This is a genomic window from Agrobacterium sp. H141 (assembly GCF_057158725.1).
Genome location: NZ_CM169893.1, coordinates 1,761,806 through 1,874,438, shown reverse-complemented (window position 1 = coordinate 1,874,438; position 112,633 = coordinate 1,761,806). Strand labels below are relative to the sequence as shown.

Annotated in this window: 112 protein-coding genes, 1 tRNA gene and 1 other RNA gene (2 of these 114 cut by a window edge); 53 read left to right on the top strand and 61 right to left on the bottom strand. The window is 57.9% G+C overall.

Features of this window, described 5'->3' with window-relative positions; all coding sequences use genetic code 11:
* Positions 1–1,148 carry the 3' portion of a fumarate hydratase gene (locus ACWPM9_RS08575; protein ID WP_484757400.1) on the top strand. 460 nt of this gene lie to the left of the window's left edge, so only the last 1,148 of its 1,608 coding nucleotides appear in the window; the start codon falls outside the window, past its left edge; the stop codon is at positions 1,146–1,148.
* Between the two features lie 215 nt (positions 1,149–1,363).
* Entirely contained in the window at positions 1,364–2,434 is a 1,071-nt protein-coding gene (locus ACWPM9_RS08570) for a GGDEF domain-containing protein (protein ID WP_428187054.1), read from the top strand.
* Between the two features lie 12 nt (positions 2,435–2,446).
* Here the strand turns inward: ACWPM9_RS08570 and ACWPM9_RS08565 are convergent, their stop codons facing one another.
* The gene (locus ACWPM9_RS08565) at positions 2,447–3,055 is read right to left on the bottom strand and encodes a pyridoxamine 5'-phosphate oxidase family protein (RefSeq protein ID WP_484757399.1); all 609 of its coding nucleotides are present in this window, start codon (positions 3,053–3,055) and stop codon (positions 2,447–2,449) included.
* 58 nt (positions 3,056–3,113) lie between these two features.
* Entirely contained in the window at positions 3,114–4,034 is a 921-nt protein-coding gene (locus ACWPM9_RS08560) for an alpha/beta fold hydrolase (RefSeq protein ID WP_484757398.1), read from the bottom strand.
* Between the two features lie 47 nt (positions 4,035–4,081).
* Between ACWPM9_RS08560 and ACWPM9_RS08555 the strand changes: the two genes are divergently transcribed.
* Positions 4,082–4,552, top strand: a complete 471-nt coding sequence (locus ACWPM9_RS08555) for a MarR family winged helix-turn-helix transcriptional regulator (protein ID WP_484757397.1) — start codon at positions 4,082–4,084, stop codon at positions 4,550–4,552.
* 4 nt (positions 4,553–4,556) lie between these two features.
* On the opposite strand, the gene ACWPM9_RS08550 is transcribed toward ACWPM9_RS08555, so the two are convergent.
* Complete coding sequence (locus ACWPM9_RS08550; protein ID WP_484757624.1) at positions 4,557–4,919, bottom strand: gamma-butyrobetaine hydroxylase family protein; 363 nt, start codon at positions 4,917–4,919, stop codon at positions 4,557–4,559.
* A gap of 207 nt (positions 4,920–5,126) precedes the next feature.
* Between ACWPM9_RS08550 and moaA the strand changes: the two genes are divergently transcribed.
* The gene (gene moaA, locus ACWPM9_RS08545) at positions 5,127–6,116 is read left to right on the top strand and encodes a GTP 3',8-cyclase MoaA (protein ID WP_428187497.1); all 990 of its coding nucleotides are present in this window, start codon (positions 5,127–5,129) and stop codon (positions 6,114–6,116) included.
* Positions 6,117–6,139: 23 nt separating this feature from the next.
* Here moaA and ACWPM9_RS08540 read toward each other — a convergent pair whose 3' ends face one another.
* A complete protein-coding gene (locus ACWPM9_RS08540; protein WP_484757396.1) occupies positions 6,140–8,671 on the bottom strand; it encodes a methyl-accepting chemotaxis protein in 2,532 nt (843 codons plus the stop codon).
* Positions 8,672–8,916: 245 nt separating this feature from the next.
* Between ACWPM9_RS08540 and ACWPM9_RS08535 the strand changes: the two genes are divergently transcribed.
* The 4 genes from ACWPM9_RS08535 to mobB are packed head-to-tail and all read left to right on the top strand — an operon-like array spanning position 8,917 to position 12,235.
* Positions 8,917–9,828 (top strand): DMT family transporter, encoded by a 912-nt coding sequence (locus ACWPM9_RS08535; RefSeq protein WP_484757395.1) that lies wholly within the window; start codon positions 8,917–8,919, stop codon positions 9,826–9,828.
* 48 nt (positions 9,829–9,876) lie between these two features.
* Positions 9,877–11,097 (top strand): multidrug effflux MFS transporter, encoded by a 1,221-nt coding sequence (locus tag ACWPM9_RS08530; protein WP_484757394.1) that lies wholly within the window; start codon positions 9,877–9,879, stop codon positions 11,095–11,097.
* Entirely contained in the window at positions 11,097–11,720 is a 624-nt protein-coding gene (gene mobA, locus ACWPM9_RS08525; protein ID WP_484757393.1) for a molybdenum cofactor guanylyltransferase MobA, read from the top strand. Before ACWPM9_RS08530 ends, mobA begins: the two co-directional genes overlap by 1 nt.
* Positions 11,717–12,235 (top strand): molybdopterin-guanine dinucleotide biosynthesis protein B, encoded by a 519-nt coding sequence (mobB, locus tag ACWPM9_RS08520; RefSeq protein ID WP_484757392.1) that lies wholly within the window; start codon positions 11,717–11,719, stop codon positions 12,233–12,235. The genes mobA and mobB overlap by 4 nt, the downstream gene beginning before the upstream one ends.
* 87 nt (positions 12,236–12,322) lie before the next feature.
* Here mobB and ACWPM9_RS08515 read toward each other — a convergent pair whose 3' ends face one another.
* Positions 12,323–14,356 carry an OmpA family protein gene (locus ACWPM9_RS08515; protein WP_484757391.1) on the bottom strand — a complete coding sequence of 678 codons (2,034 nt, stop codon included), beginning with the start codon at positions 14,354–14,356 and terminating at the stop codon, positions 12,323–12,325.
* A gap of 302 nt (positions 14,357–14,658) precedes the next feature.
* Here ACWPM9_RS08515 and ACWPM9_RS08510 point away from each other — a divergent pair, with 302 nt between their 5' ends.
* From ACWPM9_RS08510 to ACWPM9_RS08495, 4 genes are all read left to right on the top strand, one after another.
* Complete coding sequence (locus tag ACWPM9_RS08510) at positions 14,659–15,441, top strand: ABC transporter substrate-binding protein (RefSeq protein ID WP_484757390.1); 783 nt, start codon at positions 14,659–14,661, stop codon at positions 15,439–15,441.
* 117 nt (positions 15,442–15,558) lie between these two features.
* Positions 15,559–16,362 (top strand): ABC transporter permease, encoded by an 804-nt coding sequence (locus tag ACWPM9_RS08505; RefSeq protein ID WP_484757389.1) that lies wholly within the window; start codon positions 15,559–15,561, stop codon positions 16,360–16,362.
* Positions 16,359–17,189: an ABC transporter permease gene (locus ACWPM9_RS08500; protein ID WP_428187066.1), complete on the top strand. Its 831-nt coding sequence runs from the start codon at positions 16,359–16,361 to the stop codon at positions 17,187–17,189. The genes ACWPM9_RS08505 and ACWPM9_RS08500 overlap by 4 nt, the downstream gene beginning before the upstream one ends.
* A 176-nt stretch (positions 17,190–17,365) precedes the next feature.
* Entirely contained in the window at positions 17,366–17,632 is a 267-nt protein-coding gene (locus ACWPM9_RS08495) for an usg protein (protein ID WP_428187067.1), read from the top strand.
* Positions 17,633–17,637: 5 nt separating this feature from the next.
* Here ACWPM9_RS08495 and ACWPM9_RS08490 read toward each other — a convergent pair whose 3' ends face one another.
* Positions 17,638–18,360, bottom strand: coding sequence for a DUF2270 domain-containing protein (locus ACWPM9_RS08490; RefSeq protein WP_484757388.1), 723 nt, complete (start codon positions 18,358–18,360; stop codon positions 17,638–17,640).
* Between the two features lie 119 nt (positions 18,361–18,479).
* On the opposite strand from ACWPM9_RS08490, the gene ACWPM9_RS08485 reads away from it, so the two are divergent.
* From ACWPM9_RS08485 to ACWPM9_RS08475, 3 genes are all read left to right on the top strand, one after another.
* Entirely contained in the window at positions 18,480–19,298 is an 819-nt protein-coding gene (locus ACWPM9_RS08485) for a methyltransferase domain-containing protein (RefSeq protein ID WP_484757387.1), read from the top strand.
* Positions 19,299–19,452: 154 nt separating this feature from the next.
* On the top strand, positions 19,453–20,352 hold the full coding sequence (locus tag ACWPM9_RS08480) for a LysR substrate-binding domain-containing protein (protein ID WP_484757386.1): 900 nt from the start codon (positions 19,453–19,455) through the stop codon (positions 20,350–20,352).
* A 110-nt stretch (positions 20,353–20,462) separates the two neighbouring features.
* Positions 20,463–21,335 carry an NAD(P)-dependent oxidoreductase gene (locus tag ACWPM9_RS08475; RefSeq protein ID WP_484757385.1) on the top strand — a complete coding sequence of 291 codons (873 nt, stop codon included), beginning with the start codon at positions 20,463–20,465 and terminating at the stop codon, positions 21,333–21,335.
* Between the two features lie 64 nt (positions 21,336–21,399).
* Here the strand turns inward: ACWPM9_RS08475 and ACWPM9_RS08470 are convergent, their stop codons facing one another.
* Genes ACWPM9_RS08470 through ACWPM9_RS08460 form a run of 3 tightly spaced genes read right to left on the bottom strand, consistent with a single transcriptional unit; the run spans position 21,400 to position 23,218 of the window.
* Positions 21,400–21,888: an Lrp/AsnC family transcriptional regulator gene (locus tag ACWPM9_RS08470; protein WP_428187071.1), complete on the bottom strand. Its 489-nt coding sequence runs from the start codon at positions 21,886–21,888 to the stop codon at positions 21,400–21,402.
* Positions 21,889–21,947: 59 nt separating this feature from the next.
* Entirely contained in the window at positions 21,948–22,580 is a 633-nt protein-coding gene (locus ACWPM9_RS08465; RefSeq protein ID WP_484757384.1) for a uracil-DNA glycosylase family protein, read from the bottom strand.
* Positions 22,581–22,606: 26 nt separating this feature from the next.
* Positions 22,607–23,218 (bottom strand): glutathione S-transferase, encoded by a 612-nt coding sequence (locus ACWPM9_RS08460; RefSeq protein WP_484757383.1) that lies wholly within the window; start codon positions 23,216–23,218, stop codon positions 22,607–22,609.
* Positions 23,219–23,522: 304 nt separating this feature from the next.
* Here ACWPM9_RS08460 and ACWPM9_RS08455 point away from each other — a divergent pair, with 304 nt between their 5' ends.
* Together ACWPM9_RS08455 and ACWPM9_RS08450 are read left to right on the top strand one after the other, a co-directional pair.
* Positions 23,523–25,049, top strand: a complete 1,527-nt coding sequence (locus ACWPM9_RS08455; protein WP_428187074.1) for a sensor histidine kinase — start codon at positions 23,523–23,525, stop codon at positions 25,047–25,049.
* Positions 25,050–25,135: 86 nt separating this feature from the next.
* Complete coding sequence (locus ACWPM9_RS08450; protein WP_484757382.1) at positions 25,136–26,110, top strand: endonuclease/exonuclease/phosphatase family protein; 975 nt, start codon at positions 25,136–25,138, stop codon at positions 26,108–26,110.
* Positions 26,111–26,170: 60 nt separating this feature from the next.
* On the opposite strand, the gene ACWPM9_RS08445 is transcribed toward ACWPM9_RS08450, so the two are convergent.
* Together ACWPM9_RS08445 and cobT are read right to left on the bottom strand one after the other, a co-directional pair.
* On the bottom strand, positions 26,171–26,575 hold the full coding sequence (locus ACWPM9_RS08445) for a diacylglycerol kinase (protein WP_428187076.1): 405 nt from the start codon (positions 26,573–26,575) through the stop codon (positions 26,171–26,173).
* On the bottom strand, positions 26,568–27,590 hold the full coding sequence (gene cobT, locus ACWPM9_RS08440) for a nicotinate-nucleotide--dimethylbenzimidazole phosphoribosyltransferase (RefSeq protein WP_428187077.1): 1,023 nt from the start codon (positions 27,588–27,590) through the stop codon (positions 26,568–26,570). Before cobT ends, ACWPM9_RS08445 begins: the two co-directional genes overlap by 8 nt.
* Before the next feature lie 126 nt (positions 27,591–27,716).
* Between cobT and ACWPM9_RS08435 the strand changes: the two genes are divergently transcribed.
* The 3 genes from ACWPM9_RS08435 to ACWPM9_RS08425 are packed head-to-tail and all read left to right on the top strand — an operon-like array spanning position 27,717 to position 29,453.
* The gene (locus ACWPM9_RS08435; RefSeq protein WP_484757381.1) at positions 27,717–28,499 is read left to right on the top strand and encodes an adenosylcobinamide-GDP ribazoletransferase; all 783 of its coding nucleotides are present in this window, start codon (positions 27,717–27,719) and stop codon (positions 28,497–28,499) included.
* A 35-nt stretch (positions 28,500–28,534) separates the two neighbouring features.
* Positions 28,535–28,750, top strand: a complete 216-nt coding sequence (locus tag ACWPM9_RS08430) for a DUF1289 domain-containing protein (protein WP_428187079.1) — start codon at positions 28,535–28,537, stop codon at positions 28,748–28,750.
* A 1-nt stretch (position 28,751) separates the two neighbouring features.
* Entirely contained in the window at positions 28,752–29,453 is a 702-nt protein-coding gene (locus ACWPM9_RS08425; RefSeq protein WP_484757380.1) for a retropepsin-like aspartic protease family protein, read from the top strand.
* A gap of 3 nt (positions 29,454–29,456) precedes the next feature.
* Here the strand turns inward: ACWPM9_RS08425 and ACWPM9_RS08420 are convergent, their stop codons facing one another.
* The 14 genes from ACWPM9_RS08420 to ACWPM9_RS08355 all read right to left on the bottom strand — a co-directional run bounded on the left by ACWPM9_RS08420 (position 29,457) and on the right by ACWPM9_RS08355 (position 45,234).
* Positions 29,457–30,218: an ABC transporter permease gene (locus ACWPM9_RS08420; protein WP_484757379.1), complete on the bottom strand. Its 762-nt coding sequence runs from the start codon at positions 30,216–30,218 to the stop codon at positions 29,457–29,459.
* The gene (locus ACWPM9_RS08415) at positions 30,215–31,141 is read right to left on the bottom strand and encodes an ABC transporter ATP-binding protein (protein ID WP_484757378.1); all 927 of its coding nucleotides are present in this window, start codon (positions 31,139–31,141) and stop codon (positions 30,215–30,217) included. The genes ACWPM9_RS08420 and ACWPM9_RS08415 overlap by 4 nt, the downstream gene beginning before the upstream one ends.
* 175 nt (positions 31,142–31,316) lie before the next feature.
* On the bottom strand, positions 31,317–32,141 hold the full coding sequence (locus ACWPM9_RS08410; RefSeq protein WP_428187083.1) for a response regulator: 825 nt from the start codon (positions 32,139–32,141) through the stop codon (positions 31,317–31,319).
* 223 nt (positions 32,142–32,364) lie between these two features.
* Positions 32,365–32,619, bottom strand: a complete 255-nt coding sequence (locus ACWPM9_RS08405; protein WP_484757377.1) for a hypothetical protein — start codon at positions 32,617–32,619, stop codon at positions 32,365–32,367.
* Between the two features lie 128 nt (positions 32,620–32,747).
* Entirely contained in the window at positions 32,748–35,360 is a 2,613-nt protein-coding gene (locus tag ACWPM9_RS08400) for a mechanosensitive ion channel domain-containing protein (RefSeq protein ID WP_484757376.1), read from the bottom strand.
* A 218-nt stretch (positions 35,361–35,578) separates the two neighbouring features.
* A tRNA-Lys gene (locus tag ACWPM9_RS08395) sits at positions 35,579–35,654 on the bottom strand.
* Positions 35,655–35,754: 100 nt separating this feature from the next.
* Positions 35,755–36,672, bottom strand: a complete 918-nt coding sequence (locus ACWPM9_RS08390; RefSeq protein ID WP_484757375.1) for a PhzF family phenazine biosynthesis protein — start codon at positions 36,670–36,672, stop codon at positions 35,755–35,757.
* Between the two features lie 66 nt (positions 36,673–36,738).
* Positions 36,739–37,479: an NUDIX hydrolase gene (locus ACWPM9_RS08385; protein ID WP_484757374.1), complete on the bottom strand. Its 741-nt coding sequence runs from the start codon at positions 37,477–37,479 to the stop codon at positions 36,739–36,741.
* Positions 37,476–38,585, bottom strand: coding sequence for an endonuclease/exonuclease/phosphatase family protein (locus tag ACWPM9_RS08380; RefSeq protein WP_484757373.1), 1,110 nt, complete (start codon positions 38,583–38,585; stop codon positions 37,476–37,478). Before ACWPM9_RS08380 ends, ACWPM9_RS08385 begins: the two co-directional genes overlap by 4 nt.
* Before the next feature lie 166 nt (positions 38,586–38,751).
* Positions 38,752–39,945 carry an acyltransferase family protein gene (locus ACWPM9_RS08375; RefSeq protein ID WP_484757372.1) on the bottom strand — a complete coding sequence of 398 codons (1,194 nt, stop codon included), beginning with the start codon at positions 39,943–39,945 and terminating at the stop codon, positions 38,752–38,754.
* Positions 39,946–40,130: 185 nt separating this feature from the next.
* Positions 40,131–41,159, bottom strand: coding sequence for an ABC transporter ATP-binding protein (locus ACWPM9_RS08370; RefSeq protein WP_484757371.1), 1,029 nt, complete (start codon positions 41,157–41,159; stop codon positions 40,131–40,133).
* The gene (locus ACWPM9_RS08365) at positions 41,147–42,841 is read right to left on the bottom strand and encodes an ABC transporter permease (RefSeq protein ID WP_484757370.1); all 1,695 of its coding nucleotides are present in this window, start codon (positions 42,839–42,841) and stop codon (positions 41,147–41,149) included. The genes ACWPM9_RS08370 and ACWPM9_RS08365 overlap by 13 nt, the downstream gene beginning before the upstream one ends.
* Before the next feature lie 13 nt (positions 42,842–42,854).
* The gene (locus tag ACWPM9_RS08360) at positions 42,855–43,835 is read right to left on the bottom strand and encodes an ABC transporter substrate-binding protein (protein ID WP_484757369.1); all 981 of its coding nucleotides are present in this window, start codon (positions 43,833–43,835) and stop codon (positions 42,855–42,857) included.
* A gap of 172 nt (positions 43,836–44,007) precedes the next feature.
* Complete coding sequence (locus ACWPM9_RS08355; protein ID WP_484757368.1) at positions 44,008–45,234, bottom strand: aminotransferase-like domain-containing protein; 1,227 nt, start codon at positions 45,232–45,234, stop codon at positions 44,008–44,010.
* Between the two features lie 266 nt (positions 45,235–45,500).
* Between ACWPM9_RS08355 and ACWPM9_RS08350 the strand changes: the two genes are divergently transcribed.
* Entirely contained in the window at positions 45,501–46,724 is a 1,224-nt protein-coding gene (locus ACWPM9_RS08350) for a GGDEF domain-containing protein (protein ID WP_484757367.1), read from the top strand.
* A gap of 40 nt (positions 46,725–46,764) precedes the next feature.
* Here ACWPM9_RS08350 and ACWPM9_RS08345 read toward each other — a convergent pair whose 3' ends face one another.
* Entirely contained in the window at positions 46,765–47,349 is a 585-nt protein-coding gene (locus ACWPM9_RS08345) for a TetR/AcrR family transcriptional regulator (RefSeq protein WP_484757366.1), read from the bottom strand.
* Positions 47,350–47,418: 69 nt separating this feature from the next.
* Here ACWPM9_RS08345 and ACWPM9_RS08340 point away from each other — a divergent pair, with 69 nt between their 5' ends.
* Positions 47,419–47,916 carry a cupin domain-containing protein gene (locus tag ACWPM9_RS08340; protein WP_484757365.1) on the top strand — a complete coding sequence of 166 codons (498 nt, stop codon included), beginning with the start codon at positions 47,419–47,421 and terminating at the stop codon, positions 47,914–47,916.
* Between the two features lie 368 nt (positions 47,917–48,284).
* Entirely contained in the window at positions 48,285–48,659 is a 375-nt protein-coding gene (locus tag ACWPM9_RS08335) for a hypothetical protein (protein ID WP_484757364.1), read from the top strand.
* An 88-nt stretch (positions 48,660–48,747) separates the two neighbouring features.
* Here ACWPM9_RS08335 and ilvC read toward each other — a convergent pair whose 3' ends face one another.
* Entirely contained in the window at positions 48,748–49,767 is a 1,020-nt protein-coding gene (ilvC, locus tag ACWPM9_RS08330) for a ketol-acid reductoisomerase (protein ID WP_484757363.1), read from the bottom strand.
* 28 nt (positions 49,768–49,795) lie between these two features.
* Entirely contained in the window at positions 49,796–50,461 is a 666-nt protein-coding gene (locus tag ACWPM9_RS08325) for a TetR/AcrR family transcriptional regulator (protein ID WP_428187098.1), read from the bottom strand.
* 446 nt (positions 50,462–50,907) lie between these two features.
* Here ACWPM9_RS08325 and ACWPM9_RS08320 point away from each other — a divergent pair, with 446 nt between their 5' ends.
* Complete coding sequence (locus ACWPM9_RS08320; protein WP_428187099.1) at positions 50,908–51,159, top strand: hypothetical protein; 252 nt, start codon at positions 50,908–50,910, stop codon at positions 51,157–51,159.
* 68 nt (positions 51,160–51,227) lie between these two features.
* On the opposite strand, the gene ACWPM9_RS08315 is transcribed toward ACWPM9_RS08320, so the two are convergent.
* The gene (locus tag ACWPM9_RS08315; RefSeq protein WP_428187100.1) at positions 51,228–51,638 is read right to left on the bottom strand and encodes a winged helix-turn-helix transcriptional regulator; all 411 of its coding nucleotides are present in this window, start codon (positions 51,636–51,638) and stop codon (positions 51,228–51,230) included.
* A 136-nt stretch (positions 51,639–51,774) separates the two neighbouring features.
* On the opposite strand from ACWPM9_RS08315, the gene ACWPM9_RS08310 reads away from it, so the two are divergent.
* Complete coding sequence (locus ACWPM9_RS08310) at positions 51,775–52,656, top strand: SDR family oxidoreductase (RefSeq protein WP_484757362.1); 882 nt, start codon at positions 51,775–51,777, stop codon at positions 52,654–52,656.
* A 102-nt stretch (positions 52,657–52,758) separates the two neighbouring features.
* Here ACWPM9_RS08310 and ACWPM9_RS08305 read toward each other — a convergent pair whose 3' ends face one another.
* A complete protein-coding gene (locus tag ACWPM9_RS08305; protein WP_484757361.1) occupies positions 52,759–54,024 on the bottom strand; it encodes an NAD(P)/FAD-dependent oxidoreductase in 1,266 nt (421 codons plus the stop codon).
* A gap of 89 nt (positions 54,025–54,113) precedes the next feature.
* Positions 54,114–54,866 (bottom strand): pyridoxine 5'-phosphate synthase, encoded by a 753-nt coding sequence (locus ACWPM9_RS08300; protein WP_428187103.1) that lies wholly within the window; start codon positions 54,864–54,866, stop codon positions 54,114–54,116.
* 413 nt (positions 54,867–55,279) lie between these two features.
* Between ACWPM9_RS08300 and ACWPM9_RS08295 the strand changes: the two genes are divergently transcribed.
* Complete coding sequence (locus tag ACWPM9_RS08295) at positions 55,280–55,975, top strand: MerR family transcriptional regulator (RefSeq protein ID WP_428187104.1); 696 nt, start codon at positions 55,280–55,282, stop codon at positions 55,973–55,975.
* 92 nt (positions 55,976–56,067) lie between these two features.
* On the opposite strand, the gene ACWPM9_RS08290 is transcribed toward ACWPM9_RS08295, so the two are convergent.
* Positions 56,068–57,195, bottom strand: coding sequence for an ATP-dependent DNA helicase (locus ACWPM9_RS08290; protein ID WP_428187105.1), 1,128 nt, complete (start codon positions 57,193–57,195; stop codon positions 56,068–56,070).
* A 135-nt stretch (positions 57,196–57,330) separates the two neighbouring features.
* Between ACWPM9_RS08290 and ACWPM9_RS08285 the strand changes: the two genes are divergently transcribed.
* Complete coding sequence (locus ACWPM9_RS08285; protein ID WP_484757360.1) at positions 57,331–58,467, top strand: mandelate racemase/muconate lactonizing enzyme family protein; 1,137 nt, start codon at positions 57,331–57,333, stop codon at positions 58,465–58,467.
* A 21-nt stretch (positions 58,468–58,488) separates the two neighbouring features.
* On the opposite strand, the gene ACWPM9_RS08280 is transcribed toward ACWPM9_RS08285, so the two are convergent.
* From ACWPM9_RS08280 to ACWPM9_RS08265, 4 genes are all read right to left on the bottom strand, one after another.
* Complete coding sequence (locus ACWPM9_RS08280; protein WP_484757359.1) at positions 58,489–58,860, bottom strand: nitrile hydratase accessory protein; 372 nt, start codon at positions 58,858–58,860, stop codon at positions 58,489–58,491.
* Entirely contained in the window at positions 58,847–59,506 is a 660-nt protein-coding gene (nthB, locus tag ACWPM9_RS08275; RefSeq protein WP_484757358.1) for a nitrile hydratase subunit beta, read from the bottom strand. Before nthB ends, ACWPM9_RS08280 begins: the two co-directional genes overlap by 14 nt.
* A complete protein-coding gene (gene nthA, locus ACWPM9_RS08270; protein WP_484757357.1) occupies positions 59,503–60,138 on the bottom strand; it encodes a nitrile hydratase subunit alpha in 636 nt (211 codons plus the stop codon). The genes nthB and nthA overlap by 4 nt, the downstream gene beginning before the upstream one ends.
* A gap of 82 nt (positions 60,139–60,220) precedes the next feature.
* The gene (locus ACWPM9_RS08265; protein ID WP_484757356.1) at positions 60,221–60,814 is read right to left on the bottom strand and encodes a LysE family translocator; all 594 of its coding nucleotides are present in this window, start codon (positions 60,812–60,814) and stop codon (positions 60,221–60,223) included.
* A 146-nt stretch (positions 60,815–60,960) separates the two neighbouring features.
* Between ACWPM9_RS08265 and ACWPM9_RS08260 the strand changes: the two genes are divergently transcribed.
* Positions 60,961–61,806 carry an aldo/keto reductase gene (locus tag ACWPM9_RS08260; RefSeq protein WP_484757355.1) on the top strand — a complete coding sequence of 282 codons (846 nt, stop codon included), beginning with the start codon at positions 60,961–60,963 and terminating at the stop codon, positions 61,804–61,806.
* 11 nt (positions 61,807–61,817) lie between these two features.
* Here ACWPM9_RS08260 and ACWPM9_RS08255 read toward each other — a convergent pair whose 3' ends face one another.
* From ACWPM9_RS08255 to ACWPM9_RS08245, 3 genes are all read right to left on the bottom strand, one after another.
* Entirely contained in the window at positions 61,818–62,099 is a 282-nt protein-coding gene (locus ACWPM9_RS08255) for a hypothetical protein (protein ID WP_428187112.1), read from the bottom strand.
* A gap of 185 nt (positions 62,100–62,284) precedes the next feature.
* On the bottom strand, positions 62,285–62,857 hold the full coding sequence (gene ilvN / locus ACWPM9_RS08250) for an acetolactate synthase small subunit (RefSeq protein WP_428187113.1): 573 nt from the start codon (positions 62,855–62,857) through the stop codon (positions 62,285–62,287).
* Between the two features lie 24 nt (positions 62,858–62,881).
* A complete protein-coding gene (locus ACWPM9_RS08245; protein WP_428187114.1) occupies positions 62,882–64,660 on the bottom strand; it encodes an acetolactate synthase 3 large subunit in 1,779 nt (592 codons plus the stop codon).
* A gap of 333 nt (positions 64,661–64,993) precedes the next feature.
* Here ACWPM9_RS08245 and ACWPM9_RS08240 point away from each other — a divergent pair, with 333 nt between their 5' ends.
* The gene (locus tag ACWPM9_RS08240; RefSeq protein WP_484757354.1) at positions 64,994–67,102 is read left to right on the top strand and encodes an ATP-binding protein; all 2,109 of its coding nucleotides are present in this window, start codon (positions 64,994–64,996) and stop codon (positions 67,100–67,102) included.
* Positions 67,103–67,170: 68 nt separating this feature from the next.
* Positions 67,171–67,764: a cysteine hydrolase family protein gene (locus ACWPM9_RS08235; protein ID WP_484757353.1), complete on the top strand. Its 594-nt coding sequence runs from the start codon at positions 67,171–67,173 to the stop codon at positions 67,762–67,764.
* Here the strand turns inward: ACWPM9_RS08235 and miaA are convergent.
* Positions 67,761–68,657 (bottom strand): tRNA (adenosine(37)-N6)-dimethylallyltransferase MiaA, encoded by an 897-nt coding sequence (gene miaA, locus ACWPM9_RS08230; RefSeq protein WP_484757352.1) that lies wholly within the window; start codon positions 68,655–68,657, stop codon positions 67,761–67,763. The two genes, ACWPM9_RS08235 and miaA, sit on opposite strands and share 4 nt — an antisense overlap.
* Between miaA and serB the strand changes: the two genes are divergently transcribed.
* Both serB and ACWPM9_RS08220 read left to right on the top strand, forming a co-directional pair.
* Positions 68,656–69,546, top strand: a complete 891-nt coding sequence (gene serB / locus ACWPM9_RS08225) for a phosphoserine phosphatase SerB (RefSeq protein WP_484757351.1) — start codon at positions 68,656–68,658, stop codon at positions 69,544–69,546. The genes miaA and serB overlap by 2 nt on opposite strands.
* A gap of 21 nt (positions 69,547–69,567) precedes the next feature.
* The gene (locus ACWPM9_RS08220) at positions 69,568–70,131 is read left to right on the top strand and encodes a GNAT family N-acetyltransferase (RefSeq protein ID WP_484757350.1); all 564 of its coding nucleotides are present in this window, start codon (positions 69,568–69,570) and stop codon (positions 70,129–70,131) included.
* A 30-nt stretch (positions 70,132–70,161) separates the two neighbouring features.
* Here ACWPM9_RS08220 and ACWPM9_RS08215 read toward each other — a convergent pair whose 3' ends face one another.
* From ACWPM9_RS08215 to ACWPM9_RS08190, 6 genes are all read right to left on the bottom strand, one after another.
* The gene (locus tag ACWPM9_RS08215; protein ID WP_484757349.1) at positions 70,162–71,673 is read right to left on the bottom strand and encodes a DegQ family serine endoprotease; all 1,512 of its coding nucleotides are present in this window, start codon (positions 71,671–71,673) and stop codon (positions 70,162–70,164) included.
* A 96-nt stretch (positions 71,674–71,769) separates the two neighbouring features.
* Positions 71,770–71,955 (bottom strand): DUF2065 domain-containing protein, encoded by a 186-nt coding sequence (locus ACWPM9_RS08210; RefSeq protein ID WP_484757348.1) that lies wholly within the window; start codon positions 71,953–71,955, stop codon positions 71,770–71,772.
* Positions 71,956–71,966: 11 nt separating this feature from the next.
* Entirely contained in the window at positions 71,967–72,929 is a 963-nt protein-coding gene (hflC, locus tag ACWPM9_RS08205) for a protease modulator HflC (RefSeq protein ID WP_428187122.1), read from the bottom strand.
* 2 nt (positions 72,930–72,931) lie between these two features.
* Positions 72,932–74,023 carry an FtsH protease activity modulator HflK gene (hflK, locus tag ACWPM9_RS08200; RefSeq protein ID WP_428187123.1) on the bottom strand — a complete coding sequence of 364 codons (1,092 nt, stop codon included), beginning with the start codon at positions 74,021–74,023 and terminating at the stop codon, positions 72,932–72,934.
* 162 nt (positions 74,024–74,185) lie between these two features.
* A complete protein-coding gene (locus tag ACWPM9_RS08195) occupies positions 74,186–74,710 on the bottom strand; it encodes a dihydrofolate reductase (RefSeq protein ID WP_484757347.1) in 525 nt (174 codons plus the stop codon).
* Positions 74,711–74,759: 49 nt separating this feature from the next.
* Positions 74,760–75,554, bottom strand: coding sequence for a thymidylate synthase (locus ACWPM9_RS08190; protein ID WP_428187499.1), 795 nt, complete (start codon positions 75,552–75,554; stop codon positions 74,760–74,762).
* Positions 75,555–75,674: 120 nt separating this feature from the next.
* Here ACWPM9_RS08190 and ssrA point away from each other — a divergent pair.
* The 5 genes from ssrA (at position 75,675) to ACWPM9_RS08165 (ending at position 77,845) form a co-directional block, all read left to right on the top strand.
* Positions 75,675–76,051, top strand: a transfer-messenger RNA (tmRNA) gene (ssrA, locus tag ACWPM9_RS08185).
* Between the two features lie 120 nt (positions 76,052–76,171).
* Entirely contained in the window at positions 76,172–76,684 is a 513-nt protein-coding gene (locus ACWPM9_RS08180) for an SspB family protein (protein WP_428187125.1), read from the top strand.
* A gap of 26 nt (positions 76,685–76,710) precedes the next feature.
* Positions 76,711–76,905: a DUF4169 family protein gene (locus ACWPM9_RS08175; protein ID WP_484757346.1), complete on the top strand. Its 195-nt coding sequence runs from the start codon at positions 76,711–76,713 to the stop codon at positions 76,903–76,905.
* Between the two features lie 94 nt (positions 76,906–76,999).
* On the top strand, positions 77,000–77,215 hold the full coding sequence (locus ACWPM9_RS08170) for a ribbon-helix-helix domain-containing protein (protein WP_428187127.1): 216 nt from the start codon (positions 77,000–77,002) through the stop codon (positions 77,213–77,215).
* Between the two features lie 246 nt (positions 77,216–77,461).
* Positions 77,462–77,845: a hypothetical protein gene (locus ACWPM9_RS08165; protein WP_428187128.1), complete on the top strand. Its 384-nt coding sequence runs from the start codon at positions 77,462–77,464 to the stop codon at positions 77,843–77,845.
* A gap of 120 nt (positions 77,846–77,965) precedes the next feature.
* Here the strand turns inward: ACWPM9_RS08165 and ACWPM9_RS08160 are convergent, their stop codons facing one another.
* The 5 genes from ACWPM9_RS08160 to ACWPM9_RS08140 all read right to left on the bottom strand — a co-directional run bounded on the left by ACWPM9_RS08160 (position 77,966) and on the right by ACWPM9_RS08140 (position 88,433).
* Entirely contained in the window at positions 77,966–81,739 is a 3,774-nt protein-coding gene (locus ACWPM9_RS08160) for an AsmA family protein (protein WP_484757623.1), read from the bottom strand.
* Positions 81,740–81,810: 71 nt separating this feature from the next.
* Positions 81,811–83,220 carry an FAD-binding oxidoreductase gene (locus tag ACWPM9_RS08155; RefSeq protein ID WP_484757345.1) on the bottom strand — a complete coding sequence of 470 codons (1,410 nt, stop codon included), beginning with the start codon at positions 83,218–83,220 and terminating at the stop codon, positions 81,811–81,813.
* Positions 83,221–83,345: 125 nt separating this feature from the next.
* Positions 83,346–84,089: a dienelactone hydrolase family protein gene (locus ACWPM9_RS08150; protein WP_484757344.1), complete on the bottom strand. Its 744-nt coding sequence runs from the start codon at positions 84,087–84,089 to the stop codon at positions 83,346–83,348.
* 25 nt (positions 84,090–84,114) lie between these two features.
* Positions 84,115–87,243 (bottom strand): efflux RND transporter permease subunit, encoded by a 3,129-nt coding sequence (locus tag ACWPM9_RS08145; protein WP_484757343.1) that lies wholly within the window; start codon positions 87,241–87,243, stop codon positions 84,115–84,117.
* On the bottom strand, positions 87,240–88,433 hold the full coding sequence (locus tag ACWPM9_RS08140; protein WP_484757342.1) for an efflux RND transporter periplasmic adaptor subunit: 1,194 nt from the start codon (positions 88,431–88,433) through the stop codon (positions 87,240–87,242). The genes ACWPM9_RS08145 and ACWPM9_RS08140 overlap by 4 nt, the downstream gene beginning before the upstream one ends.
* A 341-nt stretch (positions 88,434–88,774) precedes the next feature.
* Between ACWPM9_RS08140 and ACWPM9_RS08135 the strand changes: the two genes are divergently transcribed.
* A complete protein-coding gene (locus ACWPM9_RS08135; protein ID WP_484757341.1) occupies positions 88,775–91,270 on the top strand; it encodes an ATP-dependent helicase in 2,496 nt (831 codons plus the stop codon).
* Positions 91,271–91,294: 24 nt separating this feature from the next.
* On the opposite strand, the gene ACWPM9_RS08130 is transcribed toward ACWPM9_RS08135, so the two are convergent.
* Positions 91,295–91,573, bottom strand: a complete 279-nt coding sequence (locus tag ACWPM9_RS08130) for a DUF6074 family protein (RefSeq protein ID WP_428187134.1) — start codon at positions 91,571–91,573, stop codon at positions 91,295–91,297.
* A gap of 386 nt (positions 91,574–91,959) precedes the next feature.
* Here ACWPM9_RS08130 and ACWPM9_RS08125 point away from each other — a divergent pair, with 386 nt between their 5' ends.
* The 3 genes from ACWPM9_RS08125 to ACWPM9_RS08115 are packed head-to-tail and all read left to right on the top strand — an operon-like array spanning position 91,960 to position 95,022.
* Complete coding sequence (locus tag ACWPM9_RS08125) at positions 91,960–93,141, top strand: NEW3 domain-containing protein (protein ID WP_484757340.1); 1,182 nt, start codon at positions 91,960–91,962, stop codon at positions 93,139–93,141.
* On the top strand, positions 93,138–94,079 hold the full coding sequence (locus tag ACWPM9_RS08120) for an ABC transporter ATP-binding protein (protein WP_484757339.1): 942 nt from the start codon (positions 93,138–93,140) through the stop codon (positions 94,077–94,079). The genes ACWPM9_RS08125 and ACWPM9_RS08120 overlap by 4 nt, the downstream gene beginning before the upstream one ends.
* On the top strand, positions 94,066–95,022 hold the full coding sequence (locus ACWPM9_RS08115; RefSeq protein WP_428187137.1) for an ABC transporter permease subunit: 957 nt from the start codon (positions 94,066–94,068) through the stop codon (positions 95,020–95,022). The genes ACWPM9_RS08120 and ACWPM9_RS08115 overlap by 14 nt, the downstream gene beginning before the upstream one ends.
* Before the next feature lie 67 nt (positions 95,023–95,089).
* On the opposite strand, the gene ACWPM9_RS08110 is transcribed toward ACWPM9_RS08115, so the two are convergent.
* Positions 95,090–95,845 (bottom strand): TetR/AcrR family transcriptional regulator, encoded by a 756-nt coding sequence (locus tag ACWPM9_RS08110; RefSeq protein WP_484757338.1) that lies wholly within the window; start codon positions 95,843–95,845, stop codon positions 95,090–95,092.
* 238 nt (positions 95,846–96,083) lie between these two features.
* On the opposite strand from ACWPM9_RS08110, the gene pncA reads away from it, so the two are divergent.
* Positions 96,084–96,710, top strand: coding sequence for a bifunctional nicotinamidase/pyrazinamidase (gene pncA / locus ACWPM9_RS08105; protein WP_484757337.1), 627 nt, complete (start codon positions 96,084–96,086; stop codon positions 96,708–96,710).
* A 17-nt stretch (positions 96,711–96,727) separates the two neighbouring features.
* Entirely contained in the window at positions 96,728–97,576 is an 849-nt protein-coding gene (gene panC, locus ACWPM9_RS08100; protein ID WP_484757336.1) for a pantoate--beta-alanine ligase, read from the top strand.
* 39 nt (positions 97,577–97,615) lie between these two features.
* Here the strand turns inward: panC and ACWPM9_RS08095 are convergent, their stop codons facing one another.
* The gene (locus ACWPM9_RS08095) at positions 97,616–97,870 is read right to left on the bottom strand and encodes a DUF2164 domain-containing protein (protein ID WP_484757335.1); all 255 of its coding nucleotides are present in this window, start codon (positions 97,868–97,870) and stop codon (positions 97,616–97,618) included.
* Between the two features lie 154 nt (positions 97,871–98,024).
* Between ACWPM9_RS08095 and ACWPM9_RS08090 the strand changes: the two genes are divergently transcribed.
* Together ACWPM9_RS08090 and ACWPM9_RS08085 are read left to right on the top strand one after the other, a co-directional pair.
* Positions 98,025–98,735, top strand: coding sequence for an AzlC family ABC transporter permease (locus tag ACWPM9_RS08090; RefSeq protein WP_484757334.1), 711 nt, complete (start codon positions 98,025–98,027; stop codon positions 98,733–98,735).
* On the top strand, positions 98,732–99,043 hold the full coding sequence (locus tag ACWPM9_RS08085) for an AzlD family protein (RefSeq protein ID WP_484757333.1): 312 nt from the start codon (positions 98,732–98,734) through the stop codon (positions 99,041–99,043). Before ACWPM9_RS08090 ends, ACWPM9_RS08085 begins: the two co-directional genes overlap by 4 nt.
* On the opposite strand, the gene ACWPM9_RS08080 is transcribed toward ACWPM9_RS08085, so the two are convergent.
* Positions 99,033–100,868, bottom strand: coding sequence for an aminopeptidase P family protein (locus tag ACWPM9_RS08080; protein ID WP_484757332.1), 1,836 nt, complete (start codon positions 100,866–100,868; stop codon positions 99,033–99,035). The genes ACWPM9_RS08085 and ACWPM9_RS08080 overlap by 11 nt on opposite strands.
* Before the next feature lie 310 nt (positions 100,869–101,178).
* Between ACWPM9_RS08080 and ACWPM9_RS08075 the strand changes: the two genes are divergently transcribed.
* On the top strand, positions 101,179–101,352 hold the full coding sequence (locus tag ACWPM9_RS08075; protein WP_428187145.1) for a hypothetical protein: 174 nt from the start codon (positions 101,179–101,181) through the stop codon (positions 101,350–101,352).
* A 206-nt stretch (positions 101,353–101,558) separates the two neighbouring features.
* Here ACWPM9_RS08075 and ACWPM9_RS08070 read toward each other — a convergent pair whose 3' ends face one another.
* The 3 genes from ACWPM9_RS08070 to ACWPM9_RS08060 form a co-directional block, all read right to left on the bottom strand.
* Positions 101,559–102,431, bottom strand: a complete 873-nt coding sequence (locus ACWPM9_RS08070) for a 50S ribosomal protein L11 methyltransferase (protein ID WP_484757331.1) — start codon at positions 102,429–102,431, stop codon at positions 101,559–101,561.
* A 199-nt stretch (positions 102,432–102,630) separates the two neighbouring features.
* Positions 102,631–103,233: an SCO family protein gene (locus tag ACWPM9_RS08065; protein WP_428187147.1), complete on the bottom strand. Its 603-nt coding sequence runs from the start codon at positions 103,231–103,233 to the stop codon at positions 102,631–102,633.
* 159 nt (positions 103,234–103,392) lie between these two features.
* Positions 103,393–103,551 carry a hypothetical protein gene (locus ACWPM9_RS08060; protein WP_428187148.1) on the bottom strand — a complete coding sequence of 53 codons (159 nt, stop codon included), beginning with the start codon at positions 103,549–103,551 and terminating at the stop codon, positions 103,393–103,395.
* Between the two features lie 316 nt (positions 103,552–103,867).
* Here ACWPM9_RS08060 and ACWPM9_RS08055 point away from each other — a divergent pair, with 316 nt between their 5' ends.
* The 3 genes from ACWPM9_RS08055 to ACWPM9_RS08045 all read left to right on the top strand — a co-directional run bounded on the left by ACWPM9_RS08055 (position 103,868) and on the right by ACWPM9_RS08045 (position 106,862).
* Positions 103,868–105,838: a methyl-accepting chemotaxis protein gene (locus tag ACWPM9_RS08055; protein ID WP_428187149.1), complete on the top strand. Its 1,971-nt coding sequence runs from the start codon at positions 103,868–103,870 to the stop codon at positions 105,836–105,838.
* A 2-nt stretch (positions 105,839–105,840) separates the two neighbouring features.
* A complete protein-coding gene (locus ACWPM9_RS08050) occupies positions 105,841–106,305 on the top strand; it encodes a chemotaxis protein CheW (protein ID WP_428187150.1) in 465 nt (154 codons plus the stop codon).
* A gap of 230 nt (positions 106,306–106,535) precedes the next feature.
* Entirely contained in the window at positions 106,536–106,862 is a 327-nt protein-coding gene (locus ACWPM9_RS08045; protein WP_428187151.1) for a hypothetical protein, read from the top strand.
* 106 nt (positions 106,863–106,968) lie between these two features.
* Here ACWPM9_RS08045 and ACWPM9_RS08040 read toward each other — a convergent pair whose 3' ends face one another.
* Both ACWPM9_RS08040 and ACWPM9_RS08035 read right to left on the bottom strand, forming a co-directional pair.
* Entirely contained in the window at positions 106,969–107,460 is a 492-nt protein-coding gene (locus tag ACWPM9_RS08040) for a CreA family protein (RefSeq protein WP_428187152.1), read from the bottom strand.
* 67 nt (positions 107,461–107,527) lie between these two features.
* Positions 107,528–108,118, bottom strand: coding sequence for a 3'-5' exonuclease (locus tag ACWPM9_RS08035; RefSeq protein WP_484757330.1), 591 nt, complete (start codon positions 108,116–108,118; stop codon positions 107,528–107,530).
* A 252-nt stretch (positions 108,119–108,370) separates the two neighbouring features.
* Between ACWPM9_RS08035 and ACWPM9_RS08030 the strand changes: the two genes are divergently transcribed.
* The 4 genes from ACWPM9_RS08030 (at position 108,371) to ACWPM9_RS08015 (ending at position 112,493) form a co-directional block, all read left to right on the top strand.
* Positions 108,371–108,898 (top strand): GNAT family N-acetyltransferase, encoded by a 528-nt coding sequence (locus ACWPM9_RS08030; protein WP_484757329.1) that lies wholly within the window; start codon positions 108,371–108,373, stop codon positions 108,896–108,898.
* Positions 108,899–109,060: 162 nt separating this feature from the next.
* Positions 109,061–111,088, top strand: a complete 2,028-nt coding sequence (locus ACWPM9_RS08025) for a DEAD/DEAH box helicase (RefSeq protein WP_428187155.1) — start codon at positions 109,061–109,063, stop codon at positions 111,086–111,088.
* Between the two features lie 114 nt (positions 111,089–111,202).
* Positions 111,203–112,075 (top strand): TIGR02587 family membrane protein, encoded by an 873-nt coding sequence (locus tag ACWPM9_RS08020; RefSeq protein ID WP_484757328.1) that lies wholly within the window; start codon positions 111,203–111,205, stop codon positions 112,073–112,075.
* 10 nt (positions 112,076–112,085) lie between these two features.
* Complete coding sequence (locus ACWPM9_RS08015; RefSeq protein WP_428187157.1) at positions 112,086–112,493, top strand: TIGR02588 family protein; 408 nt, start codon at positions 112,086–112,088, stop codon at positions 112,491–112,493.
* A gap of 23 nt (positions 112,494–112,516) precedes the next feature.
* On the opposite strand, the gene ACWPM9_RS08010 is transcribed toward ACWPM9_RS08015, so the two are convergent.
* Positions 112,517–112,633: the 3' portion of a hypothetical protein gene (locus ACWPM9_RS08010; RefSeq protein ID WP_428187158.1), read on the bottom strand. 285 nt of this gene lie beyond the right edge of the window; the window shows 117 of its 402 coding nt (coding positions 286–402); its start codon lies beyond the right edge, outside the window; the stop codon is at positions 112,517–112,519.

The following is a 112,633-nucleotide window of genomic DNA, read 5'->3' as shown; positions in this document are numbered from 1 at the left end:
CCAAGACCAATCTGCCGGCCCAGATCGATATCTACGAAGAGGGCGAGGACGCCTACAAGTTCTTGTTTATGGCCAAGGGCGGCGGTTCGGCCAACAAGACATTCCTTTATCAGGGCACGCCCTCGCTTCTGACCCATGACCGCATGATCGATTTCCTGAAGGAAAAGATCCTGACCCTGGGTACCGCTGCCTGTCCCCCCTATCATCTGGCAATCGTGATTGGCGGCCTGTCAGCAGAAATGAACCTGAAGACAGTCAAGCTGGCGTCGGCCCGCTATCTCGACGACTTGCCCACCGAAGGCTCGGACAGCGGCCATGCGTTCCGCGACCTTGAGATGGAAAAGGAAGTCCACAAGCTGACCCAGTCCATGGGCGTCGGTGCCCAGTTCGGCGGAAAGTACTTCTGTCATGACGTCCGCGTCATTCGACTGCCGCGTCACGGCGCCTCACTGCCGATCGGCCTTGGCGTGTCCTGTTCCGCCGACCGTCAGGCCAAGGGCAAGATCACCAAGGACGGCATCTATATCGAGCAGCTTGAGACCGATCCGTCGAAATACATGCCGGAGATCGACGAGACCGCGCTGTCATCCTCAATGGTCAAGATCGACCTCAATCAGCCCATGACGGCAATCCTCGCCGAATTGAGCAAGCATCCGGTCAAGACAAGACTGTCGCTCACCGGCACCATTATCGTCGCGCGTGACCTTGCCCATTCCAAGATTCGCGACCGCCTGGAAAACGGTGAAGGCATGCCGGAATACTTGAAAAATCACCCGGTCTACTACGCCGGACCGGCCAAGACACCTGCCGGTTATGCCTCTGGATCATTCGGTCCGACCACAGCCGGTCGCATGGATAGTTATGTCGACCAGTTCCAGTCGTTTGGTGGCTCCATGGTGATGCTCGCCAAGGGCAACCGCTCGCGCGCAGTTCGCGAGGCATGCAAGACCCATGGCGGCTTTTACCTCGGCTCCATCGGCGGCCCGGCCGCACGGCTTGCGCAGGATTGCATCAAAAAGGTCGAGGTTCTGGAATACCCGGAACTGGGCATGGAGGCTGTGTGGAAGATCGAGGTTGAGGATTTCCCTGCCTTCATTGTGACCGATGACAAGGGCAACGACTTCTTCCAGGAGTTCAATCTGGGCTGATCTTGCCGGTTCTCGAAAATTAAAAGGCGCAATGTGCGCCTTTTTTATCGGAAGGGTAAAAAATATAGCTAATTTACTCTATTTTTCAGCGCCTTAGATTGTAATTTGTTAATCCAGCAGGAAAAACCGACAAGCACTCTGTTAAAACTTTCAAAATAATTTAAGCATAACAACATAAGCGCAAGCATAAATAATAATACTTTGGGGTAGAATCGATGAATACGGTCGAAGTGGCGAAAGCGCAACTTCCAGACATCGCTGCACAGATCGTTTACGCCATGCGCACCATGGGCGTTCCGTCGATTCCCCGCAATTATGAACTGTTCTACGAAGCCTATATCGGGTCCAACCCCGCACTGAGCAGAGATCTTGCGGCACTTGGAAAACGTGCAACGCAGGACGAGCTTGACACGATTGGCGAGCGGTATTTCGCCAGCCAGCGGACCCGCGGAATCGAAAACGCGCATTCCAAGATCATAACGCAGCTGGACAGCCTGTTGCGCGCGCTAAACGTCGAGCAGAACTCGCTCGAAAGCTATAACAAGCTTCTCGGCGAAACTGTTCAACAGATTGCTTCCAAGAGCAGCACCAGTGCCGACATCCTGCGCAACGCCATCACCATACTGACCGTTGCCACTGGCGACACCATGGCGCATGGCGAAAAGACGGTCGAAAGCGTCCAACAGAAGTCCCAGGAAATGGACGTGATCCGCAAGGAACTCGACGAGTACAAGCGGATTGCCAATACCGATTCGCTGACGCGGCTGTCCAACCGTCGCGCCTTCGACGAGAGACTTGCCGGCATCTTTGAATCGGAAAACGGTTTTCTGCCAACCGCGCTCATCTTGATGGACATCGATCACTTCAAGCAGATCAACGACAGCTATGGCCATCCGGTCGGTGACAAGATTCTAGCAACGGTGGCAACCGTAATACGCACCAATGTCCGCCGAGATGCTTTTGTTGCACGAACCGGCGGAGAAGAATTCGCGGTCATTCTCGACGGAAGCTCACGCGAAGAGGTCTACGAGGTGTGCGAGCGTGTACGAATTGCATTACAGAGCACACCATTCAGGAACTCTAAAACCGGCGTCGATTATGGCTCCGTCACCATTTCCCTGGGCGGCTGCATGGCCGCAGAAGTCAGTGATGCCGGCGAGCTGTATGGCAAGGCCGACATCGCGCTTTACTGCGCCAAGAACGATGGTCGCAATCGAACGCGCCTGTTCGAAGACGGAATGAAGAAAGACTTCAACAAGAGTTGGCTCCTCTACCGCGGCGCGTGAGGTATCTTTCCGTCACCACATGGTGTTGGCCGCACGCGCGGCCCACTCACGATCATAGGTTTCCTTGTCGAAATCGGCTTTTGCCGCCTTGAGCAATGTACCCGGCGTCGGTAGCGCAGAAACATCTGCAAACCGCTCCGGATTCCATAATTGTGCCCGCATCACTGCACGCGCGCACTGAAAATAAACTTCCACGATCTCGATCACAATGACGCTGCGGGGATGCTTGCCGTCCATTTCGAAACTGGCAAGCAGATCCGGCTCGACTGACACAACGGCGGTTCCATTGACGCGCATGACTGTATTTGAGCCCGGGATCAGGAACATCAAGGCAACCCGCGGGTCTCGCACAATATTGAGCAGCGAATCGATCCGGTTATTGCCACGCCAGTCCGGCAGCGCCAGATGGCGATCGTCCTCGACCCGAACGACACTCGCCTCGTCGCCCCGCGGCGAACAGTCCATCCCCTCAGGCCCGACCGTCGACAGCGCAACAAACGGTGACGCCTCTATCATCTCGCGATATTCGGCCGTCAGAAAGCGCGTCACCTTGGCCACGGACGCTTCGGAAACATCGCCGTAGATCGCCTTCAAATCGTCAACCGAGCGCAGGATCGTCATCACATCTCCAGACATCAATCATTCAAAACTGCGCCACTAGCCGACGCGCATTTCAGATTTATAACGCCCTTGCGCTGTGAGCAAGCATTCGGTCGGAGGACGACAGTTGGAGAAATTCGGCAATGGCAGCACTGACGTCAGGCGCCGAGACAATCCGGCGATGTCCCAGACCATCGGCCCAGAAAAAGGATATGTGGTTTCCGATTCCCTCATAGCTGCGGGCATGATGCTCACCGACTTCCTTGTCATCCGGCGCATGCACGATCAGCATCGGGCGGGTTTCGGTGCGTGCAATCTGAGCCATGTCGAATTCGGCAAGGGGGCGCCCGGCAACCTTTCCCACATGATCGAACAAGGCCTGTCTGGTTGCCGGTGAGAGCTTCAACAGGCCCGAGAAGTCCTGGAATATCTCGACGGCCTGAGATGGCGCGCCGATCAGGACGAGACGCTGTGCCGCCAAAGACGGCACCTCGGGAAACATCTGCCCGACGGCTGACATCAAGGCCAGCCCGCCGAATGAATGGGCAACCACAGCGTCGAACGGACCGATTGCCTTTTCCACCGCCGCCAGCGCTTCCGCCGCATTTCGGATGTTCAGCGTCTTGCCATAGGTGCGTCCGTGACCCGGCAGATCGACCAGCACCACCTCGGCTCCGGCCCTGTGCAGCCCCGTTGCCAGCACCGCCATATATTCGGCTCGAGACGCCAATCCATGGACAAGCATCACCCGTTTGCCGCCGACGGTCCCTGCGAGGCGATAGGTCGCGACATCGCCCGCGTCGACATGCACCATCTCCAGCCTGGCGTTCCTTAGCAATTCTCTGCCTTTGGCAAACATGGCAATCGGCTTTTCGCCCCGTGGCTTGCGCGACGGTGTCCGACAGAACAGATAAAATGCCGCCTGTCCCGCAAGACGCGGCGAGAGCGCACCCAATATCCTGAAAGCGAGACGGGTGACCTTCAGCGCGAACGATGCCATAGTCGGATTCCCATAATATGTTCAACATTGAACAATAAAGTACAAGCATGAACAAAAAGCAAGCTCTTCCCTGGGAACATCCGCGATTCAAGAGTTGGATCGCCGTCGGTCGCGCCTGCCAGCTGATGCAACAGACCCTCGCACGCCAGCTTGCACCGCTCGACATCAAGCCGCCGCAACTCGATATCCTGATCAATCTCTACCGTTTCGAAGGTATTTCTCAGCAAGAACTGGCCCGCAAGCTGCTGGTCGGGCGCTCGAATATGAGCATGCTGCTGCCCCAGATGGAAAAACGCGACCTGATCTCCCGCCTTGGCGACAGGCAAGACAAAAGGATCCTGCGCCTCTATCTGACAGACAAAGGCCGCAAACTCACAGAAGAGGCCATGGCCATCCAGACAGCGCTGATTGAAAAGACCATGTCGGCTGCTCCTATAGAGCAATGCCTGACAGTGGCCGATGTCATGGAGCAGCTGGCCGCCCGCTTGCAGGCCGACGAGGATCGGGCCTCAGATTGAGGCTTCACCTGGCGTCGCGGCTTAATTTCTTCTCTGCCAGTTTTTGTTCATACTCGGCGAACTTATCGTCGCCACTCTCGCCGAGTTCCCGCAGGTAGGACCAGGTAAAAATACCGCTGTCATGGCCGTCGTCGAAGCCGATGCGCACCGCATAATTGCCGGTGGGATGCATGGCCGAGATCTGGACATTGCGCTTGCCCGGAACTGTAACCTCCTGCCCCGGTCCATGGCCCTTCACTTCGGCAGACGGCGATAGAACGCGCAACATCTCTGCTGGCAGCGTGAAGCTTTGACCATCATCATAGGTAACAGACAATTGGCGGCGGTCTTTGGAGACCTTGAGGTCGGTTGGCCAGAATTCGGTCATGCTGCAAGCCCATAAAGCTGAAATGTGCCAGAGACGTAGGCGCGCTTGACCCATGGCGCAAGAGAATTTGAAGATAAACATTACGGCCGCTTCCTTGACGGAAGCAGGTGCGAAGTCCACCTTAATGAAAAGCCCGGAGGAAACCCATTGACCGACAGCATCGGAAAAGTATTTGACGCAGCAGCGCTTTCCGCCGCCGATGCGCCGATGGTCGACCCGTTTGGCCGCACCGTCAGCTATCTGCGCGTCTCGGTTACCGACCGCTGCGACTTCCGCTGCACCTATTGCATGTCGGAAAACATGACCTTTCTGCCGAAGAAAGACCTGCTGACTCTTGAGGAGCTGGATCGCCTCTGTTCCGCCTTCATCGCCAAGGGTGTGCGCAAACTGCGGCTGACCGGCGGTGAACCTCTGGTGCGCAAGAACATCATGTTCTTGATCCGCAATCTCGGACGCCATTTGCAAAGCGGCGCACTGGAAGAGCTGACACTGACCACCAACGGGTCCCAGCTGGCAAAACATGCCGAGGAGCTTTACGACTGTGGTGTCCGCCGCATCAACGTGTCGCTCGACACGATGGACCCCGACAAGTTCAAGACCATCACCCGCTGGGGTGATTTTTCGCGCGTCATGCAAGGCATCGAGGCGGCCCAGAAGGCTGGCCTGAAGATCAAGCTCAATGCCGTCGCACTGAAGGATTTCAACGAACACGAAATACCGGACCTGATGCGGTTTGCCCATGAACGCGACATGGACCTGACCCTGATCGAGACCATGCCGATGGGTGAAATCGAGGAAGATCGAACCGACCGCTATCTTCCGCTATCGGACGTGCGAAACCGCCTGGAAGAACAATTCACGCTCACCGACAATCCGTACAAGACCGGCGGACCTGCCCGTTATGTCGACGTGGCGGAGACCGGCGGACGGCTGGGTTTCATCACGCCAATGACCCATAATTTCTGCGAAAGCTGCAACCGTGTGCGCCTCACATGCACAGGCACGCTCTACATGTGTCTTGGTCAGAACGATGCAGCCGATCTTCGCACCGCGCTTCGGGCCTCGCCAAACGACGCCTATCTGTCCAGCGTCATTGACGAGGCAATCGGCAGAAAGCCGAAAGGTCACGATTTCATCATCGATCGTCAGCACAAACGCCCGGCAGTTGGCCGCCACATGAGTGTAACCGGCGGCTAGGCTCGAACCGCCATGCACCCAAATCAGGCGGACTTTCGATAGCCGGCTGCAGACACGGTCTCGCCTGTCCTGAACTGCCCGATCTTCGCACTCAAGGCCTCGACACGATCGCGCAAGCCTTGGATTTCCGCGTTATTTTCTTCAACCATGGCCGCATTGCGCTGGGTGATGAGTTCCACATCGCCAACCGCGCGGGTGACCTCGGCAATGCCGGTAGACTGTTCGCTGGTCGACGAGGAAATGCTCTCGATCAGTGACTGCACCTGGTCGACCTGCGCGATGATGCCTGACAGCGCCGTGCCTGTCTGCTCGACAAGCTCCACGCCGTCACGCACCTGCGCACCGCTTTCGGAAATCAAGCCCTTGATCTCCTTGGCAGCGCTGGCGCAACGCTGGGCAAGCTGCCGCACTTCCTGGGCAACCACGGCGAAACCGCGACCGGCATCGCCCGCACGCGCCGCTTCCACGCCGGCATTGAGGGCCAGCAGATTGGTCTGGAACGCGATTTCATCGATGACACCGATGATCGCCGTGATCTTCTCCGACGAGCGGTTGATCTCGCTCATGGCATCGATGGCGCGCGATACGATCTCACCCGAGCCTCGCGCCGTCGTTTGCGCGCCTTGAACCGCACCCGCCGTGGTCCGGGCATTCTGCGCGGTCGCATGGCACACTTCGCTCAGGCGCGACAGGGCTCGCGAACTTTCCTCGATGGCAGCAGCCTGCTGCTCGGTACGGCGTGCGAGATCGTCAGCCGAAACGGCAAGATTGCCTGTACCGGCATTGATGTCGGCAGCAGTCCCGCGCACATCGGCAAGCGTCACCCGCAGGGTCTCGACGGCCTGATTGTAAATCCGCGCCATGTCCTGGAAATCGGACGGCAGGTCGCCGCGCATGGTAGCCTCAAGATTTCCTGTAGCCAGAGCCCTCAACACATCGTCCAACGCGGCCAAGGCCTGCCTTTGCTCGTCCTCGATGCGCGCGCGCTCCGCGGCTCTGCGCTCTTCTTCCATGCCCGCCTGATCGCGACTGCGGCTTGCTTCTTCTTCAAGCCGGACATTCTCGACCGCGGCATCGCGAAAAACGGTAACAGAACGCACCATGTCGCCAATTTCATCGCCGCGCTCGCGTCCCTCGATCGGGACAGACAGGTCGCCATTGGCAAGCCGGCTCATCACCTCGGTGATCCGCTTCATCGGCGCACGCAGGGTTTCAATAAGCATCAGTCCACCGATGATGGCCATCAGTGTGCCGACCACCATCGCGACGACGGAAATGACTGCGGATCGATCGCTGTCGGCCTTGCCCACTTCCTGCGCCTGCCTGACAAAATCATGCAGCGAGGCTGCCGCATGTGTCAGCTCGGCAAAGGCCGCCTGACGTGTTTGGGTCCACTGCCCGTCCGCCGCAAGCAACGTAGCAGAATCATCCGTCATCTGCGCGAGCAGAGGACCGGCAACGCCCGGAAGATCGCGCATGGTGCTGTTCTTCTGCCCAAGCTCCGCAATCTTTTCGATATTGGCGGTAAGGGCCGAAATATCGGAGAGCACTGATTCGCGGGAGGCATCATCCAGCAGATTCTGCATGCGGGCGGCATGAAGACCCATCGTGTTCATGATCTGCAGCGCGGCATCCACCTGACCGACCAGCTGTCGCTGCGGCAGCACATCGGCGTCGAGCTTGACGAAACGCTCGGCTGCCGTGTTGGAATTCTTGATTGCTTTGTTCGCCAGAGTTTCTGCAACCTTCGGCAGAGACGCCTTCAAAGCCTCGAAACGTGTCTCACGGGCAAGCGGCGAAACGGTTTCCGCGCCGAGTTCTGCAAGCTCGGTCGCCGCCTTCTTCACCGGTTCGATCTGCTTTGCACCCTTTTCACTGACCATCCCTTCGGCAGAATCCAGTTCTTTCGACAAAGGCCCGCCATAATTCTTGATCGTCTTCAGTCGGTCCGAATCGGTCAGTGCTCCATCCATGGCTTTCAGCAATTTCTCCAGACGCTCCGACAGCCCCTTGAAGGCTGCCGCGTCGTAAAGAAGACCCTTGGCGAATGCCTCCTTGTCGCTGAAATCCTTCTGGATGATATCGATCTGCTTTTGTGCGCCCTGCCCGGCAATGACCAGCGCTGCCATATCGGCAGAGATCGCCGCATTCAACGCGGTGCGGTTTGCATCGATGGCAATGAAATCGGCTTCAGCCGCACGCATGACAGGCTCAAGCCCAAGGACGAGCGTCAGTTTGGCGCGGTCGCCGTCATTGACCAACAACTGTTCAAGTGTCTTCGCACCATCTGCCTGCCTGGCAATGGCTGCCTCAAGATTGGCAGCCATATCCTCGGTCGGTTCAGCGGTATAATCCTGTAACGCCGACTGAAGATTGTCGAAGTCTGCGATATTGCCGATCGTGGCCCGTGTCATCGTCATATGCCCGTTGAGCATATGCGATGTGTAGTAACCGAGAAGCCCGACGCCCGCCATCAGAACCACCAGCGGAACGATGAACAAAAGCACCTTGGTGACGATGCGGCGGCTCTGCAGAAGACGGTCGATGAAAGACATATATCCCTCAGAAAGGCAGTCGATTGGGAATGAACGATCAACCGCCCGAATCGATGATTGGATGTTTACGGATCAACATCACCACCTTCCCCAATGAAACTTGCGCTTTCATTAATGACGGACACTCAATTATTGCGGCGCATATACTTTTGTCGCTCCAAACCAACAGTTTACGCCGTAAACGTCGTTTCCGTTCTCCCTGCGCTGCTGTAGAACAACCTGACAGCGCGAGGGGAAAACCAGACATGCCATTCACGAAAAACACCCAGGGCGCCATCCTGATGACATTCGCCATGGCCGGCTTTACCTGCAATGACGCGCTGACCAAATCCCTGACCGACGCCATTCCGGTAAGCCAGATCATTATGGTGCGCGGCGTGATCATGACACTGCTGGTCTATATCGTGGCCCTCAAGATCGGCGCGCGCCCGCATTTCAACGTGCTCAGACAGCCGATGGTGGTCGCCCGCGTCTTGCTCGAATGTCTGGCCGCCCTGTGCTTTTTGACTGCGCTTAGCCACCTGCCTCTGGGCAACATCTCATCGATTATGCAATCCCTTCCGCTGGCCGTAACGCTGGGCGCGGCACTGTTCCTGCGCGAGCCGGTCGGCTGGCGCCGCTGGAGTGCGATCACGGTCGGCTTTATCGGCGTCCTGATCATTCTTCGCCCCGGGCCTGAAGGATTTTCCAGCGCCGCTCTGTTTGCGGTCGCCGCCGTTTTTCTGGCCGCAGCACGCGACCTCGTGACCAAGAAGATCGGCGCGAACACCGCATCCATCAACGTGACCCTCTTTACCGCTGCCGGAAATGCACTAATGGGCGGATTGCTGATTGCCCCCTATGGCGGTTGGCAACCCATGCCTGGCTATTCCTTTGGCATTCTCGCCGCCGCTGCCATGCTGCTCTTCGTCGGCCACCAGTCCATCGTGCTTGCCATGCGGACTGCTGAAGTATCCTTCGTGGCGCCGTTTCGTTATCTGAGCCTGCTTTGGGCCATCGGCCTTGGCATGCTGATGTTCAACGAAAAGCTGGATCCGTGGATGGTCACGGGTGCCACCATCGTCATCGGCTCCGGGCTCTACACTTTCTATCGAGAGAACAAGCGCAAATCCGCCTTGCTGATTGGCCAGGAATCGCAACCCGGTTCGCCCCTGTGAGCGGAACGACACCCACGGGGAAAAGGCGCATATGACGGGAGAATCGCTTTGACGAAAGGGACATTGTTCGACCGTCACTCACCGCCGCACATTGTGACGCTGGTGCTGATTGCAGGCCTGTCGGCACTGACGATGAACATCTTCCTTCCGTCACTGCCGTTGATGGCGGAGTTTTACGCTGTCGAATATGGTGTCATGCAGTTTGCCGTCTCCGGCTACATTACCGGCATCGCCGTCCTGCAAATCGTCATCGGACCACTGTCCGACCGCTTCGGACGCCGTCCAACCATGATTGCCAGCCTCGTTATCTTTCTGCTGGCGACCCTGCTGTGCATCTTTGCAACTTCCGTCACGGGTTTCATGATCGGACGATTGCTGCAAACGACGGTCGCTGCCGGCATGGTCCTGTCGCGGGCCATCGTGCGCGACATGGTCCCCATGGAGCAGGCCGCCTCCATGATCGGCTATGTCACCATGGGCATGACCATCGTGCCTATGCTGGGACCGACCGCCGGCGGTTTCCTCAACGACGCCTTCGGCTGGCAGGCCAACTTCATCGCATTATTCCTCTTGGGCGCATTGGTGCTGGCCGTGGTCGTCACCGATCTTGGCGAAACCAACCGCCAGCAATCGGCCAGTATCCTCGGGCAATTCCGTGATTGGCCGCAGCTGCTCCTGTCCCGACGCTTCTGGGGCTATACGATGACAGCAACGATGACGACCGGCGCGTTCTTCGCCTTTCTGGGTGGCGCGCCGTTCGTCGGTAGCAATATCCTCGATCTGTCGCCACGTGCGCTCGGCATCCAGTTTGCCTTTGTGGCTGCCGGCTATCTCGTCGGCAATTTCTTCTCCGGTCGCTATGCACGTCGGGTCGGCATTTCGAGAATGATGCTGGCCGGAGGCGGTTTTGCCTTGCTCGGGTCGCTCGTTCCCATGGTCTTGCTGCTGACCGGCCACTTCTCGGCCATCACCTTCTTTGGCCCCCTGTTCATCGTCGGCTTCGGCAACGGACTGACCTTGCCAAGCGCCAATGCCGGCATTGTCAGCGTGAGACCCCATCTGGCGGGCTCGGCCTCTGGCCTTGGCGGCGCCATTACCATGGGTGGTGGAGCAGCCTTGTCGGCCCTCGCCTCCTCCATTTTGAGCGTCGAGACCGGCGCCCTGCCCCTGCTGGTCGTCATGTGCGGCACCTGCGTTCTGGCGGTGGTTGCCGTTCTCTACATCTGCTACCTTGACCGAAATGACGCCCGAGCCATGGAGGGGAACTGATGCGCGAGCGTCCTGCAGGCCTGATCCTCGCAGGCGGTCTGTCGCGGCGCATGGGCGAGAACAAGGCGCTGGCCATCCTCGCCGGGCAACCGATGATCGCCCATGTCGCCGACCGCCTCGCACCACAGGTGAAGACACTCGCGATCAACGCACCGGCAGAACCGCCCTTGCCGCTTGGCCTGCCCGTGATCCAAGATACGATTAAAGGCTATGCCGGCCCCCTTGCCGGCATCCTGGCGGGATTGAGGCACTTCGCGCATACGGCGCCTGAAACGGCCTATATGCTGAGCGTCGCGGTCGATACTCCGTTCCTGCCGGCAGACCTCGCGAAGCGCCTGCTTGACGCCTGCTCGACAGCGGACGAGATTGTGATTGCCCGCTCCAATGACCGGCTGCATCCCGTCATTGCGCTTTGGCCGTTAAGCCTTGCCGATGAGCTGGAGGCCTGGCTTGTCGATCCGCAACATCGAAAGCTTCAGGATTTTATCGCCCGACACACATTCACAGTCGTCGATTTCAGTTCCGACGGCACAACGACTGGTGCGATCGATCCCTTCTTCAACGTCAACAGCCCCGACGATCTGCTGCGGGCGCAGACAATGCTGGATACAAGTACCCCATGAACCAACCACGCGTATTCGGTATTTCCGGCTGGAAGAACTCGGGCAAGACAGGGCTTGCCGTCAGGCTGGTCGAAGAATTCACAAGGCGCGGCTATCGCATCTCCACCATCAAGCATGCGCACCATGACTTTGACGTCGACAAGGTGGGGGCCGACAGCTTCCGCCACCGCGAAGCGGGTGCCCATGAGGTGACGATTGTCTCAGGCACACGGTATGCCATCATGCATGAATTGCGCGGCGCAGCCGAACCCAGCTTTGAAGAAATTCTTGCCCGTCTGGCCCCTTGCGATCTGGTGTTGATCGAAGGTTACAAGCGTGAAGCAATCCCCAAGATCGAAGCAAGACGACTGGAGGCAAAGAACCGCGAACCGCTGGCCCCGGCCGATCCGCATATCGTGGCCATCGCCGCCGATCACGAAGTCAGGGATGCGAATGGGCTCCAGACCTTTGACCTCAACGACACAACGGCCATCGCGGACTTCATAGCCATGACGACCGGACTGCCGTCTCTATAGACCGCATCTGAGGCAATGAGATTTCTTGACGCCCATAAAAAAGGCCGCCGTGGAAACGGCGGCCTGATTTCACGTCGGAGAACCGGCTTACTGATTGGACGCGACCGGGCGAACCAGCGCTGTGACACGACGAATGGTAACGCGGCGGTTCTGCTGCTCGGCACCTAGCGTGCGCACCTTCAGGTAACGCTCGCCATAACCCTGTGTCGCCAGATTTTCAGGCGGGACGCCATAGACATCCGTCAACAGGTTGGCGACCGATTCTGCACGCTCGTCCGACAGGATAAGGTTGCTGTCATCGGAACCGACGGCATCGGTATGGCCCTCGATCAGGAAAGTCTCGGCCGGGTTCTGGTCGAGGATCTTCGTCATCGCATCGGCAACCTTGCGCAGCGTGCGGGCCTGGCTCATCGGAATTTCCGCACTGCCGGTGGCAAAGGTGATGGTATCGAGATCGATACGACGGACCTTGTCACGGATACGGGCCGAATATTTAACCTCATCCAGCGAATAGACGCGCTCGACGGGCTCCACGGGCGGTTGTTCCAGGAAGTTGTAGTAGTTGCGGTCCGGATCACTGGACGTGTCGATGATATAGTCACGCACAGGAATGTTCAGACGCATGGGCGGCAGATCACGGCCCGGATCGCGGAACTGGCGATCATCACGACGGCCATCCATCATGTCAGGCGCATAAAACAGCACATATTCGCGGCCACGGCTGTCGATGCGCGAACGCTGGATCATTTCGCCGTAACGGTTTCGAATGGTCACCACCTGGCTGCCGTCCTCGCGAACGATGGTCTCGCGAACGCGACCGCGTGGCAGTTCCTCGTAATAGCGCTCATTGCCGTCACGCGTGAACCGGTCGCTGTCATCGCTTCGGACGATAACATTGTTTCCAAATTGCAGGATAATGCGGTTATCGCGGCCTTCCCGCTCGCGCACACCATCGTGGCGATCCCAGCGGGGACGTCGATCGATGCGGCGCCCTTCTTCGGCATTCGCCGCTCTCATTTTGCGCGGCTCGCCATCGCTCTTGGCAAAACCGGACTGCGAAGCCGCATCACTGTCTGGGGCAACGGTCGGCTCGGCTTCGGCACGCGCCCTGCGGCGGCTATCCTGGGTCTTCGGCGCATCCAGATCAGCTTCTTTTTCACTGTCGAGAACAGCTGCACCCTTGTCCACCGGCAGAATCACGGTCTCATCGGTCTTCGACGGATCCTCTGCAATGGCCTTGGCATTATCGAGCTGCTCCTTGGACATCGGCTCTGCTTCCACCTGCTCGGGTGGAGGTGCCTGTTCGCCCTCGACGGCTGGCGCTGCGTCCGTCGCAGCGGGTTCCTCTGCTGAGGTCGGCGCTGGGCCTTCGTCCGGCAAAGGCCGCTCATCGGGGCTTTCCTGTGGCACAGGGGCTTCCGCATCCTTTGGCGGGTCCACTGCATCAGCCGGCTGCGCTCCGGGTGCCGGATCGGTCTGTTCTTCTGGAACAGGCGCCGTCTCCGGTGCTGCTTCACCGGGCTGTTCAGCAGTCGCCGGCTGTTCCGCCGGAGCGTCAGCAACCGGGGCTTCCTCGGCAGGCTCTTGCTCGGCTTCCGGTTCAGGTGCGGGTTCAGCGGGCGCCTCGGCAGCTGGCGCTTCCTGTGCCGCTGGAGCCTGCGGTTCTTCAACCGCCGGCGCTTCTGGCGCGGGCTTGGGTTCTTCGACCGGCGCGGGCTTGGGTTCAGGTTCCGGCGCAGGCTCTGGCGCAGGCGGCGCCGGGGCCGGCTCAGGTTCCGGCTGTGGTTCGGGTTCAGGTGGCGGTTCCGCAGCCTGCGGCTCTTCTGCCGGGGCCTGCTGGGCTTCCGCCTCCGCAGCGCTCAGCTGGGCCTGGGCAGCATCGACCTGCGCCTGTGCGGCGGCAACATCGCCACCATTGGCCTGCGCATCGGCAAGCGCCTGCTCGGCTGCAGCCAACTGCTGACGCAAAGCATCCACATCCATGGCAACGCGCGAGATCATGCCCGCACCGATCTGCGGCTTGTCTGTCAACATCGGAAACGCGTGTATGGGGGCTGCCTGCAGCGAAAGCGCGGCGACGCCCAAAAGAAGGCTTCGGGTCAGTTTATTGTTGATTGTCATGGTGTCTCCTCGGGTGGCGAATGCCAGAATTCAAACGGTAACGGCGATATCCGAAATCGCTGTTTGTCGGCATCGCGGCAGCTTTAACGAAAGCCTGACCACAATGCCGATCCCGACATGAATGTTCCCTGAATGACGATTGTGCGTGAACTAAAGCGCTTGCGGTGAATACATTTCCCAGTTGCATTTTGCTGAAAAACGTTAAAACTGCGCTCGCAAGGCGGCCTTCGCAGCGCCGCCGCGTCACATCTTTCCGCAATAACAGCAACCAAACGGAAAGATAGTCAACAGAGAGGATCAATATGCGTATTTCCACCCGTTTCTTCGCCGCCGCGTCCATCGCAGCCCTGTCGCTCCTCGCAGGCAACGCCATGGCCGAAGGTGAAAAGCTGATTATCGGCACGGAAGGTGCATACCCGCCCTTCAACAATCTCGAAGCGGATGGCACCCTCGTCGGTTTCGATATCGATATTGCCAAGGCACTTTGCGATGAAATGAAGGTTACCTGCGAATTCGTCACGCAGGATTGGGACGGCATCATCCCGGCACTCCAGGCCAAGAAGTTCGACGCCATCATCGCCTCGATGTCGATTACGCCAGAGCGCGCCGAAAAGGTCGACTTCACCAACAAGTATTACAACACACCACCGGCCATCGCCGTCCCCAAGGATAGCGATTTGACCGAAGCCACGACGGAAAGCCTTGCTGGCAAGGTTATCGGCGCACAGGGCTCGACGACGCACTCCAACTATGTCGAAAAGCATATGGCCGAGTCCGAGCTGAAGCTCTACCCGACGGCCGACGAATACAAGCTCGACATCTCCAACGGTCGTATTGACGCTGTGGTCGATGACGTGGTCGTTCTGTCGGAATGGGTCAAGTCGGAAGATGGCAGCTGCTGCAAGATCCTGACTACCCTGCCGATCGATGAAGTGATCAACGGCGAAGGTGCCGGTATCGCGGTCCGCAAGGGCGAAACCGAACTCGCAGCCAAGTTCAATACAGCCATCGACGCCATCCGCGCCAACGGCAAATACAAGGAAATCAACGACAAGTATTTCGACTTCGACGTTTACGGCGAATGATCGAACGCTTCTGTTGAAACACCTCGGCGGAAGGCTTGCCCTTCCGCCGTTTTTGTTTGAAATAGAGATCAACAACACAAAGAAGAAGCGGCCACGCCGCAAGGGGAAAGGGTTTTGATGAGCGCCTTGTTTTCCGCGCTCGGTGAGGTGCTGGCTTGGATCGGCCACATCATCGATCCGCTCTGTGGTCCAGTTGGCGTCTTTTCCCTTCTCGACCCATCCTCCCTTCTCGCCTGCAGCGATACCGGCTGGGGCGATGAGATTGCCTACGGAGTCAAGATCACCGTGAGCCTGGCGGTTGCCACGCTCCCTGTGGGACTTGCCCTCGGTTTTCTGGTCGCACTGGCCACACAGTCCAGAGAAAAGGAGCTGAAATTAGCGGCCGGCATCTATACGACCATTTTCAGAGGCCTGCCCGAGCTTCTCACGCTCTTCATCATCTATTACGGGCTGCAAATTTTCATCCAATCGGCCTTGGAAGCAATTGGAATTGAAGCGCGAATTGAAATCAATTCCTTTGTCGCCGGCATGATCGCCCTGTCGATCGTGTTCTCGTCCTATTGTTCGGAGGTTTTGCAGTCGGCGTTCAAAGCAATCCCGAACGGACAATATGAGGCCGGGTCCGCCCTCGGACTTTCCTACCTCAAGACCCAGATCTTCATCGTCTTTCCGCAATTGATCCGGATCGCTTACCCAGGTCTGATCAATCTTTGGATGAACCTTTTGAAGGATACCGCACTGGTCTCTGCAATTGGCTTGTCCGATATCATCCGCCAGACTGGTGTTGCCGGACGCATCAATAAAGACCCCTTCACATTCTATCTGCTTGCCTGCGGTCTGTTTCTGGCGATAGCCGTCGTTTCTTCAATTGCAACATCCGGGCTTGAACGGTGGATGAAGCGCTCGGAGGCAAAGCGATGAGTATTGCGACAGAACTCATTGACGCGCGTCCTGCTCCCCCGGCACTGCCCGGAAAGATGACTGCCGGGCGCATCATCGGACTGGTCTTGCTCGCCCTGTGGTGCGCGCTCTTCGCGGGATTGATCGCGATGATGGTCCTGAACTGGGATACCGACAAATTCGTCAAATACGGCCCCCGATATATCTCGGGTCTTGGAGTGACAATCTCGCTTGTGGCCGTGTCCATCACATTGGGTGCGATGCTATCGGTCCCCGTTGCATTTGGACGGATGTCCAGGAACAAGTTCCTCAACGCCGTGTCCTACGGATATGTCTATGTCTTCCGGGGCACCCCCCTGCTCGCCCAGCTGTTCCTGATCTACTACGGCCTGGGAAGTTTTCGATCTTTTTTCGACCCGATCGGGCTCTGGTGGTTCTTCAGAGACGCCTGGTACTGTGCCTTGTTGGCCATGACCCTTAACACCGCAGCCTATCAGGCTGAGATTTTACGCGGCGCAATTCAGAGCGTGCCGAAAGGTCAGCTGGAGGGGGCAGACAGCCTGGGTCTCAGGCGCAATGTCACCTTCTGGAGGATCGTCATGCCCCAGGCTCTGATCGTCGCACTCAGGCCCTATGGCAATGAGATCATCCTGCTCATCAAGGGATCCGCTGTCGTCGCCATCGTGACTGTCTTCGACCTCATGGGCCAGACGCGTTACGCCTTTTCGCGCACCTTCGATTATCAGGCCTATCTGTGGGCCGCGATCTTCTATCTCGCCATTGTGGAAACCCTGCGCCACACCTGGGCTGCACTCGAGGCAAGGCTCACGCGGCATCTTAAGCGCTAGGAACAGCGCTTCAACACTGGCAGCACTCACCAGACAACGCTGCCAAAACATTGATTCAAATGACAAAATATTGTCATCGCCGTCTCATGCTCAAGCTTCGGTTAAGCCTTTGGTGTTTCCATTTCCGTGTCTGCACGAAACGCGACACCAAAGGGAACAGCAATACGAGGCACAGCATGGAAAACGACATGGAACTGATGCTCAAAGGCTATGGCATGACCACGGCACAGATCCTTTACCGCATGCCCGACCATCAGACACTTCTTCAGGCCTATATCTGGCAGCATTACGATCTGGCACCTGATTTTCCCGAGATGCAGAATTTCCTCAAATTCTGGCAGGAGAAACTGGAAGGCCCCATTCATTCGGTCACCTATGTCCATCGCAAGCTGATCGCACAGAATGAGTGGCGGGCGCTGAAGGGCGAATTCATCCTGCACTGACGCGATCACACATGGACATCGCCGAAGGCGAACTCGCCCTCGCCGGGCTTGCGGGCAACGGCTGCGGCGATGATCCCGACATAGATGCAGGCAACGGCCGTGAGCACCGACCAGCCCGGCAACGGCCCGAGGGCAGCGTTCTTCACCAGTTCGCCAAACGACCAGACGGTATCGACCGCAGGTTGGTTCGGCAGCAGCTTGGGTGTCGAGATCTTCAGGAACCAGGCCGCAAGCAGGATCAGATACATCCAGACATAGTTGCGGCGGATACGGCGCGAGATGGCCTCCCAACGTCCCATCAGGAAGATCGGCGATCTGAGACTGGATGCGATGGCCACAGACCAGTCGTCGTCCAGCTCGCCATGGGGCAACAAGGCTTGAGAAAAGTAGTTGCGCTCCAGCTGCCGCACCCGCGAACGATAGACATCGAAGAAACGGTAGCGCCGCGCCTCGATCAGCAGGAAAAGCGATATCAGCAGCATGGCAAACAGAACGATGCCATGATGGGAGTTGGGCGTCGACAGTGAGACCGAGAGGACACCGGCCACCAGCGTGATCGCCCAGTTCGAGGTCCGGTCGATCCGATCGCGCCAACTGGCCATGCGTCCCAGTTCACCGCGATAATAATGGGCAATCATGTTGGCTTTTTCGGCGGAGGTCGATGGCAGCTTTGGCGTCGCCGGCGCTTGCCGTTCGAAATGTTCGTTCAAAAAATCGAGCGTTTCCATCGCAGCCTGCCTCCAGATAGCATTTCCAACGAACCAAGTGTTTCAGGGTTCCCAGGCCCTGCACATTGCAAAATGCCGTCGAAGACGATAGAGCGCCACAAAATTCAAGCACACGAGGAATGTTCATGGCCCGGATCGACGAGGAAGCTTTGGCGGAGGCCTATAACCGCGCATTGGCCCATGAAAAGGCCGGTGAGATCGATGCCGCAGTCACAGCCTATACGGAGTGCCTGGCACTTGATCCGGAAGACCACGGCGGAGCCGCTGTCCGCATCGCCTCACTTGGACGCGGAGACGCGCCGCCCAAGGCACCCGATGCCTATGTCGAGACGCTGTTCGACCAGCATGCCGAAGCGTTTGAGGACATTCTCGTCGAGCAGCTCGGTTACGCGGTCCCCGTGATGGTACGCCAGCGACTTCAGGCTCTGGAGCTTGGACCGTTCAAGCGCATGCTCGACCTTGGCTGCGGCACCGGCCTGACCGGCGGCACCTTGCGCGACATGGTGGATGACATGACCGGCATCGACATTTCGGAAAACATGGTCGAAATCGCCCACGAGAAGGATCTTTACGAGACGCTCTACGTCGCCGAAGTCGAGGACTTCCTCGAAGACAATGACGACGAGCCTTTTGACCTGATCACCGCGACAGACGTTCTGCCCTATCTCGGAGCGCTGGAACCGCTCTTTTTCGGGGCCGCCGAAAACATGGTCGAGGGCGGGCTTTTCGTCTTCTCGTCCGAAACGCTGGAGGCATCGGCAGGTCGACCCTATACGGTCGGCCCGCATCAGCGTTATCTGCATACAGAAGCCTATATCCGCGAGCGTCTGGCCGCGACTGGCTTTGAGATCGTCGAAATGGGCGAAATTAACGTTCGCATGCAGGATGGTCAGCCGAGCCCCGGTCATCTGGTGATCGCGAAGCTGACGGGCGGATGATCCGTGCCGGCTGAAACGTCATCAGCCGGATCACATCGGATAGTATCAAGAGAAATGCGGGCATGGCGGTCTCCTTTCGAGACACCAATTGAGCCCACTTGCGCTCTCCGCTCAAACGAGCTTTAAGTCACCTTCGATTGACTTGAGGTTATGCATGAAACGTGGTCGGCTTCCGTTAACGGCACTACGCAGCTTCGAGGCGGCGGGACGCCTCCAAAGCATCGCAGCAGCCGCCGATGAGCTGTTCGTATCGGCAGCAGCAGTCAGCCGGCAGATCCGCGACCTCGAATTACAGCTCGGCAAGCCGCTGTTCACCCGTGGACACCGCAGCATCGCTTTGACAGACGAGGGCCATTCCTTGCTGGCCGTCCTGACAGCATCCTTCGACACAATCTCCGAACAGCTCGACCAGGTGTCCACAAGCACGGCGCGCGGCGCACTGACGATCAGTTGCGAACCAAGCTTTGCCGCAAACTGGCTCGGCCCGCGCTTGTCCCTCTTCCAGCAGACCGAACCGGATATCGATGTGACCATCGATTCCGATGCACGATTGATCGACCTGCGCCAGGGCAAGGTGGATATCGCCATTCGCCATAGTCTGGAGCGCGACAGCTGGCCGCGCAGTCAGGCGCGTCACCTGACCGACGTCTCACTCGTCGCCGTCGCTGCCCCCAGACTACTGGACGGCCAGACGATTGTCGCGGCATCCGATGTTTCACACTTCAGCCTGCTCCACGAGGAAAACCGGGAAAACTGGCAGCGCTGGTTTCACGCAGCTGGCCTGTCTGTGCCGGCAAAGCCAGGCCCGATCTTCACGGATGGTGCGCTGGTCTATCAAGCGGCCCTGCGCGGCGATGGCGTGGCACTGGTCGACCTCAAACAGGCTGCACCGGCGCTTGCGGTAGGCGACCTTGTACAGCTGTCCGACATTGTCATTCCAAGCGGCGATTATTTCATTGTGGTCCGTGATTTCGCCAGACTGTCCGCACCGGCAGCCGCTTTCGTCGACTGGCTCCTGGAAGCCACATCGGCTGCCGCCGAAACCGAGAGCTGAAGCACCGGCCATCGAAAGGAGCGAACCGAAAGACACCCTGCCCGGCTTTTCCTTTTCGCGCCGGTCCGCTACGTCTGGCAGATCGAAAAAAATTCTCAAGGGAGCATAACATGGCCAAGGTGGCATTCATCGGTTTGGGCGTAATGGGTTACCCGATGGCGGGCCATTTGACGGTGAAGGGTGGTCATGACGTCACCGTCTACAATCGCACCACTGCCAAGGCCGAAGCATGGGTGAAGCAGTTTGGCGGAGCCATGGCCCTGACACCGGCGGAGGCTGTACAGGATGCCGAATTCGTCTTCTCTTGCGTCGGCAATGACGACGACCTTCGTTCGGTAACACTCGGCGCCAATGGCGCGATTGCCGGTATGGCCCCCGGTGCCATTCTGATCGACAACACCACAGCCTCTGCGGAAGTTGCCCGCGAGCTCGCTGCCGCAGCAAGCGACAAGGGCTGCGGCTTCATCGACGCGCCCGTATCGGGCGGCCAGGCCGGCGCTGAAAATGGTGTGCTGACAGTCATGTGCGGCGGCGACAAGGCGACCTTCGACAAGGCAAAGCCGATCATTGATGCCTATGCACGAATGGTGGGCCTGATGGGCGATGTGGGCTCCGGCCAGCTCACCAAGATGATCAACCAGATCTGCATCGCCGGCGTTGTGCAGGGTCTGGCCGAAGGCATCCACTTCGGCAAGAAGGCCGGTCTCGACATAGAAAAGGTGATTGAGGTTATCTCCAAGGGAGCGGCAGGATCCTGGCAGATGGAAAATCGCCACAAGACCATGAACGACGGCAAGTATGACTATGGCTTTGCCGTCGACTGGATGCGCAAGGATCTCGACATCGTGCTGACTGAGGCTCGCCGCAACGGCGCAAGCCTTCCCGTCACAGCCCTTGTCGACCAGTTCTACGGCGAAGTGCAAAAGCTTGGTGGGCACCGCTGGGATACGTCGTCCCTGCTGGCACGACTTGAAGCCAAGTGATCGGCTTATCCAACAATGCCCGGTTCGGTTTCCAACCAACCGGGCGTTCGGTTCTTGACCAGCCCTATTCCTCGCCCGATTTTCCGTTGTCGAGCATCATGTAGTCGAGCGGCAATTGCGTCGTATACTTGATCTGCTCCATGGCAAAAGCAGACGACACGTCGCGGATCTCGATCTTGGCAATCAACCGCTTGTAGAAGGCGTCATAGGCGGCAATATCCGGCACCACGACGCGCAGCAGATAATCCACGTCGCCGCTCATGCGGTAGAACTCGACCACTTCGGGAAAATCGCCAACCACTTCAGAGAAGCGTTTGAGCCACTCGATCGAATGGGTATTGGTGCGGATGGAGACGAATACCGTTACCTTGGTATTGACCTTGGCCGGATCGAGAAGCGCCACACGCCGGCGAATAACACCGTCTTCTTCCATCTTCTGGATGCGGCGCCAGCAAGGCGTCGTCGAAAGCCCCACCTTCTTGGCGAGATCTGCAACGGCAAGCGTTGAATCTTCCTGCAGGATGCGCAGGATCTTCCGGTCTAAACGGTCCATTTCTACCCTTTCGAGCTCTCATCTACCGTATAGCCCACAAATACCGATAACAAACAGTATCAAGCAGACCCCAGCAGACGATTGACCTCTCTTTTCAACAGGGGAAGTATGTCGGCTTCAAACCACGCATTGCGTTTCAGCCATCCGGTGTTGCGCCAGCTCGGATGCGGCAGCGGCAAAACGCGAGGTCCATCGCGATTGGCAAGGAAGCTGTCACGCCAGTGAAAGACGGTCTCGGTCATGGTCTTCTTGCGGTTTTCACCAAGATGCCAGACCTGTGCATATTGACCGATCGCCAGCACGATCTCGATTTGCGGCATGGACGCCATCACGGAAGACCGCCACTGCGGTGCGCATTCCCGACGCGGCGGCAAATCATGGCCCTTGGCGTCATAGCCCGGAAAGCAGAATCCCATCGGCACGATGGCAAACTTGTCTCGATCGTAAAAACTGTCGCGATCCACACCCAGCCATTGCCGCAGCCTGTCGCCCGAGGCATCGTTAAACGGTAGACCCGATTGGTGCACCCTCATCCCCGGAGCCTGACCGGCAATGAGGATTTTCGCCGTCTTGGAGATCACTGCGACCGGTCGAGGCTCGTGTGGCAATCGCTTTTCCGGGCCATCCAACGGTTGCTCCCGACAGATCCGGCAGGCCGCAATCGTCTCTCTCAACGCCTCGATGTCGGACATATGCTACCTTACCGTCGTCTGGATCGTCACTGTCCGGCACTCGGACGCGCAGAGACCGCCTTGTACCAGCGCCAGACATGCACCAATTCCTCCGGACAAAGGATCCGGGCCGGCTTCATGAAATCGAAGGCGATCATCATGGTGATGTCGGCGATGGAGAAAAGCGATCCGGCCACGAATTCCCGACCGCTCAACTCCTGATCCATGAACTGCAAAAATTCCAGCGCCTTGGGCTTGTTGACCTCACCCCATTCCGGCACCTGCGGGACTTCCCATTCCTTCATCGCCGGATGCAGATGGCGGAAGGCGGCGGCCACACTTGCGAGGTAGTGAAATTCCACCCTGCGGTTCCACATTTCAACCAAGGCCTTGTCCTTGGCATCCACGCCAAAAAGCGGCGGCTCGGGATGACGCTCCTCGAAATATCGGCAGATAGCCACAGATTCCGTAATCACGGTCCCATCGTCCAGTTCCAGCACCGGAAGCCGCTGCAACGGATTTTTCGCCGTTAGTTCCGCCGACTTGTGTCCCATCGCCCCCATATCCACCGGCACGATGTCCACGGAAATGCCTTTTTCTTTCAAATAGACCGTTACCCGGCGCGGATTGGGCGCGCGCCCGCCATCATATAGCTTCATCGAATGCCTCCTCTGCCTCCCATAGATAGCAAAGAATTCAGCTCTCGCCAGAGATCGCCAAGAGGACATGCCAACAGGATATCGAAAGTTTACGATTAAGGCGAAATTGGACGTCTGATTCGATATGCGAGAAACAGCTCGTAAGAGTTTGTTTTACCTCAAAACAACTTCGCTAAAAAGCAATGAGTTGCGGCAATTCATTCTTTACCGACATGGCAAACAAAACCTTTCTCAACAGCATTTCTTAAGAATTGCACGATAGATTGCAGTCAATTGGAACAATTCCGATCGGCATCCGGCAGAGATGAGTAACGGCGTAAGCACCTCGACCGACAAAAACATTGTCGACCTCACACGCAGTCACCGTAACAAGGCTGCGTCCAAGGCCGTGCGCGCAACCCGGGAGCGTCTCCAGACAAATCACATCGGTGGCGCTGCATTCGATTGCGAGATGCTGCGCATGCATATGCGCTCAGCACTTCAAGGTGCCGCTGTCATCCCCATCCTCGTGCTATTCGTGGCCGGTGTTGGCGCGATCATCCAACCGTCGCCTGCACTCTACATCTGGGTCATGTTCACCCTGACCATCCATGCGCTCAACGTGCTGCTGATCCGCAGCGTGTCGAAGATGGATTTCGATGAACGGCAGGTGCAGAAGTTTCGCCGGATCCTGATCGGTGGTCAGGTGGCAATCGGCATCTGCTGGGCCATGTTCGCCCTGGACTATGGCAACAGCCACACCTTGTTTTTCTACAAGGGCGCCGTTCTACTGATCGTGCTCTCCGTCACCGCCATGTCGAACGTCATGCTGCGGCAGGCGACTCTCTTCAGCTTTCTGCCAACCGTTATGGCACTGCTCTACAATGCAGCAACGACACGTCAGCCGCTCGACATCGGACTGACCACGATGTTCACCACGGCGGTGATCTTCTTCATCTATCTGGCCGGCAAGCTCTATCGCAACAACATCGTCCTGCTCTCGTTCCAGAGCGAAAAGGACGACCTGATCGTCGAGCTGGAAGTCGCCAAATCCATGTCGGATGAGGCCCGCCGCCGCGCCGAGGACGCCAATCTGGCCAAATCCCGGTTTCTTGCGTCCATGTCGCATGAGTTGAGAACGCCGCTGAATGCCATTCTCGGATTTTCGGAAGTCATGGCGACGGAAGTCCTGGGGCCGCTGCAGAACCCGCTCTACAAGGAATATGCAGCCGATATTCATCGCTCCGGCGATCACCTGCTCAACCTTATCAACGAGATCCTCGACCTGTCGCGCATCGAGGCCGGCAAATACGAGTTGAACGAATCCGCGATCTCACTGCTGGAACTGAGCGAAGACTGCGTCGGCATGGTCCAGCTTCGCGCCCGCGCCAAGAACATCACCATTCACGAGCAGTTCGAATCCGCCCTGCCCGGTGTCTGGGCTGACGAAAAGTCGATGCGTCAGGTCATCTTGAACCTGCTGTCCAACGCGGTCAAATTCACCCCCCAGGGCGGCGAGGTCAACATTCGTGTCGGCTGGACTGCAGGCGGCGGGCAATATGTGGCGATACGCGATAATGGCCCGGGCATTCCCGAAGAGGAAATTCCGGTCGTTCTCTCGGCCTTCGGTCAGGGATCGATCGCGATCAAGAGTGCAGAACAGGGCACCGGCCTTGGTCTGCCGATCGTCCAGGCGATCCTCAACAAGCATGGCGGCGAATTCAAGCTCAAGTCCAAGCTGCGCGAAGGCACCGAAGTGATTGCCATCCTGCCGGCCCGCCGCGTTCTGGAAACATTACCCGCCGTCTCGGAAATCCAGGCCGTCCAGCCTCGCCGCAGGCAGTTCGCCTGACGGCTCAGACGCCTGTTGGGAATTCGCGTATCTGTCACCGTTTTCTGCTAGCCTCTGTCCATTGACTATTCAGTGGGGATGACATCATGAAACTGGGACTGAACGCGGCCCTGCTGGGCCTTGCAATGACGGCCGCCGCGGTGACGCCTGCCTCATCTGCCGATACGAAAACCGAACTGACGGTAATGAGCTTCAATATCTGGGGCGGCGGCACCAATGCGGGCAAGGGTGTAGAGGAAACAGCCGCAGCCATCCGCGCCACCGGTGCGGACATCATCGGCATTCAGGAAACCAAACCGGAGCCAGAAGTCTGTGAAGCCGATGCCTGTCCGGCGGTCGGCGAAAGCGTGGCAGCCAAGCTCGCGCAAGCACTCGGTTTTCACTACTACGACCAGACCAAGGAAAATCCGGCTTTGTGGGCCAATGCCATAATCAGCCGCTATCCCATCGGCAAGGCGACGGCCAATGATCTCGGCGTTGAAATTACCGTCGATGAACGCAAGGTCTATGCCTTCAACATACACCTGACCGATTTCCCGTACCAACCCTATCAACTGCTCAACATAGAATACGGACCGGCCCCCTATTTGAAGACCGAAGCGGAAGCGGTCGATGCTGCTGCTCAGGCGCGGGGACCGGCACTTGATCTGGTGATGAAGGATCTGAGGGAAGCAGAGGGCGCAGATGCGGTATTCCTGTTTGGCGACTTCAATGAGCCGTCGCATCTGGACTGGACCGAGGCAAGCGTGAAGGCCGGCCATCAGCCCATCGCTGTCCAATACCCCTCCGCATTGAGGATCGAACAGGAAGGCGGCTTCACGGATCTGTTTCGCATAGCCTTCCCGGATGAAGTCGCAAAACCGGCCTATACCTGGACACCGACAAGCGAGGTCTCCGATCCGGAAGACCACCATGACCGCATCGATTACACCTTCGGCAAGGCCAAAGACATCAAGGTCATCGCCGCCGGCATCGTCGGCGAGAAATCACCGGAAGCCGATGTCGTCGTCACACCTTGGCCATCGGATCACCGCTCCACCTTTGCAAAAGTCGAGTTTTGATCGGGATATTGAGGACCGGAGCAAGCCTCCGGTCCTCAGATACGGACTTGTATCTGGCCCTTAGAAGAACACCACGCTTGCCGCAAACACGCCGTTGGCAATGAGCAGGCAGAAAACGGCAAACGATCCCAAATCCTTGGCATGGCGAGCGACCGTTGAGAATTCCGGCGATACGCGGTCGACGATTTCCTCGACCGCGGTATTGAGCGCTTCCACGGCAAACAGCACCAGCGCCAGAACCAACAGGATCACATACTGGGCCAGCACTGCGCCGGTGAGCGCAAACAGGATCACAAGAACGACGAAGGCCAGCAGTTCATGACGGAACGCCGCTTCGCCGAGAAGCCGCTGGAACCCCTGCGACGAATAACGCGCCGCTGCAAAAAAATGCGCAACGCCGGTCTTCTTGCTAAGATCCGTCTCGCCAATTCTCTCTTCGCTTCGAGATGTTTTATCGTCAAGCATCGGATTTACCACTGACGCCGGCTGCTTCGAAAGTCGCCATGCCGGTATGGCAGGCTGCTGCGGACTTGACGATACCCGCGGCAAGCGCAGCACCGGTGCCCTCACCCAAGCGCATGCCGAGCGCCAGAAGCGGCGTCTTGCCGAGCTTTTCGATCGCCCGCATATGGCCCGGTTCCGCTGATACATGGCCGATCAGGCAGTGGTCGAGCGCCGACGGGTTCATTGCCTTGAGGATGGAGGCCGCAGCAGTTGTCACATAGCCATCGAGCAGCACGGGAATCTGCTGCATACGGGCAGCCAGAATGGCACCCGCCATGGCCGCGATCTCACGCCCGCCTAACCGGCGCAGGATTTCCAGCGGGTCCGACAGATGCTCCTTGTGGAATTCGACGGCGGTTTTCACAGCATTGATCTTGCGCTGAAGCACTTCACCCTCGGACCCGGTTCCAGGACCGACCCAGTCTTCCGCCGTGCCGCCGTAAAGCGCCAGATTGATTGCAGCGGCGATCGTGGTGTTGCCAATGCCCATTTCACCGATGCACAGAAGATCCGTGCCACCGGCCACCGCTTCCATGCCAAAGGCCATGGTGGCCGCACAATCGCGCTCCGACAACGCCGCCTCGCAGGTAATATCGCCGGTCGGATAGTCGAGCGCCAGATCGAAGATCTTCAGACCCAGATCATGGGTCACGCAGATCTGGTTGATGGCGGCACCGCCCGCTGCGAAGTTTTCCACCATCTGCTGGGTAACGGAGGATGGAAAAGGCGTGATACCATGCGTCGTGACACCGTGATTGCCGGCGAAGATGGCAACGAGAGGCCTGTTGACCGCAGGTGTACGGCCGGTCCAGGCAGCAAGCCACATGGCGATTTCTTCGAGTCGACCCAACGCGCCGGGCGGCTTGGTCAACTGTCCGTCCCGTTTGCGCGCGGCAGCCAGTGCTGCGGTGTCGGGACCCGGAAGGTCGTTGATCAGCACGCGAAAATCGTCGAACGGCAGGCCTGTGACATTCATGGATATTGCTTCCTTGTCTTTGCACTCGACTTGAGGCTTTGTGGCCTCTCATAATAAGCCCGGGAATATGCCACAACCCAAAAAAGCGACATTTCGGTCGCACATGCAATGGAGGTTCGCAAGGCCATGAAATTGAGCGACTATTTTGACGACACCGTCCGCTCGATTGCCTTCCTGAGCCGCATTCCCGTGCCCAGATCATTTTTCTCTGGCACAGGCCCCAGCATTTCGGGCGGTGTCCAGACATTCCCGCTCGCAGGAGCGCTGATCCTGGCTGGTCCCGCGATATTGCTGTGGTTGCTGCTGGCAGCCGATGCGCCGGTCTATCTGGCCGCCTTCCTGGTTCTGACCCTGCAGACCATGATCACTGGAGCACTGCATGAAGACGGCTTGAGCGACGCTGCAGACGGTCTTTTTGGCGGCCGCGACAAAGACCATGCGCTCACCATCATGAAGGATAGCCGCGTGGGCTCCTATGGTGTCATTGCCATGGTCTTGAGCTTTGGCCTCAGGGCCTCAGCCATCGGTGCCATCGCCATGAGGATCGATCCGATCGAGGCTGCCCTTTGCCTGCCAGCGGTTGCCGCCTTGAGCAGAGCGCTGATGGTCTGGCACTGGTCGGCCATCGGTCCGGCCAAGACAGATGGCGTTGCAGCATCGCAAGGGGAACCGACGAGAGATGCTGTGACTGCAGCGCTCATCGCCGCGGTGATCGTCGCATTCGCCCTGCTCTGGCCGTCGGCGGGCTTTGCGCCAATGCTGTTTGGCTCGGCTATGGCGGCTCTCGCTTGTGCCGCATTTACAGCCTTTGTCCGCAAATGCATCGGTGGCCATACCGGCGACACCATCGGTGCCACCCAACAGATTTGCGAATGCCTGATGCTTGCAAGTCTTGCTCTGGCAGTCTGAAGCCACAATATAGGGTCTGACAACAGAGGCGCCCCATGGAATCACCTTGCATCCTCGTTTGCGTGATGGACGACAAGACCGGCCTCTGTTTCGGCTGCGGTCGCACGCGCGAGGAGATCGGCGGCTGGAGCGGCTATACCGGTGAACAGCGCCGCACCATCATGGAAGCACTCCCCACCCGGCTGGAAACCATCGAGCGCAAACCGCGCCGCGAAACCCGCCGCAGCCGCATGGCAAAACAGCGAGAATAGCTTGAACAGATTTTATATCGTCATCGCCATCCTGGCCTTCGGCCTGGTCGTTTTGATTGCCAACCACGATACCGGCCGAAGCTTCGGCATGGACAATGACAGCTTCGGGCAATTGATCACGCTCCTGCCCTTCGCCGCGATGCTGTCGGTCGGTATCCTTGCCAGCCGTCGTTCATTGGGCGAGAGTTTGAAACAGATGCTGACCTGGGCACTGATCGCCATGGCGCTGACCACGGGCTATCTCTATCGCAACGAATTGCAGCAAGTGGGAAATCGTCTGGTCTCCGGTCTGATGCCTGGCCGTGCGGTCGTCGCAACCAATGCCGATGGTCAGCCGATCGTCATCCTGCACAAATCGCTCGGCGGTCATTTCGAGACCAAGGTCACGGTCAACGGCACCCCGGTCTCCATGTTGGTTGACACCGGAGCGACAATCGTTGCCCTTTCCTATGAAGACGCCATTGCCGCCGGCATAGACCCGGAAAGTTTGACATACAGCCGCACCATGCTGACGGCCAATGGCCGCGCGCAGGCAGCCCCGGTCCGCCTGAAAAGCATCGACCTCGGCCCGATCCGCCGCGAAAACATCGAAGCGACAGTCACCCAGCAGGGAATGCTCGATCAGAGCCTACTCGGAATGAGCTTTCTCTCCACGCTGAGTTCGATCAACATTCAGTCCGATGAGTTGCGGCTACAGGACTGAAGGTCAGTTGCGCAGCTTGTATCCTGTCTTGAACACCCAGCTCAGAAAACCGAGGCAGATGCCCAGGAAGACGAGGATCATGGCAAAGCTGATGGTCGGAGCGACGTCTGCAATGCCGTAGAAGCTCCAGCGAAAGCCACTGACGAGATAGAGCACAGGATTGAGGTGACTGACCGTCTGCCAGAACGGCGGCAACACGCTGACCGAATAGAAGGTCCCGCCGAGAAAAGTCAAAGGCGGAACCACGAGCATGGGCACCATGCTCAACTGCTCGAAATTCTTCGCCCAGATCCCGATGATGAAACCGGCCATACTGAAGGTGATGGCCGTCAGCGCCATAAACACGACCATCATGACCGGATGCTCGATATGCAGGTCAACGAAGAGCGCCGAAGTCGCAAGGATGATGAAACCGATCATCATGCCTTTTGTCGCCGCAGCCCCAACATAGCCCAACAGGATCTCCGTCATCGCCACCGGTGCCGAGAGGATCTCATAGATCGTTCCCACGAATTTCGGAAAGTAGATACCGGTCGAACCGTTGGAAATGCACTGGGTGATCAGCGTCAGCATGATCAGCCCCGGCGTAATGAAGGCACCGTAGGATACACCGTCGATCTGTTGCAGCCGTGAGCCGATGGCAGCCCCGAACACGATGAAATAGAGCGAGGTGGAGACCACCGGAGACACCACGCTTTGAAGCATGGTTCTGCGTGTGCGGTTCATCTCGAAATAGTAGATTGACTTGATCGCCTCGTAATTCATGCTTTTTCTCCGATGAGTGAGACGAAGATATCTTCAAGCGACGTCTGGCTGGTGGAGATGTCCAAGAAGCGGACACCGGCCGCCTCGACAGCGGCCAGCAGCCCGGCAACGCCACCATGATTGGTTTCCTGGTCATATTCGAAGATCAACTGAGAACGATCCTCGGATAGATTGAGATTATAGGCAGACAACGCCTCCGGAACGCCATCAATCGGCTCCGCCAGCTCCAGCACCATCTGCTTTCGCCCGAGCTTGTGCATCAGCGCATCCTTTTGCTCGATCAACAGCAGTTCACCCTTGTTGATGATACCGATGCGGTCGGCGATCTCCTGGGCTTCCTCGATATAGTGGGTCGTCAGGATGATGGTGACACCCGTACGGCGAAGCTCGCCCACCAGTCGCCACATATCCTTGCGCAAGGCCACATCCACGCCAGCCGTCGGCTCGTCGAGGAACAGAATGTCGGGCTGGTGAGAGAGAGCCTTGGCAATCAGCACGCGCCTCTTCATACCGCCGGAAAGTTCGCGCAAGGCACTGTCCCGCTTGTCCCACAGCGACAGGGATTTCAGCAAGTCCTCGATATAGGCCGGATCGGCACGCTGGCCGTGGAGACCGCGCGAGAATGTGACGGTATTGAACACGGTCTCGAACTGATCCGTCGTCAGTTCCTGCGGCACCAGACCGATTACAGCCCGGGTCTTGCGGAACTCCTTTACAACGTCGTGTCCACCGACCAGAACAGTCCCGCCGCTCGGATTGACGACACCGCACACAATGGAGATCAGTGTCGTTTTTCCCGCCCCGTTGGGACCGAGAAGAGCAACGATCTCCCCCTTCTCGATGTCGATGCTAACATCCTTGAGGGCAGAAAAACCGTTGTCATATGTCTTGGAAAGATTTTGGATCGAAATAATGGGCGGCATCGGTTGTAACCAGTCGGTGCGAGGATAAGAGCCCTATAGATAGAAAGCATGATCGAACTTGCCAGTTCGTTAGCGCGATTCACCGCCAGAAAGTGGCAGCAGACAGATCCCGGACGCAAAAAACCCGCCGACGGCCGAGGCCGCGACGGGTTTGAAGACAGCCAGCAATCCTCAATCAGGCGCGCTGTTTTTTACCGGCATTGATCTGCACCAGCGTATCCAGGTTCTGGTTGACGCGGCAGTAGAATTCCTCGTCAATGAAGGGGCGCAGCATGAAGTCGTTGCCGCCAACCTTGAGGAAGCGCGCCGACAGCAGACGATCCGTCGAGGACGACACGCCGATGATGCGCAATTCATGACTGCCGCGAACGGCACGCACACGACGCGTCAATTCAAAGCCATCGATATCGGGCATGTTATAGTCGGTCACCACCAGGCCGATATCCTGATTGGCCTTCAGGATTTCCAGTGCCTTGGCACCGTTCTCGGCAACGCTGACCCGGAAATTGTAGCGCTTCAGGCGGGTGGACAACAACGCACGCGCTGTCGGGCTATCATCGACGATCAGCACGTGGTGCTGGTGGTTGGTCAAGAAGCGATAGATTGACTCGGCCAGCATCTCGACCGCGAAAACGCTGTCCTTGAGGATGTAGTCGACGATCTCTTTCGCCAGAAGTTTCTCGCGAGTGTCGCTGTGAAATGTGCCGGTAAACACGATCGTCGGAATATTGAGATCGATCAGATATTCCAGAGCCTCGCCATTTTCGGCACCCGGCAGATTGATGTTGGAAATGGCCAAGGTCACCGGCTCGTCGGCCAGTTCATTGGCCACCTGCAAATCCTCGAACGTACGGCAGACCTCGGCGTCTATGCTGAATAGTTCTTTCAGGCGTGTGGTGATCATGGATGTGAAGACATTTGAGTCTTCCGCCACGATGATCCTGACATCGGGGAATTGCTGACCGGAATACTGCATTCCGGAAATACCGAAGATTGCCATGCTACGCCTTTTCTCGAGAACTTCACTAATTTCAGGAGGTTCTAACATCATCAGCTTGAAGAACTGTTAATCGCAGAAGCACGGAACTCGCAAAGCTATTAATGAAACCTGAAGAAAACATTCCCAAACACGGACGTGCAGTTGTTTTTTTGGGGTGCGAAAAAAGAAAAACGTCCGGTTAGACCGGACGCTTTCTTTTTGATCGCGATACTGGTTCAGGCCATTACTTGATGGTACCGGAACCATTGATGATATCGACTTTTTCATTGCCTTGGAGACCGATCCGGTCTCCGTTCGGAAGCGTTAAAAAGCAGCCGGTCGGACATAGTGACTGGCTTGCACCGGCATCCAACGCCACTTCCATACGGTTGCCGTTTTCAACGACCGACAAGACGATCGGCGCAGAATCCTTGTTTGTAACGGTCGCTGCCGATGCCATGCCAGCGGACAAGGTCAGCAACATAAGCGTAGTCATCATGTTTCTCATGGCATTTACGACGCAACAGCGCCGCCCTCTCGTCTAGAATGTCGCTTTGATCTTGTAAGACCTCAAGCATTTGCAACCGTTATACACCGTCAACCTGAATGCGACCTGAATAATATCACTCAGGCTTTATCGCCATCGCCGGATGCATCCTCCGGTATGTCGCCAGTTTCCACAATACCGTGTTGTTCCGGTTTATCCATCGGGCGTTGTGCGGCAGCGGTTGCTGTCTTCACTGCCTCTTTTACCTGATTTTCGCGCATGAAGAGATTGACGTCGCGCTGTGGGAACGGGATTTCGATTCCAGCTTTCTTGAAGCGCTCAAACACCTCGATACGAATACCGTTCTTGACGTTCAAGGCATCGAGAATATCCGGCACGAAGATACAGAGCTGGAAGTCGAGCGAGGAATCGCCGAACCCGAGGAAGATGACAAACGGCTCGGGATTGCTCAGCACGCCTTCCTGCGCATGGCCCGCCTCCTCCAGTATCCGGATCACCTGACGCGGATCGCTGTCATAGGAAACACCGATCGGCACATCGATGCGCGCCAAACGGTTGCGGTGGGTCCAGTTGCCGAGCGACGCGTTGATGAACTCCGAATTCGGCACGATGATCGTCTGGCGCTGAAATGTCTCGACCTCGGTTGCCCGCACCGAAATCTTGCGGACAAAGCCCTCGGTCGTTCCGGTGGCAATCCAGTCACCGACCTTGAAAGGCCGCTCGACCAGCAGAATGAGGCCAGAGACGAAGTTGGAGACAATATTCTGCAATCCGAAACCGACGCCGAGAGACAAGGCACCGGCGACAAGGGCCAGGCTGGACAGGTTGATCCCGGCTGCCGAAACGCCAATGACGCCGGCTATTGCTGCGCCGATATAGCCGACCCCCGTCTTGACCGAATTGCGCACGCCGGCATCGACATGCGACCGCGCCATGACGCTACCGTCGAGCCATTTCTGAAACCAGCGCGTAACCACAAGCCCGATGGCGAACAACAGAACGCCGCCGGCAATCCCGAATAGCGAAATCCGGATATTGCCAATGGAGATCTCGTTAAAGATCTGAAAAGCCCACAATTCGATATCCCTGGGCTGGAAACCCCAGGAAAACAGGATCAGCGGAACACCGATGGCCAGAACAAAAAGATAGCTGAGCAATCCGGCGACAAGGCCGACCTGGTCGAGACTGACGCTGCCAAGATGGAAACGCTCCTCGATATACTTTCCCACCCTCGTCTCGCCGAACCGGTCAGCAGCCGATATCTCGCGGGCAGACAGCATGCCGATATACATCGTGGCGATGACAGCGCCCGTCACGATGATCTGCGTTGCCAGAAAACGTGCCATGCCGACATAACCCGAGAGGCTGGCAAGCAAGAGGCCGATACCGATCAACCTGAGCGCCCAGACGATCCAGCGAGGCCAATCGCGGCTGTCGGCGCTGTCGGCTCCATCCTCACCTGCAACGGGCTTCAGGAATGAAACATAGATGACCAGCAAGCCAACGACCGCAGAGGAAATCAGGCTCTTCATGACGGTGAGAACGACGGGCGAGCCCAGCGCCTCGCTTATGCTGCCAGCGACGTAATCGAGGCCATTGACGATGGCCATCATGAGGATGGCTACACCGAGGCTGCGTGCGCCACTGTTGGAAACAGAGACAAGCCGCCAACTGGGCTGCCTGGGAGCGAGAATCGCACGTGATATCAATGCAACGAAAGCGACGAGACCGATAAAACTGTAGGTCGCGGAGACGATCGGAGCGATATCCATACGCAAGACGTTGAAGGTCTTGAGCAGGAAATAGGATGTGACAAGAAAGAAGGCCAAGGCTAGCGCCGGCAGGATCGTCGCCCAGAAGGCCACAGACAATCGGCTTGTATAAGCGGGCTCCTTGATTGCCGGATCACGTCGGATAAGGCGACCGAACAGCCGGTATTCGACGGCGAGCAAAAACAAGGCTAACGCGATGGACAGCAACACCGCGCTTGCAAGCGAGAGACGCTTGTAGTTCCAGATGAAGTTGAACCAGCTGCTGACCGTGCGAACCAAGGTGCTCACTTCGACGGTAAAGGCCGCTGCTGCATCCGAAATCAACGAGGGAGAAATGTCGGTATGCTCCAAAAGCCGGTCAGTGAAGAGATCGCGGCGAATTTTGGTGATCGCATTCGATAGCTTGTTGGCCGTGATCGAAAGATCTTCAGCCTCTCCTGTCAGATTATTGATCTTCAGTCGCTGGGCGGTGAGCTTGTTGCGTTCATCGGTCACCGATGAGTCTTCGGCCGGCTGCCCCTCGGCTGGCGGCTCTCCAAGTTGGTCGAGGTGGCTTTTGACCTCGTCGAGCCGCGGGCGAAGATTGACTGTGGTGGCGAGAAGATCGCGCGTGACCTCGTCAATGCTCACTTTTGTGTCGATCAGACGCGAATCGTCGGTGACATTGCCTTCGACGACCTTGCGCAAAGTCTCGAGACGCTTCTGCGCGTCGGTGATTTCCTGCTCCGCCTTCTGGATGGCGTTCTCATCATTGATAATCGCTGCCTGAGCCTGGACAGGAACGGCGGATCCACCGGCAATGCCGGCAGTCAAAGATAAAAAAGCGATGGCGACGAACAGACGTCGGATACGATGCGAAAGAAGCAAATTCTGTCCTTTAACTGCAGGCACGAACTGTGGCCGATCATAGAGATGCGATATGGCAAAGGAAAGGACGGCATGCATAGCGACACGCCGCATCAATGATCGCATTTTCGATCTATGTTGCCGGCTACCTGTCTCCTGCCACCACGCCACCTTACCTTAGGTTATCCACAGCAATCCACAGGCAAGTGGAACAGCCCAAGGACTAAAACAGAAACATTGCGGGAACGCGACCTAGTAGTCAGCGGAACAGATGCAGATCACGGAAAATTTTATATTTGGAGCTGACGTTTTTTCTTCCCAGGAAGAAGAAATGGTGGGTGATGTAGGGCTCGAACCTACGACCCGCTGATTAAGAGTCAGCTGCTCTACCAACTGAGCTAATCACCCACAGCCACCGTCCGGTGGTGTGATGCGGCGTATAAACAGGAAGCTCAGACTTGTCTACCACCTCGGTGAATTTTCTTTCGACCTTTGCGATTTTTCTCGTTCAAAGGTCCAGTACGCCGCTTGCAACACGCACCGCCTGCCCCCCGATCCTGGCCTTCACGATTTCATCGTCCTTGCTATCGATATGCAGGTGAATAAAGGAGGGGCGCCCCATCTCAACACCCTGTTCGACGATCATGGGATGATGACCATCCGGCAATGCATCAAAATGCTGAATAGCGCCGGCAAGCGCTGCCACTGCCGCACCGGTTGCCGGATCCTCGGCAATCCCCATGCCCGAACCAAACATGCGTGCATGAAAACGGGCGCGATGATGAACCCCGCCTCGGCAATAGACATAAGCCGACGACAATGCACCATCGGCATAGGGGGCGACGCGCTCCCACATCTGCGGATCGAATTCAAGGCTTTCGACCGAGCGCAGATTGTGAACCGGCACCACCAGAAAGGGCACGCCGGCGCTCCAGACGGATGGCAGGTGATTCTCGAACCCGACCTCGCCGGCCTTCAGCGACAGCGCATTGGCAATGCCGCCTTTTTCAAGAATATAATCCATCTTTACCGGTTTGCGCGGCAGATCGAATTCGGCAAAGCTCGCTTCTCCGGGCCGCAATCGCACAGCGCAGCGTACTGGCCCGATATTCTCCTCGAGCACCGAGACCTGATCGAGCGATCCGCCGGCGTCTGCATGGTTACGTTCCGCAAGAGCGATGGCCGTGCCGACGGTTGGGTGTCCTGCAAAGGGCAATTCACGCGCTGGCGTAAAAATGCGGATACGGGCGGTATAGGCCGTATTCTCCGCTTTCTGAACAAAGACGGTTTCGGATAGCTTGATCTCGCCGGCGATTGCCTGCATGGCCTCGGCTGTCAATCCTTCGCCGTCGAAGATGACCGCCAACGGATTGCCGGCAAGCTTTTGGTCAGTGAAAACATCATAGATCGAGTATTCGCGTGCCAAAGGCGCCTCCGCTCGTCATCGGTGTGTCATCCGTTTAACGTTCATCCCCCGCGACAGTTCATCCGGTCAAGCCCCGTCTCCAAATATCCACGTCAACAAGGGCAGCATCGCCACATCATAATTGTGGGCCGCAGGGTCGTTTGAGCGGATCGCAACGACATCCGCGATCTCCTGTTCACCATCGACCGCCATATGTGCGCGGATATCGGCCATCAGGTCTTCTGCTGTCCTGTCGAAATGGAAACGGCGATAAACGGTGACCCGTCGTTGCCGATGGCTGGCAAAGAGTTTCTCATCAGCACGCGCAGAGGAAAGCTCGAGACCGGTTTCCTCCAGGACCTCGCGCATCATATTGCCCTCGAGATCGCAGGCGCCATTCGCGACATCGTCCTTGTCGAGCGATCCAGCGGCGCAATAGACTTTTCCTGCGTTGATGGTGTGAGCCGCCATCTTGATGGCAATGATTGCCCCGTCGGAGGAGATCAACACCGGAAAGCCAAACAGGTGAAATCCGCCCCGTGCCGGCTGCTGGGCGCGCCACCAGAGAAAGGTCGAATAGGGAACGAGGTGCCCGACCCCTTCGATGACGCCATCGTCCATCGTCAGCCGATGCTGCAGCACGACCTGCCCGTTGAACAAAGCCGGCTTCTTGTCCACCTCCTGGAGCCAGTTGCGTTCTGCCTCCAAGCGTTCCGCGATATGAAATGGATGATCGACCGGCAAGACCTGAAGACTGAGGGAACCGACCGGAAAAATAAGATGTTCCGGCGGCCACAAGCGATGATCTTCTTCAGTGATATCGATCATTCAAGATCCAGAGAAATGACGACAGGGCAATGATCGGACGCCTTGGGTCGGTCCCAGCCGATCCGCGGATAACGCTCGACCTCCTGGCCAGGCGGAAACGGCGTGCGGAATGGCTGCCCGCCCCGAATGATTTCAGGAACGGCATTTGCGTTTCGCCGCGCCAGATGCGGCGACAGCCAGATATAATCGAGCTGACACAAATGCTGTTCTTGCGGGCCACGCGAATGATAAAGCGTCCAGCGATCGAGTGCATCCCGACGCAGCATTGGATTTTCAACAAAACCGTCATGGCTGAACGCATCGAGCGCGCTGTCGAGCGCACCGACATGATGGAAGCTGTAGCCACGGCGTCGGTCGCCGGACACATCCACCCGCTCCTGGTAATCGTTCATATCCCCGCAGATGGCAAAAGACTTGGTTGCAGTGCCGCCTTTACCGAAACGCGCTTCAATAATGTGGCGCACCGCATACGTCTCCGCCTCGCGCACAGGCTTGGTTACCATGCGTCCATCGACGCCATCGCGTGCACCGCCCATCGATTTGAAATGCACGACGTAGAGCGTAAAGGGACGTCCACCGATTCTGAGATCGACTTCCAGGCAGTCGCGCTTGAAGATCTTGTCATCGGGTGCGTTTCGATCGACGAGTGCCGGATTGAACAGGCCGAGTTCGCGATAGGTGACACCGGCATGGCTTTTGATATCCGTGAGTTCGATCTTTTCGCCGTCTCGCGTTTCCTCGCGCATCATCACGCCGACGTCGATACCGCGCCCGTCATTCCCCTCCACAAGATATTTGTGGCGGTAGCCGCTGCCCATCATGCGGAACAGGTAGCCATATTCGAACGCCTGAAGCGCTTCGAGATTATCCACCTCCTGCAGGCAGATGATATCGGCATCGGCGTCGGCGATCGAAAGCGCCGTCATCTGACGCGTGTCGTCGGTTGATGCCACCACGCGTGCCGCCTCAAGACGCTGATACTCAGCCTCGTTATCGACCTCGAACAGCTGCAGGACCCTGTCCTGTCGCGAGCCATTTCGGAAACCCGAATAATCGAACCGCGTCATCAGGTTTTCGACGTTGAAGGTAGCAAGACGAAGCGTCATGTGAGACTTTCGGGATTTTTCGACGCCGGAGGGCTGGCGCAAGCGTCGGTGAAACTCCTTTGAGGACATCCATCAGACGAGACGCCCCCCGAGCGCCTGATCAAGGGCGTGACTGGAGCGCCAATGAACCATCTAAGAGCGGAGGCCGCAAGCAGACTTGTGACTGCTATCTGGTGCCGGGCAGCGTGGCTGGCTGCCCTTGCGGTGCCGGCGAAGCAGACGGCCACAATTTTTTACCCCAGTTGCGAAAGAGCGTCTGACCCGGCAACTCCACCCATCGATATGTGAAATGGCTGACAATCACGGTCAGCACAACAATGACCAAAGCATAGAGATTGGCTGCGAGCGGCGAGAGCGACAGTCGAAAATACTGCTGACCAACATCCGTCGTATAATCGAACAAGGTGATACCGGTCAGTTTTTGAACCAACATCATGACATTGCCGGCGCGCAGAACGATCCACGCATGCACGACGTAGATCGAAAGGGAAATCGCACCGAGATACATCATTGGAGCCGTGCTCATCAACGCCGAGATATGGCCTCGGCCGTAGGCGAACAGCACCATCAAGAGAATGAACACTACCGGCAGGATCACGGCATATTCCGTGCGACCGATCGCCAGCTGAAGCCCGATCATCAGCGCAAATCCTGCAAGTTCCAATGCCGTGAAAACCGCAACAGCAACAGTCTTGAACAAGTCACGCTGGTAGAGATAGCCAAAAAGATAATAGGAAAGCGTTCCGCAACTGAAGCCAAGGAATGACCGAAAGACGCCGAAATCCTGAAACGAACTCATGCCATCCGGCGCAACCAACACCAGCATCGCCATGCTGAACGGGATCACCACGACGGTCACATACAGAAAACGTCGCCTTAGGCAGAAGAGCGAGGCGGCAAACAGCAGATAAGCCGCCCATTCGGTTGAAAGGCTCCAGCTTGGAAAATTCCAGGTCAGTTGATCGTGAATACCCCAGGCCTGAATGAGGGTCAGATTGGTGACAATCGCGAAGAGAGATTTAGGGCCCTCGAAATAGCCCCGGCCTTCAGGGGCGAGCGGGCTCAAAATGGTCGCAAAGGCAATTTCTGTCAGTATAAAAACCAGTAGCATCACCACATGTATGGGATAGATCCGTCCAAGGCGCGCGATGAGAAAACGGCGGAAGCTGTATCCTTCGAGCAGCCTCTGCTCATAGCCTGCGACGATGACGAAGCCGCTGAAGACAAAGAAAAGATCGACAAGGGAACGGCCGCTGGATTCGAGCCCAGACTGGTAGAGGAAAGTCGCAGCCGGTATGTGCGACAACACCACAAAAATAGAAAACAATCCGCGCAAGCCGTCGAACGCCAAAAATCGCATCAATTCACCCAGCCTTCACTGATCGCCGGCCCCGAAATTCCACACGGGCAAGAGGCCCACAAGCGAAACTAGGCCGACGGTGCTTAAGGTTTGGCAAATATGGCAGCACCGAACACGACTGCACGGGGCGATGTATATATGCCGCAATGAGATTGTGGTGAGGCGTCTGCAAGGCTCCTGAGCGCCTATAGGCGCCAGCCTTCACGGATCCTGATGTTGAGATGGTCTCCGGATTTGACGGCGATCCGACTGAATGCGCGCAGGCTCTGTCCATCGTCCAGGGTCAGTCGCAACAGATGGCGCTCGCCCTCGAACGTCGCGCTCTCAACCCGCGCAGCGACACCGTCAGAACCAATCTCGATATCTTGCGGCCGCACGAGAACGTCGACTGTCCGTTCGTCAGATTGCAGCTGGTCAAGACCGGTCGCCATTCTCGAATGATCGTAGACACGCTCGGCAATCCCGTCATCCCTGACCGATAGAATACCCCCTTGCCCCATCAGTCCGCCAACCAGCTTGCCCTCAGGCCGCGCATACAGTTCGGCGGGCGCTCCAACCTGCAACAGGCGCCCTTCCGACATCACCGCGACATCCGTGGCAAGCGCCATCGCCTCGGCCTGATCATGGGTCACATAAACCATGGTTGCGCCAGAGCGCTGGTGAAATTCGCGGAATGTCTCTTCCATCTCCTGCCGCAAGTGGCGGTCGAGATTGGCAAGCGGTTCGTCCAGAAGAACCACATCGGGCTCAGTCACGAGGCATCGCGCCAAGGCCACGCGCTGTCGCTGCCCGCCGGAGAGGTCAGCCGGTCGTCGTCCAGCAAAGGGCTCGAGCCGCACGGCGGAAAGCGCGTCAGCCACCTTGCGTCGATACGGTTCTCCAGTCACGCCGCGCACCTTCAGAGGATAACCGACATTCTCGGCAACACTCATATGGGGCCACAGCGCATAGGATTGAAACACCATCGCCATGTTGCGGCGTTCTGGCGGCACAATCCCGCCGCCGTCGGACATCAGACGTTCACCGAGATAGATCGCGCCGTCGCTCGGTACTTCAAATCCGGCAATCATGCGCAGAACCGTCGTCTTGCCGCAGCCGGATGGCCCAAGCAGCGCCAGAAAGCCGCCATCCCGAATATCGAGAGAGAAGTCCGAGACGGCTGGCCGCACTCCGCCAAAATCCTTGGCCAGATGATTGAGTATCAGTTTCGCCACGGAACCACTCCTCTGGGCAGACGGTCGGCCAGACCTTCCAGGATCAGCATCAAAACGACCACCATCAGCACCACAAGCACCGAAAGGGCCGCCGCCAGATCATAGGAACCGCTGTCATCGAGATTGTAGATGGCGACGCCCAGCGTCTGTGTACCCGCTGACCATAAAAGCGCAGACACCGTGAGTTCATTGCAGGCGATCAGAAACACCAGGATGACCGATGCTCCGGCGGATGGTGCGATCAGCGGCAACAGGATATCGACTAGCCGATGACGAAATCCGGCACCGGACAGCCGTGCGGCCTCTTCCAACGCCGGATCAAGCTGCAGAAATGCACTCATGACCGGCTTGAAGCTGACAGCCAGAAAACTGGAGAAATAGGCAAGCAGAATGATCCAGATCGTACCGTAGATCGTCACTTTGAGGATCGGCAATGGTGCCGCAAACAGCAGAATAAAGGCGACCGCGATCACGATGCCCGGAAGCGCATAGGGAATATCAATCGACGACTTGATCAGGCCTGCAACAAAGCCGCGGCGCTTGGACAGCGTATAGGCCGCCAGAACGGTGATCACCAAAAGACCGATAGCCGTTGCTCCGGCCAGAAATATCGAATTGAAAAACGCCATCTGCGTGACGCTTTGACGAAACAGGATCTCGCGATAGGCCGACAGCGTTGCCGTATCGAGTGACAGCGCGACGCCATATGTCGGCACGAGAGAGGCTGCAAGCAAGGCAGCGAAGGGTGCTAGAAGAATGCAGGCAAGGCAAAGCCACAGCATGATTTCAACGGGCAGACGCCACCCTTCAAGCTTGAAACTTGCCACCGGACCCGACAGCCCGATCACCCTGTAATCGCGCCCCTTGAGCGCGCGATCCTGGATGGCAAGTCCAATGACAGCGATCAGTGCGATGATCCCCGACAGCATGGCGATATCACCAAAGGTACCGGAGCCGAAACTGGCAAAACGGGAATAAATCAAGGTCGGCAAGGTGATGATCGAGCCTGGAATTCCCAAAATGGCGGGAATGCCGAAATTGCCGATTGCAGACACGAAAGCGATGGCGGCACCGGCAATGGCACCTGGAATGGAGAGGGGCAGGATGATGTCACGCAACACCCGCATTGGCGACGCCCCGGACAATTGAGCTGCCTCCACACCCTCGCGCGGAAGGGACAAAAGTCCGGCGCGCAACGAGAGATAGACAAGCGGCGCATGCTGAATACCCAATAACAGCGCAATACCACCGAGCGAATAGAGCGGCTGCGGACTCCCCAGAGGCGGTGCAATGCCAAGCGCCTTCAACAGCGGACTGGATGGCCCGGTCATGCCGACAAAGGACAGTGCCGTCACCTGCGGTGGAATCATGGTGGGCAGCATGAAGAGGAAGCTCAACAGCCACCGCCCCCTGATATCCGTCAGCGCAAGTGCAAGCGCAAACGCGCCACCGAGGACGACAGAGATCAAGGTACCGGCAAGCGACGTCACCAGACTGTTGACGACGGCATGCCAGACCTGAGGATCGACAAGCAGATCGCCGGCACCCCCACCCATGATCGACAGCGCACCTGCATAGACCAGCCGTCCGAGCGGCACGATACTCAGGCAGGAAATTGCAGTGATAACAAAAGGAAACAGCCAGCGCGGCTGGCTGTTTCCGCTAGAGCTGAACTTGGCCAATGCAGTCTATTGCTCAGTTGGTCGCGAAAATATCCGAGAAAGTCTTCAGATCCTTGTCTGTCGATGCGAGTGCTGCCGCAGCATCGAGCGGCAGCACCTTGATCGTTTCGCGGGCCGGGAAACCAGTGGGCACAGGCATGCCGTTGCGCGCCGGGATATAGCCGAGTTTCAAGAAGCCATCCTGACCCTTTTCAGACAGTACGTAGTCGATAAACTTCTTGGCTGCCTCGGCATGCTTGGTGGTATTGAGAATAGCGACCGGCTCGGTGACGGCCGAGACACCCTCCTCTGGGAAGACGAACTCGACAGGTGCGCCCTTGGCCTTTTCGCGGATGGGAAGATAGTCGACGACCACGCCATAAGCCTTTTCGCCGGTGGCAACCGCTTTCAACACGCCGCCATTGCCGCCGGCGGCCGTTGCGCCATTTTCCTTCAACGCCTTGTAATAATCCCAGCCGAGCCCGTCCACACCGCTCAAGGTCTGCGCATGAATGAGCGCTGCACCCGAGGTGAGCGGGCTTGGCATCGCAACCAGACCTTTGGCTTCAGGCTTGGCAAGGTCGGACCAGCGCTGCGGCTTCATTGACGCTGCCGTGTTATACATGATGCCGGTTGTGATCAGCTTGGTGGAATAATAGGCACCATCGGCGTCATAGAGCGATGCATCGTAATTGACCGCTTCCGGTGACTTGTAGGCCATCAACTGGCCGGCCTGTTTCATGCGCTCGAGCGTGACCGTATCGGCGATCAGCAGCACGTCGGCACCCGGATTGCCGGCTTCGATCTCCGACATCAGACGCGCCATGATCTTGGTCGTACCGTCGCGAACCCAATCCACCTTGATGTCCGGATTGGCAGCCATGAAGCCATCGACTGTCGCCTGCGCGTCTTCATTGGGCTGGCTCGTATAGAGCACCAGATCGGCGGCTTGGGTAAAAGTCGCGGATGCAAGAAGCGCGATGGCGGCGACGGCGGAAGAAAGGCGTTTGGACATGATCAGACCCTCGTTTCAATTCGAGGCGGGTCTAGGCCTCTCGTGCAACATCTGTATGACAAACCGGTGAGGCGCGTTTCTCATCCAGCCGGACGGGAACAATCACAATCAGATAACAAAATGCCCTGTGAGCTCCGCCCCTGACGAACGTAACCACACACAAGTGTATTGGTCAGGCTGCAGCAGCCACAGCACCGCCGATCAGGCGCCCAAGACGGCTGATGCCTTCCTCGATCATCGCTTCGTTCGCACAGGAGAAAGATAGCCGTATCGTGTTCGCACCGGAGCCATCAGCGAAGAAGGCGCGTCCGGGGACAAACGCCACCTTCTCCGTTTCGACGGAGCGCGCCAGAAGCTCACCGCCGTCCAGTCCCGCAGGCAGTGTCAGCCAGATGAACATACCTCCGTCAGGCCTGGTCCATGAGCATCCAGCCGGCATAGAGGCAGTGAGGGCCTTGAGCATTGCATCGCGACGTGCACCATAAGCAGCCCTGATCTTGGCGACCTGCTGGGTAAAATGGCGCTCGGCCACCTGCGCAATCGCCATCTGGTTTATCGTCGACGAGTGCAGATCGGCTGCCTGCTTCATCAAGACCAGCTTGCGAATAACCGGTTTCGCGGCGACAACGAAGCCAACGCGCAGGCCCGGGGCCAACGTCTTGGAGAAGCTGCCGCAATAAATGGTGCGCGTATTTTCGATTGAGCCTTTCTCGGCAATCTCGAGAGCGAGAATCGGCGGGATTGCCTCACCGTCATAGCGCAGCGATTGATAGGCGGCATCTTCGATAATTGCGATATCCAGCTCGTCAGCCAGTGCCAGCAGCCGCTCCCGCCCTGCGCGGTCGATCGTTTCCCCCGTCGGATTGGAAAAATCGGCCGAGAGATAGGCAAATTTGACGGCCCCGCCCGCCGTCTCGGCGGCCGCTTTGTAACTGCCGGGCGTCCGATTGCCGTTGAGTGTCAACTGGTCATAAGACGGCTCATAGGCGTTGAAGGCCTGCAGTGCCCCCAGATAGGTTGGCCATGTCACCAGTGCCGTGTCCTTAGGCGACAGGAACAGCTTGCCCAGGTAATCAAGCGCCTGCTGCGAACCAGACGTGATGAAGACATTGTCGCTGCTGCAGGGAATGCCGAGCTTGGCCGTTTCACCGACGAGCCAGTCACGCAATGGCTGATAGCCCTCACTCACCGAATACTGCAGCGCCGCCGCAGCCTGTCCCCGGCTGAAGATACCGGCATAGGCGTCTTTGAACTCTTCATTGGGAAAGAGTGCCGGATCGGGAATACCGCCCGCAAAGGAGATGATATCGGGCTGGTCCAGGAGCTTTAGCAATTCACGGATTTCGGATGCCCGCATACGCGACGAGCGCGTCGCGAAAATATGATCCCAATTCATCATGGAGCGTTTCCTCAGTGCGTTCTTTTAAGAGGAAGCTGATCACGAAGACCTATATATGTCAATAATGCTGACCTATTTGAATGTGGCGCTCGGATCACCGGCAGGTGTTCATCGTGACATCCCAAACAGGGCAGCCACAGACGACAGGAGACACTGTCACGTCCCATGATCCGACCGGAGTGAATGCGCGCATTATTTATAAGGGTTTGTTTAAGCCTGGCATGCATTACTACCGCATCAGTATCGGCACACGCATTGGACACAACATGAAGTCCGCCCCTGCTGGAAGTTTTCTCAAGCTCGCGGTCGGGCAGGAGTACAACGAAGGCACCCATTGTTGGGACGTTCTCGACGATCTGTTCGATATGTGGCCGCACTTGATTGCGGGCACAGGCATTCTGATGATCGCGATTGCCAGTTATTCGGGTGGCGGATCTGTCGCTCTGGAATGGTCCGTCCTGTTTATAGCCTTACAACTCTTAATGAGAGCCGGCTTCAAGCTTGCCTATATACGCCGCTCCGAACAGGCCAGTCTTCAGCTTTGGCTTTACATCTTCTGGGTCGCGGCCCTTATGTCCGGGGTGCTCTGGGGCATATCCATGGCGCTGATGTTTCATCAGGCATCTCCTTCGATTCAGCTCATGACCCTCACAGTCGGTTGCGCAATCGTTCAGTCCGCAACATCCCGTGGCTACATGGCCCCGCTTCAGTCTATGTCACAGGCAGCAGCTTTGATGCTCATACTGGCAGCACAGGCTGTGCTGGATGGCCTGTATCTCGTTGCTCCTCTTGCGCTCTTGCTTATGCTGTTTCAGATCGGCCAGGTCCGGAAACTGATTGAATTGCGCGTGAGCGAGCTCAAGTCGAAGCAGGAGCGCGTTGAGGCACAGGAACTGTTGGCGGAAAAAGCTGAAGCGCTTGAGAGGGCCAATGCGCAACTCAAACACTACGCCATGACCGATGAACTGACGGGCCTTCCCAACCGGCGCAAGTTCGATCAGCGTCTTGCAAGGCAATTGGATGAGGCCGTCAGACAGGAGAACTGTCTCTCTCTGGCCCTGATTGACGTCGATCACTTCAAGCAATTTAACGACACCCATGGTCATCTCGCCGGTGATGCCTGCCTGACTGTGATCGGTCTTGTCATGAAGGAATTCGCCGACGTGCCAAGACTCTTTGCCGCCCGCTATGGCGGTGAAGAATTTGCACTGATCATGAGCTCAACCGATTCCACAGGTGCAGCCAGCATCGCGGAAAAGCTCCGCAAACTGATGTCCGAGATAGACATGTCGAATGTGATTGCAGGCGCCCCGGGCATCACGATCAGTATCGGCATTGCAACAATGCTCAACGGCGAACCTCTCTCCGCTGAGGACTTGATCAACCGGGCCGATTCCGGTCTCTACGAGGCCAAGCGGTCGGGTCGCAACCGCGTGCGGAGCGGCGACGGCCTGAAGCTGTCCTCGATGAAGGAACTCCCACAGACCTGACGGCTTGCAAAAGTCGTTTCGGACCGGATTGGCCATTCAATTAGGCAATCGCTGCACGCACTAGCCTGCGGGCGGCCCAAAGATAGACATCCCTCGCCTCCTCTCGGTCGAGTCCGCAGACGTCTTCAAGCACCACCGTTGTTTCAATACCGCACAAAAGGCTGAGGCTATGCACGAGACGGCGATAGTCTTCGGCGGGCAGTTCATCACGCAGCGGTGCCAGCGCGGCATCCAGCCAGCCAGTCCGGCGCCCGCCTCTTCGCGTGGCAGCGTCGTTGTTGGCCGTACTGGCCAGCAATGCCCGAAACATTGGCTCCTCAGCATCTACCATGGCCATGATCCGACCGATCACATCAACAACCCGTTCCTCCGGGTCGGCTCCGCCACTCGATGGGTCTACATGAATCGTTGCTGCGACGGCATCCAGCGCCGCCTCACGAATGAGGTCGTCCTGTTTCGAGAAGTAACGATAGGCAGTCGCTTTCGAAATTCCCGCATGATCTGCCACTTCCGCAATCGTGGGCTGCATCCCCTGTTCGATCAACGCGTGGGCCGCCCGCAGCAACTCTGCCCGCGTCCTCTTCTTCTGGTTGATCCGCTCGGAACTTTTCACTTGACCGTTCATTTGATCCTCTTTATGAGACTACTATCTCATTACGAGATAACTGTATCAAAACCATGAAGGGAAGCAACCATGAATACCGAAAAGATCCGCACAACCGATCCGGCAAAGCCGCCCAGTGGAGTGCATTTCCTCGGCAACTTATTGACCTTTCGCGCCCGCGCTGCGCAAACAGACGGCAAATTTTCCGTTGCGGAATGCATCACCGCGCCGGGTGCCGGCTCGCCCTACCACGCGCAACAGGATGAAGAGTCCTTCCTCATCCAGGAAGGAAATGTGGAATTCATCATTGACGGGAAAGCGATTCTGCTTGGCCCTCAGGAATTCATCTACATCAAGCCGGGCACGCCCCACCTCTTCAGGAATATCGGCGAAACGCCAGCAAAGATGTTGATCATCAACATGCCCGGCGGCTTTCACGAGGCATTCTTCGATGCCGTAGGCGAGCCCGTAAGCGGGGAAGCCGCGCAGTTTCCACCGCAGACAGATCCGGATTTCGCGTTCATCGCCGAAGCGGCCATCCGCAACGGCATCGCACTGCTGCCACCACCTCGATCCAACGATCATTGATGCCGTCAGGCGCGCCACCTTGGTATAAGCAAAGCATCCTCGACACTTAGGATTGTTTTAGGCAGCGCGGCGACGCGCAGTACGCTAATGCATCAGGTCATCCGCTGGAGCGTGCAATCAGCGGGAACAATCGCATCTGAAAAAGAATATCGCAGGCTACGGGAAAGCAGCTGGCTTGACACGGTGCACACGAAATGCCGCGGTCTCCGGCGCTGCCGTACGAAACACCATCGCGCCGTTGCGCGTACATGGATCACCGCAACAGTGACCAGGCCGCGCGCCGAAAGCGCATAAGCATAAACACACTCGGGGGACGCATTGGCGGGGACATGCCATGCACCGGGACACCACAAACAGGAGAGTTCCAAATGCGTGGACTATCATTCTTCTGCCTGACCACAGCCAGCCTCTACGCACTGGCCGGCATGGCCTTTGGCATCTACATGGCAGCGTCGCACGATCATATGCTCGCGCCAGCCCATGCCCACCTCAATCTGGTCGGCTGGGTCACCATCGCCCTTTATGGTTTTTACTATCACGCGGTGCCGGCAGCCTCTCTGGGGCGGCTGCCAAAAATCCAGGTGGGCGCGGCCACCCTGGGAGTGCTTCTGCTCGCCCCCGGTATCGCCCTGGCCATGCTCGATATTACCGAAGCCTTCGCCGCAATCGGCTCGCTCATCACCCTTATCGCAATGCTTCTCTTTGCGATCATAGTGATCCGCAATCGGGTCGCCGCCGTATAGTCCCATGTAAACGCAGCACAAAACTAAGGCCGGAGCGAAAGCCCCGGCCTCTTTTCATTGAAGTCGTTCTATCGGCCGATCTGCGATCTTAGTTGACCGACTTGTCGACCAGCTTGTTCTTGCCGATCCATGGCATCATGCCACGCAGCTTTTCGCCGACTTCTTCGATCTGGTGCTTGTCATTCATCCGACGAATGCCCTTGAAGCGTGCAGCGCCCGAATGCCATTCCTGCATCCACTCGGCAGTGAACTTGCCGGTCTGGATGTCCTTCAAAACACGCTTCATCTCAGCCTTGGTCTCATCGGTGATGATGCGCGGACCGGTGACATATTCGCCCCACTCGGCTGTGTTGGAGATCGAGTAGTTCATGTTGGCGATACCGCCTTCATAGATCAGGTCGACGATCAGCTTCACTTCGTGCAGGCATTCGAAATAGGCCATTTCAGGCGCGTAACCGCCTTCAACCAGCGTTTCGAAACCGGCGCGGATCAGTTCGACGAGACCGCCGCACAGAACGACCTGTTCGCCGAACAGATCGGTTTCGCACTCTTCCTGGAAGGTGGTTTCGATGATGCCCGAACGACCGCCGCCAACGCCGCAGGCATAGGACAGAGCCATTTCAAGAGCATTGCCCGATGCGTCCTGATGAACGGCAACGAGGCAAGGCACGCCGCCGCCCTTCTGATATTCGCCGCGCACCGTGTGGCCAGGGCCCTTTGGTGCAATCATGACGATATCGACAGAGGCCTTCGGCTCGATCAGGCCAAAGTGGATGTTGAGACCATGCGCAAATGCAATCGCGGCACCATCGCGAACGTTCGGTGCGATTTCATCCTTGTAGATGCCGGCCTGCAATTCGTCAGGCGTTGCCATCATCATCAGGTCTGCCCAGGCCGCAGCTTCCGCAACGGTCATGACCTTGAAGCCGTCGGATTCCGCCTTCTTGGCGGTTGCCGAACCGGCACGCAGCGCAATCGCCACGTTCTGGGCACCGGAATCCTTGAGGTTCAGCGCATGGGCGCGACCCTGCGAACCGTAACCGATGATAGCGACCTTCTTGGCCTTGATGAGGTTTACGTCGGCATCACGATCGTAATAAACGCGCATTGTCTTGTTCCTTCCCTGACTTAGTCGTTTAAAGCGTTGTTTTCTGGCCGACACCCGGGGCCGCCAGTATCTTGTCCGTGCCGTGAAGCGTGAGAAAGGCTGCAACGGCCTTCTGCGCCCGGGCGGCGAATAGATTATTGTCCGGTCTGTCGCCCAGCAGCATGCGCACATGCAGATCAGAGACGATCAGACCGTAAAAGGTACGATAGGCTTCTTCGCCATCGGAAAAGCGCAGCAGACCGTCGCGTTGGCCGGATTCGATCAGTGCCCTCGCCCGCCGGTCGATCTGGCGGCGCCCGCGCTCGCGCAAAAGGTGACCAAGCTTGGAGCCGTCGCGACTTGTCTGGCCGATTGCCAGGCGGTTCAGCGCCAGCGACACATCACCACTCAAGACATCGAGCAAGTCATGGGCAAAAACTTCAAGATGATGGGTCAGGCTTTCCGACGTCAGCCGTTCGCCTGCGCGCTCGACCGTCCTCACCTTGGAGGCCTGATGCGAGATCATCGCAGATAAGAGCCCATCGCGGTCGCCAAACCACTTGTAAAGGCTCTCCTTGGAGCAATTGGCAGCACGCGCCAGTCCAGCTGTTGTCAGCGACTTTTCGCCGCCGTCAACCAGCAAGCGCAAAGCCACGTCCAGAACGGCGTTCTGTCGCGGTGTAAAGCTACTGTCGCTTGCAGGATCGCTAAGCAAAATATCTCTCCCAAATTCCGTACCGTACCGTACGGTTCCGAGTTAGATACAGAGGACGCCGAATATCGTCAAGAGAAAAATGCAGACGACATAGACTGTCTTTTTGGCAGTGTAAGCGACGTGGCGCGCGACTCTCCTTCAACATGAATTGCACCGAGCGCGTCCCAATCCGCACACGGCAAGAGCCTTCTCCTGGATCAGGAGACGCAAGTTTTGTTGTTTATTATAACTTTTTTCAACAACCTATGAGAACCTTCAAAAATAATCGTAAGCACTTGAGAAACCTACAAAAAATTATAGCCCGTGGAAGAATTTTTCGGATCCTCGAAAGCCCTTCGTGACTTTTTTTGCGAGACTGCTCTTGCAAAAGTTATAAAACATAACGAAATACAGGCAATCGAACCGCACAGTTCGATTGTGCGCAACATTGATTACAGGAGAGTATTATGAACAAGTTCGCAACAGCCACCCTTCTCGCAGTTCTTGCCGGCTCGTCGGCAGCCTATGCGACCCAGCCGATCCAGGGCTCCATCACTTATAACGGTAACGAATCCTACCTGCCGAAGTCCCCTGTGGGTTCGAACTTCGAGCACCGCTTCACCGGCCAGGACGGTCAGGAATATCGCGAAATCTACCGCGTAAACGCCTCGCATAGTGTTGATCTGGTAACGCGCCAGATGCTCAGCAACGACCAGTAAGCTGGTATGCAAATCCCGTGCCCTGGTTTATGCGGGGCACGGGCAAATGGCGTGGCGATGCTGACGAATTAACCGATGTTTTGAAGTTCGTCATACGTCCTGCGCGCCGCCTCCACACTCCGGGCATTGTCTTCGGCCCAACGCACCAGGACGTGAAGCGACGCAAAGAGCGAATGTCCAAGCTTGGTCAAGCAGTATTCGACGCTCGGCGGTTTGGTTGGATACACTGTCCTCTGAACGTAACCGTCGCGTTCGAGATCCCGAAGGGTCTGGGTCAGCATCCGCTGGGAGATATCGGGAACCAGCCGGCGTAGCGCTCCGAAACGATAGGGCCGCTCAGCCAGCGTCAATAATAGAAGCGTCGACCACTTGCTGCCGATCGGCGCAATGACAAGACGAACCGGGCAATCTGCGATCGAGGAGTTGTCATCACTGTATTTCCGTAACTTGGACTCGAAAGTGCTGCGCGTGGCGTCCATGGGTAGTTCCTTTTACGTAACCAACTGCTGAAAAACTGCCTTCTTTACAACGAGGCGTCAATCTACAATTTAGCCCTACTCTCATTTTGAGAGCGCCTGCGGGTTTATAGACGTCCCGTCACCGAAAGGAAATACCATGACAAAGATCCTCATCACCGGCGCCTCCGGCAATCTCGGCGGCCTCGTCATCAAGCACCTTCTGGAAACCGAAAAGGTGCCCGCCTCCGATATTGTCGCCGGCTCGCGCAATCCGCAGAAACTCACAGAACTCGCCGCTCTGAATATCGAGACCCGCAAGGTTGATTTCGACGACGCAGATCTGCCATCCGCCTTCGAGGGCATCGACCGCCTGCTGATCATTTCGACTGATGAGTTGATGGCACCGGGAAAACGCCTCCAGCAGCATAAGGCTGCCGTCGAAGCTGCCACAACTGCCAAGGTCGGTCGGATCTATTACACATCCCTGCCCGACGCAGATACGTCACCGATCACATTCGCACCGGATCACTTTGGCACCGAACAGGCCATATCTGCATCCGGACTGCCGTATACCATCCTGCGCAATGGCTGGTACCAGGAAAACATGTTCATGAGCATCCCGAATGCCATTGCGTCCGGCACCATGTACACCTCAAGCGGCGATGGTAAGACAGCCTACATTGCCCGTGAAGACATCGCACGCGCGACAGCCGCGGCGCTCGCCAAACCGGCAAAAGAAAATCAGATCCTGACTTTGACCGGTGAGCGCGCCTATACCGACGCGGAAATTGCCGAACTCGCATCCAAGGCGACCGGAAAGCCCATCAATGTCGTGGCAATAAATGATGAGCAACTGGCCGAAGGCATGGCCGGTGCCGGCCTGCCGGCACCCCTGATCCCGATTCTGGTCTCCATGAGCACAGCAACGCGAGAAGGCAAGCTGTCGCAAATCACGTCCGACGCCCGCACCCTGATCGGCCAGCCCTTGAAGTCGACGGAGAGCTTTATCACTGAAAACGCCGCAGCCCTTGCAGGCTGACAGTCGGTCCCGAACCTGTTGCGCCAACGATCCGCCTTAGGCGCAACGGAAACCGACGGCTCCCAATAGCGTCATGGGAGCCGTCGGACACAAGAAAAACGCTCAGGAGTGATCCTTGAGCGTTTCTTTTTGAGTGATCAGCCGCGCACTGTGCTGCCCGGACAGATAGATCCACAGCCAGCTCCATGCGACGGCGAGGCGCGATCGGGTTCCGATCAAAAAGTAGATATGCGCCAGCCCCCAGAGCCACCAGGCAATACCGCCCTTTAGTCTGATCCAGCCGAAATCGGCCACCGCAGCACGCCGGCCTATCGTGGCAAGATTGCCCTGGTTGCGATAGCGGAATGCTGCAGGCACTGGCGTGCCGTTGAGCCTTGCCTTGATCACCCGAGCGACATATGCCCCCTGCTGTTTGGCTGCAGGCGCGACGCCGGGAACAGGTTTTCCGTTCTCCTGCACGGCGAGCGCCGTATCGCCGATCACGAAAATATCGGGATCGCTGCCGATCGACAGATCCGGCTCGACCTTAACCCGACCGGCACGGTCCTGCTCGACCCCGAGCCACTTACCCGCAGGCGATGCCTGCACACCGGCAGCCCAGATGACAGTCCGGCACGGTACAAATTCCTCACCCACGGTCACGCCTGCGTCCGTGATATCCGTGACAGGTAGACCGGTGCGAACCTCGACACCAAGTTGTCCAAGGGCTTTGGCCGTGTAGTCAGACAGGTCGTCCGTGAACGCCGGCAACACCCTTTGCCCGGCCTCGACAAGAATGACACGCGTGCGGGTGGTATCGATGGAGCGAAACTCGGACGGCAAGGTTTGCTTGGCAAGCTCTGCGATCATGCCCGCCATTTCGACGCCTGTCGCACCTCCCCCGATGATCACAAAGGTTAACTGACCATCGCGCTCATGCTCGCCGCCGTTGAGTTCCGCTCGTTCGAACGCCAGAAGCACTCGCCGCCGGATCGTCGTTGCATCTTCAAGAGTCTTGAGGCCAGGCGCAACACCCTCCCAGTCGTCTCGACCGAAATAGGCATGTCGAGCACCCGTCGCCAGGACAAGCGTGTCATAGGGAATTGTCACACCGGACCTGAGTTCCACGGTGCGCGCCTCGCGGTCGATGCCGATGACCTCATCCAGAAGTGTGCGGACATCCTTGCGGTGACGGTAGAGATGACGGATCGGCCAGGCGATCTCGGATGTCGCAAGCACTGTGGTTGCGACCTGATACAACAGAGGTTGGAATAGATGGTGGTTACGCCGATCAATCAGCGTGATATCCGCTGACGCTCCCGCAAGGGAGTTGACCAACTGCAACCCTCCAAATCCGCCTCCAACGACGACAATACGATGATGGCTCACGGCTATACGTCCTGACTTAAGGCGATACGGCACAATTGCTGCAACGCAGCATTATATGTAGTCGAACGGGTTACGCATTCAAACCGTTTTCAGATTTTTTGACCGCAAGCCTTACGGAAACGGAGGACGGTCTGCGTCATTCCAAATTCCAAGGCGTCCGCCGTCAGGCCGTGGCCAATGGACACTTCGGCCATGTCGGGAATGCGCTTGACCAGTGGCGGAAGATTGGCAACGGTCAGATCGTGACCCGCATTCACGCCCATCCCGGCCGCAAAAGCTGCATCTGCAGTGCGTCCGAGCAAATCAATCTGCTCTTCGGCCAGATCCGGTCGATCAAAACACCCCCCATACGGCCCTGTATAGAGTTCGATCCTATCGGCACCGGTCGCCTTGGCTGCGTCGACCGCCGCCACATCGCCGTCACCATCGGCAAACAGGGAAACACGCATACCCCGGCGCTTGAGGCGCCCGACAACGGTTTGCAGTAAATCGCCGTGTTTGACGAAATCCCAGCCGTGGTCGGATGTCGCCTGCGACGGATCATCGGGCACAAGGGTCACCTGCTCCGGCGCATTGGCTTCGCAAAGAGCCAGAAACTCTTCTGTCGGATAGCCTTCCATGTTGAATTCCGCATGCGGGAATTCGTCGTCGATCAAGGCGCGCAGCACCGGCAAATCAGAAAAACGGATATGTCTTTCGTCGGGCCGGGGATGCACCGTCAAGCCACTGGCACCGGCGCCAAGCGCAAGCCGACCGAAATGCGCAACATCCGGCCATGGCAGATCGCGCCTGTTGCGAAGCATGGCGATGGCATTGAGATTGACCGAAAGCTGAACTGGCATGGCGCACGTCTTTTGATGTTGAGCAGGAACCATTGCATTTAGGCGATTAGCGGCTGAAACGCCAACGCGTTTATATCATCTATCCATTTCTGCAATTGATTGCCTCTGCAAACAGGCATTTCAGCAATATTCCAGCAATTTCCCGTACTTAAATTTCAAACCGAAAATGGGTTGCGATGTGATTCCAACAGCAACTGCACATTTTGCACGGTCACCAAAACACGCCAGATGAAGTGGTTTGCAAATTTGAAAAGCGAGGCCTACTCTGCTCGCTAAAGTCGCGGAAAAACAAAGAACGACTGGGGATATGTGCAAGGTCGGACAGGCCCTGAAGAGCCTCCGACGCACGAAGCGGCACTGCTTGCTTGGTCTTTGAATACAAAAGAGACGTGCTGAGCAGGAAGGGGGACACCATGGCTGAACATACGAAGGGTTCCACGCGAAAAGCAACGGCAAGGACAAAGCCGAAGCCAGACGCCCACTTCTTGCCGACCAGTACGCGCCCCCGCCGACAACTGGACGAACCCGTGGCAATCGCCGACATGGCCAACCTCTTCGGTGTCACCCACCGCACCCTGCACTTTTATGAGGAAAAAGGGATGATCCATGCAGGTCGCATCGGCCTCATGAGGATCTATACCCGTGACGATGTCGCGCTGATGTCGTGCATCAACACCTGCCGCGAGATCGGCATGTCCGTTGCTGCAATCCAGGATTTGCTCGCCGCGTTGGCGAACGCCGACGATCAGCAATCTGCAGATCTGATCTTTGAAAACGCGCTCTTGGCACGCAGGAGAGAACTCAAGACGGCGCAATCGACAATCCTGAAACAGATCGGCAATCTTGAGCAGCTCTTGTCCGATCAGCATTTGGATGACGATGAGCTGAGAGGAAACACCCGGCATGAACACATCGACCTCAACGATATGGAACGCCGTTGCCTGCAACTCATGGCAGAAGGTTACGCTCCGCTTCGCCTGGCGCGGGCCCTGGATATGACAAGCTCGGAAATTTCCACGCTTGAAACCCGCATCATTGAAAAACTCGGCGCCAACAATCGCTTTCAGGCGGTTGCCAAGGCAGTGCTTCTCGGCATCGTCTCTTCCTGACCTCAACCACGATATGCTGAACGCCCTGACGCTCTCGATTGTCGCATAGGGTCGATATCATAATCTCATGGTTTGATTGCCCGCTGGCGTGTTCAGCGCACGATCGTCAGCGTCTGTGCAGCGCGGGTCACAGCAGTATAAAGCCAGCGCTCGCGCGTATCGCGAAAGGCATAACTCTCGTCGAACAGAACGACATTGTTCCATTGCGAACCCTGCGCCTTGTGGACGGTCAACGCATAACCGAAATCGAATTCGTCATAGCGCTTGCGCGTCGACCATGGAATCTCGGTTTCAAGATCCTCAAATGCCGCCTTCAAGAGCTTGATCTTAGCTGCACCGCGATTCATGTCGTCGTCTTCAGGGCGCACCAGAAGATTGATGCCCGGCTTCACCGTCTCGCGAGATGAGCTCATCACCTGCCACAGGGAACCGTTGAGCAGACCCTTGGCCTGATCGTTACGCAGACACACAAGCTTGTCGCCGGCCTGCGGATGATCGGCAACGAAACCCTTGAGCTCCCGCAACCGCTTGTTATAGCGCCGCCGGGTGCGGTTGGTGCCAACCAGAACCTGATCAGCTCCCAGAACGAGGTCCTGATTGACCTCATTCTTGGAGATCACCTTCGCCGTCCCGTAATCGCCAAACATGATCTCCTTGCCCTCACGCACATGCATGGCAAGTTCAATGATCGGATTGTCGCGGGCCTGTCGATGGATTTCCGTCAGAAGATAATCCGGCTCCTGCTCGGTAAAGAATCCGCCGCCCTGAACCGGTGGCAACTGTCCGGGATCGCCCAGAACCAGGATCGGTGTGCCGAAGCTCATCAAATCGCGCCCAAGCGCCTCATCCACCATGGAGCATTCGTCGATGACAATCAAAGCTGCCTTGGCAACGGGGCTCTGGCGATTGATGGCAAACATGGGCGAGATCGAGGTCTTGCCGGTTTCTTCATCCTCAACCGATTCCTCACCGCGCGGGCGGTAGATCAGCGAATGGATGGTCTTGGCATTGGTGGCGCCACGAGACCTCAGCACCTGCGCCGCCTTGCCGGTAAAGGCCGCAAACAGCACATCGCCGTCGACATCTTCGGCAAAGTGCCGCGCCAGTGTCGTCTTGCCCGTTCCGGCATAGCCAAACAGCCTGAAGACAGGCGAGCGCCCTTCCTTCAGCCACTTGGAAACGGCCTTCAGGGCCTCGTCCTGTTGCGGTGAAAATTGCATCGCCGGACTTGGCAGGATTCGAATGACGAGCGCAACCGAAAAAGAACGAATGCGTACCGCATCCCCAGCAGCGACGCCTTGTGCCGTGTCTTGAAACTGCCAGAGATGTATCCTGAGGATCAGGAGGAGGATCGAATGCGGATAGACAATATTACGTCAAGTGTGCACCGGCTGCCGCCGGCATCGCCTTGGGAAGACGCGACCAACAAGGTCGACGCGCTGGAATTCGTCGTTGTGGAAATAACGACCGATACCGGCTTGAAGGGCACCGGCTTCACCTACAGCGTCGACATCGGTGGCACCGCCATCCATACGCTGATCGAGGACTACCTCTCCACCCTGGCGATTGGCGAGGATCCTCTGTCCTACGAGAAGCTCTGGTCGAAACTGTCGAACCAGTCCCGCAGGCTTGGTCTCGGCGTCAACAGCATGGCCATCGCCGCCATCGATGTCGCGGTCTGGGATATTATCGGCAAGCACAAGAATGAGCCGCTGCACCGGTTGATCGGTGGCGCACGCGACAGCATCCCCGCCTATATCAGCGAAATCAACCTGTCGGAAAACGACCGCGTCGAGGATCTCCTTGCCCGGGCACGCGACTATCTCTCCCGGCACTACCGGGCCATCAAGATCAAGATCGGCAAACCTGACTTCGAAGCCGATATCGAGCGCATTGCCAAACTTAAGGAGATGCTTCCCTCCGATGTTCATCTGATGGTGGATCTCAATCAGCGCTGGTCGGCATCCCAGGCGATTCAGGCAGCATCCGGACTGGAACGCTTCCATCTTGACTGGATCGAAGAGCCCCTGATTTATCACGATGTCCAGGGCCATGCCGATCTCAAGCGGTCGACCAAGACACCGATTGCGCTCGGTGAAAGCCTCTACAGCAAATACCAGTTTCTCAACTATCTGCGCGCCGGAGCCGTCGATATCGTTCAGGCCGACGTCGCCTTCGTCGGTGGCGTAACGGAATGGCTGAAGATTGCCCATCTGGCCGGGACATTCGGCAAGCCGATCGCGCCGCATTACATGATGGAGCTGTCACTGCCGCTGCTTTGCGGCGTTCCAAACGGCTTCATGCTGGAAGATGTCGTCGGCGGCAGCCTGACGGAACTGGGCCTGATCGAAAACCCGATAGAGACGAGCAACGGCATCGGAACACCGCTTGATGTGCCGGGCCACGGCATTGTCTTCAACCGTTCGGCCCTGGACGCTTGCCGGACCAACTCGAGCGTGCTGAAGGCCTCGTTCAGAGGCGGCAGCAAGTAACGCAGCGATATCGGCAACGGCTCACCGCAACGGATCGTTCTCGATGCGGATGGCGGCCCCATGCGGCGTCGCCTCTGCCGCCCGTTGCCAGCTTTGCTGAAGCGCCACGACGGTTGCATGGTCAGCGACGCCCTTTTCACCAAGCAGTGTCGTCAAGGCAGCGACCCAGCCATCGAAATAGTCCGAACCGTCTTCTGCGCGGCCAGGTTTGTGCAGTTCGCCGGAAAGGGTCTCGGCCCATTCCCCCCAGGAAAAGAGGCCTCGCTCGTGCAGATGCACGGTGATCGCAAAGGCATGAGCGTGCCAGGGCTCTTCAAACACCGGATCGCCCTCGGCAGAGACGGGTAAGCCCGGCGATGCCCGAAGCGGCGTTGGCACATCACACTGGCTCAAGATAGCTCTCCCACGCATCGATCGAAACGGACAGTGTCGGATCGGCCCCCTCGCCCCATATTTCCGGACCGGAAAACACCACTGTATAGACCCATTGCGGGTTTTCACCGCGGCCATGGGCGTTATCGTCCGGAAAGACGAAACTTCCCTGCACGGTCTCCACGCGGCCGATCTTCGCACGGGCATAGCGCGGCAGGCGTGTGTGGGTCTCAGGATTGAAATTCTTCGTGCGAACGATATCGCCGACTGCATAGAGCGGCTCTCGATGAATTGCGCGATCGCAGGGCCCGCCGCGTGCCAGAACCTCGGACACCATCTCCGCTTTAAGCACGCGTTTCGGTGTCGCAGCCCGCTGCTGCGCCTGCCGGGCTTGGATCTCTTGCGCGGTAACAAAGCCATGCCGCTCGAGCAGGGTCTCCAGCGCCCGTATCCAGATCTCGTAGTAGCTCGCGGAATAATACTGCGCGGGCGGTATCGCTTCGCGCGCATGGCGGCTTTCATCGATCGTCCAGGCCCCAAACGCCCCGCAGGACAGCGTCAGGCCAAGCGCAGTCTTCTCCCATTCGGCATGGAAATACGGCTCATCCTTTTCTGGTGCGACCGGGCCAAAACCCATTTGCCCACCCAGATCATGTGGACCATTCATGGTGAAGATCCCGGTAGAGTAGCAAGACCGGTACCGATCATGGAATCGCGTGTCACCAGATCTGCAAGCGCTGCTTCGTCAAGGTGATCAGTTCCCTCTGGCCGTTCTGGCACCACGAGATAGCGCAATTCCGCAGTCGAATCCCAGACACGGATCTGTGTGAGAGGACTCAGGGTTACACCGAACTCCTCAAGCACCGCACGAGGATTGATGACTGCCCGTGAGCGATAGGCGGGTGCCTTGTACCACACAGGCGGCAGGCCCAGAACGGCCCAGGGATAGCAGGAGCATAGTGTGCAGACGACAATGTTATGAGTGCTTGGCGTGTTGAACACCGCCCGCATATGCTCGCCCTGTCGACCGGTATAGCCAAGGCTTGCAATCGCAGCCGTCGCATCCTCCCTCAGCCAGTCCGCAAATCGCGCATCGCTCCAGGCCTTGGCCACAACGCGCGCACCATTGCGCGGACCGACCTTGGTCTCATAAGTCTCGACGATGGCGTCGATGGCTTGAGGATCGATCAACCCTTTCTCGACAAGCACCGTCTCCAGCGCTTTCACGCGGGCCTGCATGTCGGAATAATGATTATCGTGATGGTCTCCATGGTCGTGATGGTGATGACGCTTGTCCATAGAAACCTCCCGCAATGAGCTCGGTCTATCTCTACGAATTCCCCCGGAAAATTCCAAGTGGTCGTGACCCTGATCTGAAGCGCTATCTCAGCATTGGCCAGAGACTGAGAACCAGCAGGATGGCCATGGCGATATTGAAATATTTGAGACGCGGCGGCACCGAGAGCCATTCGCGCAGGACCGAACCGAAACCGGTCCAGATGGAAACTGTCGGCATGGTCACCAGACCGAACACCAGCGCGATGATGACAATGCTGCGTTCGTAGTCGCCGGGCGCGGCATAGGTCGCGGTCGCCGTTATCGCCATTACCCACGCCTTGGGATTGACCCATTGGAACGCGGCGGCACCGAGAAAGCTCATCGGATACGCCCTGGCCTCTCCCTTGGCCATCGTTCGTGCGGTCGCAAGTCGCAATGCGATATAGAGAAGATAGAGCCCGCCGGCGATCTTGAGGGCGAGATAGAGGACTGGCGTGACCTGCAAGACCGCGCCGAGGCCAAGACCCACTGCAGCCAGGAGGACGGCAAAGCCGAAGGCGATGCCCAGCATATGCGGCACCGTGCGCCGGAAGCCGAAATTCACACCGGACGCAAACACCATCATGTTGTTGGGACCAGGAGTAATCGACGTGGCGATCGCAAAGAGGAACAAGGCGCTTAACAATGCGGTGGTCATGAAAAGCTCCGGAATGGTCGCAAAGACAAATGCTAGCGCTGGACATTGGAGACGACAACGGAAAATTATGTCGTCTTGCCAAAGCGACATGCTTCGCTTTGCCGCAAGTATTCAATAAGCTGAAGGAAAGCGAGGAGCGCAGCACCATGCAAGAGCCTATCCCAACCGTCCAACTTCCCTCAGGTATCAGTGTTCCGGCACTCGGCCTCGGCACCTGGAGAATGGGCGAGACGCGATCGCGGGCGCAGACGGAAATCGACGCGCTAAGGCAAGGCCTCGACCTTGGCATGACGCTGGTCGATACCGCCGAGATGTATGGGGATGGCGGTGCTGAATCGCTGGTGGGGCTGGCCATGGAAGACCGGCGCGACGACGTTTTTCTCGTCAGCAAGGTTTATCCCGGCAATGCCAGTTTCGAAAAGACAATACGTGCCTGTGAAGCCAGTTTGAGACGCCTCAAGACCGACCGACTGGACCTTTATCTGCTTCACTGGCGCGGCGAGTATCCCCTCGAAGAGACCGTGTCTGCCTTTGAGCACCTGAAACGTGAAGGCAAGATCGGCGCCTGGGGCGTCTCCAACTTCGACACAGACGATATGGAAGAATTGTTTGCAGTCCCGGATGGGCAGAACTGCGCGGTAAACCAGGTGCTTTACAATCTGGCGCGCAGAGGGATCGAGCATGATCTTCTGCCCTGGTGTCAGGAAAAGGGGGTGGCAGTCATGGCCTACTCCCCCATCGATCAGGGCGACGTGCTCTCGAATGCCGGACTGATCGACATTGCCAAGGCCTACCAGGCGACGCCGGCGCAGGTCGCCCTGTCCTTCGTCATGGAGCGCGATGGGGTCATTGCCATCCCTAAAAGTTCCAACCTGAAGCGTCTTGCCGAAAATCGCGGTTCTTGCGAACTCGATATCACCGATGAAGACTGGGATGCATTGGATGAATTGTTTCCGCCACCGGCAGAAAAAATGCCGCTGGAAATGCGGTAGAGCGAAGCCCTCTAAGAGGGCAGGCAGCTTTTCAGCTTAGCTGCAACAGGATTTGAGCCGTCAGGACCGAACTGGTCATAGCAGTCGAGGACCCATTCGCTCTCGTCCTCGAGCGCCATGTCTGCACTGGCAATCTCATTGCCATAACGTCCGGTCTTCTCGACGACCTGGTTGCTGAACATATCAGCAGAAGGTCGGCTCGAAAAAACACCCGTCGACGCATGCACTGCAAAGACGATTGCAAGTACGGAAAAGGCGGCGGCGATACTGGTCTGCAAAATATTCTTTGTCATGGCGTTATCCTTCATCCACTACAACGCGCAACTCGCGCTTTTGTTCTGAAGGAGATGTGCTGAACCAGATTGTAACATCGCGTTCATTTTGTATTAACCATGAACTACTGCGATAAGATCAGACAAAACAAAGGCGCCGGTGTCTGAAACACCGGCGCCTTCTGGTGATCGAAAGTATCTAAAGCTTACATGCCCTGAGCGCCGCGGTTCATGGCGGCTATACCGGTACGGCATACTTCATTGAGGCCAAGCGGCTTCATGATCGACACGAACTGATCGATCTTTGACGACTTTCCTGTCAGCTCGAAAATGAAATGCTCGACAGAGGCGTCCACCACCTTGGCCTGAAAGGCATCCGCAAGACGAAGGGTTTCCGCCCGCATCTCACCGCTGGCAACCACTTTGACCAGCGCCACTTCACGCTCGATGGGACGCTCCTGCCCCAATTCCTTGGCGCGCACGGTCAGGTCAAGGACCCGGTGGACAGGAACGATGCGCTCAAGCTGGGCCTTGATCTGTTCCAGCACGATAGGCGTGCCATTGGTGACAATGGTAATGCGCGATAGATGCGCTTCATGCTCGGTTTCAGAAACCGTGAGGCTCTCGATGTTATAGCCTCGGCCGGAGAACAGGCCGATCACGCGGGCCAGCACGCCCGGCTCGTTGCTGACGAGAACCGAAAGTGTATGGCTTTCAACGACTGCTGTTTCCTTGGCGATGAAATAGGCAGATCCGGTGGGTTGTAGCTGTGCGTTCATTGTTTTCTTGCCTTCCCTATTTCGTCAAACGAGCTGACGGCCCTTGGAATCGATGGCCGTGGCGACCGCATCATCCGTGGCCTCGTCGGGCAACAGCATTTCGTTATGCGCCTTGCCGGAGGGGATCATCGGGAAGCAGTTGGTGAGATTGGCGACCCGGCAATCGAAGATCACCGGCTTCTTCACCTCGATCATTTCCATGATGGCATCGTCCAGCTTGGCGGGATCGTCGCACCGCAGGCCAACGGCACCATAGGCATCGGCCAGCTTGACGAAGTCCGGCATCGCTTCCGTGTAGGAATGCGACAAACGGTTACCGTGAAGCAGTTGCTGCCACTGCCGTACCATGCCCATATACTGGTTATTGAGGATGAAGATCTTGACAGGTGCCTCATATTGAACGGCGCAGGCCATTTCCTGGATACACATCTGGATGGACGCGTCACCGGCGATGTCGATGACGAGCGCTTCCGGATGGGCAATCTGCACGCCGATGGCTGCCGGGAAACCGTAACCCATCGTGCCAAGGCCGCCGGATGTCATCCAGTGGTTCGGCTCTTCAAACGGGAAGAACTGCGCTGCCCACATCTGGTGCTGCCCGACTTCCGTGGTGATATAGGTGTCACGACCGCTGCTCAATGCAGCCAGACGCTCGATGGCATATTGTGGCATGATGACATCTTTGGAAGGCGTATAGGAAAAGGACTTCCGGGCCTTCCAGCGATCGACATTGCTCTTCCACTCCGACGTCTGCGCGGCGTCCGGTTTCTTTGGCAAGGCGCGCCACAGGCGAACCATGTCTTCGAGCACGCGCGTGATATCGCCAACAACCGGGATATCGACGCGGACATTCTTGTTGATGGAGGACGGGTCGATGTCGATGTGGATCTTCTTGGAATTGGGCGAAAAGGCATCGAGACGACCGGTGATGCGGTCGTCGAAACGCGCACCGATACAAACCATGACGTCGCAATCATGCATGGCCATATTGGCTTCATAAGAGCCGTGCATGCCCAGCATCCCCAGCCAATTCGGACCGGAAGCCGGATAACAGCCAAGCCCCATCAGTGTGGAGGTGATGGGGAAATCGGTGAGCTGGACCAGTTCGCGCAGCAATTTGGTCGCTTCCGGACCGGAATTGACGACACCGCCACCGGAATAGATGACCGGACGACGCGCCTGCGCCATCAGTTCGACGGCCGCAGCAATGGCCCCGATATCGCCCTGTGTCTTGGGCTGATAGCTGCGCTGGGCAACGTAATCGGAGGGCGGGGTATAAGTGCCCTTGGCGAACTGCACATCCTTTGGAATATCGACGACGACGGGACCGGGACGACCTGTCTGGGCAATACGGAACGCTTCGTGGATCGTGCGTGCCAGATCGTTCACGTCCTTCACGAGCCAGTTATGTTTGGTGCAAGGCCTTGTAATGCCGACCGTATCGCATTCCTGAAAGGCGTCCGAACCGATGAGCGAGGTCGGAACCTGGCCCGTCAGGCAGACCAGCGGGATCGAATCCATCAGGGCGTCCTGCAACGGCGTGACCGCATTGGTCGCGCCCGGACCCGACGTTACCAGCATGACGCCGGTTTTGCCGGTCGAGCGGGCATAGCCTTCGGCAGCGTGGCCAGCACCCTGCTCATGGCGCACCAGAACGTGCTGAATGTCTTCCTGCTGAAAGATCTCGTCATAGATCGGCAGAACCGCGCCGCCCGGATAACCGAAGATGTGTTCGACACCGTTATCCTTCAACGCCCGTAAGACGATCTCTGCCCCAGTGATCTGATTGTCTGTGTCCGTCATGCCCTTGTCCATTTCCTCGGAATTTTTTGCTTCAGCAGATGCCCTGAATTTGGCCATAAAAAAAGGCCCCTTGAGGAGCCTGTTTGTCGCGCATGGGTGGCTATCGCCGGATGGTTACACCACCCTGCCCATACGCAGTCCCACCACGAGAATTTCCGCAACGTTTTTCATGGCTGGAATTGATAATGGCAAAACTCGGCTTCGTCAACGCAGGCGCTACATTTTCTGAGTTCTGACGACAGCGGCACCTTCCCACCCCCGAAAAAGTCACAACTGTTATAGATATTGTTAACGCGCCGCAGATATTCTCGATGCAAGCAGGAGTTTTATTTATTGCGTAATCACGACCTCCAGAATTCCGCATCCGACGGCGATTCAGAGCGCCGCGACGGCATGCATCCGGGAAATCGGCTCCTGGGCCGCGTGGTCGCCTGCAATGGCTCGCGTGCGACAATCGCGGCAGTCGCGGGAGAAGGCGCAACCGAACTCACCGAACTCTGGTCGGTTGGACGCCTGATTTCCATTGATGTCGGCCCGAATCGCGTCGTGGCGCTGGCCTATTCCATGGAAACCGATGGACGTGCCTGGGGTGAACAGACCGACAATCCATTCCTGATCGAAGTGGAGTTATTGGGCGAGGTCCAGGTCTTTCCCGATGGCCGCGAGGAATTCTCCACCGGCATCTCACGCTATCCCTATCTAGGCGCCATCGCTCACCGAATCCGCGCAGCTGACCTGTCTCGCATTTACGACAGCCGGATGGGCGACACCCGCACGGTTGGCAGGCTGACGCAGGACGAGTCGATCGAAGCGACGATCCACATTCCCTCCATGCTGTCGAAGCACTTCGCCATTGTCGGCTCCACCGGCGTCGGCAAATCGACCGCAGTCTCGCTGCTGCTGCACAAGGCAATCGAATCCGATCCAAAGCTGCGCGTGCTGATTCTCGATCCGCACAACGAATTCGCGGCCGCCTTTCCGGATCATGCCGTCGTCATCGATACCGATACGCTCGACCTTCCCTTCTGGCTGATGAAACTGGACGAATTTGCGGAAGTGCTGTTTCGCGGCCGCCCGCCGATTGCCGAGGAAATGGATATCCTGCGCGATCTGATGCCCGAGGCCAAAAAGGCTTTCCGTGGTTCGGAATCGACGCTGATGCGCAGGGCCAACGAGAAATCGTCGATCACCGCCGATACACCGGTCCCCTACCGGGTAGCCGATCTGCTTGCGCTGATCGACGAGCGCATCGGGCGTCTCGAAGGCCGCGGTGAAAAGCCACATCTGCGCGCGCTGAAGATGCGCATCATGTCTGCGGTCAACGATCCCCGCTATCATTTCATGTTCTCCAACAACACGATCAGCGATACGATCATGGAGACCATCGCCCATATCTTCCGGGTACCCGGAGACGGACGCCCGATCTCGACATTCCAGCTGTCCGGCATTCCTTCGGAAGTTGTCAATTCTGTCGCCTCGGTCCTGTGCCGCATGGCGTTCGAGATTGCGCTGTGGTCGAACGGTGCAATCCATATGCTGGTCGTCTGTGAAGAAGCACACCGTTACATTCCAGCCGACCCGACACTGGGCTTTTTCCCGACCCGTCAGGCCATTGCCCGCATTGCCAAGGAAGGCCGTAAATATGGTGTGTCGCTCGGCATCATCACCCAGCGTCCGGGCGAACTCGACCAGACCATCCTCTCACAGTGCTCGACGCTGTTTGCCATGCGCCTGTCCAACGACCGCGACCAGGAAATCATTCGCTCTGCAATCCCGGATTCATCAATTTCGACCACAAGCTTCATCTCGTCGATCGGCAATGGCGAAGCCATCGCCTTCGGTGAGGCCATCGCCGTGCCCATGCGCATGCGGTTCTCGCGCGTCGAAGAGCATTATCTGCCCAAGGCCCACGGTGCGACCGCCAAGGCAACAGAGGAAACACCGGATACGGTCGATCTGCGCGGCGTCATCAACCGCATGCGGGCGATCTCAGGCCCCGATATCTCATCCTTCCAGAAGGCCTATGACGATACCAAGGGCTATTCCGATGTAGCCATGGATGAAGACGAAGACGAGTTTGCGGAGATCGAACAGCACGACGCCTACCGCACTGAGGCCAGACCGTCTGAGGTTACCACAGCGCCCGTCCAGCCGCACTCTCCGCCCGTCGCCAGCGCTCAGCCGCCGATCGAGCCCTACAGGCCCGATATGCTGCCGGTCGGCGAAGCGCGCGCACCAACCAGCGCACCGGGGTTGAACGACACGCGGTATGCAGAACAGCAGCGCCCGATAGAGCGCACGACGCCGCGCTTTGGTATTGGCACAGGTTCACAAAGTCCGGCACCAGCACCCACGTCAGCCCAGGCGATGCGACGTGAGCCGGGATCGCTGCGCGAAAGCATCCTGAAGAAGCCGCTATCGAGCCTCTACAACAAGGATTGACGGCGACGGTTTAGATCGAAAGTTATCGTCGTCATGTCCTTGTTACAGGAAGGCGCGATCTTGAATGTATGACCGCACGCTGCCTTCTCATTATCGACATGCTCAACGACTTTCTCGACCAATGGGACGACGAGGTCGTGGCGACATTGATTGATCACACCAACATTCTGGCTCAGGCATTCCGGGACAAGGATTATCCGGTGATCTGGGTAAGGCAGGAATTCAAGGCCGATTTGTCCGATGCCTTCCTCGAGATGCGAGATCGCAATATTCACATCTGCATTGAAGGCACCAGAGGTGCCGAGCTTCATGAAGCGCTCGATGTCGATCACGAAGACAAGGCGATCGTTAAGAAGCGCTACAGCGCATTCTTCAAGACGGACCTTGACACGATTCTAGTCCAAAACGGCATAGACGAAGTCACTATTTGCGGCATCAATACCCATGCCTGCATTCGCATGGCGGCCATAGACGCCTACCAGCGCGACCTTCGCGTCGTGCTGGCCTCGGACTGCATCGGCTCCTATGACAGGCAACACGCGCAGGTCTCGCTGGATTATATCAACGGCAAGATCGCAGCGCTGAAAAGCAATGCGACCATCTTGGCAGACCTTGGCATATTCGACCTCACCTTAGATAAAGAGCGAGAAACGATCCACTAGGGCGCCATGCGCTCCCAACTCTCATCCATCTGGTTACGGAACCAGGTCATCTGTCGCTTGGCATATTGCCGCGTGGCAGCCGATGCGGTTTCTATCACGGCTTCAGGCGAAAGCGCGCCGTGCAGCATCTGGCCGATCTGCGAGACGCCAATGGCCTTCATCGCCGGCATTTCAGGCTTCAGGTCCAGCGCCAGCAGCGCCTCGACCTCGGCCACGGCCCCATCATCGAACATCCGCTCGAAGCGTCGGTTGATCCGGTCATGCAGGACGGCACGATCCGGCAGGACCACGATCTTTCGTGCGCGTCCCGGATCGACCACCATGGGACCGGACTTGCCCTGAAACGCGCGGATCGATTGACCGGAGGCAGAAAACACCTCAAGCGCGCGCACGATCCGTTGTCCGTCCTCGGGATTGAGGCCGGACGCCGTCTGCGGATCCACCCGCATGAGCTCTGCATGAAGAGCCACAGCCCCATCATCGGCAAGTCTCGAGCGCCACTGAAGCCGGATATCATCCGCAACGAAAGGCATTTCCGACAGCCCCCCGATCAGTGCCTTGAAATAGAGACCAGTTCCACCAACGATCACAGGCAAGCGTCCTTCGGACTTCAGCCGCGACATGAGTGCTTGAACCTCACGCAGCCAATCGCCGGTCGAGTAGGGTGTTGCCGGATCAACATGGCCATATAGCGCATGCGCCACCCCTGCCATTTCCGCCTCGGACGGCCGCGCCGTCAGGACCCGCAAGATGCCATAGACCTGCATGCTGTCTGCATTCACCACCACGCCGTTGTGGCGTTGGGCGAACTCAAGCGCCAGCGCGGACTTGCCGCTGGCCGTCGGGCCGGTTATCAGAACCGCGTCTGTCTCTTGTTCAAGGTCTGTCATCATGGCTCTCGTTGCCACGCTTATCGCCAATCCGTCAAATCCTGTCTTGACCCTTGCCGTCGGAGAAGAGGCTGCAAGGGTTGTCAAAGCCCACGGTCTTTACTGGCTGGCAGATGGCATTGCCTGCGATATAGCACTTGTCGATGGTACAGATCCCGCGCTTGCTGAAGCGGCATTGCGCGAGGTGATCGGCGATCTCCCCATCGATGTCGCCATTCAGGACGCGGAGACCCGTCGCAAGGCCTTCCTGATCGCCGATATGGATTCGACCATGATTGGACAAGAATGCATCGACGAACTGGCAGCCGAAGTCGGCCTGAAGGAAAAGGTCGCTGCCATCACCGCGCGCGCCATGAATGGCGAAATTGAATTCGAACCGGCTCTGCGCGAACGCGTGGCACTGTTGAAGGGGCTGCCGATCTCGGTTGTCGACGAGGTCATCGAAAAGCGTATCACACTGACCGAAGGCGGCCCTGAACTGATCGCAACGATGTCGGCAAAGGGCCATTATGCAGCTTTGGTGTCCGGCGGCTTCACCGTGTTCACAAGCCGCATTGCCGAGCGGCTGGGCTTTGACGAGAACCGCGCCAATATTTTAATCGAAGCAGACGGATTGCTGGCCGGAGAGGTCGCCGAGCCGATCCTTGGCAGACAGGCCAAGGTCGACGCACTTCTCGACATCTGCAAGAAGCGCGGCCTCACGCCCGCCGATGTCATCGCCGTCGGGGATGGGGCAAACGATCTGGGCATGCTGCAGATGGCCGGTTCTGGCGTGGCACTGCATGCCAAGCCCTCGGTCGCTGCCCAGGCCAAAATCCGGCTAGACCACGCCGATCTGACCGGCCTTCTTTATCTTCAGGGTTACCGGAAGTCGGATTTCATCTACCCCTGACACCGGATTGAGAGAAAACCCGTGTTCGTGCTCGAAACAGAACGGCTGCGACTGCGCAACTGGCGTGAAGAGGACCGCAACCTCTTTCGCGAGATCAATCGCGATCCGAAGGTGATGGAATATTTTCCCTTTCGCCGCAGCCACGAGGAAGCCGATATCCTGTTTGAGCGCGTACGCACGACCATTCGAGAGGATGGAATTGGATTTTACGCGGTGGCGCTGAAAGACAGCGACGAAGCCATCGGCTTTTGTGGATTGTCGAACGCCAATCTTGCACCGGAACTACCCGACGGTGTGATCGAGATCGGCTGGCGTCTGGCCACACGGTTCTGGGGCCACGGCTACGTGACGGAAGCGGCCAGAGCGCTCCTCTCATTCGGCTTCGACACCTGCGGCTTCAACGAAATCGTCTCTTTCGCCGTCGCTGAAAACCATCGCTCGACCGCCGTCATGCAGCGCATCGGTCTAAAGCGTGATGCGAGCCGCGATTTTGACAATCCGCGCGTTCCCGAAAGCCATCCGCACCTGAAGCACCATGTGCTCTATGCGATCACGGCCGCAGAATATCGCGCCAAAAACCATTGAAGACACCCGGTTACCCGGGTTGTCAAAAATCTATTCGATCGGAATGGCGATAAAGCGCAGGTCGCCATTCGGCGCAGCAATCATCATATGCGCGCTTCTGCGCCCATCGCTCCGCAGCTTCTGGATCTGCTCCGATATGGCATCGGGGGTCTCCATGAACTCCTGAGAGATCTCGACGATCACCTCACCCGGCTTCAACCCTTTTTCAGCCGCAGCAGAACCGGGCGCGACATCGGTAATGACGATGCCTTCCACGCTCGCATCGATGCCGTATTTCGCGCGCGCATCGTCATCCAGTTCGGCAAGCGAGAGACCCAGGATCGTGCCGGGTGCGGCCTGTGTATCACCCTGGTCGGGATCAGCATCATCCGCCTTGGGTTGGTTGTCATCCTGTGGAGCCTGCTGCGCATTTGCAGGATCGGCAGACGCCACTTCGCTGTCTTCCAACCGGCCAAGCTTCACCTTCAGCGTCTCTTCCTTGCCGTCGCGTAAAACAACCACATCGACGTCCTCGCCGACGGCACCTTCGGCCACCACGCGCACCAGATCATGGGAATCGCGAACATCCTTGCCATCGAATCTGAGGATCACGTCCCCGACCTTGATCGGACCGTTTTCAACCGGACCGCCCTTGATCACGCCGCTCACCAGAGCGCCCCTCGCCTTTTCCATGCCGATACTTTCGGCAACGTCATCGGTCACAGGTTGAATGCGCACACCGAGCCAGCCGCGTCGGGTTTCACCGAACTCGATCAATTGATTGATGACGTTTTCTGCAAGCTCGGTCGGAACCGAAAATCCGATACCGATCGACCCGCCGCTGGGCGAAATGATCGCTGTGTTGATACCGATGACATCGCCATCCATGTTGAACAGCGGGCCACCGGAATTGCCCTTGTTGATCGCCGCATCCGTCTGGATGAAATTGTCATAGGGACCGGCATTGATATTGCGGCCCCGCGCAGAAATGATGCCGAGCGTGACAGAGCCACCCAAGCCGAACGGATTGCCGATCGCCATCACCCAGTCGCCGATCCGCATCTTGCGCGAATCACCGAACTTCACCGCCTTCAGCGGTGTCTTCGGCTCCACTTTCAGAACCGACAGATCGGTCTTGGTATCTGTGCCGACCAGCTTTGCCTTGAGCTGCGTTCCATCAGGAAAGACGACCTCGATATCGTCGGCGTTTTCGATCACATGGTTGTTGGTGACGATATAGCCCTTTGGATCGATGACGAAACCGGAGCCCAGCGAGTTGACCTTCTGGCTTCCGCCTCCCCCATCACGATTCTTGAAGAAATCGTCGAAAAGATCCTCGAAAGGCGACCCTTCCGGCACTTTCGGCATGGGCCCCTTGCCTTCGGTCTTCACATTTTGCGAGGTGGAAATATTGACGACCGCGTCGAGCAGCCCCTCGGCCAGATTGGCAACCGGCACCGGTCCTTGCGCGTGAACGCTCTGTAAAACCGGCCCGAAAGCCAGCGCGGCTCCCAGAAGAGCCGTTGGAAAACACGTCCAGATCTTGAAGGGGAAAGCGACCATGGGGCTCCTCGTCCGGGCTCTAGATTCTATCCATAGAACATAGGGCGTATTGCAGTATCGCGAAACGCCTTTCAGCGATTGATCACCGAAGCTTGTTCAAAATCGGATCATCCAGACAAGAAACACACCGATCCCCATCGCAATGAGTCCGGAGATACGCAGCTGCTGTTCGGGGATGGAGGGGAGCAGTTTTGCCATCATGACAACGACATGAGGGGCCAATGCATAGATCAGCCCCTCAATAATCAGGAAGAAAGCAAGACCGGTCAGAAAATCCGACATCGGTCTGCTACTCAGTTTCCGGCAGGTGCCGGGGTTGCAGGTTCTGCAGCCGTCGTGCCGTCAGGCTGAGCTGCCGGGCTTTGGGCCGAGGGAGTGTCCTGACCGGACTGTTCGAAGAATTTGAAGAACTCCGAATCCGGCTTCATCACCATCGTCGTGTCAGAACCGACCATGGACGCGATATAGGCGCGCATGGAACGGTAGAACTCGAAGAATGCAGGATCACGCTGGAAGGCTTCACCGAAGATACGGTTACGCTCGGCATCGCCCTTACCACGAACAATCTCGGCGTCGCGCTGGGCCGCAGCCTGCAATTCGACAACCTGACGATCGGCAATAGCGCGACGACGCTGGCCTTCTTCGTTACCGCGTGCACGGATGAGTTCCGCTTCCGCAAGACGTTCGGCCTTCATGCGTTCAAATGTCTGCTGAGACACTTCCTGCGTCAGGTCGGTACGACGGATACGGACATCTTCGAGGCTGAGGCCGAGCGTTTCGGCATCGCCGCGCAGATCGTCGCGGACTTCCTGCATCATGGATGCACGTGCATCCGACAAGGCTGCCTCAAACCCGCGCAAACCGTATACGCGACGCAAGGATGCGTCGAGACGGGTACGAAGACGGGATTCAGCAGCGTCCCGGTCACCCGAAACGGTTTCGCGGAAGCGGCGCGGATCCGTGATCTTGTAGACCACGAAAGCATCCACTTCGTAGAACTTGCCGCCGGAGACCTGAACACGAATATTGTTCAGGTCGAAGCGCAGAGCCTGGTCCGGGAGATACTGAACACGATCGGCATCCATGAAGGCGAAGGGCAGCTTGAAGTAAAGGCCCGGCTCGGAGTGAACTGCCTGGATCTGACCAAAGCGGACAACGATGGCCTGCTGGCGCTCATTGACGACGAAGACCGAAGAATAGATCAGCAACAGCAGAACTGCGAGGCCGATCAGAAAAGCGGGAAGACGATTTGACATGATCAATTGCCTCCCTGCTGGCTGCGGTTCAGTTCGGTCAGCGGAAGATAGGGTACAACACCCTGATCGCCATCGATGATGACCTTCTTCGAGTTCTTCAGGACCTGCTCCATGGTTTCGAGATAGAGGCGCTTGCGCGTCACGTCAGGCGCCTGGGTATACTGGTCGTAGATCGAGATAAAGCGCTGGGCTTCACCCTGTGCTTCCTTGACCACGCGGTCGCCATAGGCGGCTGCTTCTTCGCCGATCTGGGCTGCCTGACCGCGTGCTGCACCAAGCTTCTGGTTGGCATAACGGTTGGCTTCTTCCACAAAACGGTCTTCGTCCTGTTCGGCACGCTGCACTTCGTCAAACGCATCTGCCACTTCGCGTGGCGGAGCAGCGTCCTCGATCGCAACAGCATTGATGGCAACGCCGGCACCGTAATTATCCATCGTGGTCTGTATGATACCGCGCACGTCGGTCGCGATTTCCTGACGGGCATCACGGAAGATGTCCTGTGCCGGACGTCTGCCGACGACTTCACGCATGGCGCTTTCGGCAACCTGCTGAAGTGTTTCCGGTGGGCGTTCCAGATTGAACAGATAGGCTTCCGGATCGTTGACCGTGAACAGAACCGAGAACTGCACGTTCACGATATTCTGGTCGCCAGACAGCATGAGGCCGCTTGCACTGCCAGAAGATGCCTTGGCACCAATATTCTGTTGTTGCTCGGTGACCTTCACAATCTCGACCGTTTCAAACGGCCAGAAATGGAAGTGCAGTCCCGGCATCGAGACTTCCTGCTTTGGCTTGCCGAAGCGCAGTTCAACGCCACGCTCATCCGGCTGAACCGTGTAGATCGACTGGATCGCCAGGAACACCGCCAGCACTGCAATAATGGCAACAATTGCACCACCGTTGAAACCGCCGGGAATGATGTTCTTCAGCTTGTCCTGACTACGGCGAATGATGTCCTCCAGATCCGGTGGCCCACCATTGCCATTTCCTCCACCGCCACCACCTGGCCGTTTTGGTCCCTGCCCCCAGGGTCCTTGATTATTTCCGCCGCCGCCGCCCCATGGGCCGCCGCCGTTCTGATTGCTCCAGGGCATCCATACCTCTTAGTTTGATGCGATGTCACACTCGCCCCGGCATCCTCCTCGGAGCCCCCGGCGCGAAACGTATGCCCCGTTATAGGTATCAGCATCACCGCTTTCAACGTAAAGCGGCGGCGCAGGCCGCCGAAACGGCAAGAATTCGCAATAAGTTCCAGCCTATCCGGTCACAGTGCGGTGATAAACCGCATAACGCGTCGCCTGGCTGTCTTTTTCGCCCGCCGGAACGACGTGTTCCTCGATCTTGGAAAAGACGGCTGGATCGATGGTCGGGAAATGCGTATCGCCGTCAATCCGGGCTTCGACATGGGTGACATGAAGCACATCGGCCAAAGGCATGGCTTGCCGATAAATCTCGCCACCGCCGGCAATGACCACCTCGTCAACGCCATCTTCAGCGGCAAGAGCCGTCGCTCGCTCGAGCGCGGCCTGGAGACTGTGAACGACATCAACGCCCTCGGGATGAAAATCCGTGCTGCGGGTGATGATTATGTGGGGCCGCCCCGGCAATGGGCGCGAACCGATCGACTCAAATGTCTTTCGCCCCATGATCATCGGCTTTCCGAGCGTCAGCGCCTTGAAGCGCTTGAGGTCGGTGGAAAGTTTCCAGGGCATATCGCCCTCGCGACCGATCACGCCATTTTCGGAAACAGCCACAACAATTACGTGTTTGATATCGGTCATTTTTATTCCGTGGATTGAGGCAGTAATCATTCAGCCACCACAAGGACCGTTATACCGCGATTGGCGCCTTGATGCTGGCATCGGCCTCATAACCTTCCAGCGTGAAATCCTCGAACTTGAAGTCGAACAGATCGCGGACATCTGGATTGAGGCGCATCACCGGCAATGTCCCAGGCGTCCGGCTCAACTGCAGCCGCGCCTGTTCGAAGTGGTTCGAATACAGATGCGCATCCCCCAGCGTATGGACGAAATCACCCGGCTCCAGCCGGGTCACCTGGGCCAGCATCAGCGTCAAAAGCGCATAGGAGGCGATATTGAAGGGAACGCCCAGAAAGATATCGGCAGACCTCTGGTAGAGTTGGCAGGACAATTTGCCATCCGCCACATAGAACTGGAACAGGCAATGACACGGCGGCAACGCCATCTCGTCCACTTCTGCCGGGTTCCAGGCAGAGACGATATGCCGACGCGAATTGGGATTGGTCTTGATGCTCTCGACCAGATTGGCGATCTGATCGATCCGCCGGCCGTCCGGTGCCGGCCAAGACCGCCATTGCGAACCGTAGACGGGTCCGAGATCGCCGTTCTCATCCGCCCATTCGTCCCAGATGCTGACACCATGCGCGTGCAGATAGGCGATATTGGTCTCCCCCTTCAGAAACCACAAAAGCTCATGAATGATCGAGCGAAGATGCAGTTTCTTCGTGGTGGTGACGGGGAAGCCGTCGGCCAGATTGAAGCGCATCTGGTGACCGAAGACGGAACGCGTGCCGGTACCGGTGCGATCTCCGCGGTCGGAGCCGTTTTCGAGCACATGGCTGAGAAGGTCGAGATATTGGCGCATGGTCGTCACCCGTGAATCGTGTCTTGCCGCTATATTTATATCGCGCAGACTGGAAACCCAAGCGCTGACGCCCTCCGCCCACCACTTCTTTACAGGACCCATCGACGGATTCTTCGCTTGCCTCTTTTCATCCGCGTTTAAAACACCTATATCAGCCTTGCCGGGGCTTGCTCCGGCTATGGCGATAAACGGTCGATGAAATAAACCTATTGGACCCGGGGGCGGTACCCGGCGCCTCCACCAAAAACCGGCCCGTATCCGAAATGCTTCGGACCGGCTTTTGATGGGGGCGAAATAGGATCGACAAGGGTGTAAAGATCGAACTTTTGCTCGGTATGATACCACCGTTATCGGGTCACAAGTGTAGTTGCAAATGACAACAACGCTCAGGGTTATGCTGTAGCTGCCTAATGGCGGTTCCGGAAATCCGAACTAAGTCCTTGCAGGTAGCACTGTAAGGCGGGGTCCGAAGGCACCTGGCAACAGAAGCCTTCACCTACTCCCCTTCTCAAAAATCATGTAATATGAAGTTCCATGACTCGCGGTCGGGGTTTTCCCGAGCGGCGGGACATGGCATATAGCCGCGTAATTCGGCACCGGAAGAAAGATAGGAACACATGGGGCAGGACCATATTCGCTACGACATTCTGGCTCAGGACGCGCTGAGAGGCGTTATCCGCAAGGTCTTGACGGAGGTCGCTGCTACCAGCCGCCTGCCGGGCGACCACCATTTCTTTATCACCTTCCTCACCGGGGCGCCGGGGGTCAGGATCTCGCAGCAGCTGAAATCGAAATATGCCGAGCAGATGACCATCGTGGTCCAGCACCAGTTCTGGGACCTGAAAGTGACAGAGACCGGCTTTGAAATCGGCCTCTCCTTCTCGGATACCCCGGAAAAGCTGGTCATTCCGTTCAATGCGATCCGCGGTTTCTATGATCCGTCGGTCAATTTCGAGCTGGAATTCGACGTGCCCCTGGCAGATGAGGACGCCGAAGGAGAAGGTGCTGAAATCGCCGCTTACCCAGTGGCCACAGAGGCTGCAGAACCAGCCGAGGCAACCGACGCGGCACCGGAAGAAAAGAAGGAAGGCTCTGTCGTCTCGCTCGACGCTTTCCGCAAAAAGCACTAGGTAGCAAACGACCAGGTGAGGCCTGAATGGGTGCCGAAGTTGTCAATCTTCGCCAATTCAAAAAGGCGAAGAACCGCGCCGATAAGGATCGGCAAGCGGATCAGAATCGACTCAGCCATGGCAGGACCAAGGCCGAGAAGGAACTGACACGTCTGATCAATGAGAAGGCGGAGACGGCACATGACCAGGGGCGAATCGAAAAGCCAAAGGCAAACGAATAGCGCCCAGGGTTCTGCGAACTCGACTCGCCATCAAGCACTTGGCGACAAATCTAAAAGCACTTTTTGAAGGCACCGATCGGCTCTGGAGTGTCGCATGATCCGAAAGCACTCTGTCTCGTTGCATGGACACAGGACCAGTTTTTCCCTGGAAGAGCCTTTCTGGCTCGAATTGAAAGCCATTGCAGAGAAGCGGTCGATCGCCGTCGCGGCATTGATCAGCGAGATCGACGAAGCACGCGCACCCGAGACCAATCTTTCATCGGCGCTCCGCCTTCACGTGCTAGATATATTGAAAGCGGAAAAGGCCTGACCAGCCGCATTCACATTCCATCGATCCAAAATTTTAGAGGTCTTTGATCGCGTTGACGGCGTGATTTGGAAGACTGAATGAACCGGCATTCGGCTCAACGATATGAAATCTACCCGTAAATACTTTGTATACGTATTGCTGTCATGCTGACTATATGAGCTGCATTGGCTCGATCCATTTATGTGTTGCGTTTGAACCCACATTTTACACGACAGCATCGTCGTTTAAGCCAGGATATTGAAGACCATGGTCGCAGCTATTTCAGGAACCTCAACCACCGCGTCAATCGACGTTTCGTCTTCCGCCTCGAGCGCGTCTGCGGTGAAATCGAAGATCTCCGCTATTGAAAATAAAATCTCCAGCAAGCAGGCCGAGGTCAGCAGCGCCGAAGATGAAGACACCAAGGCTGACCTCGAAGAGGAAGTGGCCGCGCTTCAACAGCAGCTGGCCGCCCTCCAGGCTCAGGCCTCGAAGCTTGAAGCCGCCGACAAGCAGACGGAAACCGGTTCCAAGGCACCGCCACCCAGGCCCGATGCAAGCGGCGAAAAAATGTCGGGCGAAAGCGACCGCATCGGCACCTCCAACATGGACGATGAGCCACCCTTCGGTGAGCGCCGGGCTTACGTCTGATAGCGCAACAGAAAAAATCAAAAGATCAGGCGGTCCAACGGGCCGCCTTTTTTGATGTCAACGACACCATGACTGACATGGCTCAACCTGTTCGACGGCCTGCCCGGACGGTTGAGAATGTCAGTTCACGCCCGGAAGCGTGTCGAATTTCAATTGTACCGGTGGCAGCTTGTTGCCGCGGATCACTTTTTCCTGCTGTGGCACCGGCAGAGACCGCGCATTATCGGGAATTGTCTCGGTGCTCCGCGGCTCCTGATCGTCAGGAACGGACGGCTGTAATATACGTTCAGCCTCGCGCTGCGCCTCCTCTTCGGCCTGACGCCTCGCCTGGTCCTCAGCACGTTGTTTGTCTGCCCGTGCTGCAGCAAGCGCCCTTTGACGGTTTTCCTCCGCGATCAGGGACTGCTCCCGCGCCGCCGCCTCCTTGCGCGCTTCGTCATTGCTGCGATAGAGCATGACTTCGCGACGGAGGCGCTGTTTTTCCAATACCCGTGACTGAAGCGTCTCCACTCGCCGACGCTCGCGCTCAAAGGCGCGAAGCGACAGATAATTGCTCAAATCGGTAATATCGAGCGACGCATCTGGCGCAAACACATCGCCTTTGAGCCCAAGCCGGAAGGCAGGCTCTGCCCCGTCCAGCGCGTCCTCGCCGGCATCCAGCAACACGTTTACGGTCGCATCGAGGTCATGGTTCAGGACATCGATACGGGCGTCGGCGCTCATGCGCGCATCGGCTGTTGCGGCCGTCACATTCTGCATGCGCGCCAGGCCGGATGTGATGTTGAAAGGTATGGTGACATTCCCGATCGCCACCTCGGATTTGGCCAGAAGGCCTTGCACCAGCGGCGTCACCACAGTTGCGTCGATCGTGGTGCCTTCGATCTTGTCAGTCGCCGCAAGAAGCGGCTGGAACAGGGACAGATTAAAATCACCGACGGACAGGTCTTTGAGCGCCAGAGATCCAGATCCATTGAAGGATGACAGCAGGTCATTGGCGTTGGCGCCTGAACTCTCCGCCACCAGCGTCAGATCGAACATGCCCTTGGCAGGTGCATCGCCATTTGGGGCACCATAGAAGGTGGCGATGTTACCGTTCTTTACATCGAGCCTGAGTTCGCCAAAGCCGTTGCCGTCATTGTTCGTCATGGTCAGCCGGCCACTGGCGTCGCCGCCATACCACTTGCCCGCCATGTCATCCAGAACCAGAATCCCGCCATTGAAATCGAGACTGGTCGAGAATCCGGAAATTTCACTTTGTCCGGGACCCGGCGTGAATGTATCCGCCTTGATCGCGAGCTTCGCCTCGGCATCGCTCCATGTCGGCTTTGGAAATGCAGTCTCGCCGATATCTCCGCTCAATGGATCGGTGATCATGCCGAACACATTTTCGGCAAGCCAGGGCAGATCGAGGCGAGCGACGGAAAGATTGCCAGTGGCCTTGGGTCCCTGCCCGGATATATCGAGATTGAGATCGCCCGATAGGGAATTGCCAGCAATATCGGCCTTGAGATTTGACACCAAAATCGTGCCGCCATCCAGCGCAAATGCCGCCTCACCTTTCACCGGAGCGCCACTCAGGGTCTGCGGCAACGCGATACCGTTCATGATCAGATAAGGCTCGATATCCGCACTCTCGAGCGAGGCATTGCCGGTGCCCGTCAAGCCGCCATCGGCATTGATATCCAGACTGGCCGTCAGGTTCGCAGACGTGCGATCCGTCTTGAATGTTGCAGTCGTCTCTGCCGGTCCGGATCCTGTTCGTGTGACCTTCAGCGCAATCTCACCCTGATTATCGGCCGGAAGCGGCAGGGGTTGCAAACCGGCCTGCCCCAAAAGGACCGATGTATCGTCATTGGCGAGGTTTGCATCGAGCGTCATTTCGCCATCTGGATCCAGCAGGTCGGCAAGGCGATAATGCAGATCGATCCGGCTGCCGTTGGAGCTACCATCAACGCGAACACTAAGCCCCCCGCCATTCTGTTCGCCAAAACTGATATCGGCAGACAGGTCGCTATTGGCAAACCAGCTTGAGTTCCGCACCAGCCGGTCCAGTGCGATATGATCCGGCAACCGGTCTCGCAATATCCGCAGCAAGGCGCCAGGGTCATAGGCTGACACATGCAGCTTGGCGCTGCCGCTATAATCCAGCAACCCGCCGGCCCCACTTCCGGAAGCCTCGATGGACGCTCCGGCCAGACTGCCGATCTTGAGCTTGTCGAGCGTGATTGCGCCATCGGCAAGCGTGAAGATCGTGTCGACATTTTCCGCCGCCACGCCCAAGGCGCTGAAGGTATCGACTTTCAGATGCGCGCCGATCCGATGACTGAACAGGCTATCGCCCCCGTCTTCGCCGGCGATCAGGAAACCCAGAGACCGGATCGCATCCAGATCGACGGCATTGCCGCTGAGATCGAGCGACAGGCTTGGCTCGCTGTCCCCGACAGATTGTCGCTCCACGCGACCCTTGAGCGTGGCCGTGCCGATCGCAACCTCGAGCTTGTCGAAGCGTTGAAGTTCCGGCGTCAGATCGACCAGCGCCGAAAAGCCCAAGGATTTGATCTGCCGCAGCGCCGGATCGACCTGTCCAGACAACCATGACGCAAGACCGGTCGGCTGCGTAGAGGCCACAAGCATTTCGCCATTGAAGGAAGGCTCGCCTGAAAGTGTCAGCTGCCCGTTGGCCTCCAGCTGGGTGCGCCCAGGGAAGGTCGCGACCGCACTGTCGATCGTCCACCCCTTGGCTGCCGGCTGAACCTCCAGCTGAATGTCCCGGATCACCGTATCTCCGGCCACCACAGCCGGCAGAGAAAGACTTGCGCGGCCAGGGACATTGGGAATGGGAATACTTGCGGCCAGATCGATCATCTTTCTCAACCGCTGGCGGACAGAGAGGGAAGGATTGCGGTCGGTCTTGCCACGGGCCCCCTCATTGCCGATCCGGCTGACATCGATCTGCTGGCCATCGGCCGTCAGCAAGAATTCCGGCTTGCTGCCTGTATCAAGCGTGGCTTCGCCGGTCACTGCATATGGATTGGTGGTATCGCCCAGTTCAAGCCGGTAGGACGGAACCCGCAAGCGTTCATTGCTGAGCTCAAACTGGCCGCTGACACGTGGCCCCGAGGCAGCAGCGCTCTCTTTTTCCTCAGCTTCAAGCCCCGTCCAACGTCCCACGAACTCGCCGGCATAACCGGGTTTGCCATCGGTAACGGCTACATCGCCATCGAGTTCAAACTCGAAAGGTCGATTGTCCGGCATCAGCCGCGTTTTGACCGGTATCGCGCCGGTCGCAACATTGGGCTGCAGGCTCGACAGATAAAAGCGCGAAGGCTCTCCATCCAGAACCGCATGGCCATCGACGGTCCACGGCCCTGCAAGCGAGCTTGCCGACATTTCGGCTTCCAGCCCGGTCACAATGCGGGTGCGGCCTGTCTGCTCGTCAATGAAGTGCAGCTCGCCGTCTGTAACGTGCACATTCTCAAGAACAACGTTCCGGGCAGGAATGTCCGACCGGCTGCCACGCAGCCAATCGAGCGTGCCATCTTTCAGCAGTCTCAGATTAATTTTCGGCTGTTCGATTCGCATATCGAAAATACGCGCTTCACCGGACAGAAACGGTGCAAGTTCTGCATCCATGGAAAACTGTGCCACATGGACCAGCGGCTGGCCATCATCGCCGCGTCCGACCGTGACGTCATGCATGGTGACAGACGGAAACGGGATAAGACGTGCTTCCACAGCACCGTTGACGGTTACTTTCTGGCCAAGAATACGGCTTGCGCGCAATTCGAAATTGCTGCGAAAATCCGTCCAATTGACGAAAAAAGGCGCTAAAAGTGCCGCAAACAAAGCTACGACGAGCAGTCCGCCAAGGAAGACAAGAATACGACCGAGCAAACGTCTCACTCCAAACGAGTCCAGCGGAGACTAACGGTTCTCGCGGCGGGAACAAGCGCCAAATATCATAGTCAGATGCGGAAAATCTTGCCCGGATTGAATATGTTGTCGGGATCGAGCGCGCGCTTCACCTGCCCCATGATGTCCACGGCATGGCCAAGCTCCTGCCGAAGAAAGCCCATCTTGCCCTGCCCGATGCCGTGCTCGCCGGTGCAGGTACCGTCCATCTCCAACGCCCGCGTATTCAACCGCTCCAGGAACTTCTCCGCTTTGGCAACTTCAGCAGGATCCTTGTCGTTCATCAAAACGAGAACGTGGAAATTTCCGTCGCCGGCATGCCCCACAATCGGTGCCAGCAATCCGGTCTCGCGGATGTCCGCCTGGGTCGCTTCCACGCATTCCGCAAGCCTTGAAATCGGAACGCAAACATCTGTGGAAAGACCATTGAGCTCAGGCGCAAGCGCCCTGCCCGCCCAATAAGCGTTGTGGCGCGCCTTCCACAACTTGGTGCGCTCCTCGGCATTGGTTGTGTATTGAAACGCGTCAGCGTCGAATTCGGCGGCGATCTCCCCAAATTGTTCGGCCTGGATCGCAACAGTCTCGTCCGTGCCGTGAAATTCGACAAAGAGCGTCGGCTTTTCCGCATATGAGAGATTGGAATAGGCGTTCACCGCCTTCATCTGGGTCTCGTCGAGCAATTCAATGCGCGCCACCGGAATCCCCATTTGGATCGTCATGATCACAGCATCACACGCCGCTTTCAGGGTCGGAAAAGCGCATACGCCACCTGATATCATCGCGGGAATGCCCTGCAGCTTCAGCGTGATTGAGGTGATGATCCCGAGCGTACCTTCAGATCCGACAAAAAGCCGGGTCAAATCATATCCAGCTGACGTCTTGCGCGCGCGGCGCGCCGTGCGGATTTCCTCACCGTCAGCCGTAACCACGGTCAGCGAAAGCACATTGTCTTTCATCGTGCCGTAGCGAACTGCATTAGTCCCCGAGGCACGTGTCGCCGCCATGCCGCCAAGAGAGGCATTGGCACCCGGATCGATCGGGAAGAACAGGCCTGTGTCGCGCAGATAGACATTCAGGTCCTCGCGCGTGACGCCCGGTTGAACGGTGCAATCCAGATCCTCGGCATTGACTTCAAGAACCTTGTTCATCCGGCTGAAGTCCAGAGAAATACCGCCATGCGATGCATTGACCTGACCTTCGAGCGACGATCCGGTACCGAACGCGATCACGGGAACCTTGTGCTCGGCACAGGAACGCACGACCGTTTGCACGTCTTCAGTCGTCTCGACAAAGACCACACCGTCCGGAAGCTGCGCCGGCAGATAGGTGGTGGTATGCGCGTGTTGTTCGAGGAAAGATTGCCCGGTCTGAAACCTGTCGCCAAAAACCTGCTTCAACAGTGCGAGAACCGTCGCGATGCCGTCCTCGTTGCGCTCTCCCGTGATGACATCCTTCATCGCCATGGCGAAATCCCTTATGCACTTCCATTGCCAGCGCGCAAAGTGACGCGCCTCTTGCCGCGAGATATGGGATAGATCGGCGTGGCTTGTCCAGATCACATTCTGGCCCAAGTGACGGATGTGTCAGTTCAGGCGGACTTTAGTGTCTCGCCGAGAAAGGTCAGAAGCCGGGTCCAGTGGCGCTCGCTGCCGTCGCGGTCATAGACACCGTGATCGCTGATCGTCCAGCCATGCTTCATGTCTTTGTAATTTTCCAACATGAAGTCGACCTCGGCCTCAGCCATGGCTTCGGCCAGCCGCCCGGCCTGCGCCGGCGGGAAGGATCCGTCGACACCGGCAGCACCGACATAAACACGCGCCTTGATCGACTGAGCGCCAAGATGCGGACTGTCTGGAGCATCTGTCGCAAGGTTGCCGCCGTGAAAGCTTGCAGCCGCCGCCACGCGCGCCGCATAGCGGGCTGCGGCCGTCAGCGCATAAGCGCCACCCATGCAATAACCGACGACACCGACAGGACCGGTCGCTCCGGCCTCATCGAGTGCGGCGATAAAGGCAGCACTGTCGCTTGCCGTCATCGCCTGCGTGGTCTCAAGCTTCATGGCTTTTAGTTTTGGACCGGCAACCGGGTCGGAAAAGGCGGTCTTGGGATCGAAGTCCTGCTTGTTCTCGAAGCGATAGAAAAGATCGGGAACAAGAACCGTATAGCCTTCATTGGCCAGCCGCTCCGCCATGGTTGTGAGCGTCGATCGAAGCCCGAAAATATCCATATAAAGGATCACACCCGCCTTGGAGGCAATGGCATCGGCAGGCTTTACCAGAACGGCCTTGGCCACGCCCTCTGCGGTGCTGATCTCAATCATGTGTGTCGTCATGCAAAAGTCTCCTGCTTATCGGCAGTCATTCAGCAGCCTCGAGCGAGGCTGCAATATCCATTTCCTGACGCAGGCGTTTTTCTTCGTCGCCACGCGGCTTTGAAAACCGGGCAAGCGCCAGATAGGCGACCGGTGTCACATAGAGTGTGACGATTGTGGCAAGCCCCAGTCCGCCCACCATCACCCAACCGAGGGCGATACGGGCCTCGGCACCGGCGCCGGAGGCCAGCACGAGCGGCACACCGCCCAGCACCGTCGAGATCATCGTCATCATCACAGGGCGCAAACGCATATTGGATGCGTTCTCGATTGCATTGCGAACCGATTGCCCCTGATCACGAAGCTGATTGGCAAATTCGACGATCAAGATACCGTTCTTGGCCATCACCCCGACAAGAAGCACCAGCCCGATCTGCGAATAGACATTTAGCGATGAACCCGTCAGCACCAGCGCGAAGACGGCACAGGCAAGCCCGAGCGGCACGGTCGCCAGAATGATCAGTGAAGACAGGACGCTTTCGAACTGCGCCGCCAGTACCAGAAAGACAATCACGATGGCGAAACCGAAGGTCGTGCCCATACCGCTTGAATTTTCATTCAGCGTGGCTGCCTCCGCCAGCGGCATCAGCCTTGCGCCGGGCGGCAAAAGCGGTTCGGCGATGGCTTCGGCAACGGCAAGCGCCTCACCAAGCGACGTCCCCTCGTTCAATCCGGCATTGATGCCAACCGACGCCAATTGCTGCTCACGCGACAAGGATGGCGCGACCGCATTCTCCTTCAGCGTGGCGATCACCGACATCGGCACGAACTTGCCTTCGCTCGTCTGCAGGAAGATGTTCTCAAGATCGGTCGGATCATCGATTGGCCGCGTGGTCGATACCAGTTTCACCGGATAAGACTTGCCATCGACGAAGACATCACCGATGGACCGACCGTCGAGCAATGCCTGCATCGCCTGCGCAAGCCCCGTTATATTGACCCCGAGATCGGCCGCGCGTTCACGATCGATCACGACCGATAGCTGCGCCTGACTGACATCGTCGGCCAGACGCGGATTGTCGAAACGGCCGTCCCGTTCCATGGCATCGACCACGGAAAGAGCGGCCTGGGTCAGCTTTTGATGGCTTGAACCGACAAGCGCGAAACTGAGACCATTTCCTCCGCCGCGGATTTTCAGAGAATTGGGCTGAATGGCAAAGGCACGGACGGCAGGCACTTTTGCGGCCGCCGCATTCACGTCCTTTGCTATCTCGTCCTGGCTGCGGCTGCGCTCATCCCAGGGTGCCAGCGTCAGCACCATGAAGCCGCTGTTCTTGCTGCTGCCAAATCCGGAAATAGAGAACAGATTGATGATCTCTCCACTCTCGCGCAGGGGTTCAAGGTTTTCCTCAACCCGGCGCATCTGATCACGGGTATATTCGAGGCTGACCCCTTGCGGAGCAGACACCCGCATCAACAACAGGCCGCGATCCTCGCGCGGCGTCAACTCGCTCGTGATCAGCTGGAACGCGCCAAAGGCTGCTCCGGCAAAGACGAAGGCAACGATGAACACGACGAACGGTGCTCTGAGACAACCGCGAAGCGTATAGCGGTAGAGATCGGAGAAGCGGTTCCCCAACCTGCCAAGCATACCCGGGTCCGGGTCGACATCGCGGGTCAGCAGCCGAGACGCCAGCATGGGACAGAGTGTCAGCGCCACAATCGATGACAGCGTCACCGAAAAGGCCAGCACGAAGCCGAATTCGCGAAACAGTCCGCCCACCTGCCCCGGCAGGAACGACAGCGGCACGAACACAGCGGCAAGCGTGGCCGTGGTGGTGACGACCGCAAAGAACACCTCCCGAGTGCCAAGCACGGCGGCTGCCCGAGGTCCAAGACCTTGTGCTCGACGCCTGACGATATTTTCCAGCACGACAATCGCGTCATCCACCACCATGCCGGTGGCAAGCACAATCGCAAGCAAGGTCAGAATATTGATCGAGAAACCGAGCAGATAGATCGCGGCAACCGTCCCGATCAACGCCACCGGCATGGTGACCGCCGGAATGATCGTCGCCTTCGCGTCGCGCAGAAACAGATAGATGATACCGACCACGATGATCGCTGCCAGTGCCAGCGAGCGCACCACTTCTTCGATGGAGCCGCGGATAAACACGGCATCATCGCTGGTGATGCGGATCTGCGTGCCTTCAGGCAAGGTCTTCGAGATATCCGCAACAGCCTTGGTCACGCCATCGGAGATGCTGAGCGTATTCGATTGTGCCTGACGAATGATGCCAAGACCGATGCCAGGGCTGCCATTGGCCCGCAAAGTGGTCGAACTGGTATCCGGCCCCAGGGTAATGGTGGCCACATCGCCCAACCGCACGCGGTTCTGGATGATAAGACTTGCGAAATCCTCCGGCGTCTTCAGCTCCGCGGTCGCCCGCACCACGATATTCTGCGTGGCACTGTTGAGCGCGCCTGCCGGCACGTCAAAGGCAAGGTCGCTCAGCGCAGTGGACAGATTGGCGATGGTCAGCCCACGGCTGGCAAGCGCTGCCTGATCGACATCGACCCGGAAAATCTTTTCCTGATCCCCGTAGATATCGACATCCGCGACGCCATCCACTGCGGCAAGGCGGTCGACGATCTCGTCATCGACCAGTTGCGTCAGATCGTCGAGGCTGAGACTGTCCGACGTGATCGCCAGCCGCATGATCGCACTGGAATCGGCATCGGCCTTGATGATTCGTGGTTCGTCCGATTCGTCGGGAAGCTCATTGGTGACACGGCCAATCGCATCGCGAACATCGGTCGAGGCCACGTTGAGATCCGTTGCATCGGAAAATTCGAGCGTCACGCGGCTGGAGCCGAAGGACGAGGACGACGACATGGATTTGAGCCCGCTGACCCGTGCCACCGCCCCCTCGATGACCGTCGTCACCTCCTGATCGACCGTTTCGGGCGACGCACCTGAAAATGTCGTGCGAACGGTAATTACCGGACGGTCGACATCCGGCAGTTCACGAACCTCGACGCCGTAAAGCGCAGACAGGCCGGCAACCACGATCAGGGCATTGAAAACAAGCGCCAGGATGGGGCGTCGCACGAACAGTGCGGTGAACCCGCCATGATCGGCTGACGGCAACAGACCTTCTTCGCGATCGCTCATTGCTTGGCCGCCTCCTGCTGAGGCGCATCGGCGGATGGCTTGGTATCGGCCGGACGTTGCTCGCCGGCGATTGCGACCTCACCGCCGGCCCGCACACGCTGCACACCCTCGATGATAATCTGATCCCCGGCGGACAATGCAGCTTCCACGAGAATACTGTCGGGATTACGCTGCACGATACGCACGGTAACTTTTTCGGCCTTGCCGTCACTCACCCGCCAGACATAGGAGCCGTCGCTGTCCCACTGGATCGCTAGCGGATCGACGGCCGGATAGTCTTCACCGTCGAACGTCATGGCGACCGTAAACGCCATGCCGGCCCTCAGATCGTCGTTCTCGTTGGCAATGCGGGCCCGCACATGAAGCGTGCGGCTGGCCTCATCAATGCGGTTATCGATGGCCTCGACCGCACCGCGATAGAGCCCTGCCGGACGCGCAACTGCCGTAGCCTCGACCGCTTGGCCGACCTTGATGATCGGCGCGAAACGCTCCGGAACCCAGAAATCGACGAGGATTTCCGAACGGTCATCGAGACTGACAATGGCTGTTGTCGTGGTAACATTATCGCCGGGATCGACGGTGACGATGCCCGCGACGCCGCTGATCGGCGCGGTAATTTCGCGCCGCTGCAGATTGAGCGCTGCCGTCTCGACCGCAAGCTTTGCAGTCTGGACCGCGATATCGGCGTTGAAAGCATCGATGCGCGATATGGTCGACTTCAGGTTCTCGTAGAGCTTCGCCTTTTCCAGAGCGCTGTTCAGTTCCACCTTGGCTTGATCGCGCGCAATGATCTGTTCCTCGTCCTTGATGCGGGCCATCACTTGGCCGGCCTCAACGAGATCGCCGGATTTGACCAGCACTTCCTTCAACGTGCCGGCCACCTGTGGCGTGACGATCACAGATTGAACCGCCTCACCGCTGCCTATCGCCGTCAGGCGGTCGTTCACCTTGCCGATCGCGACCGGCTGAACCACGACCTGAGGCGTATTTCCGAAACCGCGGCCACCGCCGCGCTTTGCGCCGGCTGCATCCCCCCCTTCGGTCTGCGAAGTCGACACCATGGCAACGACGCCAGCTGGAACGCCGAGCCGCGCCAAAACGGCACCACTGCCGGGCACGAGCCAGATCCAGACAAAGAACCCCGCAACGAGGACGATAATTGCCAGAAGCAACTGTTTCCAAAAGGCCATGCAATCTCCGCAAGTGACACTGAAATAGAACTGATTTGCGATCGCCGCGGCCCAGCGTCTTGGAACGGCTCAAGCCCAATATTCATGACTGCGTTGCAACCGCAACCCGCCATCATGAACATTACGAAACTGTCATTATCCTGAGGTGCTGCGAAGCCCGGCGACATTGAAACGCAAGCCTTCATTCGCACCCATATGGGCTATTGACCAATCACATTCACGACAGCGTCCGGCACGATATCCGCCAAAGCCGGCAATTTTCCGTTGCATAGTGACCTTTTGGGAATGAAAGGAGAACATCTTTTCTGGCCTTTCGGTTTCGAATCACTACATTGAGCCCCATGACCAGTGGTTTTAGTGATATCCCCTTTTTCGACGAGGAGCCTGACGAGCCGCGCAAGCCCTCAAATGCCCCTGCCCCCCAGGCCCATGCGCCCAAGGAAGGCGGGCTTGGCATTGCGGCCCGCGCCATGGCGGCGCGCGATCAGTCACGGGCACCCGATTACCTGTCAGGCCTCAACCCGGAACAGCGTGAAGCGGTGGAAGCGACCGAAGGCCCCGTTCTGGTGCTGGCGGGCGCCGGCACCGGCAAGACCCGCGTTCTGACCACCCGCATTGCTCATATTCTGGAGACGGGCCGCGCCTGGCCAAGCCAGATTCTCGCCGTGACCTTCACCAACAAGGCCGCGCGCGAGATGAAGGAGCGTATCGGGCTTCTGGTCGGTGGCGCGGTCGAAGGCATGCCCTGGCTCGGCACCTTCCATTCCATCGGCGTGAAACTGCTGCGTCGCCACGCCGAACTGGTTGGCCTGCGCTCCGACTTCACCATTCTCGACACCGACGACGTCATTCGCCTGATCAAGCAATTGATCCAGGCAGAAGGCATCGACGACAAGCGCTGGCCGGCCCGCCAGTTTGCCGGGATGATCGATGGCTGGAAGAACAAGGGGCTCGATCCGTCACAGATCCCCGAAGGCGACGCCCGTGCCTTTGCCAATGGCAAGGGTCGTGAACTCTACACCGCCTATCAGAACCGGCTGAAAAGCCTGAACGCCTGCGATTTCGGCGATCTTCTCTTGCGCCCCATCCGCATGTTCAAGGCCAATCCGGATGTGCTGCGGGAATATCACGACAAGTTCCGCTATATTCTGGTCGACGAGTATCAGGACACCAACACCGCGCAATATATGTGGCTGCGGCTTTTGGCCCAACGCCCCAAGGGCGTGGCCCAGAATGTCTGTTGCGTGGGCGACGACGACCAGTCGATCTATGGCTGGCGTGGCGCGGAAGTCGACAACATCCTGCGGTTCGAGAAGGATTTCCCCGGCGCCAAGGTGGTGAAACTGGAGCGCAATTATCGATCCACCGAACATATTCTGGGCGCTGCCGGCCATCTGATTGCCCATAACGAAGGCCGCCTTGGCAAGACGCTATTCACCGAACGCTCCGAACCCGACGATGAAAAGGTCGTGGTGCATGCTGCCTGGGATTCCGAAGAGGAAGCCCGCGCAGTCGGCGAAGAGATCGAGCGCCTGCAGCGTGGCGATGCAGACGGCAAGAAACACAAGCTCAACGATATGTCGATCCTCGTGCGCGCCTCCTTCCAGATGCGCGAATTCGAAGATCGTTTTGTAACCCTTGGCCTGAATTACCGCGTCGTCGGCGGCCCGCGCTTTTATGAGCGGCTCGAAATCCGCGATGCCATGGCCTATTTCCGCCTCGTCTGCCAGCCTGCAGACGATCTGGCCTTCGAGCGCATCATCAACACGCCCAAGCGTGGTCTGGGCGACACCTCGGTGCGCGCCCTGCATGATTATGCCCGCGCCCGCGACATTCCCATGTTGCAGGCCGCAGGCGACATGACCGAGACCGACGACCTGAAGCCCAAGGCCCGCAAGGCCCTGTTTGACGTCGTGCAAAACTTTCGCCGATGGCAAGAACAGCTTGAAACCGTTCCCCATACCGAACTTGCCGAGCAGATCCTTGAAGAGTCCGGCTACACCGATATGTGGAAGAACGACAAATCGGCAGAAGCGCCGGGTCGTCTGGAAAACCTCAAGGAACTCATCCGCTCCATGGAGGCGTTCGAGAGCATGCGCGGATTCCTCGAGCATGTCTCGCTGGTCATGGATGCCGAGCAGAACGAGGATATGGACGCCGTCTCCATCATGACGCTCCATTCCGCCAAGGGACTGGAATTCGAAACCGTCTTCCTGCCCGGATGGGAAGAAGGCCTCTTTCCGCACCAGCGCGCGCTGGATGAAGGCGGGCGCTCGGGCTTGGAAGAAGAACGCCGCCTCGCCTATGTCGGCATCACCCGCGCCAAGCGGCGCTGCCATATCTGGTTCGTTTCCAACCGCCGCATCCACGGCCTTTGGCAATCCACCATGCCGTCCCGCTTTCTCGACGAGCTGCCATCCGCCCATGTGGATGTGGCCGAATCCGAGGGGAATTATGGCGGTTATGGTCGTGGTGGCTACGGACAATCCCGCTTCGACAAGCAGGAGCCCTTTGAAAACAGCTATTCCACCCCCGGCTGGAAGCGCGCCCAGGCCAACAAGACCGACGCCACCCGCAACAATTGGGGCAACCGTTCCGGCCATGCGGTCGAACGCATCGGCTACGGCGAATCGGGCCCGCGCGGCAAGACCATCGATGGCGAACTGGTGGCCAAGTCGACCGCCACCGAACCGTCGAAATATTCAGTCGGCGACCGCGTCTTCCACATCAAGTTCGGAAACGGCAACATCGCGACGATCGAAGGCAACAAGCTGACGATCGACTTCGACCGGGCCGGGCAGAAACGCGTGCTGGACGGATTTGTGGAGCGGGTGTGAGGCGGCAATCGCCAAACTGGGAAATCAGCCCTCAACCATCCGCTGATGATGCAGCTCCAGAAGTTCTGCCTGAACGGCCGCCTGGAAATCCATGATCTGGGCGCGCATTTCGTCTTCGGCGCAGCCGCGGGCGGTCAGTTCAGCGCCGAGCGCGCGGCACTTGTTCTTCCAGAAGTCGAGAGCCGCCTGACCGTTATGACTGTCGAGTTCGCGTGCGGCCTGGCGCACCACGTCGGACCGCTGGCTGATGGGAAAGAAATGGAGGGCTCCGGCGGGGCTTTTGGCGGCGGCTGAACGCGTCATTCTTCACTCCCTGAACCGCTTGCGACACACGCTGCAAGACCGGCTGATTGCATGATCATCATGCGGCAATAATAGGCCCGGGCAATCGCCCCTGCCCCTGCTTCGCAGATTCGTCAAAGGTGCCCCATCAGGGTTAAAGAAACCTTGCAGCAGTGCCGGCTTCATCGACATCACGGCCGTTTTTCCAAGCGAACTGCAGAGCGCCGGGCGCGTCGAGAATATGACGCGCCCACCATAACCCCTTGGCAACATTACATAACTGTAATTTTCTTTGCCCCGGTTTCGTCATTTTTCAGGCAAAGTCTCGTATTCGCCGGCGTTGAGCACTCCTGCAAAACCGCCCGGCATCGAGACATTTTTCATTTCGAAACATTGGGAGTAATGGGATGACTTCTCCTCGTCACCTGCCTGCAGCCCTGGCGCTTGCCGGTGGGCTTGTGCTTGCCGCAATGCCAGCTCTGGCCCAGCAGGACACCGCACAGCCGACCGGCCTGTGGCTGACCACCACCTATCCTGCACTGACCGAAAAGATCGGCCAGGACGCAACCTTGCCGCTCAGCCTGCAAAATGCCGAGATGCCGCCGGCCCGCGTCGATTTTTCCGTCAGCGGTCTGCCGTCTGGCTGGACGTGGACGCTGCTTGGCGATGGCAAGGCGGTTGAAGCGGCCATGGCGGGCCCCAACGAGACCCGCGCCCTCCAACTGAAGCTCACACCGCCCGACACGGCCAAGCCCGGCAATTACGCCTTCACCGTTGCCGGCCACACCGATGATGGCAGGACGCTCACGCTGCCGGTCAAGATCACGCTGGCTGCCGCCGAGCCTGACAAGCTGACGCTGAAACCCACCTTGCCGGCACTGCGCGGCACGCCAAAATCCTCCTTCGACTACGATGTAGCCATCCAGAACGATAGCACCGAGGATAATGTCGTCAATCTTCTCAGTCAGGCACCGCCCGGCTTTACCGCAACCTTCAAGGAACAATATGGCAGCAACGAGCTGACCAGTCTGCCGCTGAAAGCCGGCGAGACAAAAACGGTGAAGGTTTCCGTGAAGCCGCCGGCGCAGGTCGCAGCTGGCCAGTATCCGGTCAAGGTCGGCGCATCCGATGCCAAGGCCCAGGGCGAGACACAGCTTGTTCTCGATGTGACCGGTCAGGCAGACTTGCAACTTTCAACCGCCGATGAACGCCTCTCGGGCCGCGCTGAAGCCGGCAAGGAGCAGAGCTTCAAATTCGTGGTCGCCAATTCCGGCACGGCTCCGGCCGAAAATGTTGAAGTGAGTGCCAACGCACCTTCGGGCTGGAAAGTCACGGCAAGTCCGGAAAAAGTGCCGGAAATCGCCCCCGGCGACAAGGCCGACGTTTCCGTCACCATGACACCGTCCGACAAGGCCATTGCCGGTGACTATATGGTCAGCGTACGCGCTCATGGAGATGGCCTGTCCGACAGCCAGCAGTTCCGCGTCACCGTCACCACCTCCACGGTATGGGGTCTGGCGGGCCTTGGCACAATCGGCGCTGCCGTCATGGTTCTGGCCTTTGCAGTCACCAGGTATGGCCGCAGATGAGTGCCCCCGTCATCGAGGCGAAAGGCCTCACCAAACGCTACGGTCAGCACGTCGCCGTCGACGGACTTGACCTGACAATCCGGCAGGGCGAAATTTTCGGCCTGCTGGGACCAAACGGGGCCGGCAAGACCACCACCATTCTCCTGCTTCTCGGTTTGACAGAGCCGAGCGGCGGCGAGGTGAAGGTTCTGGGTCGAAATCCGCTGCGAGAACCGCTGGAAGTGAAACGCCGCGTGGGCTATCTGCCCGATGCCGTGGGGTTTTACGACGGCATGACAGCTTTCGAAAACCTCGCTTACACGGCAAGGCTGGCCGGCATTGCCGGCGCCGAGATCGGCGCGCGCGTCGATGAGTCCCTCAAGCGCGTCCGCCTCGACCATGTGCGCAACAAACGGGTATCGGACTTTTCGCGCGGCATGCGCCAAAGACTCGGCATCGCCGATCTCCTGGTCAAGCAATGCGAACTGGCCATCCTCGACGAGCCGACCTCGGGCCTCGATCCGCAGTCCACGCAGGAACTGCTGGACATGATCCTGAAACTGGCCGCCGACGGCATGACCATCGTCTTGTCCTCGCACATGCTGGCCATGGTACAGAGCATCTGCACCCGCGTCGCCCTGTTCAATGCCGGCAAGGCCGCCCTTGTCGGCCGGGTCGATGATCTTGCCACCCAGGTGCTCGGTGGCTCGCATGTGGTCGAAGTGGAAGCGCAGGGCTGCGATGCCAAGGCGCTCACCGAAAAACTAGATGGCGTCACCCATGTCAGCCGCTCCGGTGGCGACACGATCCGCATCGAAGCCGATCGGGATGTTCGCGCCGCCGTCTCGAAGGCGATAGTCGATGCCGGCGGTTCGTTGAAGCGGCTTTCCATGGACCGGACCAGCCTCGACGAGGTCTATGTCCGCTATTTCAAGGAGATGCATCATGAAGCAGCGTGAAGGTTCCCCCTTTTCGGGACTGGCCGCCGTCGCCCTCAAGGAGGCGGCAGACCATATGGCAAGCGCCCGCATGCATCTGGTCATGCTGCTGGTGCTGCTGACGGCGGCTGGCTCGATCTATGGCGCCATCGGCCAGATCAAGGACACCGTGGGACAGGACCAGTTCCTGTTCCTGCGTGTCTTTACCACGGCCCAGCAGCCACTGCCCTCTTTCGTCACCTTTCTCGGCTTCCTGTTGCCGCTGATCGGTATCGCGCTCGGCTTCGACGCGATCAATGGCGAATATAACCGCCGCACCATGAGCCGCATCCTGTCCCAACCGATCTACCGCGACGCGCTTCTGGCTGGCAAGTTCCTCGGCGGGCTGACCATCATCGGCATCTGCCTCGTCACCTTGTGGCTGCTGGTCACCGGCATGGCTCTGATCACGTTGGGACTGCCGCCATCGGGTGAGGAAGTGGCACGCGGTCTCGCCTTCCTGCTCGCCTCGCTGTTTTATGCGGGCGTATGGCTCGCCGTGTCGATGCTGTTTTCGACGCTGTTCCGCTCACCGGCGACCTCGGCGCTGGCAGCACTGACCCTGTGGCTGGTGCTGACATTATTCTGGGGCATGATCGCGCCGCTTGCAGCATCGGCCATTTCCCCGGTCGATCCCTATAACCCGCTCACCCTCATTTCGCAGGCCGAGTGGGCGCATGATCTTGCCAGGCTATCACCGGCGACGCTCTATCAGGAGACGATCCAGGCACTGCTGAATCCGGAAACCCGCTCTCTGGGCCTTGTCTTCATGAGCCAGCTGCAAGGTGCCTTGATGGGAACGCCACTGCCTCTGGATCAGAGCGCATTGCTGATCTGGCCGCAGTTCTCGGGACTGATTGCGGCGATGATCGTCATCTATACCATCGCTTACGTCGCGTTCCAGCGTCAGGAAATAAGAGCCTGAGTGATAGGCGGCCCTTGGCAGTCGGGCATGAAGCCCGGCTGTCGCAGTTTCTTCAATGGCCCTCGCCTTAGAAGTCAAATAGCGCCTGCTGAACCGGCATGTCCGGTACTGGCTTTGCCTTCGCAGCCTTAGGTTTGTCGGTCTTGGGCTTCTCACGTTTCGGCTTGGCGGCTTTTGGTGTCGGCTCCAAGACAGCATCGTTGTCGCTTCCAGCTGCGGCCATTGGCTCGGCGACGGCTTCGAATGCCGCAACCTTCTCCACACCCATGGCAGCAGACAGATTGATACCTGCCGGCTCCAGCATCAGTGCCAGTTCCTCGATATAGATGGAGAGATCGTCGCGAGCCGGCTCTTCCAGCACGGATGCACCGACATAACCCCAATAGATGAGCTTGATGCGGCGGCTTGCGGTGTCGCGCTCCAGACCACGGCCAACGGCCAGTTCCTCCATCAGCGCCAGACGGCGTCCGTCGATTTCGGCAAGGGCAGCGCGTGCCATCGGCTCTTCGATCGCCCAAAGCCGCATCTGCCGCTCGCGCATGGCACCGGAGCCGAAAGCCTGTTTCAGCAGGTCTCTGACGCTGATGTCGTCGGCAGCGAACTCCTTGCTGAGCAGCGCCATCGTTTCGTCCGTCCAGCGACCGATCACGGCACGGTGAAAGGAACCGACCTCGGGGAAATGCCAGTAGAAACTGCCGCGCGTGACGTTCAGCATCTTCGACAGGGTATCGGCTTTGACAACCCGAAAACCGTGGGCCTCAAGCGCCTCGAGCCCTGCCAGAATCCAGGCTTCCACGCTCATCTTCTTTGACGTGCCGCTCAACTCAACCTCGTGAAACCGAAAAGCAATTACCTCATTGCCCTCTATAGAAGCGATCAGTGAGCGGCAACATACATCCGTGTCCTGACGCAAACCATGCACAGCTGTCTTTACCTTTTGGGCGAAAACGCGGCATCGATTGCCTAACCCTTCCAGTCTCTCCGGCTATTTCAGGCAATTTCCCGATTGATCCCGAAGACGGCACTTGGCATTCTCCGCCCAGATAGACAAAGGATTTTTCATGACCAAGGCCCTGCTTCTCGTCGACATTCAGAATGGTTTTTGCCCCGGTGGCAATCTGGCAGTGCCCGAAGGCGATAAGATCGTGCCCATCGCCAACCGGCTGATGGATGGCGGGGGGTATGATCTGATCGTCGCCTCGCAGGACTGGCATCCAGCCAACCATGGCAGCTTTGCGTCGCAACATGCCGGCAAGCATCCGTTCGAAATGGGCGAACTGGCAGGCCAACCGCAAATGATGTGGCCCGATCACTGCGTGCAAGGCAGCAAGGATGCCGAGTTCCATCCGGATCTTGAGACCGGCAAGATCGATTATATCCAGCAAAAGGGTGAAGACCCGGCGGTCGACAGCTATTCGGCCTTTCGCGACAACGACCAGACAGCCCTGACCGGCCTTGCCGATTACCTGAAATCGAAGGATGTCACGGCCGTCGATATCTGCGGTCTGGCCACGGACTATTGCGTGAAGTTCTCCGCTCTCGACGCCGTCGAGATGTTGCCGGGCACCACCGTTCGCTTCATCTCCGATGCCAGCCGCGGCATCGATCCCGCAGGCGTCGAACAGGCAAAAGAGGAGATGCGTGCCAAGGGCATCGCTATCGTCGACAGCACTGACATCCTCGGTTGACCCAAGCGGAAAAGCGGATGGAAACCCTCACCAGCATAGCGGCACTGCGCGGACGCTTGGCCGGACCAAGACGTGCCGCAAAGTCCATCGGCTTCGTTCCGACCATGGGCTATCTGCATCAGGGCCATATGGAACTTGTTGCCCGTGCGCGCGCCGAAAACGATGTGACGGTCACATCCATCTTCGTCAATCCGCTGCAGTTCGGGGCGAAAGAGGACCTCGGCAAATATCCACGCGACCTCGCACGCGACAGTGAAATGCTGCGAAAAGCCGGTGTCGACTTTCTGTTTTCGCCGAGCGTGGAAGACATGTATCCGCGCCCGATGGAAACGGTGGTTGACCTTCCGAAGCTGGGAAATCAGCTGGAGGGTGAAGCCCGCCCCGGTCACTTCGCAGGCGTCGCGACCGTCGTTGCCAAGCTCTTCAACATCGTCCAGCCGGATTCCGCCTATTTCGGTGAAAAAGACTACCAGCAGGTCGCCATTATAAAGCGCATGGTCGAAGATCTGGCGCAGCCGGTTCGTGTCGTTCCGGTGGCCACCGTTCGCGAAGCCGATGGCCTCGCCTGCTCCTCACGCAATGTCTACCTCTCGCAAATCGAGCGGACTGCGGCCGTCATCGTACCGAATGCGCTCAGCGAAGCACAAAGACTGTTTAAGGGTGGTATGCGCAACGCGGCAGAGCTGGAAGCAGCGCTTGCGACCTTCATCCGCACGGAACCGCTCGCCCACCCCGACGTTATCGCCGTTCGCGACCCCCATACCCTTGGGCAGATCGAAACCGGGGCCGATGCCATTCTTGTCCTGCTTTACGTCCGTATCGGCGCAACGAGACTGCTCGATAACCGCGTCATAACGACTGGCTGACTGCGACCTGAGCACCTTCCCCAAGATGTGCAGAAAAGATCAATTCGTGTCGGTGCCAAGCATTTCAAGCTGATAGATCGCCTCGTTGATATCGTCCACCTTCTGCATCACCGCAGCCTGCGCATCGTAGAGCCCGCGATTGTAGAAATGCGAGCTGAGCTCGCGGGCAAAAACAGCGACCAGTTCCTCCATTTCGAACCGCCCCAGCTCCAGCTGGAATTCCTCGCGAAAATGAGATTGCAGCCGCGCAACGGTCTCGGCCAGCTCTTCGGGGGAAAAATCGAGTGTTGCCATCAACGTCGTTCCTTTTCTTCAAGAAAACGGTGCGAGACACAAAGATTATGACGGAAAGACCGGTTCAGCAAATTCCAACGCCCCATAAAGGGAATTCATTTGTGCATTCACACCGGCGGTTCTATGCCCGACACACAGGACATGAGGAGTAGAGATGCGTAGGGACTTCATTGAGGGGATGTCGGCAACCCCTCCGGTATTGGTATCGACGGTGCCCTTCGCCATCCTGTTCGGCGCCATCGCCGCCAGCAACGGGTTGACGGTGGCAGAGGCCGGCCTGATGAGCGCCACCATCTTTGCCGGAGCAAGTCAGTTGGTTGGTCTGGAACTGTTCGGACACAACGTGCCGGCATGGTTGATCGTGCTGTCGGTGTTCGCTGTGAATTTCCGCCACATTCTTTACTCCGCCGCCATCGGCCCGCTCTTTGCCGCCTACTCTCCAGCGCAAAAGGCGCTCGCCTTCTTCCTTCTCACCGATCCGCAGTTCGCACTGTCTCTGGCGCGCAAGGAAAGCGGAAAGGCGGTCACCTTCGGCTGGTATCTCGGCTTTGGCGTCGCGTTATACGTACCCTGGGTCATACTCTCAGCCGTCGGCGCCTATTTCGGCACGCTGATCGGCGATCCGAAAACCATCGGCATCGATGTGCTGCTGCCCATCTATTTCGGTGGCCTGACACTCGGCTTTCGCAAGCGCGACAACTTCGCCATCGTTGTCGTCGCCAGCGCGATCGCGTCAATCGCGGCCTATATTTATGTCGGCTCGCCATGGCATGTGAGCATCGGCGCGGCCGTCGGTATTCTGCTGGCAGCAGCGCTTCCGCCGAAAAACCGGGATGGGGTCGCCACTGCGGAGGCGGCACGATGAGCGAATTTGCCAGCCCCTACATGCTCGTCGTCATTCTGGCATCGGCTGTGGCCACCTATCTCACCCGCATCGGCGGCCATCTGATCATCGGCCGGATGAAGACCATCCCGCCACGCCTTGATGCCGCGCTCAACGCCGTCCCGGCAGCCGTGCTCACCACCCTTGTGGCACCCGCCTTTTATGCAGGCGGGTTGGATGTGAAGGTGGCAATGGCTGCCGGACTGATCGCAGGGCTTCGCTTTTCAGCCATCCCCATGCTGATCATCGGCTGGTGCGTGGTCATGGCGATGCGCCATTTCAGCGGTTGAATGGCTCCGTTGCCTTCTCAAGCCATGCCTTGACCTTTGCATCCTCGACAAGCGGCATTAGTTCATCGCGCGTCTTGGCATGATAGGCATCGAGCCATTGCAGCTCTTCGCGCGTCAAAAGCTCGGTCAAAACCAGATATTTGTCGATCGGCACATAGGTCAGCGTCTCGAAACTGTGCATCGGGATATCGCCGCCCTCGATGCTCTCGGCCTCGCGCACATAAATGAGGTTCTCGATACGGATACCAAAGGCACCGGGACGGTAGTAACCGGGCTCGTTCGATAAGATCATGCCCGGCAGCAATTCCTGCTGCGACACCCGAGAAATGCGCTGCGGCCCCTCGTGAACGGAGAGGAATGAGCCAACGCCGTGACCCGTTCCATGGGCATAATCGGCACCGGCCTTCCACAAGGCCATGCGCGCCAGCGGGTCGAGATCGCAGCCGCGAGTCCCCTTGGGGAAGCGCGCCATACTGATCGCGATCATGCCCTTGAGCACCAGTGTAAAGAAGCGCTTCTGCTCCTCCGGCACAGCACCCATGGCAACGGTACGGGTGATATCCGTGGTGCCATTGATATATTGCGCCCCGGAATCGAGCAGGAACAACTCGCCGGAATTGAGCTTGCGATCAGAAACGGTCGTTACCCGGTAATGAATGACGGCACCATGCTCGCCCGCACCCGATATTGTGTCGAAGGAGATATCCTTGAGCGGGTTCTGCATCCGCTCTCCCACCTTGGCCCGCGCGGCTTCCAATGCCTTGGTGGCATCGATTTCCGAGACTGTGCCCGGATGCTGCTGGTCCAGCCAGCAGAGAAACTCAACCATGGCGACACCGTCCTGAAGATGCGCAGCAGCGGAGCCGTTGAGCTCGACCGTGTTCTTGATGGCTCGCGGCAGCTTGGCCGGATCCTCACCCTCAACTACCTGTCCACCCGATTGCGTAATCACATCTGACAATGCGTAGGGTGTCAGCTCCGGATCGACCAGAATATGTGCGCCAGATTTGCTCAGCGCCTCAAGCCGGGGGGCAATCTCTTCTGGCTCGGACTGCGTCGCCAACTGCCCGAGATAGGCTTCGGCCTCGATACCGGTCTTGTGTTTGCTAAGAAAAATCTCGGCCGATCCATCGGCATGGACCAGCGCCCGTGCCAGTGGATGCGGTGTATGGGGCACATCGGCACCACGAATGTTGAAGATCCAGGCCACGGACGATGGGTCCGTGATCAGAACGGCACCCAGATGCTTTTTCTGCAGCTCGGCCGCAATCGTCGCGATCTTGTCTTTCGCCAACACGCCAGCATAGCTGTCACCTTGTATGGTGACCGCGCCGCGCGGCTCTGCCGGGCGATTGTCCCAGATGGCATCAAGCGGATTGGCCTCCAGCAGCACCAGACTGCCGTCCTTTTCCGCCAGCGCCTTTTGCAACCGTCGCACTTCGGCTCCGGTATGAAGCCAGGGATCGATACCAAGGCGAAAGCCCGAAGGCAGGTTCGCGGGGATCCATTTGTGCGGCGGCTCACCAACCAGATCACCGCCGGTAAAGACCTCGCCGTCGACCTGCTCGACGAGTTGCGTTGTGTAGCGGCCATCGACGAACACCACAGCTTGCGTTCGCGTGACCAGCACAATACCCGCCGAACCGGTAAAGCCCGTCAACCAGGCAAGCCGTTCCGCAGAGGCCGGTACATATTCCCCCTGATATTCGTCTGCGCGTGGCACCAGAAAGCCGTCCACGCCAAGCCCGTCGAAGCGCGCGCGCAACGCCTCCACGCGTGCCTTGCCGAATTGTGGATTGGAGGTGACATCGAAGGACTGGAACATGGAGGGGCCTTTCTGCAATTTCGCGATTCGTTATAGCAAGCGCATAAGGCAGCGCCAGCCCCAGCATGAGCCTCTCCGCAATTCGCTTCGCCACGGCCGCAGGGAGAAATGATGCAATGCGATAAAAATTGCGGCAGACAATGCCTAGATGCTGTGCAGAAATGCAGAGTTCGATGCGAAATCGCCACGACCATTGCAACAAACGCATAACAGCTGTGAGACAAACCCCCTGCCTAAACCATGTTGCAGTGCGTATATTCCAATCATCGAACGGGGCCACAGAGGCTCCCGGAACGAAAAGGATTTTAAAATGGCCAACTCATTCTTTCGCAATGCCTACACTCGCATGGTCGAAGCTCGCGAGCGTCAGGTTAGCCGTTACGTCAACGGTGCACTCCTGAACCTCGACGACAAAACGCTGGAATCCATGGGTACCAGCCGTGCAGAACTGCGCCGCAAGGGCGCCAACAGCTACGTATTCTAAGATTGGACGACCCGGCGTATCTCCTCCCTCCGCCGGTTCTCTATAGAATACGTTGACCTGCTTGAGCGTTCTCCTCCCAAGGCTCGCGGGTAAAAGCAAGGCGGCATCAATGATGCCGCCTTTTGCTTTTTCAGGGAAATCAGTGAGGAATTCCTGATATTCAACCCACGCAATGCTGCGACGCACACAATAACGGTGTAAGCTGATCACTTCAGGTGGATCGTCACCCAACCATTGCGCCAGATCGTCTTCACGTGTTTCATTCCGGCTGCGTTATAAGCAGCCAGGACTTTCCAGCGCTGCGCTGCCAGAATGCCTGACAGGATGACGGAACCATCGACCGTCAGGTGCCGTACGAGCATCGGCGCCATTTTCATCAAAGGCCTCGCCAGAATATTCGCGACGATCAGGTCGAATGGTCCATGTCGCGAAAAGGCCGTGGAGTGAAAGCCGGGCGCTGTCTCGAAGTGTATACCGCTGACCAGGCCGTTGTTGCGCGCATTTTCGCGCGCCACATGAACGGCAATGGGATCGATGTCCGTGGCAAGAACTGGAATGGCCTTCAACTTGCGCACAGCAATCGCAAGCACACCACTGCCTGTCCCAAGATCCAGTGCATTGGTGACCGATTGTGAGCGGATGACCGAATCGATCATTTCCAGGCAGCCGGAAGTGGTCCCGTGATGTCCGGTGCCGAAAGCCTGTCCCGCTTCAATTTCGATGGAAAGATCGTTCGCCCGGATCTTGTCGCGGTCATGCGCGCCATGGACAAGGAACCGCCCCGCACGAACGGGCTTCAATCCCTCCAGCGACTTTGCGATCCAGTCGATGAGCGGCAAGACCTCTCTTTCGATCTCCAACGATGGGAAAGCCTCGGCCAGAACAGCGGCAAAGCGTTCATGGATGTCGGCTTCCTCGTCCCCCATCATGTAGACGGAGGCCTCCCAGATGTCCTTGGTCTCGTCGACCTCGGTCGTGGCGATTGCATATCCGTCGTCTTCGAATGCAACGCTCATCAGGTCCAGCACCTGGCCGGCCTGAATTTCGGTGGTCGTCACATAAAGGCGGATTTCACTCACGGTCTGTATCTCGCTTGAACGGTTGAATGGTACCTGACACCTGATTCACTGAACCCGAAGTGGTCCAGGGCACAAATCACGCAACAGACAGAGGTGCTGCAGCCAGGATCAGCACACAATATGTACGGCACAGCGCTGCAAGAACACCGTTCCGCTACTACGGGTCGCCTTTGAGAGCAAGAGCCGGAGGCTTTGCGCCTCAGCCCTTCTTCATCAGATTTTCAAGCTTTTTGACAGCGACATCCGGATTTTCGCCATAGGAGATCGTGCCGGTAAAACGCCCGCCGCCATCCAGAAGGAAGACCGATGCCGTGTGATCCATCGTATAATCGCCGGTCGGATCATTCTCATCCAGAGGCACCTTCTTGGCATACACGCGAAAGCCCTTGATGACCTCTGCAATCTTGTCAGGCGAGCCGCTGATGCCTGTCACGCGGTCGGTGACATTGGAAATATATTTGCCCAGCAATTCAGGTGAGTCGCGTTCAGGATCGACGGTCACGAAATAAGCCTGCAGCCCCTTGCCTTCCGGGTCGACCTTCTTCAGCCAGCCATCCAGTTCGAAAAGCGTCGTCGGGCAGACTTCCGGGCAATGGGTAAAACCGAAAAACAGGGCGGTCGGTTTGCCACGAAATGCCTGCTCGGTAATTTCCTGCCCGTTCTGATCCACCAGCTGGAATGGCACACCGTATGGCGCTTCCGTCATCTGCTGTTTGGATTGCGTGATCGAAAATGTCAGCCAACCGAAAACCCCGGCCATAGCGACAACGGCAACCCAAAGAGCGATACGTATTTTCTTCATGGAACTCATTTTCTTTTACCCAGCCTGCCCACAGAGAGCAGTCGCGCGATGACTGTCATACCGGATGGCTTATGGCAGCTGGCATACTGACGCGCAAATCAACACAAACGGAAATGCGGCAAATGCGCGGATATGTCCCGGTTGCGCCGACCGCTTCCCCTAAAAACAGAGGGATAAACCGTTCTCGGCATAGGTGAGTACAATGGCAGCGCCATATTTCAACCAGCCAGCAAAGACGACGGCGGCAAGGGCCGACAGCAGTCCCGCCAGTGCCAGCCAGAAGACGATCGGTGAAATCCGCAACGTTATGTCACTCATGCGATCATTTTACTGCAGGAAGACAAAAATGGAAGCGCTCCTGATGACTATCCGATGCGTCCTCACCAGGGGCTCTCGCGGTTCATCATCGCGCCATCCCCCCACTCGCTGGGCAAAACGCGGCCCGGCCAAGCAATTCCATAGCATCACCATTTTGAATTTTAGCGATAGATTAACCAATGACATGAAATATAAGCCCGCGAAGATAGTTAAATTAGCTATTGTGGATATGACGTCCTCCGAAAGCCTGTCTTTCGGCTCTGCATGAGAACCAACATCTGCAGCCCGAATGCCTTGCCGAGCCACTGGAGGACGAATGCTGAATTTCATCGCGGGACGAAATCTCTCCGTAAAACAACGTTTGATGACCCTGGGCATAGCCGCGGCATGTGGCTTCGCGTCGGTGGTTGGCGCAGGCTGGTATCTCGGAAAGCAGGCTGACGCCGCCCTCCTGCGGGCAATACAGGTCGGCGATCAGATTGAGCACGTCAATGAAATGCGCCTGGCGAATTCCAGTCTCGTCCTGGCTGCCATGGATTCCATCATCGATCGATCCGAGGGCGCTATTTCCGCTGAGCGAATCGACATCATAAATAATACCGGCGACATGTTGGCCAGCGGCGCTGCCGATCTGAAGGCGCTTGCGGCAGAAACCAGCAATCCTGGCATGGTGCAAACCTATGATGCAGATCTCGTGGAACTGCGTCAGGCCATCGGCGTCGAACTCAAAGACCTGATCAGCAACAATGCCCCTGACGAAGAATATGTGCGCATCGACGATGCCATTGATGGCGCCGGCGACCGTGTTGCCAAGGCCCTCGATGATGTCGCCAAGGCCGGCGGCATTTTCATGGACCAACGAACCTCAGAAGCCACGAGCCTGTCGCGCATGTCCATCTATATCCAGATGGCACTCGGGCTTGTTGCTTTCGCGACAGTGATCCTCCTTCAGCTTGTGCACGGAAATTCGATTATTAATGGCATCAGTGCCGTGCGCAATTCCATGCAGAAGATCATCAACGGCGACTATGAAAGCGCAGTGCCACAGACCGGTCGGAATGACGAGATCGGCGACATGGCCCGCTCTGCCGAGCTTTTCCGCGTTGCGGCAATCGAAAAAAATCAGCTCGAAAGCACAGCCGAACGGGCGCGTGTGGAAAACGAGCAGGAACGCACCAACCGTGCAGCAGCCACGGAAGCCGATGCGCGCGCCATCAAGGTCGCGGTCGATGCTCTGGCGCTGGGTCTGCGCCGCCTCGCCGATGGCGACCTGACCGCTGAGATTAACGAGCCCTTCCAGCCGGATCTCGAACGCCTGCGCAACGACTTCAACCAGCTGACAACGCAATTGCGCGACGTCATTCACCAGATCAATGGCAGCACAAGCTCGATCGGCGCCAATAGCCACCAGATGCGCAGCGCAGCCGATGACCTGGCAAAACGTACCGAACAGCAGGCAGCATCGTTGGAGCAGACCTCTGCATCGCTAGACCAGATCACCAACACCGTACGTGGCTCCGCAGAACGCGCTGAAGAAGCAAGCCACATGGTCGATAACGCAAAGGCCTATGCGGAAAAGTCGGGCACAGTTGTATCGGACGCCGTCTCCGCCATGGAGCGGATCGAAAATGCGACAGGCGAAATCGGCAAGATCATCAACGTGATCGACGAAATCGCCTTTCAGACCAATCTTCTGGCCCTCAACGCAGGCGTGGAAGCCGCGCGTGCTGGCGAAGCCGGAAAGGGCTTCGCAGTCGTCGCCCAGGAAGTCCGCGCCCTTGCCGGACGTGCGGGCGATGCCGCTCGCGACATCAAGACGCTGGTTGGAAAATCCAATGAAGAAGTCAAGACCGGCGTCGACCTTGTCGCTGCCGCCGGAGAGGCTTTGCGCACCATTGGCGACAATGTTTTGCAAATCAACGATCATGTTAAGTCGATCGTAACTGCATCTCGTGAACAATCGACAGGACTAGCAGAGATCAATACGGCCGTTAGCCAGATGGATCAGGTAACACAGCAGAACGCGGCCATGGTGGAAGAGACCAATGCTGCAAGCCACACACTGGCAAACGATGCGGAAAATCTAACCCGCCTGGTCGGCCGGTTTCGCACAGGTGGAGCTTCCGCTGCACCGAGCAGAGGCCCGCAAGCAGCCCATGCTGCTTCCGAGCCCAAACCATCGCCTGCGCACCAATTGGTCAACAAGGTCGCAGGTGCATTCAATCGCGGTTCGGCGGCTGTCCAGACAGCTCCGACAGCCGCAGCAGACAACTGGGAAGAGTTCTGATCATGTCAAACGCAATAAAGCAGTCGGGCGCTTATCTCGAAATCGTATCGTTCCACCTGGGCGACCAGGAATTCTGCATCGACATCATGGCCATTCGTGAAATCCGCGGTTGGGCACCGGTGACGCCGATGCCGCATACCCCGCCTTATGTCCTGGGTCTCATCAACCTGCGCGGCGCCGTGATCCCTGTCATCGACATGGCCTGCCGTCTCGGCATGAAAATGACCGAACCATCGGAACGTGCTGCCATCATCGTCACGGACATTGCCGGCAAGCTGGTCGGCCTTCTGGTCGAACAGGTATCCGACATGATGACGATCAAGGGTGAAGACCTGCAGCCGGCACCGGAAATCATCCCGGAAACCCAGCGCGCCTTCTGCCGCGGCATCGTGGCCCTGGAGAAGACCATGGTCTGCTTCCTGAACCTCGACACCGTCATCGCAGACGAGCTCGCTCAGGCCGCCTGACAACATACTAAGCCCCTTCCCGGGAAACCGGCCTTCTGCATTTGCGGAGGGCCGGCTTTGCTATTTCCGGTGTTCTCCAATTGTGGCTTTTCAAGATCTCTCACACATATGTGAATAAAATAATTTTCGCATATAAAGTTGATAATCCAGGAACTTATGGAAGCCGTGATCATTATCCCAGTGTCTTCGATAACACGTCGAAACGACACCATGACAAAAGGAGATTGATCATGAACAAGACAATTAAAATCGCCCTCGCCGGTATGCTTGCAGCGTCTTCGCTTGGCGGTATCGCCGCAGCCCAGACCGCAGCAACAACGATGACCGAAGGCGTGAACATCGTCCGCATCGAGACCCTCGACAACGACAGCACACGCGGTCAGTTCGACCGTCTGCAGCTTCAGGCCACTGACAAGGATCAGGTAGCCGAGGCACAGGCTGAAGTCACGGCTGACCCTGCGATCGCTTCCGCTCTCAAGGAGCAGAGCATCGAGCTGATGAACGTGATTGACGTGGACACTGCTGCCAACGGCGGCAAGATTGTTTATGTCCGCTAAAGCGGCCGCTGACCGACACAGTCAGCCACTCAAGCGAGCGCCTTGGACCTTTCCAGGGCGCTCTGCTCGTTTATAGGACCGAGACCACAGAGACGAAATTCCAAACCTATTTGGGCTCGCCTTTTTCCCAGGTGACCGGCTGACCGAACAGCGGAACAGTCGAGATGGCCATCTTGGCAGATCCGTCCGTGACCTGCTTGGAATGAACAAGATAGATCAGCGTGTTGTTCGGCTTGTCATAAATGCGGTTGACGAGAAGCTTCTTCCAGATGAGCGACCGCCCCTCCCGGAAAACCTCTTCGCCCTGTTCATCCAGTTCGATATCGCCAATGGTGATTGGCCCTGTCTGTCGGCAGGCGATCGAACTGTTGGAGGGATCCTCGAACCAGTTGCCCTTGCTCAGGCGATCGATGATCGACCGGTCGAAATAGGTCACATGGCAGGTCACGCCCTTGATCTTCGGGTCAGCCAGAGCCTCGATGATGATATCGTTGCCGACCCAGTCGACCCCGACCTTACCGACGACCTCTGAATGGGCGGATGTCGCCCAAAGAGCTGCAAAGCCTGCAGCACATGCCGCAATTTTCCCCAAACGCATGGCGTTCCTCCGATAACTGTTTCGAAAAAGAAGTAAGAAGCCTGCCCTTGGTTACAAGTGCAGAGTATCAGCTTGCCTTGCAGGAACATGCTTCATATCCACCCGGATAGAGCCGGCCGACGCGCATGTTGATCGCCCGCGCCACATCATCGATGCGTGCAGCCTTCACCTGCCGCGCCATTGCAAGCACCGCCTCGGCACACATCGCTGCATCTTCAGCCGCATTGTGGTGGACGAAACGCAGGCCAAGATAATCGGCAATGATATTGAGCTTGTGCGACGGCAGTTCCGGCATCAAACGGCGCGCCATCTTCACGCTGCACATGTAAGACAGCGTCGGATAGGGCTGGCGATAAGCATCCAGCGCGTTGCGCCAGACCGAGAAGTCGAATGAGGCATTATGGGCAATAAGCGTCGCGCCCGCAAAATCATCGGCAAATTCGTCCATGACCTCCGGAAACTCGCCTGCATCTTCAACATGCTCGGGCCTGATCCCGTGAATGGCAATATTGTAGGATGAAAATCGCATGTCCTTTGGACGGATAAGTCGCTCTTCCACCCGGGTCACGGCACCATCCTCGATCCATGCGAGCCCAACCGAGCAGGCACTTCCGCGCTGTTCGTTGGCGGTTTCGAAATCGATGGCAATGGCTTTCATCGGCTGTTCCTGCGTGATCTGCGGCCAAGCGTTTCGATTCGAAGCGGCTTGACTTTGATGCCCTTCCCTAGAACATTGGCAGCATGATCGCCAGTGTAACGCTTCTTCATGTGACCACGCTCACCGACGTCCGCAGGGACGGCCGGGCGCTCATGCTGACCTAAAGAAGCAAGCGATCCAGTCACCACCCTGCCAACGATGGAGCAGGGTCGGTGAAGTGCCCTGCTCTCCGGCATTCTTCAGGAGAGTTTCATGCCACCCGAACAACCACCTTCAGCACGACCGCAACCAGCCAATCTTGTCATTCGCGCCACCACGCCGGACGATGCAGCAGGCATTACAGCCATTCACAGACTGCCAGGCTACCGCCACGGCACGCTTCGCCTTCCCCATGAGAAGACTGCCGACATGCTGAAACTCATCGAACACACGCCCGCGGGCGCTGTCACACTCGTGGCACTGCTAGAAGACACCGTGGTTGCCGACATCGCCCTCATTCCCATGACCGGCCGCCGCCGTCACGTCGCCGAACTCGGTATGGGCGTCCACGACGATTATGTCGGGCTCGGCATCGGACGCGCACTGTTGGGGGAAGTCTTGTCCGTCGCCGATAACTGGCTGGATTTGAAACGCGTGCAACTGACCGTCTACCCGGACAATCAGGCAGCGATTGCCCTCTACAAACGTTTCGGCTTTGAGGAAGAAGGACGTCACCGAAAATTCGCCTTCCGAGACGGCGCCTATGTCGATGCGCTCGCCATGGCACGCATCCGGGATTAACCTTGGGCGCAACGCAAACGTCTTTTTTGCCGCAAGCCCTGTACATTTGCGGCGTTCACAGCTAGGAACGCCGCAAATCCGGCGCGAAATCGTAGCATTGTTTCGCGCGTCCGCATCTCCCAGAGATTCGGCATAGAACAGAGTTTTCGAAAGACACATCATATGATCGAAAGAGACGGCCTCGCGCCGCCGATTGCCGCGGCTTTGGCCAAGCGTGGTTATGACGCCCTTACTCCCGTGCAGGAGGCCATGCTCGATCCCGAGCTCATTACCCGCGATGCACTCGTCTCGGCCCAGACCGGATCCGGCAAGACCGTGGCCTTCGGCCTCGCGCTTGCGCCGACCCTGCTCGGCGAAAACGGTCGTTTCGGTCGCGCTGAAGCGCCGCTTGCGCTCGCCATCGCGCCGACACGCGAACTGGCATTGCAGGTCAAGCGCGAGCTCGACTGGCTTTATGGTGAAACAGGGGCCGAGATTGCCTCCTGCGTCGGTGGCATGGATCCCCGCTCCGAGCGCCGTGCGCTGGAACGCGGTACCCACATCATCGTCGGCACGCCCGGCCGTCTGCGCGACCACATCACGCGCCGCGCGCTGGATCTCTCCAATATCCGCGCCGTCGTTCTCGACGAAGCTGACGAAATGCTCGACCTGGGCTTCCGCGAAGATCTCGAATTCATTCTCGAGGCGTCCCCGGATGCACGTCGCACGCTGATGTTTTCGGCCACGGTGCCGAAGGCGATTGCTGATCTGGCCCGCAATTTCCAGCGCGATGCTGTTCGCATCAAGACGGCTGCCGAACAGAAGCAGCATATCGACATCGAATATCGCGCATTGATCAGCGTTCCTTCCGACAAGGAAAATTCGATCATCAATGCACTGCGCTACTATGAAGCCAAGAATGCCATCGTGTTCTGCTCGACCCGCGCCAATGTGAACCATCTGACATCGCGCCTGTCCAACCGTGGCTTCTCGGTCGTGGCACTCTCGGGCGAACTCTCCCAGAACGAGCGCACGCATGCGCTGCAGGCGATGCGCGATGGCCGTGCCCGCGTCTGCATCGCAACGGATGTTGCAGCCCGCGGCATCGACCTGCCGGGTCTCGAACTGGTGATCCACGCCGACCTTCCAACCAATTCGGAAAGCCTTTTGCACCGCTCGGGCCGTACAGGCCGCGCCGGCAACAAGGGCATCTCCGCTCTGATCGTTCCGGTCAATCAGCGTCGCAAGGCTGAACGCCTGCTGGCGGGTGCCAAGGTTGATGCCAACTGGGCCAACCCTCCGTCAGCCGATGAAGTGATCGCCCGCGACCAGGAACGGATGATGGGCGACACGTCCCTTTCAGACGCCATCCTCGACGACGAGCGCAATGCCGTTGCAGCCCTGACGGAGCAGTTCAGTGCCGAGCAGCTGGCTGTTGCCTTTGCCCGTCTTTATCGTGGCAATCGCTCGGCGCCTGAAGATATCGCACAGCTCAACGTTCAAGCAGCCGACCGCAAGCCGCGAGAACGCGGTGAACGCGAACCGCGCGACTTTGGCGAAAGCCGTCCGCGCGATCAGTTTGGTCCGAGCCGCTGGTTCTCGATCTCCGTTGGTCGTCGCCAGAGCGCCGAACCGCGTTGGTTGATCCCGATGCTGTGCCGTCACGGCAAGATCTCCAAGAGCGATATCGGCGCCATCAAGCTGCAGGCCGAAGAGAGCTTTGTCGAGATTGCCGAAGACAGCCTTGACCGCTTCGTCTCCGCACTCGGTCCCAACAAGACGCTGGAGCGCGGCATTACGGTCACCGAACTGGAAGGCACACCGGACTTTTCTGCAAGCCCGAAGGGGCCAAAGCGTCGCGACGACTGGAGCGACAAGAAGGGTGATCGCGGCGACTTCAAGAAGCGCGGCGACGACCGCAAGCCACGCGAATTCAAGAAGGACGGCGAGCGCTTCGAGGATCGCAAGCCCGCAGCCGCCAGGCACAAGGGCGACGACCTGCGTGCCACTGACAACGATGTCTGGGGTGATGCTGCGCCAAAGCCTGCCAAGCGCAGCTTCAACGAAGGTGACGCAAAGCCGGCCCGCGCAGGAAAGCCTGGCGACAAACCTTTCGCGCGCAAGAAGGATGGCGATAAGCCCCGCACCTTCAAGAAGGACGGTGACAAGCCATTTGCCAAGAAGGGCAAGCCACCCAACAAGGCCCGCTAAGCGTCCTTCAAGCACAGATCACTGCAGATAAATTCCGCCGGTTGCTGGTCATCCCAGAGCCGGCGGAACCTTTTGTGCCCGCCCGCATTACTGCCGTCAGGCAGAGGGCAGGACGTGGCGCAGGCTCAAGACGAACCGACACAAGGTCTGAGTGACGACGACCGGGAGTTCCTGATCGGCATCGCCCGTGCCATCGGCGGCGCACTCCTGTTCGCCATACCGATGCTGCTGACCTCTGAAATGTGGTATCTCGGCTTTTATGTTGGACGCGGCAAACTCTTGCTGCTGCTTTTGCTCAACATCCCCCTGCTCGTCGTGCTCGCCCATCGCCTCGGTTTTGAAAAGACGCGCACCTGGCGTCAGGCCCTGCGTGATGCGACTGTCGCCTACGGAATCGGCATCTTCACCAGCATCGTCTTTCTGGCGCTGTTCGGCCTGATCAAGACCGGCATGCCCGCAGACGAGATTCTCGGCAAGATCGCAATCCAGGCCGTATCCGCGTCCATCGGTGCGATGCTGGGCCGCAGCCAACTCGGTGGCACATCGGACAATGACGACGAGGATACTGAAGAAGAAGACCAACCCGAGCGACAGACCGGTTATGGCATCGAACTGTTCATGATGGCGGTCGGTTCGCTATTCATCTCTTTCAACGTTGCACCGACCGAAGAAGTCATACTCGTCTCTTACAAGATGACCTATTGGCATGCACTGGCGATGATCCTGATCTCGCTCGCGATCATGCATGCCTTCGTTTATGCGCTGTCCTTTCAGGGTGGCCATGAACTGGAACCGGATACCCCGCAATGGCATGCCTTTATCAGGTTTAGCCTGCCCGGTTACGTCGTCTCCACCGTGATCAGTCTCTACGCCTTGTGGACCTTCGAGCGACTGGGTGGATCTGCGCCGCTGACGATTGCCATGACGGTCATCGTCCTCAATTTGCCCGGTGCGCTGGGTGCCGCAGCAGCACGACTCATTTTGTGAAGGATAGTCGATGACCACGACAAAGGGCAAAATTCACTCCGAAGCCCACAAAGGCCACTGGATCGAATGGATCACAGGCATCCTGTCGGCTGCTCTGGTCGCAGCACTTATCGGCTGGATAGGGTATGAAGCGCTGACCTATACGCCTGAGGAGCCGAACTTCATGCTCGAGGTCACGGGAACGACAAAGGCTGCAAGCGGCTGGAGCCTGGCCTTTACAATTGACAACAAGTCCAACACCACGGCTTCCGCCGTTGTCGTGGAGGGCACGCTGACGGGCAGCGAATCGACACAGACAAGCGATGTCACATTCGACTATGTGCCCGCGCAGTCGCAGGCCTCAGGGGCATTGTTTTTCGATGAAAACCCCGCAAAGGGGAAAACGACCATCAGGGTCGTGGGCTATACAGATCCCTGACCTGCAAGCCGCCCTACTGCCGGTTACTCGGCAGCGGCCAGATAGATCGCACCTTGCGACGAATAGGCGAGCGAACGAACCTTGGCTTCGGTCTTGGCAATCAGCTTGTGGAATTCGCGTTCGGCTTCCACATTCATCTG

Coding starts and splice junctions, on each gene's coding strand:
- ACWPM9_RS08265 (WP_484757356.1), bottom strand. CDS start 60,814: ATGACCACCGCATTGTTAAGCGCCTTGTTCCTCTTTGCGATCGCCACG.
- ACWPM9_RS08050 (WP_428187150.1), top strand. CDS start 105,841: ATGTCAAACGCAATAAAGCAGTCGGGCGCTTATCTCGAAATCGTATCG.
- ACWPM9_RS08145 (WP_484757343.1), bottom strand. CDS start 87,243: ATGAGCGATCGCGAAGAAGGTCTGTTGCCGTCAGCCGATCATGGCGGG.
- ACWPM9_RS08210 (WP_484757348.1), bottom strand. CDS start 71,955: ATGTCGGATTTTCTGACCGGTCTTGCTTTCTTCCTGATTATTGAGGGG.
- ACWPM9_RS08510 (WP_484757390.1), top strand. CDS start 14,659: ATGCGTATTTCCACCCGTTTCTTCGCCGCCGCGTCCATCGCAGCCCTG.
- ACWPM9_RS08175 (WP_484757346.1), top strand. CDS start 76,711: ATGGGTGCCGAAGTTGTCAATCTTCGCCAATTCAAAAAGGCGAAGAAC.
- ACWPM9_RS08125 (WP_484757340.1), top strand. CDS start 91,960: ATGACTTCTCCTCGTCACCTGCCTGCAGCCCTGGCGCTTGCCGGTGGG.
- ACWPM9_RS08140 (WP_484757342.1), bottom strand. CDS start 88,433: ATGGCCTTTTGGAAACAGTTGCTTCTGGCAATTATCGTCCTCGTTGCG.
- panC (WP_484757336.1), top strand. CDS start 96,728: ATGGAAACCCTCACCAGCATAGCGGCACTGCGCGGACGCTTGGCCGGA.
- ACWPM9_RS08400 (WP_484757376.1), bottom strand. CDS start 35,360: ATGCGGCGTGTCGCTATGCATGCCGTCCTTTCCTTTGCCATATCGCAT.
- nthA (WP_484757357.1), bottom strand. CDS start 60,138: ATGGACAAGCGTCATCACCATCACGACCATGGAGACCATCACGATAAT.
- ACWPM9_RS08135 (WP_484757341.1), top strand. CDS start 88,775: ATGACCAGTGGTTTTAGTGATATCCCCTTTTTCGACGAGGAGCCTGAC.
- ACWPM9_RS08215 (WP_484757349.1), bottom strand. CDS start 71,673: ATGGTCGCTTTCCCCTTCAAGATCTGGACGTGTTTTCCAACGGCTCTT.
- ACWPM9_RS08360 (WP_484757369.1), bottom strand. CDS start 43,835: ATGTCCAAACGCCTTTCTTCCGCCGTCGCCGCCATCGCGCTTCTTGCA.
- ACWPM9_RS08075 (WP_428187145.1), top strand. CDS start 101,179: ATGGCCAACTCATTCTTTCGCAATGCCTACACTCGCATGGTCGAAGCT.
- ACWPM9_RS08340 (WP_484757365.1), top strand. CDS start 47,419: ATGAATACCGAAAAGATCCGCACAACCGATCCGGCAAAGCCGCCCAGT.
- ACWPM9_RS08450 (WP_484757382.1), top strand. CDS start 25,136: ATGAAACTGGGACTGAACGCGGCCCTGCTGGGCCTTGCAATGACGGCC.
- ilvN (WP_428187113.1), bottom strand. CDS start 62,857: ATGAACGCACAGCTACAACCCACCGGATCTGCCTATTTCATCGCCAAG.
- ACWPM9_RS08300 (WP_428187103.1), bottom strand. CDS start 54,866: ATGCCAGTTCAGCTTTCGGTCAATCTCAATGCCATCGCCATGCTTCGC.
- ACWPM9_RS08055 (WP_428187149.1), top strand. CDS start 103,868: ATGCTGAATTTCATCGCGGGACGAAATCTCTCCGTAAAACAACGTTTG.
- ACWPM9_RS08060 (WP_428187148.1), bottom strand. CDS start 103,551: ATGAGTGACATAACGTTGCGGATTTCACCGATCGTCTTCTGGCTGGCA.
- ACWPM9_RS08085 (WP_484757333.1), top strand. CDS start 98,732: ATGAGCGAATTTGCCAGCCCCTACATGCTCGTCGTCATTCTGGCATCG.
- ACWPM9_RS08415 (WP_484757378.1), bottom strand. CDS start 31,141: ATGCCGCCCATTATTTCGATCCAAAATCTTTCCAAGACATATGACAAC.
- ACWPM9_RS08350 (WP_484757367.1), top strand. CDS start 45,501: ATGAAGTCCGCCCCTGCTGGAAGTTTTCTCAAGCTCGCGGTCGGGCAG.
- ACWPM9_RS08410 (WP_428187083.1), bottom strand. CDS start 32,141: ATGGCAATCTTCGGTATTTCCGGAATGCAGTATTCCGGTCAGCAATTC.
- ACWPM9_RS08255 (WP_428187112.1), bottom strand. CDS start 62,099: ATGACAAAGAATATTTTGCAGACCAGTATCGCCGCCGCCTTTTCCGTA.
- ACWPM9_RS08310 (WP_484757362.1), top strand. CDS start 51,775: ATGACAAAGATCCTCATCACCGGCGCCTCCGGCAATCTCGGCGGCCTC.
- ACWPM9_RS08090 (WP_484757334.1), top strand. CDS start 98,025: ATGCGTAGGGACTTCATTGAGGGGATGTCGGCAACCCCTCCGGTATTG.
- ACWPM9_RS08335 (WP_484757364.1), top strand. CDS start 48,285: ATGCGTGGACTATCATTCTTCTGCCTGACCACAGCCAGCCTCTACGCA.
- ACWPM9_RS08045 (WP_428187151.1), top strand. CDS start 106,536: ATGAACAAGACAATTAAAATCGCCCTCGCCGGTATGCTTGCAGCGTCT.
- ACWPM9_RS08040 (WP_428187152.1), bottom strand. CDS start 107,460: ATGCGTTTGGGGAAAATTGCGGCATGTGCTGCAGGCTTTGCAGCTCTT.
- ACWPM9_RS08260 (WP_484757355.1), top strand. CDS start 60,961: ATGCAAGAGCCTATCCCAACCGTCCAACTTCCCTCAGGTATCAGTGTT.
- ACWPM9_RS08320 (WP_428187099.1), top strand. CDS start 50,908: ATGAACAAGTTCGCAACAGCCACCCTTCTCGCAGTTCTTGCCGGCTCG.
- ACWPM9_RS08025 (WP_428187155.1), top strand. CDS start 109,061: ATGATCGAAAGAGACGGCCTCGCGCCGCCGATTGCCGCGGCTTTGGCC.
- mobA (WP_484757393.1), top strand. CDS start 11,097: ATGCGCGAGCGTCCTGCAGGCCTGATCCTCGCAGGCGGTCTGTCGCGG.
- ACWPM9_RS08535 (WP_484757395.1), top strand. CDS start 8,917: ATGCCATTCACGAAAAACACCCAGGGCGCCATCCTGATGACATTCGCC.
- ACWPM9_RS08385 (WP_484757374.1), bottom strand. CDS start 37,479: ATGATCGATATCACTGAAGAAGATCATCGCTTGTGGCCGCCGGAACAT.
- ACWPM9_RS08570 (WP_428187054.1), top strand. CDS start 1,364: ATGAATACGGTCGAAGTGGCGAAAGCGCAACTTCCAGACATCGCTGCA.
- ACWPM9_RS08505 (WP_484757389.1), top strand. CDS start 15,559: ATGAGCGCCTTGTTTTCCGCGCTCGGTGAGGTGCTGGCTTGGATCGGC.
- ACWPM9_RS08470 (WP_428187071.1), bottom strand. CDS start 21,888: ATGGACCGTTTAGACCGGAAGATCCTGCGCATCCTGCAGGAAGATTCA.
- moaA (WP_428187497.1), top strand. CDS start 5,127: ATGGTCGACCCGTTTGGCCGCACCGTCAGCTATCTGCGCGTCTCGGTT.
- ACWPM9_RS08495 (WP_428187067.1), top strand. CDS start 17,366: ATGGAAAACGACATGGAACTGATGCTCAAAGGCTATGGCATGACCACG.
- ACWPM9_RS08290 (WP_428187105.1), bottom strand. CDS start 57,195: ATGCAATTTTCACCGCAACAGGACGAGGCCCTGAAGGCCGTTTCCAAG.
- hflK (WP_428187123.1), bottom strand. CDS start 74,023: ATGCCCTGGAGCAATCAGAACGGCGGCGGCCCATGGGGCGGCGGCGGC.
- ACWPM9_RS08155 (WP_484757345.1), bottom strand. CDS start 83,220: ATGGCGATGAAGGATGTCATCACGGGAGAGCGCAACGAGGACGGCATC.
- ACWPM9_RS08180 (WP_428187125.1), top strand. CDS start 76,172: ATGGGGCAGGACCATATTCGCTACGACATTCTGGCTCAGGACGCGCTG.
- pncA (WP_484757337.1), top strand. CDS start 96,084: ATGACCAAGGCCCTGCTTCTCGTCGACATTCAGAATGGTTTTTGCCCC.
- ACWPM9_RS08065 (WP_428187147.1), bottom strand. CDS start 103,233: ATGAAGAAAATACGTATCGCTCTTTGGGTTGCCGTTGTCGCTATGGCC.
- ACWPM9_RS08480 (WP_484757386.1), top strand. CDS start 19,453: ATGAAACGTGGTCGGCTTCCGTTAACGGCACTACGCAGCTTCGAGGCG.
- ACWPM9_RS08490 (WP_484757388.1), bottom strand. CDS start 18,360: ATGGAAACGCTCGATTTTTTGAACGAACATTTCGAACGGCAAGCGCCG.
- ACWPM9_RS08465 (WP_484757384.1), bottom strand. CDS start 22,580: ATGTCCGACATCGAGGCGTTGAGAGAGACGATTGCGGCCTGCCGGATC.
- ACWPM9_RS08515 (WP_484757391.1), bottom strand. CDS start 14,356: ATGACAATCAACAATAAACTGACCCGAAGCCTTCTTTTGGGCGTCGCC.
- ACWPM9_RS08475 (WP_484757385.1), top strand. CDS start 20,463: ATGGCCAAGGTGGCATTCATCGGTTTGGGCGTAATGGGTTACCCGATG.
- ACWPM9_RS08315 (WP_428187100.1), bottom strand. CDS start 51,638: ATGGACGCCACGCGCAGCACTTTCGAGTCCAAGTTACGGAAATACAGT.
- nthB (WP_484757358.1), bottom strand. CDS start 59,506: ATGAATGGTCCACATGATCTGGGTGGGCAAATGGGTTTTGGCCCGGTC.
- ACWPM9_RS08540 (WP_484757396.1), bottom strand. CDS start 8,671: ATGTCTTTCATCGACCGTCTTCTGCAGAGCCGCCGCATCGTCACCAAG.
- ACWPM9_RS08455 (WP_428187074.1), top strand. CDS start 23,523: ATGAGTAACGGCGTAAGCACCTCGACCGACAAAAACATTGTCGACCTC.
- ACWPM9_RS08380 (WP_484757373.1), bottom strand. CDS start 38,585: ATGACGCTTCGTCTTGCTACCTTCAACGTCGAAAACCTGATGACGCGG.
- ACWPM9_RS08115 (WP_428187137.1), top strand. CDS start 94,066: ATGAAGCAGCGTGAAGGTTCCCCCTTTTCGGGACTGGCCGCCGTCGCC.
- ACWPM9_RS08355 (WP_484757368.1), bottom strand. CDS start 45,234: ATGATGAATTGGGATCATATTTTCGCGACGCGCTCGTCGCGTATGCGG.
- ACWPM9_RS08500 (WP_428187066.1), top strand. CDS start 16,359: ATGAGTATTGCGACAGAACTCATTGACGCGCGTCCTGCTCCCCCGGCA.
- ACWPM9_RS08095 (WP_484757335.1), bottom strand. CDS start 97,870: ATGGCAACACTCGATTTTTCCCCCGAAGAGCTGGCCGAGACCGTTGCG.
- ACWPM9_RS08345 (WP_484757366.1), bottom strand. CDS start 47,349: ATGAACGGTCAAGTGAAAAGTTCCGAGCGGATCAACCAGAAGAAGAGG.
- ACWPM9_RS08235 (WP_484757353.1), top strand. CDS start 67,171: ATGACCGCACGCTGCCTTCTCATTATCGACATGCTCAACGACTTTCTC.
- ACWPM9_RS08120 (WP_484757339.1), top strand. CDS start 93,138: ATGAGTGCCCCCGTCATCGAGGCGAAAGGCCTCACCAAACGCTACGGT.
- ACWPM9_RS08560 (WP_484757398.1), bottom strand. CDS start 4,034: ATGGCATCGTTCGCGCTGAAGGTCACCCGTCTCGCTTTCAGGATATTG.
- ACWPM9_RS08445 (WP_428187076.1), bottom strand. CDS start 26,575: ATGCTTGACGATAAAACATCTCGAAGCGAAGAGAGAATTGGCGAGACG.
- ACWPM9_RS08245 (WP_428187114.1), bottom strand. CDS start 64,660: ATGACGGACACAGACAATCAGATCACTGGGGCAGAGATCGTCTTACGG.
- serB (WP_484757351.1), top strand. CDS start 68,656: ATGGCTCTCGTTGCCACGCTTATCGCCAATCCGTCAAATCCTGTCTTG.
- ACWPM9_RS08015 (WP_428187157.1), top strand. CDS start 112,086: ATGACCACGACAAAGGGCAAAATTCACTCCGAAGCCCACAAAGGCCAC.
- ACWPM9_RS08430 (WP_428187079.1), top strand. CDS start 28,535: ATGGAATCACCTTGCATCCTCGTTTGCGTGATGGACGACAAGACCGGC.
- ACWPM9_RS08405 (WP_484757377.1), bottom strand. CDS start 32,619: ATGATGACTACGCTTATGTTGCTGACCTTGTCCGCTGGCATGGCATCG.
- ACWPM9_RS08375 (WP_484757372.1), bottom strand. CDS start 39,945: ATGCGATTTTTGGCGTTCGACGGCTTGCGCGGATTGTTTTCTATTTTT.
- ACWPM9_RS08150 (WP_484757344.1), bottom strand. CDS start 84,089: ATGACGACACACATGATTGAGATCAGCACCGCAGAGGGCGTGGCCAAG.
- ACWPM9_RS08030 (WP_484757329.1), top strand. CDS start 108,371: ATGCCACCCGAACAACCACCTTCAGCACGACCGCAACCAGCCAATCTT.
- ACWPM9_RS08295 (WP_428187104.1), top strand. CDS start 55,280: ATGGCTGAACATACGAAGGGTTCCACGCGAAAAGCAACGGCAAGGACA.
- ACWPM9_RS08130 (WP_428187134.1), bottom strand. CDS start 91,573: ATGACGCGTTCAGCCGCCGCCAAAAGCCCCGCCGGAGCCCTCCATTTC.
- miaA (WP_484757352.1), bottom strand. CDS start 68,657: ATGATGACAGACCTTGAACAAGAGACAGACGCGGTTCTGATAACCGGC.
- ACWPM9_RS08195 (WP_484757347.1), bottom strand. CDS start 74,710: ATGACCGATATCAAACACGTAATTGTTGTGGCTGTTTCCGAAAATGGC.
- ACWPM9_RS08165 (WP_428187128.1), top strand. CDS start 77,462: ATGGTCGCAGCTATTTCAGGAACCTCAACCACCGCGTCAATCGACGTT.
- ilvC (WP_484757363.1), bottom strand. CDS start 49,767: ATGCGCGTTTATTACGATCGTGATGCCGACGTAAACCTCATCAAGGCC.
- ACWPM9_RS08080 (WP_484757332.1), bottom strand. CDS start 100,868: ATGTTCCAGTCCTTCGATGTCACCTCCAATCCACAATTCGGCAAGGCA.
- ACWPM9_RS08435 (WP_484757381.1), top strand. CDS start 27,717: ATGAAATTGAGCGACTATTTTGACGACACCGTCCGCTCGATTGCCTTC.
- ACWPM9_RS08190 (WP_428187499.1), bottom strand. CDS start 75,554: ATGCGCCAATATCTCGACCTTCTCAGCCATGTGCTCGAAAACGGCTCC.
- mobB (WP_484757392.1), top strand. CDS start 11,717: ATGAACCAACCACGCGTATTCGGTATTTCCGGCTGGAAGAACTCGGGC.
- ACWPM9_RS08565 (WP_484757399.1), bottom strand. CDS start 3,055: ATGACGATCCTGCGCTCGGTTGACGATTTGAAGGCGATCTACGGCGAT.
- cobT (WP_428187077.1), bottom strand. CDS start 27,590: ATGAATGTCACAGGCCTGCCGTTCGACGATTTTCGCGTGCTGATCAAC.
- ACWPM9_RS08555 (WP_484757397.1), top strand. CDS start 4,082: ATGAACAAAAAGCAAGCTCTTCCCTGGGAACATCCGCGATTCAAGAGT.
- ACWPM9_RS08035 (WP_484757330.1), bottom strand. CDS start 108,118: ATGAAAGCCATTGCCATCGATTTCGAAACCGCCAACGAACAGCGCGGA.
- ACWPM9_RS08420 (WP_484757379.1), bottom strand. CDS start 30,218: ATGAATTACGAGGCGATCAAGTCAATCTACTATTTCGAGATGAACCGC.
- ACWPM9_RS08485 (WP_484757387.1), top strand. CDS start 18,480: ATGTTCATGGCCCGGATCGACGAGGAAGCTTTGGCGGAGGCCTATAAC.
- ACWPM9_RS08285 (WP_484757360.1), top strand. CDS start 57,331: ATGCGGATAGACAATATTACGTCAAGTGTGCACCGGCTGCCGCCGGCA.
- ACWPM9_RS08550 (WP_484757624.1), bottom strand. CDS start 4,919: ATGACCGAATTCTGGCCAACCGACCTCAAGGTCTCCAAAGACCGCCGC.
- hflC (WP_428187122.1), bottom strand. CDS start 72,929: ATGTCAAATCGTCTTCCCGCTTTTCTGATCGGCCTCGCAGTTCTGCTG.
- ACWPM9_RS08460 (WP_484757383.1), bottom strand. CDS start 23,218: ATGAAGCTATATGATGGCGGGCGCGCGCCCAATCCGCGCCGGGTAACG.
- ACWPM9_RS08170 (WP_428187127.1), top strand. CDS start 77,000: ATGATCCGAAAGCACTCTGTCTCGTTGCATGGACACAGGACCAGTTTT.